Origin of the sequence: Paraburkholderia sabiae, assembly GCF_030412785.1 — a bacterium.
GTDB lineage: Bacteria > Pseudomonadota > Gammaproteobacteria > Burkholderiales > Burkholderiaceae > Paraburkholderia > Paraburkholderia sabiae.
In genome coordinates this window covers 173015-288357 of record NZ_CP125297.1, presented here as the reverse complement: position 1 = coordinate 288357, position 115343 = coordinate 173015, and the positions used below count along the sequence as shown (strand labels likewise).

Here is a 115343-nt window from a genome sequence, read left to right as displayed (position 1 = left end):
ATCTTCTCGGCTATGAAGAGGACGCGCTTTCCCTCCTTGGCTGCCGCCGCAATAATGTTGGTAATCGTTTGCGACTTGCCCGTTCCAGGAGGGCCCTGAACGACAAGGTTACGACCTGACCTCACTTCCTCGATGACACGTGCCTGCGATGCGTCAGCATCGACGACGTGGAACAATTTTTCGGGTGGCAGCACGTCGTCGAGCCTGACCTCGGGACCAAAGAGCGGAACTTCAGACTCGAAGCCTTCGAACAGCAGTCCGCGCGTGAGCGCGTGCTCCGCAATCGCCCCGTCGGGCCACGCATCGATAGCGAGGTCGCGATACATGAGCAGTTTCGAGAACGAAAAGAAACCGAGCTGCATGGCATCGCTCTCGACCTCCCAACGGGCGCGGCCATTCACTACCTCCGCGACCTGCTCAAAATAGGTTGAGGGCTTCCAACCTTCCTCTACCTCGATGTCGGGCAACGCGATGCCGAAATCGTCCTTCAACCGTTGCTGCAGCGGCAGGTTCGTAAGGACGTCTTCGTCCCGAATCCGGACATCAAAGGTTGAAGTGCGCTGGTTGCGAACGAGTTCAACCGGCAAAAGCACCAGCGGTGCTGCGCGCGCTACGGCCGAAGATTTGTCCTCAAACCAGGTGAGGAAGCCGAGCGCCAGATAGAGAATGTTTACGCCCGACTCCTCCTCCGCCGTCTGCGCTTCATGAGCGATCTTGAGAAGTCTTTTCTGCAGGGCATCGGGACCCATGCGGGTCTCGAGCTGCGCATCCGTGTAGCGATCGGCCTCGAACTCTTGCGAGCCGGCGTCGGCTAAATGTATCGCGTCGCTGGAATCGTCGCGATCATGGCCGATAGCCAGAAAGCGCATAACCTTTCGACTCGAAAGGATTGCATGGACGTCGTCCGATCGCTCGTTGACGATGTTCACGACGTTCCCACGTGTGTTCGCACGGTTGACGTGCACCAGACGGTTTCGGGTGCCGGTCTCGACCAATCGCTTGCGAGTGTCGTTGAACAGCCGGATCAAGGCTGTCCGATCTGATACGTCGGTCGCCGTCTCGTCGCTTGCCACGTTAGCCATCTGTGTGCCCCCTGTCCGCCGGTTTCCCGACGCTCTCTTCTTTGATACCTTTTAACTCTGGTCTCTTTGAAAACTCAGCCGGTTCGAATGGTCTTCTTTAGCCGAGAATAGATTTTTGGTCCAGTGGAAGTTTGGCAAATTTACCAGAATTCTGCGCGTGGCAGCGCACACTGCCGGGTTTTGCCGGTTGGAGCTCCGGGATACCGGCTGGCGAGACGATTTTCTTTCGATACAGCGATGAACAGGTCGCCATTTCATTTGGAAGGCGATCAGTAACGAACAGAACCTGATACGGCTTTTCGAGAGTGCCCGTGCGGCGATCGCTATGCAAATCTAGGCTCGGCCGCGAAGGGCCATGTTCGAAAGGTCCGAATTCGGCAATGAAGTTCAGCGACCGACCCATGCAACTTCTTCCGCGCCCGCTAGCATTTCTGATTAACGAAGTCCCGAGCATACTGATCCGCTATTATTGCGGCCCGAAGCACCGGTGCCCGGCGACGCCCACACCACCTGTGAGAAAGATTTGATGGACCAAAGCCCTCGTACCATCCACCCGAGCGAATCGTTGCGGACGATTGACACCTTGTGTGAGCCGGACCCCAGAAATTTGGGGTTCATCCGGTTCGACAGCGTCGTGGGTAATGCTCGACCTACAACGGCTCTCGACCAACTTGAGGATGTTGCGCGCTTTACCCTTCGCACCGAGGTACCCGAGGCTGTAAGAGTACATTTTGAAACCGCGAAAAATCTCTATGCATACGCTTGGTTTGTCTATCGATTTCACGCTGTGGCTGAGCAGCAGGCGCTAGCTTCACTGGAATTCGCGTTGCGAGAACGGCTTGAAGGAGAAGTCACACAATTTCCCTCGAAGGGAAAACGCCGGCCAAACGGGCTAAGCGGTTGGCTTAATGAGGCGTTGGCTCACAGACTGATATCAAATGCCCGCTTCACGAAGCGGATAGAGTGGGCGCTCCAGCGCGCGAGGAGCCGAGCTGAACTCCAGATGGTTGACCAGATGCAACGTTCCGGAACGTTAAGGAGGGTCTGCAAAAGTCCTGGCGTTGACAGGCAGGTGAACTATCCTGGGTAGCAGGGATGTTCTGGAGAGAGTCAATGACGCAACTCGGTCTTGGTCTGGATTTGACGACAAAGCGAACGCGCAAGCGGGAGTTCCTGAATGAGATGGACCGTGTTGTGCCGTGGCCAAGGCTGATTGCGCTGATTGAGCCGCACTATCCCAAGGGTAAAACGGGTCGACCGCCGTTCCCGATCGTGACGATGCTGCGGATTCATTTTATTCAGCAGTGGTTTTCTCTGTCCGACCCTGCAATGGAAGAAGCGCTGTACGACGTGCCGCTGTATCGCCAGTTCGCAAGCCTTGACGACGGCATGGCGCGTTTGCCGGATGAAAGCAGATTCTGCGGTTTCGGCATCTGCTTGAAACGCATGGTCTGGCGGCGAAAATGCTCGCACTGGTCAATGAGATCCTGACGGAGAGAGGCTTGACGCTAAAGGCTGGATCGGCAGTGGACGCCACTTTGATTGCCGCGCCCAGTTCCACAAAGAACGGTTCCGGCACCCGTGATCCAGAAATGCACTCGACACAGAAAGCCGGCAACTGGTACTTTGGAATGAAATCCCATATCGGCGTGGACGCAGACTCCGGGCTCGTTCATACCGTCATTGGAACGGCGGCCAATGTGCACGACATCACCGTTGCCCAGGCGTTGCTGCATGGCGAGGAAACGGATGTCTACGCCGACGCCGGGTATCAGGGGATCGAAAAGCATTGTGAGGCTCACGCAGCGCGTTGGCATGTAGCGATGAGACCGGGCAAGCGACGAATGCTGGATCGAAGTGATCCTCTGGATGCGATATACGATGAGATCGAACGGCTGAAGGCTGGAATTCGAGCCAAGGTCGAGCACCCGTTTCGCGTCATCAAGAGGCAGTTCGGTTATGCGAAGACCCGCTATCGTGGTTTGATGAAAAATACCGCCCAGATCACCACGTTGTTTGCCTTGAGCAACTTATGGATGGCGCGCAGAGCCTTACGGAAATCTTGAAATCAGATCGGTGTGGCCACAGGTTTCGCCGCCGTAGCCTTGGACAGGCGGTAATACCAGGCGCTCTTCACCCCAAAGCACCATCCGCGGTCAGGCTGCGACTGATGCGAAAGAAGATCGCGCCGAAAACGACTTCTGCAGATCTTCCTTAACTGCGGAGATCGATTACTCGTCCGTAAAACCTTCCCCCGAGGACTTGGACTATGACTGGATTAGTGTCTTTATCGACAGCCTGCCGAAAATCCGGAACGCTTACGCTCATGGATCGAGCCTCCTTCATCCAACCGTCCTGCGCACTTTCGAGATAGTCAGCGACCTGATCAACCAACTGTTTATTCCGGCCCCGTAGCCAGGTTATTCGAACGTGTGCCGCTCTCCGGCCGCACAAAGGAACCCGAGAAGATGTGGCGCAAGCGCCAAAGGTTCGACCGCTTCAGGCAACCGAACCGTAGTTCACCATTCCGCGGATACCGCTATACTTCGCGTCTTCACGTCTGACATCCAATGTTATGAGAGGAAAAATCGCCGACGGTGAAGCCAGGGATCGCCTGATTATCTGGATCCGGCGTCGTATGGAAGAATTTGGTATCACGACGGATACATTGGCCGCTTCGATTGCGCATGACGAGGCTCACCCGCCGCTATATCGCGATGCACGAGGACACCAGTGGAACGGACTCGGCGACATGCCGGACTGGCTGCTCGCTGCGAAAAATGCCGGCGTTAGTCCTGAGTTCTTCCGGATCGAAACAACGTCGAACGCACCGACGCCAATTGCCACGCAAACCACCCAAGCCCAGGCAATCGTCGATCCGCGCCAGCTCAACCTTTTCGACACAGTGTGATCGCCACACCTCCGCGCAGTGCATGTGGATGTTCGGCACAACGGGGCCGACACGGTCCCCTACGACTTCCCCGCCTGATCAGTGTCGGGAACTGGCGAACTCGCGGTTCCCGCAAGAAACTGCCGGAGACGTTGTTCCGCGTGAATGACCTTGTGCAGCGGTGCGCTCGCGAGTTGCGAATCGTGTAACGCCAGGAGACGCTCGAAAACAGAAACCGTGTCTTCAGCGAGCACCCATTCATTCGACACGTGCGCCAGTTCCAGCGCAGCCTCCACAGCACATTCCGCTGTCTTGAAGCTCCAGACGGGTTCTTTCCCGTAGCCTTCCTGCTGAAGAAACCACGCCACGTACACGGTCCGCATCAATTCATTAAACAGGTGACGGTTCCCGTGACCATCCCTGCAGGCAACGAGGGCAAGATGGGACGACAGTGACTGTTCGCGCACAGATGCCTCAGCCGTCGGCAATAACATTGCCTTCGTGAGGTGCTTCCGGGGTCCGGAAGCACTTGTCCCGCGTCGCTTTGAACTCATTTCGTTTATCAATGCAAGTGTCACTGCAGTCATTCTAGCGAAATAATTCCATAGCACCGGCGAAATGCAGGTTCGCGTTCCGTCCGTGCGAAAATGCACTGCTCGCGAAGATAGGACCCGGTTATCAAGTATTCCCGATCGACAGCGTGATGCGAGCATATCGGCGTCAACTGTGTCGCTCAGTATTCGAAACCGGCATGTCACGTCGCACCTCTCCAGGAGAACAAGCGGATGACGAAGACAATCAGGTACGGCCTGTTCTTTCTGGCAATGGGATCGCCCGCGTTTGCCGGCGCGCGCTACGTAGAATTGTGGAATCCACCCGAAGCGCACGGCGCGATGCCGGCGGGACGACCTGTTCACCAGACACCGAAGCATCGACGCGCGGGCGTCCGCATTGCGCACAACGGGTTGCATCACCGGGTTGCCGCGGCGGCGCCCGGTCCGAAAGCATCTGTCGCGACCGTCGATCACCGCGCCCATGAACCGCGTTATGAAGACATTCCGCGCCAGATGACACCTGAGGGCAATGTACTTCGCGTCGATGGACATCATGCACAGGCTGAGGTCGAACGCTGATGCGAAGCGAAAAGCACAACGGGTACACGCTCTGAGGAAACGCCATTCTCCAGAAGCAGGAAGGCTCACCGCATGAACGCTACGCGGCCAGCGGCACGATCACGCTGGACAACCAGGTCGTCGCAGCTTCGGGTGTACTCGGCGAGTTCGGCACGGAAGATGAGGCCGAGCTGGCTGGGCTTAGATGGGCCGGTGCATGGGTGGACAGTTTCGACTGATGCGCCGGCCGTTGTCCTGTACCCCTGCCCATATACGTCGCCATCCGTGATGCGATCCCCTTCTTTCCCAGTCCTTCCTTGATTCCCAGTGACGCCAGGCCACCTCAAGCGATGAGTCATCTGATTGCCTCAACGAGAATCCAAAAACGACCCGCTTAGATCCGACCCATATTGACTTCGCGAATGCCCTTCGCGTCGCGCAGCGCGATTGCTGCGCGGTCCAGACTGTCGCGCAAATGCTCCGCACCACGCATTCCCGGCAACCGCGAGTGCGGATTGTTCGAGTCACTGGTCAGCGCGATCACGGTGCCGATCCCGAACGGCCGCTGCCACCACGGGTGCAGCGACGTCACATCCTGGATGCAGAAGAGCTCAAGGCTCTCGACCCGCCGGCTGAAAATGCCCTGGCGACAGGTAATTCGCGCCGTGTCGATGATGATTTCCGTGGTGGCCGTTCGCAGGTACGCGAGCACGACACTCGCCGCGATCAATAGCAACGCGATCAGTGGCGCGTACCACGGGACGGGCCGACGGGTGGCCGCGTACACGTAGGCAACAAACACACTGATAGCGCCGGCGATGCCTTTGAGATACGCAGGCAGGTTCACAACCTGCGACGGGGTGCCGCTGAATATAACGCCCTCAACGACAGTCACGGCACGGTCGCGGTTGTTGGTAGCAAGCCGGGGCATTCGATTCCTCTCGGATGGATGATTCATCGTTCGCGGCTCTTGCCGCTACTGGGATTGCTCCCGGGACCGCTATCGGCAGCGTCGTGGTCGTCGGGCGCTCCAATGTCCCCACTTGGGGGGCGTGAATCGCGACGGACAGGTAGTTGCGTTTCCCGAACGGCGTTGCGAAGTTCGTCACGCTCCCATGCGTCGCGCTCGCGCTGTGCCGTCCGGCGGTCGTGTGCTTCGGCATCGAGCTCGGCAAGCCGGATCTGGCGGATGTGCTCCAGCTCCGGCTGCTCAAACACGATGTGCATGCGCGTATCGGCGGCCACGCGTGCTGCGGCGGCCTGGAAAGCGTCAGGGCCGGACAGCGACAGCGTGGCGCCGAACTTCTGCTGCGCGAAACGCAGCGCGATCTCGATCGCTTCGCGTTCGCTATCCCACAACCGCAACGTGCGCCCTTCGTCGACCAGGAACGCCACGCCATCCTTGCAGTAGTCCACCTCACCCGTGGGCCGCACCTCGTACGTGATCGACGGTCCGTGGTAGATGAGCTCGTTCTGGTCAGGCCCGACCGCTGGCCTTGGGCTGTGCAACGAGCCATTGAAGGTCACGACGTGCTCATCCTCCGCGCGCCTGACCCGCTGGCGGATCTGCTGCATGCGTCGCAGTTCGCGCAATGCCCGCGCGTCGCCGGCCTGCGCACGCTCCTGCAGAAAATCCCGGTACTGCTCGGTAATCGGTTGCCGTCCTGCACCTTTGAGGGCTTCACGCTCCCTTGTGATGCGGTCGCGCAGCGCGGCCTCGGCCTCAAGCCGCGTCACGCGGGCGGCTGACAGTTGCTCTCGCCGCTCGACCGACGAGAGGTCCTTGCGGTCCGCGAGGCTGCTACGCGTTTGATAAAACGCGGCCCTGATCGTGCCGCGCCGGTCTTTCTCAAGCTGCGCCTGCTCATTCCAGGCGCGGTGCAATCCGTCGCGATACGCGGCACGCCACTCCTGGAATTCCCGCCAGAGGTCACGCTCGGGTGTATGACGCGGCGCGTGCCCGGGACTGCGCCCGGTTTGCGCGCGCCAGGTGTCACGTAGCAGTTGCGCGGCCTCCGCCCAGCTGAAATTCATCTCTTTCGTCAGGAAGTCGGACACATTCAGATTGCGTGCACCGGCGCGGATCCGGTCACCACCGTCGGCGCCCTTGCCGATGCTGTACTTGTCGACGATCAGGCCGTGTGAATGCGAAAGTGCGGCGAGCAGCCGGCTCGCGTCAAGCGTCGCCCGAATCTCCGCAAACTCCGATCGCTCGCGAGCACCTCGAACCCTGCGCGACTCCACGAGATCCCGCGCAAACTGGTCGCGAACGGTATCGGCTTCCCGGCCAGTCGGCAGCCTCGCGCGCGAGTTGAAAGTGTCGGTTATGGCATTGATGTCACGCTCCACCGGCTCAAAGGGAAGCGACTCAACAGCATCGAGTGAGGGGACATCGGCGAGATTGTGGATCGGGTCATGCGGTCCGAAATACTTCGGCGCCTGTCCGTCCCCGAAGACGGGGTTCAGGCCAAATGAGGCGCCTGACGGCCCACGATCATCAAGCCGTCCGCACGCACGCATGAACTTGTCGGCGGCCGTCGCCGCCAGCCGCGTCCGACCGGCGTCGTCCGCCGCGTCCCACGCGCCGTACATGCGCGCGGTGATCACGTCGAGCAACGACGTATCACCTGGGGCTAGCTGTTCTCGTCCCGCTCGCTCGCGATCGCCAGACCATCGCAGTTGGTCAATTCGGTCGGCTTGGTGGTTTCCCAGCTCCAGTAGTGCATCAGCCGGCAGAAGCATTTGACGTCGCGAGGGGTCGCCATCCACACCGCGGCCGGGCACACCTCGCACACCGTGTGAGGATCGGGTCGACGGGCGGGATCGATCGAAGCGAGCGTCAAGGTCGTGATCCGCTCCGTTTCTCCACTTTCGCCCGCGGCCCCGCCCCTCGTGTTCCGTGATCGCTGGCGCGTGCCAGCGCCGTTCCCCGTCCTGCTCCCACTTCCGCTGCCAATCTCGCCAGTCTCCTGATCCACCACTGCCTCGTCGTGTTCGCTCATCGACTCCTCCTGCTGCGTCATAGAACCGCTGTTCGCGATGCTCGAGAATGCGTCGCTGCTCGGTCGGCGACGCGGCCTGATACTCCCTGTAGAAGCTGCTACCGCTATTGAGGTACTTGATCTCACGCGCGCGCGTGTCGGCCCACTCGTCCAGGGCGTCCAGATAGTGCCGGGGCGTAGCGCGCGGCAAGCCCGGTTCGATATACTCAGCATGGACGTTCCGGTCGAGCGCATCGCGCTTGCCGTCGGCATCGAGTTCGATGAATGCTCGCGAGAACACGAATTCCTTTAGATTGACGCCTTTCGCAGCGTCCCCGGGTTTGACGTTTTCGTACTCGCCTTCCCGACCCGCGTTGCGGGTGCGCGTTGCGCCGAATTCGGTGAGCATCGCCCGGAAATCGTCATAACGCGTGATGTCACGCGTCATCAGCGCCTCGATAATCGCGGCCTTCAGCTCACGGTTCATCGGCGCAAACACGTCGCCCTTGTACCGGCTGATCATTTCCGAGGCGTCGGTGAAGTGCACGCGCCGGTTATCTTTCGGGCTTGCGAGCCCATACTTTGCGTTGATATGTTCCTGAAACGCTTCGAGAAACCGGTGATGACGGTCGACCTTGCCGAACGGTTCCAGCCGCCGCCCCGTCAGCAGGTTCACTTCCGGGATCACCACATGAAGATGTACCTTGCGTTCGACCAGCTCGCCACTGCGTCGGTCGGCGTAACTCTTGAGCCGCGGCACATGCGCTTCCGCATAGAAGTTGTATTCGTCGGGCCGGTACGCAGCAAAAGCGAAGGCCTCAAACTCGCGCACAATCTCCGCGAGTACCTCGCGCGACACCTCGTCTTCCTTGAACGACAGTGTCACGTTGATATAGCGCTCGGCGGTCGTATCCATTGACTGGATGATGTCGTTGGTCAGCGCCAGATCCCCAGCGAGAATCACACGCTCATCCATCTCGTCGCGTTCGAATTCACGATCCTTCTTCTGCCCCTCTTCCAGATAGGCCTTAATGCCGTCGTGATAGCCGCGCACCCGGATCAGCATCGCTCACTTTCCCTGCTGCGCGGGCCAAAGCATAGGCTGCGAAAGGCGAAATGGCAGCAGCGCATGCAACCTGGATAACGTTCCCATGGCATCGTCATTCCGCTCGACACGCAGTGGCGTCGCTTGGTTGACGACGGTTGCGCGGTGTATGCGATCGGTGTCCATGCCTGCATCCGTATCCATAGTTTCCGTATCCGGTCAGTCCACTTTCTCAAGCGTGCTTTTCAGATAGCGGGAAATCATCTGCAGTTGCGTGAGCAGTTGCTCATAGGTTGCTTCTGACAGGTCACCGCTCTTGTGTTCCCAGTTCGCGCGATGCGCGATCTGGTTCAGGTTGTTACTGGTCTTGTTGAAGATGTACAGCAACCGCCTGCGATCCGCACTGGCCACCGGTCGTGCAATCACCTGTGTCCGGTTCGTCAGCACCGCCTGCCTGAAAAATTCAGACTGCGTCAGCCCGCTCCGGTTCACCTTCTCAAGGTAGACCGCGCGGTCCGCATCCGACAACCTGAACGCAATCGGTTTGCCGAGCCCTGCCCCGTCCTTGCTCCTTTTGCGTGGCATCGTCACATCCCTCTGGGATGCGTCCAGTCTGCCGACTGACCCGGCAGATCGAATCGCGTCATGTCGCCGTCGATCGGATGCGCGCGGAACTCATACGCCGGCCAGTGCGCTTCGCATTCGCTCAACGCACACATCGCCTGATCACCTGTCATGGGATACGTATAACCCGCCCACGGCAGATAGCGCAGCCGCCTGTTGTGCTCGGAACGCACCCGGCGCCATCACAAGCTGGATCACCCACTCGCTGGTCGGAATCATAGGACGCACCTCCTATTCGTATTGCATACCAGGCAGTGCTCAGTATTGCCGTCAGACTTGTCGGCGCGAATGGACGCGGGGCAGTGCCCGCGTCGGGGTTGCAAAGGGGCCTCGCCCCTTTGGCACGAGATATTTTACGAAGCGCGTAGCGATGCGTAAACATATCCGACGTGCCTCAATTCGCCACACCATAGCAAACACTGTAGCAGCGATATTGCATGTTTCAAGCATCAATTCGCATAACTAAAGCTTGAATAAAGCTTTACTCATCACGCATTTTTGACTATTTAGCACTTTCATAGCACCATCAAGCAGCGTCGACTCTCCCCGCAGACCTCGCCATGCCGCTCACCGATCTCGCCGCCGTCGCCGAAGACCTGCTCGATGCGCCTGCAGCCAGCACGGCGCGCTCCGAAACCGCGCAGCTTGCCGATCTGATCGACCAGATCGATGCCGCCATGGCGCGCGGCGTCTCCAGGCGCGAACTCCACGCGCGTTTGCAAAAGCGCGGCCTCACCATGAGTCTCCCCGTTTTCGACAACGCCCTCCACCGCATCCGCAAACGCCTGGGCCGACGCGCACCAAACCGCACACATGCGCCCCTCAGCCGTCCTGCACCGTCCGCGTCCACCCCTGTGTCCGCCGCCCCTGTCAGGCAGGTAGAACCCGCGCCGCAGGCGTCCACGCCATCCACCTCCTCACCTCGCACAGGCATCAGGACGCTCGATGAACTCGCCGCTGAAAATCCGCACATGTCGCGCATGCAGTTGATCAAGCTCGAAGCGCAGCAATACGATCAGCCGTCCATCTCCAGCGCCGGGCTCGACGAAATTGCGCGCAAGTACGGCGGGCCGCCCAGACGCTGAATAGTATCGCCCGCCGCGCTGCGTCGGGTCAGGACCCTCCGCGCGGGTCCCGCGTGAGGTCCCCCGTGGCACTCGATGAGCGCGCGGCGCGCGCGATACCTCGTCGGTCGCAATGCGTTCTGAGTGGCACTGCAAAGAAGGGCCAGTGGACCGTCTGCACGAATTCCTGTTTCCACAGCCCCCGCACTCCCGCCCTTGAGGTCGAACCGTCTTGTCCACCTTGCCTCGCCGAGCCAGTCCGGACAACCGGCTCGTTTGCCACCCTGGAACAAAAGAAAACCGCCCTGGCTTACGCCCGGGCGGCTACGTAAGGCGGGACCGCTCAGACGGCTTCGGCTTCGTCCTGCGGATCATCGGAAACCGTGGCGGCCGCCTCGCCCGTCTCCGGGTCCGTATCGGCTTCTTCTTCGTCGTTATCGTCCGAGTAACCGTAGGTGACATGCTTCGGCACCTCGCGGTTTCGCAGGACTTCGGGCAACCAGCCCGAGTCCGTGACACGCAGCTCGGCCGCCGCCGCCGCATCGTCCTTCTTCATGCCGCGAAGCTCACCGGCAACCTGCGGCGAAACGGCTTCGCTGACAACTGCCTCGATCCGGGCTTTCGATACATGCTCGAAGTAGGCTGTGCGCGTCGGCGTCCAGTAGCGCGCGAAATCCACGTTGAGGGTATTCGCTAGCTCGTTGACCGGGTGCGGACGGTCGGCGTTACTGATGCCGTCTACAGTTGCGGCCACGCAGAATGAAAACAGACTCGACATGACGCCCGGATCCTGTTGCAGCAGCCATGCAAGCAGTTCGTCCGCCCGCCTTGGCAGGATCTGGGCCCAGTTCTCCCGTTGGCCTTCCAGCGCTTTCCATGCAACGCGCTCGGCCATGTCGTCCGCGTTGGACACGAGCGCATCGCGTGCCGTCTGCACTTCTATCTTGACCGCGTGATCGATATGGGCGCGTTCGTACAGTTCCCTGAACACGACCGGAATCATGCGGTACATCAGCGCGGCGAGCGCGACTGTTGGCTGCTGGGCAAGCTCGGTCTGCACGGCAGCGGTACGGTGTGCCGTCAGCCGTCTGCACAACTTCTCGCCGTGCAGGGGCTTCGCCTTCGGCGTCTGGCCTCTTGACGCAGTAACGGGTGCGTGCGGTTCGTTACCGGTATTTACCGGCGCATCTTCACGCCGTACCAGTCCGCGTTCGATGCAGACAAGCCCGTCTTCGTCGACATACACGAACGCGCCAGCCTTCTTCATGTCGTCTGGGTCGAACGATTCGAAGCGCTCAGCGTACTGGTCGACAGCATACGCCGCCGCCGTCGCTGCTGCTTCCAGTCGCTCGCATCGGTCCTCGTCGGCCTCGCCTTCTTCATCGTAGTAGGCGTCAAGCTCCGCTTGCACCGCATCCCGTCTCTTGGTCAAGTCGGCAAGCTCCGTCTTCTCGGCCTTAGTCGGCTCGCGCGTAGTGGACTGAATGCGGCCATGACGCATGATCTCCATCGCGTCGTACCGCGTGCGGCACTCCGTCCAACTCCACCCTTCGGCGGACAAGGTCTGCGATAGTTCGATGAGTCGATCGGTGGCGAGCCGGTGCAGCAGTTCCGCATTTTCGATATACCCGGCGTTCTGATCGTCGCTGAAAAGATCACGACGCACCCGACCGCCCGCCGCCTCGTAAGCGTCCAGTCCGACGAACTTTGCCAGGGCGCTGTCGCGCGCGTCGATCTCCGCCTTTGTCAGTGCGGCGCGCAACTCGGACGGGCGACGTTGCCAGTCGTTGGACGCTTCGCTCCACACTCGTTCCTGCGTCGCATGATCGTCTGCCAGAGCCAGCACTTTCGCTTGCTCGTAGTCGAGTCGGTCATCGCGTAGCAGGTCGAGCAATGATGGCGCGAGATTCGCGATTTTCAGTGCACGGCGCACGGCCACATCCGGAAGCTTGAACAGTGCGGCGATGTGCGCAACGCTCTTCCCTTCCTCCGTCAGCAGCCGAAAGGCTACGCACTCGTCCGCGATACACATGGGCTCGCGTTCGCGGTTTTCGATCAACGAGGCGGCCACCGCTTCGCCCTCGCTAACGATCAGCACGGGCACAGGGTAATCCTTCGTGATGCGACCTTGTGCAAATAGCAGGTCAAGCGCGGCTTCACGACGCTGGCCCGCACAGACGCCGAGCTTCGGCAGCTTCGCTCGACTCTTGATCTCGTGCACAACCAGGTTCTGCATCAAGCCCTGTTCGTAGATAGTCTCAGCGAGCGATTCGATGCCGGTTGGCTGCTTTTTGCGCACATTGAGCGGCGACAGACACAGCCGCGAGTACGGCACATACTCAATGCGCCCTTTGGTCTCGATGCTCCTTTCAGTGCGTGGTGCTGCCTGATTGCTTTGAACGTCTTCACTCACGGTATTTCTCCGGTTATTGCCATCGCGACATGCGAGGCATACGGATCATTATAAGGACATAAAGACCTATCCAACGTGCGCTTTAGATAATCTCGTTTTTGATTTTTAATGAGCGTTTATGTTTGATTTAAAATAACAAACGATAATCTTCTTTATAAGGTCTTGAAGCCACTATAATTGATTCTGTGCCTCGCGTGTCGCGGTGGCAATAACCGGAGAAATACCGTGAGTACTACTGAACGCAAGATTGTTTCTGCTGTTGTTCCCGATGAACTTCGTCTGAACGTGCTGCCCCGCTACCTCGGCCGCCACTACTTCGCAGGTGAGTCGCTGGTGTATGACTGGGCTGGGCGTCTGGATCACAGCTACGAGGGCGGTCACTGGGACTTCTTCACGCTGTCAAACGATGGTTTTTACATGGCGCCGTCTAACCAGGGACGTTCGCACGTCCGCTGGCATATGAACGGTTACAGCGACATGATGGGTGCGGACGCATTCGGCGTCACCGTTACCCTCTTCGCCCTCTGCCACCTCGCGGAAAAGACCCGGGACGACACCATCGTCGAGCGCTATCACCAGTTGCGTGAGTATGCCGCGCAGCATGTGGAAGCCGCGAACATCCTCCGCGCTATTGACTGATCAACCGGCCCCGGCCTGCGGGCCGGGGTGACTCCTTAATACGAGGAACAGCATGAACACGCTTGCCAGCCGCTTCAGCCGTAACGCCGTCGCCCTGCGCTCTGACCGTCCTCTGACGAATGATGAAATCGCGCGCGTTGCGCCTTCCATTCTTGCTAACGCCCCACACGAAAGCCGATCGTCGCGTTACAGCTATATTCCGACCGTCGAGGTGCTTGACGCCCTGCGCAAGGAAGGTTTCCAGCCCTTCATGGTATGTCAGACACGTGTGCGTGACGATGGAAGGCGCGCTTTCACGAAACACCTGCTTCGCCTCAGACATGCTGAGCAGATCTGTGGACCTGAGGCGAACGAGATCATTCTTTCAAATAGCCACGATGGCAGTTCGAGCTATCAGATGCTCGGGGGTATGTTCCGCTTCGTCTGTCAGAACGGGATTGTCTGTGGGGACAACGTTAGCGATATTCGTGTGCCGCATAAGGGCGATGTTATTGGCGAAGTGATTGACGGTGCCTTCAAGGTGCTGGACAGCTTTGACGTCCAGACACAACAGCGTGAAGCCATGGCGGCAACCGTGCTCGATGAAGGCGAACAAACCGCCTTCGCTCGCGCGGCGCTCGCATTGCGTTATGACGACGATCGGCCCGCTCCAGTCACGGAACAGCAGCTTCTGTCGCCCCGCCGTTTCGAAGACCGTGGATCCGATCTCTGGAGGACCTTCAACCGCGTTCAGGAAAGCATAACCCGTGGCGGACTGCACGGTCGCAATGCAAGCGGCAGGGCAACCACCACCCGCGCCGTGACGGGTATCGACCAGAATATCCGCCTCAACCGTGCCCTATGGGTCCTCGCTGACGAACTACGCCGCCTGCGCGGCTAACCGGCTCGCCCTGATCTTCGGGTCAGGGCACATCGTGATACTTGGGGAACTCACATGGACACACTCAAGACGCGCCCCACATGGCTGGCGACGTTGCTCCCGCTTCTGGCCATCTGGCAGTACGGCGATAGAAGCCAGGTTCGCGGCGAACTGTATCGCATGGCCCTGTCGGCAGACGCGGCGGCGCGCTCAGCCGAAGCGCTGAAGCGCATCGCCGACATGCTGGACCGCGACGGCAACGCAATCGATATGCATCGCGAGGAGTTGCGCGCTATCGCCCGCCGCGCCCTGGCTGACTTCGATCGCGTGCCGTCTTCCGCACCCGTTGCAATAGATATCGAGCATCGAGGTCATTTGCAGTAACGTTGTCTGATCGACCGATATACAGGCCCGCGCGTGGGTTGCGCGGGCCTCTGGGAACTTCCATGAGCAAAACCGCTTTCAACCATCGTCAAAATCGAACAGGCGATCAATTATTGTTGCGCCCGGTGGGCACGCAGCGAGGATGGCGCGCTCTGCGCAAAGGCCCGCCCACTGGCTGACGTATAGGAGCTCATGCTCTTCAGGCGCGCCAATTCCATCGAAGCGTCGAAGCTTAACGATGAACTGTTGGACGCGATTCGGGGGCGTTGCACCGGCGGGACCTACCGCCGTAAGGCCACGCAGCCCTCGCGGGCCGCCTCGGCATCTTGAGATGTTGGCAATCGCGTCGCGCTCTGACCGACCCTTCTGCAAGCCGGAAGTCGGATAATCGCGGGTGCGTCGCGCGCGGCGCGCGGCCGGATCGAGGCGTGACGATCCGGCTCGGGCACAGGCAAACCAACGGTCGGGGTCGTCAAGCGTCCGGAGGGCGCGTGTGTCCCCCGCGGCGAAGCCGCCGGGGCTGGATAACAGGCAGCGTCGGCGGACTCACTCGTTCCGTCGTCTGTACATTCATCCGACCATGCGCACATGAACCGGAGTACCGCTCGGCGCCAAGGACAGGAGAGTATCGAAGGCGGAAAGCGGCTTGCAATAGAAAAAATGTTGACCGCGCCGCGGCGTGATTTGCTTGGTGATCTAACCTGGTGTGCCTGCGTGCCGTTGACGCGGCGACGCCACTGCCACGCTTGCAGGTGCTTGCGAGGCGCGCGGTGAGACGCGAAGCCCCGGAAGTCGCCCGGAAACATGGATAGAGCGCTGTCTGTCTGCAGTGTTGAACAAACAGAAGGTGATAACAATGACCGTTGACGTACATGTAGAAATTCGGCCCGAATGTCTGGTACCAGCTGACGAGGGTTGGGAGCGGCCGCGCGGCGCCGAAGTGCAGGAAGTCGTGCGACGTATTGGTTTGTCCGGCCGCGCGGTTGCGCGTGTGCTTGGGCTGAGCGAACACGGTGGGCGGCAGATCCGCCGCTGGATCTCCGACGATGCACCGATCAACTATCCGGCGTGGGCCATTCTCTGCGAAATGGCTGGTTTTGGCAGAATCTGGCGGGGTAAGACTTTGGCGGCGAGCCCGCAAGACGATCAATCCGGATCGGACAGCGATCTTAAAGAATAGACTTCCTGTATTTCGCGGAAATGGCGGGCAATCCCCGATTGGTAGTGGTCTGGAGAGAAAAATAGACAAGATGAGTGACAATTTGGCTCACATGTCCCGCAAGGCGCGCGACGCCGCCGCGGGCAGCGTCAACGCTGTGTTCAGCGGCGTTGAACGGACTGGGCACTGCTGCATCGGCCACCCAGTCGCACGTGACCTCCTGCAGCGTCATTCGATCCGAGGCGGGCTCTTCTTTTTGGGCGCGGCATTGAGCCGACGGCCGCGGCATTTTTACTAGGCAGACCGGTAGAGAGGCCTCGTTATCGCTTGGATCGTAAGCGCCCGGTGAAGGCACGGGAGCGAGCTGGCTAGCTGTGATCGGGCAAGGCGGGAGCCCAGCAGTGAGGAAGCAACTGTTCGATGTCAGAAGCGCGATGTGTTGGCAGGTGCGTGAGCACGTCCTTCAGATAGGTGAGCGGATCGTGCCCGTTCAACTGTGCCGAGCGGATCAGGCTCATGATGGCAGCGGCACGTTCGCCGGCGGGAAGCGAGCCCGCGAACAACCAGTTTTTCCTCCCGGTCGCCCAAGGACGGATCTGGTTCTCAACCCAGTTGTTATCAATGGGCACGTGCCCATCGTCGAGATAGCGCGTTAGCGCCACCCAGCGATTGAGGTTGTAGTCCAGTGCTTTCGCAATTCCTGAGGCCTCTGGAACCAGGCACCGCTGCGCGCTCAGCCACGCATGCAACGCATCCATCACCGGTCTCGAACGGCTCTGGCGCAGCGCACGCCGTGCATCGGGATCAAGCACCGCAGCTTCCCGTTCGATTTCGTATAGCGTGCCGAAGTACTTCAATGCCTGCCCGGCGATCTCGCTCTGATGGTTTGCATGCAGCTCGAAGAACTTGCGTCGCGCATGCGCGGCACAGCCGATCTCCGTGATGCCCCGGGTAAAGCTGTTCTTGTAGCCGCTATAGTCGTCGCACACCAGCTTGCCCTGCCAGTCACCCAGGAAGGCGCGCGCATGCTCTCCAGCGCGGCTGTCGGCGAAGTCATACACGACCGCCTTGAGCGACGCGTATTGCGTCGTGGTATACGCCCACAGATACGCACGATGTGTCTTGCCTTTGCCCGGACTGAGCATCTGCACAGGCGTTTCATCCGCATGCAGTACACCCTGACGCAGGATCTGTTCGCGCAGTGCATCGACCAGCGGCTGCAGTCGCACGCCGCACACGCCCACCCAGTCGCCCAGTGTCGACTGAGGGATCGCCAGCCCTGCGCGGGCGCAGATGCGTTCAAGCCGGTACAGCGGCAGATGATCGGCGAACTTCGATACCAGCACCCAGGCCAACAGCGCGGCCGTCGGGATGCCCTTGTCGATGATGTGCGCGGGCACGGGTTCCTGTGTCAGCGTCTCGCATTGACGGCACACCCACTTGCCGCGGATATGTCGCTCGACTGTGAACACGCCTGGCGTGTAGTCAAGCTTCTCGCTGATGTCTTCGCCAATGCGCTCGAGCTCGCAGCCGCAGTGACATGTCGTGGTATCCGGGTCGTGATGAATGTCGGTGCGCGGCAGATGCGCCGGCAATGGTGCGCGTCGCGCACGTTGCTGTCGTGATTTGCGTTCGGGCGTATCTGGCTGAAGCTGCTCGAGCTCGGCCTCGATCGCGGCCAGATCCGTATCGACCGCTTCGTCGAGCAGGCTCATCTGTTCCGTATTGAGCTGCTCGCTGCGCTTGCCGAACTGTTGCCGTTTGATGACCGAGAGTTCATGCGTGAGCTGGTCGATACGGGTTTGCCGATATTGCAGCTCCCGTTCCTTCTCACCGACTTCGCGCTCCCTGTCTGCAAGCTGGACGGCCAGCTGTGCGGCCAGTGCGCGAAGCTGGTCAGGGCTGAGCGTGGTGAGATCGACGGGCAGGTCCATGACATCGAGTCTGCCAGACACACCACGCATCAGGAAGCGAAACTGTTTACGTGCGCGTCGCCTTCACACCACGGTAATGGCGTGATCGCTGGCCAGCGTGCGCCACGGCAGTCCCGTGACCAGTGCCCGTAACTGTTCCTGGTTCAGCGGCAGTGCAACGGCCTGCTCGCCGTTGCTCCATATAAACCGCCCGCGATTCAGGCGCCGCGTGGCCAGCCAGATCCCCAGGCCGTCGTAGACCAGTACCTTCATTCGCGTCGAATGCCGCTTGGCAAACAGGTAAGCATGGTGCGGGCGCGCCGCGCCGAATACCTTGACCACGCGTGCGAGCAGCGTATCGGCGCCCGCACGCATGTCCACGGGCTCAGTTGCCAGCCAGATCGCGTCGATGCGGATCATCGCAACCACCCCTGTAGCCAGGCCGCGCAATCATCGGCCGCCGACACCGGCCAGTAAAGCGTAATCGTGGCAGCTCCGCGGCGGACCTCGATGCTGATCTCGCCACGGTCAGTTGCAGCCACTGGTGCTTGCAGTTGTAGTGGCACGAATGCCGTCGTCGGTGGCGGCTGCGCTTCGTCCGGCGCCGGATGGGCACCCACATGCTGTCGCGCGCCCACCACCCATCGGCGCAGCAGGTTTGCGTTCAGGCGGTAATGCATTGCCACCGCCGCAATCGACACGTGCGGTTGCATCGCCGCGCGCACCACCATCTCCTTGAATTCCCGGCTGTGTTTGCGACGCTCTATTACCGGCACCACTCCATCATCAATCCGATCGTCGTCCGCCATCGTGTACACGTCTCCATCACGCTTTATGATGGACACGATGCTCCTATGCGCAGGCCGCGAACCTCAACCTGACTTCACCGGACCCTTACCTTGGATCGATTCACCGTCTGCGACATTGAAGCGAATGCCCGCCCGAATAGGCGACTGTTCTGGCAACGGGCCCTCACGTTACGTTCGAAGTCAGGACGAGCCTCGAAGCAGGACTTTTTTCATCTTCGCGTGCACGTGCGAGCCGAATGCGTCTGCGACGACCCGATTCACCGAAAGTATGTTGTCGGGGCCAAGCAAATCCCGTGATACGCCCTGCCTTTCGATAAGTCGCTGCTGCAGTCGTTGGTTGACGAAAGAATGGAATAGGTCTTTCTGGAGGTCGTAGTCAGCAGACTCAAAGAATTCCCGGCCGGCCCTGATTTCAGAATTCAGTTTGGAAGTTGCCTTTTCGGCCTCGGCCTGAATGCTTGCCTGCACCATTGCTTCTGCAGCGGTACGGCTGCGTGTTTCCTTCTGCGCAGCCTCCAGCTGCCTCACCTGAATGCACGCCATTCTCCGGTCAGCATCGCCCAAGCGGAAGTTGCCGTCGAGCGCCCTGAAAAGATAACCCTTCGGGCTTTTCGTCACCTTGCCTTGGTTCAACTTGTGCCGGGTGTATTCGATTGCTTGCTCAAGGCGCGCATCAGTCCAAATGTGGCGATTCTTAGCGAGCATCTCAAAATCGGGCGTGTCAAACGCAAACTCGTTGTGCAGTAGGAGGTACATGTCGTCCTGGATACCAGCCCGTGCTGCGTCTGCGCCTCGCTTCTTCGTGAAACGGAACCGGATCTTGAGTTTCTCCGGCGGAATGCGCTCCGCGTTCGGCTCCCAGTTCACTTCGAAGTCGGAAACTTCATTGAGCTGAAGCATTGCCGGCTCGAGAAACCGCTTCTTGAATTCCTTGACTTCCTTACGTGACTCGCCAACCTTCCCTGGCCATTCTAAGACTTCTTCATATGCAAACCATTCCGTCACACCATGACCTTCACACGGAATGAGCCGGTCGTAGATGGCACGGGCCAGCGATAGGGAGAAGGCGGTAGAGGCACGCAGGCTGAGCCAGTGCGCCTTATACGGGCTGATAAGATACTTAATTACCCTGCCGGACAGCAGGATGCAGACGACGTTGCGTTCGATATAGCAATCACCCAGCAGGCTGATCGTCCCCCACGAGTCTTTCTCAGTCAGTTCCTCGATTGACGGCGCTGTCATGATTTCCACGCGAGCCTTCGCCGCGGCTCTCATCTGCGCGATGAGATGACTGTGATTCCGGCTGTCGTATCGCATCAACCACTTGAAGTAGTTGATGTCGGCCGTGAACGTGTACACCTTGTCGTCGACGAGGTCATCAGGCGACTTCGTGGCGACAATGAAATAGGCCGCGTCCAGCACTCGGCGAGCGGCAATCCCCAGTCCGCCAACGCGCGTGAAAATATTGTTGCGCAGGAAGCCAATGTCCCTGCTCGCCTCGTGAATGGGCATGCCCACAGCGGACATGTCTTCATAGATGTCCAACGCGAGCTGATGCGGGGTAGCGGGAGGGGTTTGATTTTCCATTCGACAGGTTCAGCGCAATCCCACGCACTCTATCAGCAGGGAATCGCCTGTCAACACAAAAACCACCCCGAGCCAGTGCAGCAAAGCGCGCACAAAAACCGCCCCCACTCCGTTGTAGCCGTCACAATTTGCGCCCTAATTTTCACAAAAACCGCACGACATCGCCCAACTTACGGCCGCGTGGGCACAAAAACCACCCCGTGAAGCACAAAAACCACCCCAGAATGGCTATCCAGTCATTGATTTTAAAAGATTTTCTTTCGCCTGTTTGTAAGTTCGTGGGTTTTATGTTTACAAAAACCAGACATACCAAGCTTGAAAACCAGTGGCCGAAACGAAACCAATCTAGTTAAGTCATTGAAATACAAACCAAATTTGGTGTGCATACGGCCAGCACAAAAACCGCCCGCAGGGTGTTTTTTGTGCGCATGTCGTTTCTGAAAAGCGCTGCGTTCGGCGGGCGATTGTTACGCTCGATGGGCCTGCAAGCGTCAGTTGAGCAGGAACGCCCGTGCCGTCAAATAAAAGGCCGTAAAAATCAGGGGCTTACAGGTAACTCCAGCGCGCTGGTAACAAAAAACTGACTCAATATAACCCTGTTAACGCGGATTCGTGTATTCTGCGCTTCGACGTCAATTCAAGGGGAAAGCGCGGAATGGCTAACGTAGGCACCTTACCAATGGAAGACCGAAAGGTAACGCTTCGGGAAGTCGCGGAATTCGCAGACAATCTCGAACCGTTCTCCGATAACTTGCGGGAACAGATTCTCGCACCACGGCCGCGCAAGGTTGCGCCGATCTACACGATCAGTGAACTTGCCGAGATGTGCAGTCTGACGCGTCAGCAGATCCAGTATCTGGTGACTAGGGACGATGCAAGTCTGCCGACAGGCACGCTTAACGGCAACGGTCGCAGTAGGACGTTCACCCTGCCCGAAGTACGCACTTGGGTAAAGATGGCTTCCGACGTATACCAGACGCGGCTTGGAAACGAGGACGGCAATTTCAAGGGCAAGGTACTCACCACGGCACAGTTGAAAGGTGGGTCTGCGAAGACCACAACGACTGTCTGCCTCGCGCAGGCTCTGACGCTGCTAGGACGGAATGTGCTTCTGATCGACCTCGATCCGCAGGCATCTGCATCCGAGCTTTGCGGACTATACGCGGAGAAGGAGATTTCGGGTGAAGACACTGTTTTGCCGTACATCTATGACCACAACATTGAGGGTGGCCTGAGCGCGAAAGTGCAATCGACTTACTGGGATGGCCTCGACATCATCCCGGGTCATACGTTCCTGTATGGCGCAGAGTTCCTTCTGCCGGCCCGCCAGAAGACCGTTCAGGGATACCGGTTCTGGTCAGTACTGCGACAGGGGCTTGAGCCACTCCGGTCGCAGTACGACTACATACTGATCGATACATCGCCGTCATTGTCGTACATGAACCTGAACGCGCTGCTGGCGGCCGATGCGCTTGTGATGCCCATGATCCCGGAGAATCTGGACTTCATTAGCTCCTTGGCTTTTTGGCGTCTGTTTTCGGATGTTGCGGAAGACTTTCTTCCGTACGAGGAAGACAAAGTCTATGAATTCATTTCAATTCTGTTGTCGAAAGTGGACTACGGGAAAACGTCGTCTGCACCGGTGGTCCGACAGTGGGCGCAAAGTGCTTATGGGCGATGGCTTGATCCGTTTGAGATTCCATCGAGCTCGGTGATGAGCGGGGGAGCGCTGTCATTTTCCACGGCTCTCGATGTCGTCAGCACCCATTCGACGGCCAAGTCACTACAGCGTGTTCGGCAGCCTATGATGCAATACGCGCGATGGCTGGACGACATGTTTGTGAAATCCTGGAAGGAGTCGACATGAGCAACAACATCCGCGAACAGCTGATGGCAAAGACGGCCAACCTCCCAACTCCTGCTGATTTTAAGGATGGGGGAAAGAAGGACAAAGGCGGCCGGGGGCCCCAAACAATGCCTGGCATCACGAGCGCGCTTGCTGCGGCCCAACTGCGTATCCAGGAGCTGGAGTCGAAAGGCGTCGATACGGAGATGGCGGTAAGCAACATCGTACCGAACCCTTGGCAGCCGCGCCGACAATTCAACGAGGCGAAGCTTTCGGAACTGGCCCGCTCGATTTCCGAGGCTGGTCTGCTGCAAGCCGTAACTGTTCGCCGGGTTGGGGAAACGTTCCAGCTGGTTGCTGGTGAGCGACGCTGGCGTGCGCACAAGCTTCTCAATCGGGAAAGTATCCGTGGTGTCGTGATCGAGTGTTCCGATCAGGACATGGCAGCATTCGCACTCATGGAAAATGTCACCCGGGACGATCTCTCCGACTACGAGATTGCAATCGCGGTCCGTCGTGCGGAGAGCGAGTTTCCGAACCGTACCCGCCTAGCGGAAGTGATGGGTGTAACCCGCAATGAACTATATAAGTTCCTGGCGTTCGACGATCTGCCTGACTTCGTCAAGCGGGACTTGGACCTGACTCCGTCGGTGCTCGGAGCAAACTCAGCTCAGGATATAGCGAATGTGTTGAAGAAAACGGGCGAGCCCGGATTGAAGGCGTTGAAGGAGTTATGGCCTCTCCTACTAGGCGGCGACTTGGCGCAGACAAAGGTGGGTGCATCGATAACAGCACAGGTTTCGCGAGGGCTCGCGCCAAGTGACGCTGGGGGGCGAAGTATCCTGAAAATCTTTGCCGGCAAGGTCCAGGCCGGCAGCATTACCAAAGATGTCAAAGGGCTAACGTTCAAGTTCAAAGCTGGCGTCATGACAGAAGAGCAGGAAAGCGAGCTTCGCGAGCACATCGGAAAGATGTTTTCTGTCAGGCCTGAGTGAGGCGCATTTGCCGAATGTACCCCTTGGCCGCGTCATTCTTCGGGGCATGCGGAGTTATCAGCGCAATTCCGGTACGCAGGGCCGCGTGCCGGATGAAGTAGAAAGAGCCAGTCGCCCAGACGTTCAACGTAAACAGGTGCCATCCACGGGGCGCGCCGGAAGGACAAGAACTTAACTAACATGTCCCACTATAGACGTTGATTCGGATGGACCGACTTCATACAACGCTACTGAGCGGTTGGGATCCAAACCAGCGGTCTCATGTTTGCGATTCGACCATGCGAGTGCCGTTCGCGCTGGCGGGCGAGAGAGGGCAGATTCAACTCGGACCGCGACAGGCCCTAGGTGGTTTATCAGGCGATGCTGACGTCCTAAAAGATTCGCGCGCTCCTGACGGTGTTCTAATTAGAACAGTGCGGTTGGATTGTTCGGTCGGCGACTATCCACCTCTGCTTCCCAACTCGGCGTTCGTCCTATCGGGGTAAAGCTTGATTTGCAATCGACTCTGGCCGGAGGCCTTTTCGAACGGGATGCATGCTGACACGGCGAGACTGAAACGCCGATGGTCATTTCATACCGACGCGGCCTGCTACCTTGGGCGCGAAGGAGTCCAGCGCGACGTAAGTGTTCTAATTAGAACACTCCGTAACGCGCGAACGACGCGGGTGTGTGGCTCCGCTTTCGCAATTTCCCTCAACAGGTAACCGATGCGATGCTTCCAGCCCGCGACTATGGCCCTGCCACGGCGAGGGGGTCTGCTTCATTCGTATCGAGCGGCCAGCGAACGGTGTTCCAATTAGAACACTCCGAAACGCGCTAGCGAACAGTTCATTGGCTTCCACCGAAGACGACCGCGACGAAAGCTGCCGACAGATCGGTAGGCGCTACCTAGGTACAAGGAAGACGGTCCAGCCTTGCATAAGGCCGCGCCCGAAAGCTCCCTCGTTTGATGCTGTCCCGACCGCGCGTGTCGCTCCGGTCATGTGCAGGCTGGCGCCGAATCGTGCGCTCGGCGGCCACGTCGCTATTTCTACATGATTTCCCGCAGGCCGTCCCCTCGGTGACGGCTAGGAGCGCTGAATCCTTAGAGACCCGCAGCCCGGATAGGCGCTCACAGGCACTGGCCTCTCGAGCAGCGGACTTCGTGAGATCAGCTCACGACGCCCATGCAAGTCGACGATGGCCCGCGGACTCGTCGGAACGCCTTCCTCGCGTTGGCTCGGATGTCCAGTCAAACCTGAACGTCTCGCTAATCAGTTTCGAACGCATGATTTGCAATGCGTACGGCGCCGCCTCCCCCGCTTCGCCGCCTCGCTGCGTGACTGGTGCCCCCTGAAGAGACGCCAGGACCACCGTGCCATGCCATCGGACCAAAGCGACTTTCCAGTTATGATGTGGCACGTCATGGCGTATTGGTTCAAGGCGCCGCTGCAACACCAGCGAGGCGACCGCGGCCCGCGCTCCTACCAGTTGCGGCGGCACGCGCATCCGCCACTCGCCACCTTGTCATTTGCCTTCTACCAACGTCCAGACGTCTGTGTGGATGGGTATCTATCGCTGATCGAGACAGCGTGTCGGTGATCGTAGCAGCACAGTTCCGCAGGGCGAAGTCTCTTCGCGTAACGAAACGCAGAGCAAAATATGCTCGATGATCGGCGCCAGCGATGTCCTGCTCGTCGATACGCCGGCCGACAGGTCCGCCGCGATCGACTTCGCTGGGACGCGTTGTGACTCACGGATGATGCGCTTTTTGTCCGTTTGTCCAAATCCGAGCCTAGCCCCTTCCAGATTGGTCATCGGTGCCGCAAGACTTGGGGGCCGCTGCATGATCGTCACCTTGCGATTCGTCGCATGGCAGGCACAGCGCCTCTGGCGGAGCGATGGCCACGGGAACGTGGCGAACTGGTTACCACTACGTATCCGCTGCCCAGCTGGGCAAGCGGACTGATATCCACCAATGCCGTGAGATTGTGCAATGGGCCGGTATAAAAACAGCCATTCGGCGATTATTTCTGATTGGGGCGCTACCGCGACCTCGACCGTATGCCGGGCGCTGCAAGCCAATCGATCGGACAACGGTCCTTATGCTTTCAGAAGCACGGCCATCCCGAGGCTCTTCAGCCGTCGCTCGGGCGATCCCGCGCCGGTTATTCGACGAGCACTCGCTCGCGCTCCGCGCCTCGCAAACGCGTACTTCCGCCGATCGCGCGAACGATGCACATGCCGGGGGCGTGGAAATGCGCTGCTTAGTGGGACACGCACGTAGCGAGCTGCGAACGGATTGATGGAACGCCGGCGAAAACCGGTTTTGCAACCAATGACCTGTCCTTTTCGAGACCTTGGTGGTTGGCGGAGAGCGCCCAGGATCGGTTTTGCCGCTCATTCGCCTTGCATTTTGCGACGGCTTGGGCAGATCGCACCGTCGTAACCGCACTCCTGGCGCAAATTTCAAAAACGTAGGGCGGGGAACCGCGTGCAAACGGGCTATCGCTGAAGCCGCACCGGTAGCGCCGCCCGCGAGCTAGACCGTGTGAAACAAGGAGGCAAGAAATGCTGTTCAATCTAAAAGCTATGCGAAACAGCCGCTTACGTTGGTTTCGGTCGAAATGTTTCACGAAATCCGTTCTGCCGGATCAAGAAAACCGTCCCCGCTTCGGAGTTGGCGCGCGTAGCAGCGCCTCTGTCACAGATCGTATCGAATGATACGTAAAACGTAGTCTTTTCCGCATGAAAAATGCCCGATCCGCTTTGCACGACGCTCTCTATTGGGGGAGCTCCAGACATGTGTAACGAACCGATATGAGCACGCGGGTATGACGAAACGAAACATTTTGTAACCGTTCCACATGCTGAGCGGTTCTTTCCTCAGAGTATAAGCGCCGTAGGGATTAGGAAAGACGAAATGTCTGTGTCCACATCATCAGATCGCGCATCGGTGTTGGGCCGTCTGTCGGGAATAGTAAAGGCGTACGCCGACCGGTCCTATGCGTTCCCGCTCGTAGCGGTAGTGATCACCGGTGCGATCTGGGGCGTCACGCTTCAGCGTGTTCAGCATGAAGGCGAAGCGGCCCGAGCGACTGCTGCCGCGACCAGTTCGCAACTGGCGGACACCTTCGCGGCCCACATCGCGAGGACGGTTCACGACGCTGACGTTGCCGTGCGGTGGGTCAAGTACGAGTATGAACGCTCCCCGGCGACTTTTACGCTCGCCGATTACAAGCAGCGCGGACTTGTCTCCGCCGACACCGCGTTGCAGGTGACCATCGTCGACGCTGCCGGCAAAGTCGTGCAAACCACAACTTCGGCTGCCCGTTCCGTCAACTTGTCGGATCGCCAGCATTTCAAAGTACACGAAAGAGGCGACATCGGTCTCTACATTAGTGAGCCCGTTGTGGGACGGGTATCGTCCCAGTGGTCGCTCCAGTTCACACGACGACTCAATCACCCGGATGGCTCCTTCGCAGGCATTGTGGTGGTCTCGGAAGACCCCGACTTCCTGACCCACGGCTTCTACAACCTCGAGGGGCTCGGTATTCACGGAATGCTGGCGGCCCTTTCCGACAACGGTTACCTGCTGTCGCGACTTACGGGTGGAGAGCCGACGTCGCCCAGGGGGCTGCCGGCTTCGGCTTTCTCACCAATGAGAGGCGCCAGCGGCGCGATCGTTAAAGATCCGGTGGATGGCGTTCATCGATTTGTCTCGTACCGACATCTTTCAGCGTACCCGGTCTCGGTTGTCGCTGGTGTCTCGGCTGATGACGCACTTGCCCCGTACCGACAGTCAAGGCTGCTTTACGTCATGATCGCGTCAGTCCTGAGCCTGATGTTACTGGGCGCGGCCGCCTGGCAGTTAATCGTCACGCGTCGGTTCCAGAAACTGGCAGAGACCGACTCGCTCACAGGCCTGCCTAACCGGCACCTCATGTTGCAAACGGTACGTCAATGGATTCGCAACGAAGAACCGGGACGGGTAGCGCTGCTGTACATCGACCTCGACAATTTCAAGGCCATCAACGATACCTTGGGCCACAAGGTCGGAGATGAACTACTGCGCAATGTTGCATTTCGCCTCGGGGAGTGCGCAGCGCCGGGCGATGTGCTCGCCAGGATAGGTGGCGACGAGTTCGCGTACCTCCTGTCCGATGAGCGGGCGCTCGACCATGCTGAAAGGACCGCAAACGATATTGTCCAGGCTTTCAGGCGCGTCTTCGTCATGCGGGGAGACGACTACACGATTAACGTCAGCATCGGGGTTTCCTTGCACAAGCAGTCCGACGAGACAGAGTTTGGACTACTTACGAAAGCCGATATGGCAATGTATGCAGCCAAAGAACGCGGTCGTCACGGCGAGGAAAGCCGGTTCCATGTCTACACGCCCGAACTTTTCGCGCGTGCGCATTCGCTTCTGGAGCAACAGCAGGCGCTGCAGTACGCGATCATTAATCGGGAGTTCTTCGTTCTGTATCAGCCGATCGTCTCGCTCGATGGAACGCTACGAGGCGTTGAGGCGCTGGTTCGGTGGAGGCATCCGCACAAGGGCATGTTGAAGCCCGACCAGTTTATCCCGCTCGCTGAATCAACCGGATTGATCGTCCAGCTCGGGGAGTCCCTGCTGCAGCAGGCATGCCGTGAATTTCGGGCGTGGCAGGAAACCGCTGGTAGCCGGATCTTTCTGTCGGTCAACGTGTCGTCGCACCAGTTCTCAAGGGGAGGGTTGTCGCATACCATCAGGCAATGCCTGAACGACAACCTCATGGATCCCGATGCGCTGCAGCTCGAGATAACAGAAACCGCAATGCTTTCAGGGAGCCGCGACCTGCGACTTCGAGTTCAGGACATCCGACGCCTGGGCGTCAAGGTGGTGCTCGATGACTTCGGAACTGGACAGTCATCGCTATCGAATCTTGTGTCGCAGACCGTAGACGGCATCAAGATTGACCGACAGTTCATCGAAACGGCGCCAGGGCAGCAGATGGCCGCTGCCTTGATCGAGAGTCTCGAAAAGCTTACCCGGGATGTCGGGTTATCTCTCGTGATCCAAGGCGTGGAAACACACGAGCAGGCCGCGTGGTTGTCACGCTTCAAGGAGGTGTCCGTTCAGGGAAACTTTTACGCGAGACCTGCGCAGCTCATCGATCTCACGCCCATACTGAAGTCGGGTTCATGATGCTCGGCTCAATGATCGAGAAGTTGCCTCACGCCAGCGCGAACATTGTCGATCTGCATAGTGCAGACGTAGGAGCAGATCGTGTCATTTTGAGGTTGCGCGACCACGGCGGTGGTCGCCTGGTCCTGGAGCGAGTGATTGACCGTCCCGAGGACGTGAGCATTACGCTACTGCTTCCCATGCACAGCGAACGGTTGTTCCTCGCATTTTCGAGTGCCGACCCGTGGGGTGACATTCTCGCGCCGGCGTACGACGCTATTCACGTTAGGTGCCGGCACGTGTTCAACGGCCGCCGCCGTCTGTCACGACAGGTCCGGTCCGCTTGCGTGGACGATGTGGGGGCCCGGATTCTCGAGTGTAGCAACGAGTGTGATCTGGCGGCCGTACTCGAAGCTTTGGCGGGCTCGCTCGGCGCCGAGCAATACTGCGTGAGCTGGATGGAATTCGACAGCGGTGGCAACACTGCGGATCATCGGTATCTCGTCGGGTGCGATCCCGCGTGGATTCAGAAGTACGTTTATCGCGCAGGCTACATGAACGACCCGCTTCTGGAATATGCGAAGCGAAACGCGACGCCGGCGACGTCTTCTGATCTCCAAGGTGATGCATCAGGACACTGGCTGCTTCAGGAGGCACGGTTGCATGGATTGTCCAGCATACTGGCGTGTCCGGTACACGAGAGCGCGCGATCGAGTGTGACGGTGCTGCAGGTGGCAGTCGGCGGTAGTGTCGTCGACGGAAATCACATCCTTTCGCGCAATAAGCACACGTGGCGCGGCGCCGCTGGTGCCCTCTCGGACTGGCGTTTGCGTCAATTGAGCGGGATTGCTACTGAGTGCGGACTCATTGGCGAAGAACTGACGGTGTTGCGCGCCTTGTTGCATTGGAAAGACAGTTCGGCCGACACCATTGCGGAAGAACTCAATTTGCGAGCCCGCCATATCAGACAGATTGTGTATCCCGGAATTACCCGAAAAATGGGCGTTTCTCACATCAAGGACGCGGTAACACTTGCCTTTAAATGCGGTTTGATTAATTGAGCTGATTATCTGGCCGATTGCCGTACCAGATTTTGGCGCCGTTGTGAAGAGAAAAACGGGAGTGGATTTTACGCGGGAATGTGGTCTAGATTGATCACAAGTTTGTGAGTCGGCCTTTCCCTGGCATTCTACTTCCGGCAATGAAAACGGCGAATCTGGTCCGAACGATCTGCTTCACAGTAGCATGCCTGCTGACTGGCAGCCAATCGTGCGCCGACATGGGCGATCGACGCGCGGACTGGTCAATGGTCACCGCATATCCTCAGGACACCGTATCGGGTAACAGCCTTCGCGTTTTCGCCGAGCGTGCAGCGATCGAAACGCGTGGTTACGTTGGGCCTCATCTACAGTATCGGTCGCACAGAGGTACGGGGCAGCTCCTGCTCGACGTCCAGTCGGGAAGGGTCGATGTCGCAGACGTGTTCGGCGGCGACCTTGCCGTGCTTGACCCTCTGTTCGAGCTTTCGACATTGCCGTTCCTTGCGCAAAACGAAGCGGAGGCCTCGACTCTCGAATGCCTGGCCGAAATCGAATATCGCCGCGCGCTGGCGAGCGCGGGCCTGCACCTACTGGTAATGTCGCCATGGCCGCCCACCGGTCTCTGGTCACGCAAGCCGATCAGCAGCATTCGGGACGTTGTTGACCTCAAGATCCGAACGTATGACCAGGCATCGGCCAGCGTATTCGCAAACATGGGTGCCCACGCCGTCAGTTTGCCAATGGGCGACATGAAGCGGCTGGTCAGAACTGGCAACATCAATGCGGTGCTGTCGTCAGGAGACGGCGCGGTGGGTGACACGCTCGCGGGGATGCTACCGAACTTTGCTGATGTCAGATACGCCTTTCCGGTCTCACTTCTCCTGATGAGCGAAGAACGCTTTAGGGCGCTCCCTGCCGAGGTGCAGCAGCAACTCACATCCGCGTCTCGCGCCGCGCAAAAAGCACAATGGCAGGCTCTGCCCGAGCGCATGGAAACGAACTATGCGCGCATGAGGGAGAACGGCGTATCCGTTCAGGATCCGATCACAGTGGATCTGCATGCCGCGCTTGAGCGCGAGGGGCAGGCGCGGGCCTTGGAATGGTCGGGTCGAGTTCGGCCGGCTGTGCGGGCCGTACTCGCAGCCTATCGCAATCGTGCAGCCGCAGTCGGAAATGAGTGTCGACGGAGCCTAGGCGATGACTTCAACGGAGGCTTGGGATGAGCAAACGAACCAACATCGCTTTCGCAACCCTGGCCGCCGCGACGTACGTGTTGGCTGTAGTTGCAGCGAGCACGTTCGGATCCACCAGAGCGGAATCCGATGCGTCGCTTTCCTGGGGCACGAGCGCCGCCGACGTGTACTCCGGGCGTTACGTGACAGGCAATGAGACATGCGCATTCCGGAATGAGGTTATCGCCGATGGCGCGATCTCGATTGATAGGCATTGCACCCATGCAGGAGACGGACGTGAGTGAAAAAACCATCGATTTGAACGTCGATATTGGCGAGGGCTTCGAACACGATGTCGAGCTCATCGAGTACGCGAGTTCGGTGAACATCGCCTGCGGGTGGCACGCTGGCGATCCACTGACCATGCGACGCGTCACGACGGAGGCGATACGAAAGGGAGTCGCAGTAGGTGCGCATCCGAGCTTTCCTGATCGCGAGAATTTCGGCCGTGTGCCGATGCGTTTGCCAACGGACGAGATTTACGCCGGCGTGCAGTACCAGGTGGGCGCGCTTGCGGCTGTCGTGGCGGGACTGAACGGCGAGCTTTCGCATGTGAAGCCGCATGGGGCCTTGTACAACATGGCCGAAATGGACGAAGAACTTGCCTTTGCGATAGTGCGGGCAATACGGGACTATGATCCGCGTCTGGCCATTTACGGTCTCGCTGGCGGGCAGCTTGTCCGCGTGGCGCATGAAGCCGGGTTGCCTGCGATAGACGAAGCCTTCGCGGACCGTGGCTACACGGCTGATGGGAAATTGGTGCCCCGGTCAGACCCCGGAGCATTTCTGGATACCGACGAGGCGTCGAAGGCCCAGGTAGTCGATATTATTGACCGACACTGTGTGCGTTCAGTAGACGGACAAAGCGTGTCGCTGCGGGCACGCTCAATTTGTTTGCACGGCGATGGCGCACACGCGGTCGATTTTGCCCGCATGCTCAGAAAGCACCTCGCGCGCGCCGGGGTAGGGGTCATTGCGCCTGTTCCACAGATCGTCGGGCAGCATGCCTAGCGGATTGCAGGTTGACGGACAAAAGAGCGATGCCTATAATCAAAACACGAATTTCGATTTTTGATATTCATTAACCAGAAAGTGATTCTCGATGCTTGATGAATCCCTCCGCTTGTTGCAAAAAGCCTCTTTCGGTGCAAAGAAAGGGCGATATGGGTATTACGCAAGCGGAGTTGGCAAAAGGACTGGTCATCCGGCCTCGAGTGTCGATCTTCATGGGATCGCTTGGCTCATGGCAGATCGAATTGACTACGGAGGAGAAAGTCCTGGCCGTTGAGACGCAGAGAGGGCATCCAAAGACGTGGCGAGCTCTGGACGACGCGATCGCCTTTGCGTGCGAGCACTGCAAGGACGCGGAAGAGATCCGGATCCGCTTCAAGGATAGGGAGTTTGTAGCAGAGAACATCCGATGATCGACCAGTGACGGTGCTACCAACACCGTCACCGGCCTAACCATTGATTACCGTGCGAGGGAAATAATGGCTGGCTTCATTATAGCCGCATCGACCGTGGCCGCGCGTGCTCGCTGTTTCGAGTGTGCCCATGCTTGATTTCAACCAGCTGGCACAGCAGTGTGCGCCGTCTGTGCATCCCGTCACGATGCAAGCCATCGCTCGCACCGAATCCAGCTTCAATCCCTTTGCAATCGGCGTAGTTGGCGGCCGTCTGGCGCGACAACCCCGCGACTCCGAAGAGGCGGTTGCCACGGCTCGCGCGCTCGAGGCCCGCGGAACTAATTTCAGCGTGGGATTAGGACAGGTCAACCGGTTCAATCTCGCCCGGTACGGTCTGACGTACGAAACCGCTTTCGACCCGTGTGCCAACCTTCGCGCAGGCAGCGCCATCCTTCACGACTGTTATCAGCGGGCAAGTGCCGCATACGGTCAGGGCCAACATGCGTTGCGGGCGGCAATCAGTTGCTACTACAGCGGCAATTTCATTGGCGGCGAACGGGTTCAGTCCAGCGGGTCCAGTTACGTTCAGCGTGTCGTTGCCAACGCACGGAGCACGGCAGCACCCGTTGATATGGTCCCGGCGATACCCGTTGTCATGGACGGGCCAACCGCCCCGACAGCGCAGGTTGGTGCCGGAGCGGGTAAGTCCAGCCCCGCTAGCCGCGCCGTTCGATCGCAGCGCCAAGATTCGCCGCATCCGTCGTGGGATGCTTTTGGCGACTTCGGCTGTGACAGCGATTCATGCAGATGACCTGACCGGCCGCGCCGCGGCGTTCGTTTGAAAAGGAGAGGCTCTATGTTTCGGAAAGTGAAATTCTATGCGAATCAGTTAGTACAACAGAAAGATGATGCGAAGCGCATAGCCGGCGCAGCGAGGTCAACGCTGCTTGGCGCAGTACTGCTTGCGCCCGCACTTGCCATGGCGGGAGGAGGCCTAGATTCGGCGACGGAGGGTGCGAATACGTTCAAGATCTGGCTGTACTCATTTCTCGGTGTCTGTGCCTCGTGCGTGCTGCTGTGGAAAGGGGCGGAGTGCTGGGCAGACCGTTCTCACTGGAGCGAGTTCGTTACGCTCGGCGGCAAGGTCGCGGTGGTCGGCGCAGTGGTCGGCGTGCTTGCTCCGTACCTGTGGAACCTCTTTACCTGAGCACGCGCCATGTCGGACGAGAAAGCCCACTATCCTGGTTTCAATGGTCTTGGACGCACCGCGGCGATCTGGGGGGTGCCCTACATGGCGATGCTGGTGGTGGTCGTCGCCTCGATGTTCACGGGGGTGCTCGTGGCCTTCTTCGTTGGTCCGGGCGGGCTGCTGTTCGTGTTTCTCGGCTTTCCGGTGCTGCTGTGGTTCAAGCACATCTGTGAAACTGATGATCAGGGACTGTGGATCATGTGGCTGCAGTTCCGCTGCCGCTTCTATTTCTGGCAGTTGCGCGCCCGCGCACGGGTGAATGCCGCACGGTCGGCGCCAAACTTCGGCAACACGTCGACGCTCGCGCCGTTGCGGTACGGCCGGCAGCGTCGTGTCTTCCGCGATTTTCTCCAACCACTGGGCAAGGGCGAGCGCCGGCTGCGTGAGCTCGATCAGGAGCCGTGATGGGCAACAGACCAACCGTCTCGAGCGGGATTCTCGGCGCCATCGGCGCCGTCGAAGACTGGATGCCGAAGTTCAGGCATCCAGTCACGAAGCACGTGCAGCACCTCGATGGAAATCGTTTCATGGTGACGCTTGCGCTGCGCGGCGTGCCGTTCGAGGTATTCGAAAACCTCGTGCTTGAGCGCAAGTTCGACCGCGACACCGAGACCCTGAGCAAGCTGGGTCGCGACCTTGGCGGGCGCCTTGCCTACCACGGTGTTTTCATGCGACGGCGCGTGAGCGTCAGTCGCGAGTACCGTTTCGACAGCCCCTTCATGAACTGGTTTTCGACGCAGCATGGCAGGCAGTTCAGGGGCGGCCGGTTCTTTGAAAACCGCTATTACTTTTCGATGATCCTGAAATCCGAGGATTTCGAGGACGGGCTGAAGGAAATTGCGTCCCTCGCCAGGCAGGCGCTGCAACAGCTTGCGGACTACGAGGCTGAACTGCTCGAGGTGTATGAGCGCGCGCATATGAACGGCACGAAAATGCTCGTCTCGCCGCTGTATGGTTTCGTCAGCTATCTCGTGAACGGCGTGACGGGCGATCTGCCGGTGGCTGCGGAGCCGGGTGTTGACATCATTCCGTCCAGCTATCTTCGTTTCGGCTATGACGCGCACGCGATCGACGGGCCGGGTGTGCCGGACCACCGGCGGTTCTTCACCTGCCGTGACCTGCGCAGTTTCCCGGACAAGCCGGGCTTTGGCCAGCTTGACCCGTTGCTCTCGTTGCCAGTCGAATTCACGGTGGTGCATTCATTCAACTGCATGACGGGTTTCGAGTCGAACCGCACAATCGACTCGGCGATCAACAAGCTGGAGTCCGCCGGCGACAAGGCGAAGCATCAGGTCCGGGAACTGCGCGATGCGCAGGGTTACGTCAACACGGGAGAGCTTTCGTTTGGCGAGTACCACGGCGCGGCCGTGGTCTACGGAGCAAGTGCGGACGAGGCGCTGGAAAACGGCACCCTGTTCGCATCGCGCTCGCTCAACGAATGCGGTGTCGAGTGGGCGCTCGCGACCGGTTCGGCACCCTTCACCTATTTCTCACAGGTCCCGGGCGCCAAGGTCAAGCCACGACCGAAGGTCCAGTCGTCGCGCAACTTCGCATCGATGTTCACCTGTCACGACTATTCGGCGGGCAAGGCCGAGGGCAACCCGATCGGCGATGGTTCCGCTGTCATCCCGTTCCGGTCGGCATCGGGAATCTATCACTTCAGCTCGCACGCGACCCGGCAGGGTGACGTCAACGTCGCGGAGAAGCTGGCCGCGCACCTGAAGCTGCAGGGCACGACGGGTGCGGGCAAGTCGACTGTCGCGACCGCCATCACTGGCATGCTGTCCCGGTTCGGACAGCTGCTCTTCGTACTGGACAAGGGCCGAGGCTGGGAAGTTTTCATCCGCGCGATGCGCGGCGCGTACGTCCATCTGGAAAAGGGCAAGCCGACTGGCTGGGCACCGTTCGAGCTGGCCGATACCGCTGAGAATCGCGAGTTCCTGTACGAGTTGGTCGAGCTTTGCGGGCGTAGAAACGGCGTCGATCACCAGGGCAAACCCATCAAGATCGACCTGAGCGCAGCCGAGAAGGTCCAGTGCCGCAACGCCGTCGACGCGGTGATGGGCATCGAGGACGTTCGCCTGCGGCGATTCAGCCTGCTGCTCGACAGCATCCCGGATGAGGGTGACGACAGCCTGCGCCAGCGTCTGTCGCTCTGGTGCAAATCCGAGAACGGCCGTTTCTGGTGGGTGTTCGATAACCCGCCGAACCTGGCGCTGAACATGACGGAGCAGCGCTGGATCGGCTTCGATGTCGAGGCGTTCCTCGTCGAGAACTACGAACCCTCGGAGCCGGCGTTTGCCTGGCTCTTCCATCTCAAGAAGATCATGCGACGTGAGGGCCGGCTCATGCAGACCGTGATGGAAGAGTACTGGTTGCCGATCCGCTTCCGCACGATCCGCGAACAGATCGAGGAGACGCTCGCCAGCGGCCGCAAGGAGGGCGAGTTCATCATGCTGATCACGCAGCAGCCCGAGCAGGGCCAGAAGGCTGCGGATCTGTATCCGGCGCTACGCAGTCTGGTTGCGACCAATCTGTATCTTGCCGATCCGGCGGCGGAAGAGGAGGCGTACGCGCGCGATGGGATGACGCGCAAGGAATTTCGCGAGTTCAGGAAGCTCGCGCCGTCGTCGCGCCGGTTCCTCATCAAGCAGGGCAACCAGTCGGCGTTCGCGAGCTTTGATTTAAGCGGCATGGACGACGCGATCGCGGTGTTCTCAGGCGACCGCGAGAACGTATTGATCTGCGACGCCGTGCGCACGGAGTTTGGGGACGATCCGGACATGTGGCTACCTGCCTACCTGGAACGTATTTTCGAACGCAAGCTGCGCACACGGCTAGCGGCACAGCACGGCGCCGATGAGCGGCTGTGGGCAGACGATCTGCGGCGCGGCCTCGAGCGCAAGCGGGGCGAACTCGCCCGCATCTATCCGTCGGCACGCGCTGTCGACGCGGGTAACGAAGCTGTCACTGTCTGATGGAGGCAATCGTGAACGTCAACGATGTCGAACGTGCCACACGCCTGCTGTGGGCCGGTCGTGTGGCCGTCACCTCGCTCAGCATGTGTGCCGCGGTCTTCGCACACGCGCAGGGTGTGCCGACCATTTCACCGGCTGAGCTTGCCCAGCAAATGGTGCAGGTCCAGCAGCTGATGCAGCAGATAGAGAACCAGGAAGCACAGTACCGGGCACTGACCGGTAACAGCAGCCTCGGAACGATCATGAACGACGCGTCACTGCGCAACTACCTGCCCGACCAGTGGCAGGACATCTATGACCAGGCGAAAAGTGGCAGCCTGTCGGGCATCAGCGCGACGATGCGCTCGATCGAACGGCAGGAGGGCATGACGGACGCCGCGACGCCGGGGCAGCAGCGCTACTACGACGTGCTCTCGGCCAACAAGGCGATGAACGAGCAGGCGTACAGCGCGACGATGGCGCGGCTCAATAACATCCAGTCGCTGATGCAACAGTCGAACCTTACGCAGGATCCGGCTCAAAAGGCTGACCTGCAGAACCGGATGGCTGCTGAAGAGGCGATGGTCTCCAATGAGCAGACGCGACTGCAGCTCACCGCACAGCTGCAGGCGGCTGAACTCAAGCTCGCGGAGGATCAGCAGGAGCGGGAATTCAAAAACCAGTTTCTCGGAGGCGCAAATGGTCAATAAGGCATTGCTTGGCGCGATCGTCAGTCTGCTTGTCGTCATTGCAGGCTATCTGGGCTATCTCGCATGGGACCGACACCAGCACAACGTGCAGGAGGAGATCGCACACAGGCAGGATCTGGAGTTCAGAGCGCATTTGCTTGGCACGACGCCCGAAAAGCTCGAGCAAGAGGAAACGCCCGCACAGCGTGAGCAGGACAAGGAGGCCGAACAGGTGGTGACGAAAGCAATGCAATGAGTGTGGAACGACTTCAGGAGCCGAAGATGTCTTATACGCCTATCACCACGACGATCTTCTCAAGGATGACGTCCGATTTCGACGCTAACGTCGTCGCGACCATCAGTTCAGGTTCGGAACGCATCATCGGTCTGATTTCGCCATTGATGATGGCTTGCTTCAGCATCTATGTGCTGCTGGTCGTATGGTCGTACTGGCAGGGGCAGAACGACGAACCGATCAACGACTTCCTGATTCGCATGGCGGCCTGGGCGTTCATCCTGACCTGCGGCATGAACATTCACTTCTATACCGAATACATCGTGCCGGCCGTTAATGGTCTTGGCGAGCAACTGTCCGGCGCGATTACGGGACAAAGCAATCCTGTCTCGGGGCTAGACAATCTGTTGAGCGCGTACATCAACGCTTGTGGGCAGATCTACGATCACGCACACAACTTCGAAATCATCGGGGCAGTGTGGGTGATTTCCGTCATGCTTATCTTTGCCACTCCGTTCATGGGCCTGGCGGTTGCCTACATCATCCTCGCCAAATTTGCCCTTGGACTGCTGCTTGCACTCGGGCCGCTGTTCATTTCGATGGCGCTGTTTCCGCCGGTGCGGCAGTACTTCTGGAACTGGGCGGGACAGTGCTTTAACTATGCGCTGCTCGTGGCTCTCTTCGCGGGCGCCGGCGCGATTGAAGTCAATTTTGCGAAATCGATTGCACCCAGCGGGTCGGCCTTCCCGTCTATGCGGCAGGTGGTGGAGATTGACGTGATGGGCGGGGTGTTCTTCGTCGTCGCGCTGAATCTTCCGGGCCTTGCCTCGGCGCTGGCGAGTGGTGTGGGCATTTCGACGATGACAGGCAAGCTGGGTGGTCTGGGGCGTGCGCTGGCCGCGGCCTCGAAAACGGGCGGCGCCGGCAAGTACAGGACGGGTGGCTCCATTTCGCAAACGTAGGAGGATGCGTGCCGGATTTCTTTGCGAAGCTGGTCCGCTGGTGGTTGCTCGTCGTATGCTGGGTTACGTTTGCCGGTGTCGTGGGCGCGTTGCTCAACACCATCGGTATGGCCATCTATCACCGCTTGCATCGATGACCGGTGAAAGGGGAGTTCAGGCGTGAAAGCGATCTTCCGCGCGGGGCTGCTCGCGCTTGTCCTGCAGGCGTGCAGCTCTGCGCCTAAACCACCGGAGCCGACGGGCCAGTGGATCCCTGTAAATCAGCCGTTGGCGCAGCAGTCAGGCCGTACGGAACCGAGGTGAGGACCAGGATGGTATCGACAATCAGACAGTGGTTCGGCGCAGGCTCGGGCGATCGCGCGCGCTCGCCGGCCACATCGGCGGCGCACGTGGAGGCAGCAACAAATGCTGTTGACCGGTCAGAGCGCGACGCGGTCAGCTGGTATCTGGACCGGGCGAGGGAGTTCGAGAAGTCGAAGGTCGAGGCGGCTGAAGAGAAGGCGCGCATCGCCGACCGCAGATCGGTGCTCTCGGGTGGCATCGCCCTCGTGGCCGTTTTTGGTCTGACGGCTTTAGGACTCCTGAAAAGACCGAACCCGCCAGCTGTGCTTCGGGTGAACGACACAACCGGCAGGGTGGATGTATTGCCGACGACCGCGAACGGCCATGTGAGCTTCACTGAAAAAACCGATCGCGCTGATCTGCGCCGTTACGTCGAGATGCGGGAAAGCTACGACTGGGAGACGATCTCGGACGTGCATAGCGCGGTGATGTTCATGAGCGACGATCACGAAAAGGACGCTTACGACGCGCTCATCCGTGGTCCGGCCGGCCCGCTCAAGCTGCTCAAGGACCAGGCGCGCGTCATCGCACGGGTCGGCTCCATTACCTTTGTCGGTTCGACCGCACAGGTGTTTTTCTCGCGGCAGCTGATCCCGTTGAATGCGGCGGCGAAGCGTCCAGACCCGACCTACTGGATTGCGACGGTGGCCTTCACGCGCGTCGATGTGCCGGAAAAACAGGATCAGCAGGACGTTGATCCGGACGGGTTCCGATGCACCAGTTACGAAGTGACGCGCGACTATACCCGCGCGCCCGCGGATGCATCGCCCGATGCCGTACCGGCAGTATCGAAGGCGACGGGGAGTGCGTCGTGAGTCGTGCTGGACTTCGCTTGCCGGCTAGTGTGGTCGCGATTACCGCTTGTGCAGTTGCGGCTGGCCGCGTCTGCGCGCTTGAAATCCCGCGTAGCTGCGGCGCTGATCCGCATATCCAGTGCGCGACCTATAGCCCCGACCAGGCCTACCGCGTGGCGACGATGCCTGGGCGTGTGGTGATGATCCAGTTTGAGTCCGGTGAGCACATCCTCAAGGATGGCGGCGGCATTGGCGACGCGCACGCCTGGCACGTCTCGGTTAACGACAGCGGGGCGCTGCTCAAGCCAGGCGCGCTGCAACCCGAAACCAACCTCGTGCTGGTGACCAACCGGCGCACCTATTCGCTGTCGCTTGTCGACGTATCGCGGTTGCAACCCGCGACGTGGATCCTGCGTTTCGACTATCCGGACACGAAGGCGAAGGCCGCGACCGAACAGCTCCGGCGCCGGGAAGCTGTCAGCGCGGCGCTGGCGGACCAGCAGGGCATGCCCGCGGTCCCGGCCGGAATTGCAGCGCCGGGCTCAGCGGCGTCTTCAGGTCCGCCTGGGTCATCCACGCCGGCAGCGAACATGCAGTACATGATGCGGGGCGATCGCGCGCTTGCACCCACCGCGTTGTGGGACGACGGCCGTTTCACCTACTTCAGGTATGCAACCGCGCGCGACCTGCCGACGATCTTCACGAAGCTGCCGGATGGCAGCGAGGCGACAGCGAATTTCCATATGGAGGGCGACACCGTCGTCGTCCATGAGGTCTCAAGGGAATTTGTCATCCGCTACGGCCAGTCGGTGCTGGGCATCCGCAACGACGGCTACTCGCCGGACGGCCACTACAACCGTACCGCCTCGTCGTTGACCGGCACGGCGCGCATCGAACGCGCACATGCCGGCAGCGATCGACCGGGAGACTGACGGGAGAGCACAGTCGCATGAGCGAACGCAATGAAATCGGCAATGCAGCGCCTGCGGACACTGGGCATCAGCCGTCGCTGGACCTGCCCGGGCGCCGCCGCGCGCGTGCGGGCAGGCTGAGGCTCGTGCTGGTCGCGCTGATCGTGATCGCGCTGGGCGCTTCGGGCGTCACGCTCTACCTGCAGCGGATCTTCCAACAGCATCAGGACGCGAAGCAGGCGGCGCTCAACAAGCCAAAGGACAGCGGCGCGAGCGAGACCGGCGCCGACCTCGAGACACAGAAGGAGCGCATCAAGCGGGCCGAAGCCGAGCAGGCGCGTGCCGCATCGGAAGCGGCGGCCGCCGCCGCGGCGAGGCAGCAGCTTGCCACGCCGGCCGGCGCCGCGTCGCATTCTGTCGGTGAAGGGCGCACCGCGATGGCGAACAACCAGCCGCGGCCACTGACACCCGCCGAGCGGCGTCTCTACGGCAGCGTGCTGGTTATGTCCGATGACAGCAGGGCTACCGGCGTGCCTGAGGACTCCGCCCTCCCGTCGAATGACGCAGGTGGTAATGCAGACACCACGGGCAATCGCTCGGGTGGCGACGGTTTGCCCGGCATGGCGAAGTCCATGGGGCTCGCAGCGCTGCGGGGCGGTCCATCTGGAACTGCGGGTTCATCTGGCGCAGGCATGGCTGATAACCATGACACCGGCAACAGCAAGGGATCTTCCTTCGACCAGTCACTGCAGCCCTCGAAGCTGCAGCCGATGCGTGCCTCGTTCAGGCCGAACCGGCACTACATGATTGCGCGGAACACCATGATCCGTTGCGGGCAGGCCACCGCAATCCGCACCGACCGGCCGGGACTGGTTGGCTGTCCGATCGCTGATGACGTCTGGTCGGACGATGGCACGACGCTGCTCATCCGCAAGGGCGCGCTGGCCAAGGGCGAGCAGCGCGACGCAGTGGTACACGGACAGGGTGTCATTGGTGCTATCTGGGATGAGATTGACGACGGCGACGTCCGTATTCCCCTGAACTCGCCGGCGACCGATCCGCTCGGTGCGGCCGGGATTCCCGCCTACATCGACGAGCATTTCTGGCTGCGCTTCAAGGGTGCCCTGATGGTGAGTCTCATTGGCGACTTTGGTCAGGCGCTTGCGAACAAGGCAATCGGAGCGGGCCAGACCATTACCTTCTCGAACAGCTCGAACGCGACGCAGGACGTGGCTGCCGAAACGCTTCGCAACACGATCAATATCCCGCCGACCGCTTATTCGAACCAGGGATCGGTGATCAACATCTTCGTTGCGCGCGACGTAGATCTGGCCAGCGTATACGAAAACGTCGGCAGCGACGGCACCGAGATTGCGCCGTCCGCGCGGCAATGATGAATGTGAGGACATGACGATGCAACTGCAGATCCGGTTTCCCGATACCTTTCCGCTCCATGGTGTCGAGCGTGATGCCTTCGAGGCAAAGCTGCGCGACGCGCTGCATTACGTCTTCGACGGGCGCCGCGTACGGCGGTTGGCCGAACAGGTCGATGCGCGTAGGCCGTTCGAGCCGTCTGATGTCCTGCCGCTGCGCCGGATCGGCGACGAGCATACGTTCGAGCAATGCATGACGCTCGACCGCTGCCGGTTCGACGACATGTCGATGGCGCTGCGCCGCGTGGTTATGCATGCAATCGCCGCGCGGCTTGGCCTTGAACTGTCTGAGCCCGGGATCGCGACGGGCACTGTCGGCCAGGATGAGGGCGCAACTAACTGTCCGCCGTCAAAGGCCCCGCCTTCGCTGCGCCGTGCCCGGACCGTGCACGGCGCTCTTGCAATCGCAGCAGTTACGGCGGCTGGTGTACTGGCCACGGCGACAGTCATGTGGAAGCTTGCCAGTCCTGCGGTTACGGCATCGATGATGGTGACGGTTGTTTCTACGTCGCCCGCGCAGACATTACGCGATCTGGCGGGCAGCGTGCCTGATGACAGGCGATCGTACCGGGTCACAGTTCAGGTCGAGCCGCAGGGCACAGACACGGCATCGCATTGACGGCGCGCTCCGGGCCGCAATTTACCAGTTTGCAACAGACATCTCCAGAAGGAGTGCAGATGAATTCGGTGGTTATCGATGTCATCGAAAAGGGGACCGTCGCTCGCAACTTCCTGAAGCAGATGGGTATTGCGAATTTCTTCGACGGCAGTCTCACCGAAGTCGCGATCAACCGTCCCGGCGAGATCTGGACGCAGGGTGCCAGCGCATGGAAACGGCACGATGCACCTGCCTGCACGCTGGACGCGTGCTTCAAGCTGGCCAACGCGCTGACGGTCATGAAAGGCGGCAAGTTTTCCACGAAGGAGCCCATTCACCCGGTGATGCTACCAGAAGGCCAGCGGGGACACGTGCTGATGCAGCCGGCGTGCGAGCGCGACACGATCTCGATCACGATCCGCATTCCCTCGAACGTGCGGTTCTCGGTTGATGAGTATCAGCGCAACGGGTGGTTCGATGGTTTCCGCGATGTGTCGCCCCATCACACCGTTCCGGACGGTGTCGACCTGCAGCCGTTCGAAGTCGGGATGATGGACGCGAAGTCACGGCGCGACGTCACCTGCATGCTCGAACTTGCCGTGGCCAACCGGCTGAACATCGTTCTCGCCGGCGGTACCGGCTCCGGCAAGACCACGCTGAACAAGGCGCTGTCCGACCTTGTGCCGATCAGTGAGCGGATCGGCACAATCGAGGACACGCCCGAGCTGTCGCTACCGAATCATCCGAACCGAGTGCACATGTTTTTCAGTGACACGCTTCCGGCGAAGGAAATCGTGCGCTCGACGCTTCGCATGAAGTTCGACCGTGTGTTCCTCGCCGAACTCCGGGGCGACGAGACGTGGGATTACATGACGCTGCTGAACACGGGAACGCCCGGTGGCATCACCACGATTCACTGCAACGATGCACGTTCGGCTGCGTCGCGCGCCGCGACGCTTATCAAGCAGAGTGCCGTCGGTCAGACGCTCGACTGGAAGTTCATCCTGGAGCAGGTTCGCATGACGATGGATCTCGTGCTCTTCATGCGGGACAAGCGGCTGGCCGAGATCTGGTACGACCCCGTCGGAAAGTGGCAGTTGCTTGGGGGTGTTGCATGAACGCGGTCGCAGGCACAGAGGTTATCGAGCAGGCCCTGATCGGCCTGTGCGGTGCGCTCGCCGTCTTCCTCTCGCAGGACAGTCGCCTGGGCTGGCGTCGCTGGGCCTGCATCTTCGGGCTCGTTGCGCAGCCATTCTGGCTCGACATGGCGTGGCGCGCACACCAGTACGGCGTGCTCGCGCTGAGCCTGGTCTACACGGCGTCATGGGCGCGAGGCCTCGCGGCGCACTGGCTCATGCGCAGGGAAGACTAATCATGAACTTCGCAATCAGCGATATCGAGGCGGCGATCGAGAACTGGCGCCAGCGTGCCTCGTCCGATGAAGCATTTGCAACGAGTGCTGAGGCCTGCGCCCTCGCACGGCTTTACGGCGCTGTGATCGTTCATGGGTGTGAGGCACTTGCCGATGCGGAACTCGATGAGACGCAGCGCAACGCGCTGCGAATCCTGTCCACGTTGCGCACTGAAAAATCGTCTGCTCCGACACACTGAAATCCACCATGCCGAAATATCTCCGCATCCTGATCCCGTGTCTTGTGCTGCTGGTGCTCGTCGCTGGCGCCGCGACCCTCGGCCAGTATCTTGGTGGCCTGCTGTTCGCCCGCCTGCAGAAACTGCCGCAGGACTCGGTGGGCGTGTTCACGCTTTTCGACTACTGGCAGGCGTATGGGGATGTGCCGGGGGTGAAGCGGGCGCTGTCGGTTTGCACGCTGCTCTCGGCTGTCATTGGCGGCCTGCCCGCCATGGTGATCGCGATGGCGCTTCTGAAATCACGCGGTCGCATTGCGCAGTTCGGCAACGCGCGCTTCGCCACGCGCCGCGACATCGTGAAAGCCGGCCTGCTGGAGAAGTGACGATGACGATTCGTGTCCTAGCCTCCCACCGCATCCCGCCTCAGGAGTGAGCATGTCCCACATGTATCCCCCCTTTATCGTCGGCAAGTACAAGGGCGAATATCTGAAGTACCGCGGCCAGGATTTCCTGATGCTTGCTGCGGGCACGCGCTCGGGCAAGGGCGTCTCGATGGTGATCCCGAATCTTCTCACCTATCCCGATTCCGTCGTCGTCGAGGACATCAAGGAAGAGAACTACCTGTACACATCCGGCTATCGGCGCAAATGCGGCCAGGCAACTTTCCTCTGGTCGCCGTTCTCGGAGAATGGCCGGACTCACGCTTACAACCCCCTCGAATTCATCCAGCACAGGTCGCCCTATACGCGGGTCGGCGACGTGCTGACGGTTGGCGAGCACCTGTATCCGTCGAACGTCGATGCGCGTTTGAAGTACTGGAACGACAATGCGCGCAACCTTTTTATTGGCGTCGTGCTGTATCTGCTCGAGACGCCGACCTTGCCTTGCACGTTCGGCGAAGTGTTGCGGCAGGCCTCAGGCAAGGGCAGGGCGGTGCGCGAGCACATCTCTTCCATTGTCAGCACGCGATCGCATGCGACCGACACGCTGCCACCGCTGAGCTTCGAGTGTCTGGACGCCCTGAACCGGTTCCTGTCGCAGTCAAAGGAAGCGTTCGCCAATATCGTGTCCACAATGACGGCGCCGCTTAATGTGTTCAGCAATCCGATCGTCGACGCGGCGACCAGCCGCTCCGACTTCGACCTGGGTGAGGTGCGCAGGAAGCCCATGTCGATCTACGTGGGCATCAAGCCGGGCGACCTGAAAGCGGGCGCGTTGCTCATCAATCTGTTCTTCTCACAGCTGATCGACCTGAATACTCGCGAGCAGCCCGCAGAGAATCCCGACCTGAAATACCAGTGTGCGCTGATGCTGGACGAATTTGCGGCGCCGGGCAAGATCGACATTATCGACACGGCCAACGCCTTCATCGCGGGCTTTAATCTGCGACTGATGCTGATCTTTCACGGCATGTCACAGCTTGAAGATCCGAAGCTGTATGGCAGGCACGGTGCGGAAACGCTCGCGATCAACTGCAAGATGCGCAGCCTCTTTGCGCCGCGCACGCTCAAGGATTCCGAAGAGTACTCGAAGCTCCTCGGCACGTTCACCCACCTGTCGCGTTCGCGCAGCCGCAGCCGGGGACGCAACGCGTCGACCAGCACGAACGAGACCGAGCACGGTCGCGCGCTGATGATGCCGCAGGAGCTGCGTGCGCTGCCGGGTCGCAAGCAGATCATCACGATGGACGGGTGCGAGCCGATCCTGTGTGACAAGGCGTACTTCTACGAGGATCCGGAACTGGTCGACCGTCTGGTGCAGCAGAGCCCCTATCTGCAAGGCGTGATGGCGAAGCTGGAAAAAGCCAACCGCCGTCGCGCGTGGTTCGGCTTCGGCCCGAAGTTGCCGGACGAAGAACAGATGAAGCACGCCGCGTTCGTTGCGCGTGAGCTATGCGCGCCCGTTCCGCAGATCGATGTCGAGCAGTGGTGGCACGCACAGAATGCTGCGCGCCGCGCTCAGGGTGCGACGGCTATCCATGCGGCGAATGCGGTGAGGGATGTCCGCGAACATGAGATCGGCGTGCTGAGTGCCGCCCACTTCGCCAACCGCTCCAGTATCCGTGCATCGCTATTCCAGCTGATGCCTTATCTGCGTGAAGTGCTACCCGAGGCGTCGCCCGACACACCTGCCGAGGGCGATGCAGCCTCCCCATCTATCCATCAAGGAGCCGCATCATGAACGAGATTGAATTTCCGGCCGATCAGCTCGACTACCGCGAGATGGAGGCAGCCAATGCGGATGATGCATCGTCCATTCGCGCGCGCGCGACGCCGCCGGCCAACGAGGCTCACGCGCGCGGTGCACCCGGCAACCCGGATACCCCGCTAGATGAAGCGACGCACGCGCGGATGAAAAGGATCCGTGACGCCGACCGGAAGAGGTACGAGAATCGGGCCAGCGCGAGTATGCCCGCGGACGAAGGGGTCGCGCCCGCCACCGGTATCGGCAAGCCCATCAACGGTAAAGAGTGGGAAAACGCGATCCGCCCGAAGCCGATCTTTGAGAAGAGCGGCTACGCGGTACCGAAGTCGGTCAGCGACCGGTATGTGGCATTTGAAGGGAAGTATCTCGATCGCAAAAGCGAGGCGGTGCACTTCGAGGACAAGGGACGCTCGCTCGCTACGGCCAGTGAGGATCGTGACGTGATCGAACACATGGTTGCCGTCGCTCAGGCAAAGCACTGGGGCGAGCTGCAACTGAAGGGTAGCGAGGAATTCCGCCGGCAGGCGTGGATTGCGGCGGAACTCGCGGGCATGCCTACACGCGGGTTCAAACCCGAAGCACAGGATCGGGCGACGCTGCAGGCTGCGCGCGAGGCGATGCGCATTGCGGCAGGCGAGCGGTCGACAACCAATGATCTTCCTCGCACGCACACGATGGATTCGACGTCGGCGACTGGGAGAGAACGGAAGCAGGGGAGCCAGAGCCGCAAGGCGGCGACGGCTGATGTATCCGGCAGGGATCCGTCCGATCCCGGAGGGGCATCGCCGGGCGGAGGCCGGCGCGGAGGCAAACCGCGTCCTCCGAAGCCTGGGCCGGCTGCTACCGAACCCTCTGCTCCTTCCGACGCGAGCGCTGCGTCAGAAGATTCGAAACAGACACAGTTGCCTCTGGACGCGGACGGTGCGTCGTCGCGTCGGACAGGTTCCGGCAAACCGGCACGTCAAAAGGCTGGGACGCAGAAACCGCCTGCCGTCACGGCTGGCGTCCTGGTTGAACACGGCGCCGCGCACTTTCATCACGATCCGAAGGAAAACGAAAGTTACTACGCTACGGTACGCACGGAGTCTGGCGACCGCACGGTATGGGGGCTGGACCTCGAACGCGCGATCGGCGAGAGCGGTGTGCAACCTGGTCAGCGTATCGAACTCGAAAGGGGCGGCAGCAAGGTCGTGACCGTCAAACAGCGGCAGTTCGATGAGACCGGACAGGAGCTGGCACCCAACGAGGTCGAGAGTCGTCGCAACGAATGGCGCGTGTCGACGCCCGACCTGTCACGACTGCTGACGCCTGAGCAGCGGGAGAGGGTCGAGTCCGCGCGTCGCGAGGTTGACGAGCGCCGGCGCATCGACGAGGCGCGCGAGCGCTTCCTGAATGGCGAGTGGCAATACACGGACGCGCAGCGGGCCACGCTCGCGGCCGCCCGTGAGCGGATTAAGGAACAGGCTGCGCGCGAGGTGCTGGAAGACGAAATCAGGGGACTATCCGACGAGCAGCAGGAGCAGTTGCGGGGGGAGTTCGAAAGCGCCGTGGCCGAGGCGCGCGCTACTAACCATCCGCTCAATGTTCCGATGCCGCAGGTGAGCGAAGCGACGATCGATGCCATGCGCGAACAGATCGAGCGGGAGCGCGCAAGCCAGAGCATGTGGCAGCAACAGCAGCAGCGCACGGAACAGAAACAACAACAGGACCAGCCGTCGCACGAGGCTGGACATGACACACCGACGCTGGAAATTGACCCGTAACTGAAGCCGTTTGGCGTGACCGCGGTGATGCGGGCACATCCAGTTCAACCGATAAGGAACATTGCATCATGAAGATTGCGGTTATCAATTTCTCGGGCAACGTTGGCAAGAGTACCGTTGCACACCATCTGCTTGTGCCACGTCTGCCGGGCGCTGAAGTAATCCCGATCGAATCAATCAATTCGGATGACCGCGAAAAGGAAGGTGCGTTGCGCGGGTCGCAATTTGATGAGCTGCAGGATCAGTTGATGACACTGGAAAACGCCGTCGTCGATGTGGGCGCATCGAATGTCGAAGATTTTGTAGGTCTGATGCGAAGCTATGACGGCTCGCATGAAGACTTCGATCTCTTCATCGTGCCGGCTGTATCGACCGCCAAGCAGCAGGTGGACACGATCGCAACGCTGCGTGCGCTTTCTGATCTGGGCGTGCGTGCCACAAAGATCCGGTTGGTCATGAATATGGTCGACCGCAAACAGGACCTCAGCCGGGGCTTCGCGAAGCTGTTCGAGTTTCACTCACGCACCGATGTTTTTTCGATGCATCGTGACGCAGTCATCTACGAGAACCCGATCTTCGAAAAGATCAAGGGTTTCGACAGCTCGATCGTCGAAATCCGCGATGACCCGCGCGACTACGTCGCGCTGAATGCAGAGGCAATGGAAAGTGGGGCATCGGAGGCCGAAAAGGCACATATTCGACAGATGGTGGCACTCAAGCGTCTTGCGAGCAGGGTCACTACAGAACTCGATGATGTGTTCAAGGTGTTGGTGCGCTGATGGGCGCGTCAGAAGACTCGATCCGCGAGGAACTGATCGGCGAAGTGCTCGGCCAACTGTCGCAGCTGCGGCGCGATGTGAAAGAACTCACCCAGCTGCTGCAGGTGAGCGGCAAACAGTTCAAGGATGACGGCGAACTCACGCTGCTGCGCTTCACGTCGCGCTATGAGCATTTCCTCAAGGACTTCAACGCATCAACCACTGGCGTGCTCGCCGAGGCAGGGCATTTCGCGGAGGCGCGCGACCAGCTGGTCGGCGAACTTGCGTTGCGCGAGTACGACGCGGCAAGCGGGCGCGTGCGTGGTCAGTTGCGTGACGTGCTGCGCGAAGAGGGGTGCCGCTGCGGTATTGGCCGCCTCGAACTTGCGACATGGGTCGTCTGTGCAGCGCTTGCTTCGGCGGTCCTCTCGGTCGGTGCAGTCCAGGTGCTGCATCTGGTCGGAACATAGGAGTTGTTCCATGCAATTCAGAACATCTTTTGTGGTCACGGTAGCGGCGTGCGCTGTGCTAACAGCCGCCACAAAGGCGCGAGCCGACGACGACAATCAGAGTGCGTGTGGGGCAGTGCTTTGCCTTGCCGGACTGATGCAGGGTGGTAACGGCGGGCGCGAGTGCAGCCAGTATGAGGCGGACTACTTTTCGATCGTGCGCTATCACCATGGTCACTTCGATCTGAGCGGGACGTCCAACGCACGAGACGATTTCCTGAACCAGTGTCGCTCGGTCGGCAGCGATCAGAAAAGCGCAGTCAACTCGAAGTATGGCAGTGTCGAGAGCGGGCCATGAAACGGACTCCACCGCGGCGTCAATGGCTTTCGCATGCCCACGTCACGAATGAGCTTCGATGCCATATGATATGTAGTCCTACGATGATGCCGCGGAACAGTTATTTTGTTGTTTCCAGGGACACGTTCCTGTCATATCCCTGCGCTTATGCTGCGGGTGCGCAGGGAGTGAGGTGGCCGGTCGATCTACTGTCGCAGCAGGTTCAGAATTTCATCGGGGCGCGCCGGCTTCACGAGGTGAAAATCGAAGCCCGCTTCGCGCGTGCGTGCCCTGTCTTCGGGTTGACCGTAGCCAGTTAAGGCAATGAGCAACGGGCGGCCAGATGTGACAAGCTCCCTCAGGCGCAGCGCGACTTCGTACCCGCTCATGTCGGGTAACCCTAAATCGAGCAGTATTGCATCCGGTTGAAAATCCCGCGCGATGTTCAGCGCCGCTTCCCCGGAGGTCGCAGTGCGCACTTCGTGCTGGTCTAGGATCATCGCGAGCGGCAGCGCGGCGTCATGGTTGTCGTCGACGATCGACACCCGGTATGAGCGTGCCGTCGCTGTGCCACCCGTGGCACTGCCCGTCGAGGCATGTGCCGGCGCGTCGCAGAGAGGTAAACGCATGATGAAGCGACTGCCTTTGCCGGGTCCGTCACTGGCCGCCGCGACCGTGCCGCCATGCATGGTCATCAGCGCACGCGCGACCGAGAGGCCGATACCCAGTCCCGTCCTGGTCGTCCTGGGCGTAGCGGGAGCCTGCTCGAAGATGTCGAAAAGTGATGGAATCGTCGCGGCGTCCATGCCGATGCCGTTGTCTTCCACCGTGACCGTCACGTGTACATCGTCACGGGCGACGCCCAGCCGGATATGACCGCCGTCGTCCGTGTACTTGACAGCATTGTCAAGCAGGTTGGCGAGCACTTGTGTCACGCGGGTAGGGTCTCCGTGCACAAAGAGAGCGGCAGATCGCGGGTTTGTGACCTCAAGCCGGTGCACATGCTGGGCAGCCGCCGGCGCATTGATCTCGATGGCGTGATCGATCGCAGTCCAGATACTGAAGACCTCCATGCGCAGCGTGATCTTGCCGGCGGTGATGCGCGAGAGGTCGAGCAGATCGCCGATCAGACGGGAGAGATGGGTCGCGTGCCGCTCAACCAGTCCCTGCAACCGGACAAACCGGTCTGTCGCAGCAGATGCGCTGCGTTGAGGATCGGGGCAAGCGGATTTCTGAGTTCGTGGGCCAGTGTTGCCAGAAACACATCCTTGCGCCGGTCCGCCTCCCGGAGTGCCGCTTCGGCGCTCACCCGGCTTGTCACATCGGCCAACGCGCCGACCATAACGCGACGGCCACCCGACGCGTCCGGCAGGAACCTTCCTGACACCTCGAGCACGCGCGGCGTACACGTCTGCAACGTGCGAATACGAAAGATCGCGTGAAAATCCTGCGAGGAGGCGACGGCAGCGTTCACTTAATCGCGAAGGCGCGCCGTATCGGCAGGATCCACGACCGTCGCGAAAAATTCCTGTGCGGACAGGGGGCCGTGTTCCCGTAGCTGACCGGTGATCTCGTACATGCGGTCGTTTTCCCAGATGGCCACGTCGGCTTCGGGATCCCATTCGAAGATGCCCAGCTCCGCTGCCGCAGCCGCAATGCGTAGCCGTGCTTCGCTTCGGGCCTGCGAAACCAGCGCCCGATCGCGCTCTTCGAGCGCGTCGCTGACGCGGCGGTCCTGCTGTCTCTGTAACTGGTCAATCGCGCCATGGATCACCTGGCTGAAAAAACGCTCGACCATGTCGTGCGTGGCCGCCTGATGCTCGCGTGAAGGCACGAGTGCGTAATAATCCCGCACGCAGGTCTGGACGCATCGCTGCAGCAGGTCGACTTCAAGATACAGTTCATCGAGCGCGAAGCCCTGACGCCATCGCTCGGTCGCATGCAGTCGCGCATCGTGTTGCGCGCGCATCGCAATATCTGCCTGTTCGCCGTCGCGCAGCAACTGTAGGGATACGGAATTCGTTGGACTGGGCGTCATCAAAAATCAAGGACTTCGCAACATATTCGGTCACACGCCAAATGACGCGGAGCCGAATTAACTGGACTCGCCGGGTTTGTGATGCGAATTCGTTGGATTTGCCAGAGTGTGCGAGCGGCCCGTGTTGCGCAGGTTCGAAAGGCTGCGGCCCACGAGCGGCCACTTGCGTCAAATACGAACGAGACCGCTTCTATCTGCGATACCGTCATTCGATACCTGTAGAATCTAGCGCAGCGGCTGACTTCCCTGCGACAGCCACTCCTTGATAACATGAAAGACGCTGATAACGGCTCGGGCGCCCAAAGCAGCGGACTAAGTCCACGTCATCCGGTCGAGTTTGGAGGCAGCGTGTACGGCAATGGAAATCCCGAGCATCCGCAAATGAATCACTTTGACGAGCTGCCGCGTCGCCATCGAAATCACGCGATTGAGGACAAGGCAATCACCGCTTTCCAGGCGCGACTTGAGGAGAGCGGCGCTTTCATTTTGCAGGGGACCGACCGCAAGGACTACGGGACGGACTGCCAGATCGAGGCGAGCGCCAATGGGTGTGCAACCAATGCTCGCGTTCACGTCCAACTGAAGGGAACTGAAAGGGCGTTGAACGCCAACGGTTCGCTCAGTGTCGAGGTCGACCGCACGAACCTCAACTACCTGCTAATGCAGCCTTACAGCGTATACGTGGCCTATCACGTGCCGACGCGCTCATTGCGCATCTGCGCTGCAGAAAGTGTTGCTCGTCATTATGGGCATGGCGGAACGAACTGGACCGACCAGGAAACGCTGACCGTGTCGTTTGTTGAAGAGCTAACGGTCGAGCGCCTTTGCCGGCTTGCGGATCTCGCCCGTGCTTGGTCAAGGTCATCACGCGACCGGCGCGTAGGTGAAGTCGGCGCTGCTGCGCCGGATATTCATGTTCCCGACGATCCGGCCCTGACTCGAACGCTGCTCGTGGAACTCCATGAGCAGAACTCAGACGACGTAATCAGCGCCGGGTTCACCAAGTTCGCTGCCGCTTTGGGCGTTGGCAGCGACGAAATGGGCATTTGCTACATGTCCGAGATTAACCTAGGCATGGATGGCATGTGCCAGCATCCGGAGAGAATCGAAGAGGCTATCCGCTTTTTCCGCGCGAGACTCAGTGACGGTCGCCATCGGGTCAGCGCCCTCCATTACACGATAGGAAACGCCTTTCACGCTCTCCATAACGAGCAGGAAGCGAAGTGTGCGTTCGAAGCCGCCCTCGCCGCCCCGGCGCTTGCTGCGGACCCCGAACTGGCTGCTCAGATCCACAAGAACCTTGGATCCAGCTGCGCGCTGCTTGGCGACCAAGACGCGGCGGTGGGTCACTACCACGACGCTTTGCGGTTGAATCCCGAACTCGCAGAGGCTCACACTGCCCTAGGCATCCATTTTGTCCGCCTAGGCAGGTATGAGGACGCGCTGCATCATCTTGATCAGGTTGTCTTTTCGAATCAAAACCAGGGGCGGACTTCCACAGTCATCGGCTGGCGTGCAAACGTCCTCTTCAACCTTGGTGACGGCCGCGCAGCGTTTCGCGAAATCAATGGCCTGTTGACTCAGGCTGACCGCTTCCGCTGCATCTGGCCGTGGTGTCGCCGTCTGGTCGCTGCCTTCGGGCGCTCAAGTGTGCACAATGCCCGACAGGCTTTGCCCTTCTGGCAACGCTACGTGAGGGCGCACCCCGAGGATCCCATTGGGAGGTACGAGCTTTTGATGTCAAGTTTCTATCTGCGCGGCCGCGGGGTGAGCATCGAGAAGACGTATTCCGAGTTCCGCCAGGATTTTGACCAACACATCCCCCACATTGACGCCGACAACGCGGCGCTCCCATGGGATCGTTTGGGCCACTGGGCGCAGGATGATGAGGACTGGGCGGAAGCGGAGCGCTGCTTTCGCAAGGCCCACGAATTGGCGGGCGGCGAGTATGGCTACTGCCTGGCGATTGCCCTCAAGCAACTGGGGCGGTTCGATGAGAGCGTGCCGCTGCTGCTCGAGCAGGCCCAGACCATTCAGCCGGATGCAATGAGCTGGTTTCAGCTGGCTGCGTCATACGCCAGCCTCCGTTGTTGGCCCGAAGCCGTCGACGCCTACGAGAGGGCGCTTGCGCTCGACCCGGACCATGACCTTGCGTGGTTCGACCTCGGCGGGGCTCATTGGAATAGCGGTGACCTCCCAACTGCGGCGGAGGTTTGGGCTTCAGCGATAACACGTTTCCCCGACCATGAATTTGCCGCCAAGCTCAAGCGCGATCTACCTCTGTTGTTTGGTGATCCGGATACGGGCCAGACCAGCGATAACGCTCGCTGATATGCCCCATTCACAGAGATGCCTTGTTTCGCCTGCTCAGGCTTCTCACGCCTCGCCCAAAATCTAGGCGAATGCGCGTCAAGGAAACGGGACAGCGAGGGTGTGTTCATCGGCAGGCCATGGACCCTTCGGAGCGCTAATCCCGGCAGTCTCATCATTTCCGGGTATCCGGTCTCACGAACTCGGATTCAGTCTTACGAATTGCGGTTCCTTGAGAATCAACGACTTGCTAACTAATTGTGTCGCTTCGGCACGGTTCGCGAACCGAAATCGGTAGACTGGCCGGATTGCCGGTGCGAATTGGCTAGACCGGCGCGGGATATCCCCGACCGTACCATGAACGGTCATCCGGACGCGCCGAAATTTGGACGTTCAGGTGACCGGTGCCCTCGGTGGCGGCCATTGCGCAGCGGTTTTCTTTCTGGATGATTGCGAGGACAAGTAAATTGCTTAACTTCGATAAATCGTGGCGTTTCAAAAGCCCGGGGCGTATCCCGCAAGGCGTTGTCCGTGATTTTTTACGATCTGATCGAAAAAATTGCGGCGCAGGGTGATGTATGGCGCGCAGTTGAGCAATGCAAAAGCCGCTTCGGCGGGGCTGGTCGAAGCAGCAGCCTGGACTGGGCGTGGAGTAGAGAGCGTCAAGCAGCGTGGCCGGTCAGCGACAACTATTTTGGCCGGTCAACGGGGTGGTTGTCATTGGGTATCAGGTCATATTTAGCGTTCCTCCTTCGTAGTTGTCGTTGCGTAATGGCGTAGTTGACGCTCACCGCTACTGCGTAACGTTGCCGTCTTCCGGCAACTGGGTGCTAAACGGGTTGTCATCGTTTAATTGACGCCGCCGTGCATTCTGTTTGTCGCCGGCCTTGCGGCGGCGATAGCTTTCGACGTTGAGCTCGAAGATCGTCGAGTGATGCACAAGCCGGTCGATGGCGGCGACCGTCATGCCGGGGTCAGGGAACACGGCATTCCAGCCCGAGAACGGTTGGTTGGCCGTTATCAGGAGACTTTTGCGCTCGTACCTCTCGGCAATCAGCTCGAACAGGACGCTGGTCTCGGCCTGGTCCTTGCGCGCGTACGACAGGTCGTCCAGGATGATCAAATCGAAGCGGTCCAACCTGGCCAGCGCTGAAGGCAACTGCAGGCTCTGGCGGGCTGCCTGAAGCTTCTGGACGAGCTCGCTGGTGCGTGTGAACAGTACGCGGTATCCGGCGTCGATCAGGGCGTGCCCGATGGCTGAACCCAGATGGCTTTTCCCGACCCCGGGTGGCCCAAACAGAAGGACCGTGGCGCCTTTCTCCAGCCACGACTCGCCGGTGGCCAGTGCCGTGATATGGGCCTTCGAGACCATTGGCACTGCGCTAAAGTCGAAGCTCGCAAGCGTCTTGGTCGGGTCCATCTGCGACTCGGTCCGGTGCCGCTCGATACGTCGCTTGGCGCGCTCGGCCAGCTCGTGCTCAAGCAGTGCACCAAGCAGTCGCGTGGCCGGCCAGCCCTCCTTGTCCGAACGCTCGGCGAACTCGGGCCACAACCTGCCGATCGTTGGCAGGCGCAGCTCGTTGAGCATCAGGGCCAGGCGGCCACCATCATGTGCGGGCGCGTTCATGCTGCCATCTCCTCGAGCAGCGCGTCATAGACTGCAACGGGCGGCATCTGGACCACCACCTCGGGGCACGAGGCTTCACGGGGTGCGTACTGCTCACGCAGCGCCTTGAGATCGGGCAGTTCGCCGGCGTCCAGCAACGCGTCAAGCTGTGCCGCCAGTATGGCCTCGACACCCTGCAGGCCGGCCAGTTCAAGCAGGCCAACCATCGTCTTGCATGCTTCGCGTTGCGACAGGCGGGCATCGAGTTGCTCCCAGGTCCGGCGGTAGGCCTCGCGCGGGAACAGTGCGTCACGAAACGCGAGCCCCTTGAACGCCTGCGGCTTGCGCTTCAGGGAGCCAATGAAGTGGCGGTAATCAAGCGCGTAACGGTTGTCGTTCGCACGGCTGCCCCGGGCGGTGCTGTGCACCAGCACGCCGGACAGGTAACAGTCGAGCCTGTCGCCGTAGACGCGCACCTTCAGCCGGTGACCAATCAGGCGCGACGGCGCACTGTAGAGGATGCCGCGTACCGTGAACGTGCTGCAGCGGGTCACAGGCGCTTCCTCCTCGACGAAGTCGGTGGTACGGTAATCCGGCAGATCCTGAAGCTGTTGGCGCTCGATACGGAACGCGGCGGCGTTGCGGCGGTTTCGACGCATCACCTGCTCGCGGATGAATTCATCGTAGGCGGCACGATCAACGAAGTCTCGATGGCCCCGCAGCATCAGCGCTTGATCGACCGCATCCTTCAGATATCGGTGCGAGGATTCGACACTCCCGTTCTCGTGAGCCAGACCGCGATTATTGCGCGTACCCTGCATCTCGTAGTGATCGAGCAGCGCCTTGTATCGGGCCGTGAAGTCGTCCTTCTCGCTAAGGTTCTTGAAGGCGGCCGACAGGCTGTCGGTGCGGTGCTCACGCGGACAACCTCCTGCCTGCCACAACGCGTTCTGCAAGCCGGTTGCGAGGGCCTCGAAACTCTCGCCGCCGTCGACCATGCATGCATACTCCCAACGAGAGAACGCGAGCACGAAGTGATACAGCAGGTGCTTGAACGGTGCGCCGCCGATCGTCACGCAAAGCTTGCTCATGTCGGTAAAGTCCGACAGCCCGCGCACGCCGGGCTGATGCTCCTGCGGGAAGAAGATCTCCTGGCTAGGACCTTCGAGCGCCCGCCATTGAGAAATGCGTCGTTCCAGCGTACGACGCATGCTGTCGGGATACCGATCCGGGTGATCCTCCTGCAGCTTGCGCAGGACCGTAATGCCCATCAGGTGGGGGACGTTACGCAGCAACGGCACGACTTCGCTGTCCCAGACATCGACGAATGGATCGGGACGCGTACGCCAGGAGCGCCGCGGCTTCTGGGATGGCAATGTCGCGTCACGCTCGATGCGGCGTGCGCTGCGAACGCTTATTCCTGCTTTGGCAGCCGCAAGTTCCTGCGAATGATGTTTGCGCTTATTCATGTAGAGGCGAACCTGTTGGTCGGTGATGCGGGTTCCAGACATGTGCTGACCGCTTCTTCTTTAAGAATCGATCAGCCATCCTATTGCCCCGCCGACGCAGCGCCGCCGGTGGTTCGTCGTCTCCAGCGGCTACGCCGCCTCCGACTCCTCACCACCGGCCAAAACAAACGTCAACGACCGGCCAAGCTAATTTATATGAACGCCCCCGATGCGCCAGGTTTTCTTGCGCTTTGCATCGACAGGATAGGTTGCAGCTTTATATGCGGCCTCATTGCAGCCTCATACGCTGCGGGCCTCGATGAAATCCGCTGACTCGCTCCTCATTTGTCGCACGAGCTACGCGCTCAAATTATCTTTCAGGCTTAGCGAGTTCAGGTCCGACCTGTCTTGTCATCACGCTCGATTGCCAACGCAACCTTTCGACGTCATCCTGCAAGCTTCAATCTTCCATACGGTTCAACTGATCAAGCCGGTTGTGCACTGACGTGCCCCTGGTTGTATGGCGTGCCATGTGCGAGAACCGCCCAGATTGTTCGGGCCATCTTGTTGGCAAGTGCTACAGTCACCACGTTGGATGGTCGCCGTTTCTGCAACTGCTCAGCCCACGACCCGGCGTGCTTGCCATGGAAGAGCACGCTGCGTGCTCCGTGGATCAGTAACGTCCGTACATACGTGTCGGCGCGCCGGCTGATACCCAATAGCTGGATCTTCCCGCCAGTGCCGATCTGCTTTGGTACGAGACCGAGCCACGCGGCAAACTCCCGTCCGGACCTGAACGCCTTGGCGTCACCCATCGTGGCGACAGTGGCCGTCGCCGTCAGCAGGCCAACGCCGGGGATCGCGGCAATCGCCTTGCATGCCTTGTCCTCTTTCATCCATGTGTGCAAACTTCGCTCAATGTCAGCGATCTGTTTGTCGAGTCGATCAAGGTCATTCCAAAGTTCGCGTAACGAGTCGATCAGCATCGCCGGTAGACGCTCGGCCAGCCTCGCCAGCACCCCGGGAATCGCTTTATCCAGCGCGGCGCGACTCTTGGCCATCACCTCACCGTACTCTGTTAGCAAGCCTCGCAGACTGTTCATCTGCATCGTGCGGAACTTGATCTTTTGTTGCCGCAACCGATGCAGCGCCAATACAGCCTGCTGGGCTTCGGTCTTGACAGCGACGGGCTTGCTCGGCATCTGCGTGGCCATCCAGATCGCACGAGCATCTGCAGGATCGTTCTTGTTGCCGATATTGAAAGCCTTGACGAACTTCGCCGGCATCAGCTTGACCTGATGGCCCATCTCCATCAATCGTCGTGCCCAATGCTGGGCACCGCCGCAGGCCTCCATTCCGATGAGGCAAGGCTCGCGATTCGCAAAATGCTCGAGGAATGCGGCGCGCTTCAGTTGCTTGTTCACAATCTCGCCCGTGCCGGCATCCACCCAGTGAAGCTGGAAGACGTTCTTCGCGATGTCCACCCCGACCGTCGTATACTTCATTTCGGACCCTCCGGTTAGCCTGTGAAGACCTCAATGATCTTCCATTTGGGCACTTTGATGCCGTCGGCCCGTGAGGGTCCGCCTCTTCGGCGTCACCCACCTGGTAGGTGGGGGCGTTCATTCCATTTGTCGCCGCCCAGCGTGGAGCGACTTATCTCGGTTCATGGATATCTCGGCTGGAAATGCGCCTGTGTTTATCGAGGCTTTTTGGAATTGCTGCGAAGATCTCGAACAGTCCGGCTTGGGCGTGCCAGACGTCCAAATTATCAACGCCATCCTGGCGGACCATGATGCGGGCTATGAAATTCGACTGCCTGATTTAATCGCAACGCGCGCCTACATGCCGATCACCGTTCCGCGTCAGGCGCCCTCGCTGGATGAACAGGCCCGCGCGCTTATCGACGAATGCCTGGCGGAATCTGAACGGCTGCTCGATGTGGGTCAGGGCCGGCGCGCGGTCCAAGAAATTCTTTTCCTTCTGGAATCGATCACGACAGCCTTTCGGGGCATGGGCGAGGACACAGAGACGATTCAGGGGAAGTATTTCGGGCCGTTCATTAACGAGATGAAAAAGCGGGAGCGGGGCAAGGCGCAGGAAAATATTCTGACCTGGATGACGACCTTGCACGGCTACCTTTCATCGCCGACGGGAGGCGGGGTCCACCACGGAACCGATCTCAAAGAGGGCATCGCGATCCAGCCGCACGAGGCGCGTCTGTACTGCAACCTCGCGCGCAGCTATCTCACCTTTTTGCTGGAAGAGCATGATCAGCAGACCAATGGCGCGTCCTCGATGCCGTGGAGCGCATACTAGCCCTCAATGATGGCTTCCAGGCGTCGCTCAAGCGTTTGAGCTAGGACTTGGCGGCCCTCTGCATTATTCAGGTACGTCACATAGCGAAGGTGTCGGAGATCGAATGGTATGTCGTTGGCGTTCTGCGTGATGAGAATAACTTCGCGGCCCAAGGTATGTGCTACGCCGATCTCATAGAAAACGTTCGGGTTGCGGTTTGTGCAATCGCAGATGACGACGCGCGAACGGTCGATCAGGGAGACGATATCTTGAATGATCGCGGGATTTTCCCAAATATCGTCGGCGCGGCGGCAACGAAGGCCGACGTTTTCGGCGGTCTGTCGAAGGGTTTCATAAACAGGCGTGAAGGGCGCATCGAACGGCATCATGGCCGAAAGCAACCTTGGTTCGATACGTTCATGCTCTGTGATATTGAACACGGTAGGGCGCTGCCGACGCGACTGAGTATTTCGGATAAGGACCCTGTAAAGGTCCACGTCCTTCACGGCCCAATGACTCCGAGAAAACTCGAAATCATGAGGCATATCGAAATCGATCCTGTTCGCGAAAATCGCGCTGTTCAGGAGGGGCGGGATATCCATGTCGAAGGTGTATTCGATGGCAATTTCCCGTCCGGCAAGCCGAGCATGCGTAATCGTTCCAACCCGAGCCAGCTGATCGCCATTGCCTTCCTCCATGAAAACGCACGGCAGGCGGATAAGCCGGTCCAACGCAATCCGATCGCCGTCGCGAAAGGATGCGGCGATGTCCTCGTTGGTGTATTCGAACAATCGACCAACCGGGACTGTGTCGCGGCCTGCGCCCCAAGGGCTGAACTGCACCAGTAGATTAGACAAATCGATCTCCTTGCCGCCTCGTTGTTCTCGCCTGACAATTTTTTCAGATTTTATACGGCGGCCCCATCTGAAAATGAATCCGCCCTAAGGTAAAGATGCCTAAGCGGAACGACCGCGCATATTCAGCGCGTGTGGCGATGACGATGATAGAGCCCGCGCCGGAAGGCCATCGTCAAACAACACCTGTCATCCGCTCCTGTCACCCGCGCAATTTCGAGACGCGTCCAGCCGGTTTTGTTGGCAGCCTGTCCGGTCAGTCCTGGCAATTCCGCGCTATCGAGTCCAGCTAACCGTGCGCTAGTCCAGCTAATACCGTTTCCCTGCACAACGCACAGAGTTCGTCAAAAAGCTGGGGCAGCTGATTGATGAGTCGTGCTGTCGCGTCCCGGGTGACGGCACGGATGCGCATCTGTTGACTTACTGCACGCAACCAGCGTCGGGTTAGCTGCCGGTGGTGTTTGGTTAGATAGCCAGCAACACCTGCAGCGCTGTGGGCCGGGTCTTCCATCCTGTGGTGTATCCATGCTGCCGCGTGGATCCGCGAACATTCACGTCGACCGGAGAGCCCATTTTGCAACGGAATGCGGTTTCTGCCGGAACCGGGCGGCAGATCGCGGGCGAGACGGTCCACCTTGATCACCGCGCAGGGCGGTCAGCGATGCCGGACAGTGCAGGGCGGTTTGGGCAGCGGCTCGGCATCTGCGAACGCGGTGCCGCAACGCACAGCAAATGCGAAGGCCGATTCGCGGTTGGCAAATTGTCCCAGGTCACCAAGGGAAGTCGTCTCGCCATCCTCTTCGAGGATGGAAACCCGGGCCACAAACGTGTTGCCGGCTCTTGATACGGATGGCTGGATGGCGACGCCGTGGTGAACGAAGTACATATACGCCTCCCGTCGGGTGGTGCCTACGTCGCGATTGTAGGCCATTTCTTTTCGCGGGCGTCGACGCGTAAAGGTCGAATATCGATGATGCTCATGGAACGGCGGGTGTATGCGACGACCGACGATCGGGCACGTCGGCTTTGGGGCCGTGACGCCATGCGGAACCGGAATGAAAGCGGGTCCGGTGCAGAGCGTCAGCATGGGCGCCAACATAACGGTATGGCTGGCAACGCGACACAGCTGCCACAGAGGTTTATACGGGTTGCCTATGGGCGGGTTCGTAAAACGATGAAGATATCCAATCCGCCTGGAAGCTCAATCTCTACGGGCAAGCCGGCTATTGCGGCAGACGACGTGAGCATCATCGTCGGCGGTCTATTGATTTTTCAGTCGTGTCTTCCTCCGGTGAGGGGATTGACCCAACGCTCCATAACGGCTCTGTTTCCGCACACCAGATCATTGTCACGGATGCAGATAACTTCGAAGGCCATGCGGCGATAGCGCGCATTGTGGCGGCGAGACATCAGGCTGAATTACACGCCAGTGTGCAGTCGATAAAAGCCCGGGCTCGCTTTTCCCCGTAAGTGAACGCTCCGTCATGAGAAACGAAGTCGACTCGCTCCGGGAAGCTCGCGACCGGCGCAACAGCATCGTCCGCGGAGTAAATCGCCCATGAGACGGTATAGCGACGTTGGACGCCACTGAATGAGATTGCGTGGCTGACGCTTACATGCACCTCAATCGCGTATCCACGATACGGCTCGCAAGACTCACGCATGCCGTCCTCCTGCTCGAACGCGTGTGCAGACGAAACGCGTCATGCATACCGCATGCCCGAGGCCGGCGAGACTTCGATGCGGGAGGCACCAACGGATAGCACCTACGCGGATGCTCACGGTCGCCAACACCATATCGTCAGCTTGTCGGGCGCGTCCCGCACGCTCATATGCTGGTCGGCGATTTTTCGCCGGCCGTGCAACCCGCTCATGGCAGCGAGCCGCCGAAATTCGTCTGACTGTGGTCAATTCCAATCGCGTTCCAAAGGGCATCCAGAGCCGGCCGGGCGATGATCGCAGGCGCGACTTCAAAGTCTTCGATGTGGACCAGCGCCGAAACGATGCCAAACATTCGTGCTGGCAGCGGACACGTGCGTCCCTGCATAATTTCATCTGTGAAAGTGCCCGATTTGCTTGATTTACGGCAAATAAACTATGCGATACAAGCTTAATTATTTGGGGCATATCAATTCGCGGCCAGTTGCAGGCGCATAGAATATTGGCAGATAATCAAGCAAACACCAGAACTTTTTCCCACAAACTATGCATCGAAAATGAGTGCCAGAACCAGCATCCAGCGCCTATTGCAAGAGACCCAACGCGGCCGCCCATTGGATTCCGAAATGCTACGGGACATGGGTGTCAGCGCTGCGCTCGCACACGATCTGGTCAAGTCGGGCTGGCTCCAACACCTCTCGAGAGGCGCGTATCTCATGACCGGTGATGTTCCAACGCGAGACGGCACGATCGCCTTCCTGAGCCGTCGTGTGCCCGGTATGCACGTCGCAGGTAAGACTGCGCTCTCGTGGCAGGGCGTCCGCCATAACATCGCGTTCCGCGAACGCGTCGTTTTGTGGGGAGAGAAGCCCTATGCCTTTCCTGACTGGGTGGGCGAGCATCTACTCTACTCGTACCAGACCACTACGTTGTTTGACGACGATTTTGTCTACAACGAAGGTCTTAAACCATTGCCAGCGGGCGACCCCGCCGTCCTGGTCTCGATCCCGGAGCGAGCACTGCTTGAACTCGCCAGCGATGTTGGGAAAGGTCAAACCTTGGAAGAGGCGAACAACCTGATGGTGGGCCTGCGCAATATCCGCCCACAGGTGCTCGACAAGTTCTTGAGTCACTGCACACGAGTGAAGGTGGTCAGGCTTGTTCGCGATCTCGGCGCTGAGGCGGGATTTTCTTGGGCGCAAGATGTTCAAAAGCACGTCGATCGTCTTGGTCACGGGAAACGGTGGACGCACAAAACCAAAGACGGCAAACGACTGACACTGAAACCGCGATGAACGACATTTACGTAGACACCGTTCGGTTGATGCTGGGCATCGCTCCCATCATCTTCGACACGCCGCTGTTTGCCATGAAAGGTGGGACGGCATTGAATCTTTTCGTGCAGGCCATGCCTCGGCTCTCAGTCGACATTGACGTGGTCATGATCGACCGACAACTCGCCCGCGACGACGCAATCGCGGCGATCAGCAGTGAACTTAACCGTGCCCGTGCGCAGATCGAGGCGGAAGGGCATGCTGTCAAATTCTCCACGACGAGCGCCTCCGGCAAGGCAAAAGGCGACGAGGTGAAACTGACCGTGATCTCCGGGCAAACATCTGTCAAGGTCGAAGTGAACTATGTGTTCAGGGGAACCTTGCTCGAGCCCGTAAGCCGTCCGCTCGTCAAGGCGGCAGAAGATATGTTCAACACCAGCATAACCGTACCAACGCTGCATGAAGCCGAGCTTTACGGCAGCAAGCTGGTTGCGGCGCTCGATCGTCAGCACCCGCGCGACCTGTATGACGTGCTCCATATGTACTCGACGCCATCGCTCGGACTGCGCAGCGATATTCTCGATGCGTTCGTCTGCTACCTTGCAGGGCATAACAGGCCTATTCACGAAGTCCTGTTCGCTCCGAAGCACCCTATAGACGATGCGCACGAGAAGGAATTTGTCGGTTTGACCATTGAAGCGGTCGACGTGAAGACGCTGGAGGCGACGCAAGATCAGCTACATCGTGAGCTACCTGCGGCGCTCACCGCAGAGCATCGCGAATTTCTTTTTTCATTCGTTAGATTGGAGCCAAACTGGGCACTGTTGCCATATGGACATCTGAGCGAGCTCCCCGCGATTCGGTGGAAGATCCAAAACCTCGAAAAACTAAAGAAGAAGAGCGCAGACAGGTTCGCTGAACAGGAGACCTTGCTGCGTCAAAAATTCGACGAGATCGACGGGGCGCAGGCGCCGCAATGAAGGGCCGACCATGACCGATGCCGAAATCCAGTTGCTCTTGATCCAAGAGGCATTCAGGGGCGTCTGCACGTTTGTGAGGTGTCCAACGGAACCGTTCTCGCGGGTGCCGCTGACCGACTGGCGGAGAAATTCGCGATGATCGGTGACAACGGATCTCACCTGTCGTCCAATGCAGGGAAGTTGCCCGTCAGAATCAGCAGTTACGATTCGGACCCTCGCGAACGTTATCAAATCGATGAGTACCTGCGTTCATCCGGGATCTGACGAATAAAGTGCCGTGGTGGATTGCAGCCTTGCTGCGCAAAACGTGGGACGAACTCATTTCGTCAGCACGATTGAGCGAAGTGGTTGCTCATAAGGATTGGCCCGCCTTCGTCGCAGCAGAGGGAACATTGGCTACGGGGCACATGAGCTTGTCGAGTGTTCGTGATGCCGCTGCAAGAATAATTGCGCGTTACAACTGGTTTATCGGTGCGCAACTATCCATTCTATTCACGTCGTTAGTATAACTAATGAAATGTTGCTAATTCGCTTTATGTCAATCCTTGTTAAAGGAAGAATAGTTATCTGATATGACTTCCGTGAAAGCAACCCCTCAAAGATTACTTCTCACATATGTAATTCGGTCAGTTTCCTGGGGGCGACGTGGCAGCAATTTCGACGGTGGATCACTCTGATATGCGCGGGTTGGGTACCGCATTACAAGGGTCCGTCTCATGAGCCTGCCGATCTCTTAAGCCGCAAATTGGTGATGCTTAACAGGTTGCTGAAATACCGACGGCGCCCGTCATCGCGCAGCGCGCCTGAAGCGTTGATAAAAAGACCTTACTTGCCCTCTGGAAATCATGCGCGGCGCCGACACCTTCACGGAGAGTCTGTTCTCGTTTCGCAAGCTTGATGAGTTCGTTCCCGCGTCGGATCCCGTGCGTTCGATTCCCGTCATGGCGAACGAAGCACTTGCGAAGATGGATGGGCTGTTTGCCGGAATGTACGAAGCCGACATCAGGGTGGGCGCCCAAGCATCGCGCCCGAGAAGTTGCTGTGGGCGATGCTAATCTAGGTTTTCTACAGCATCCGCTCGGAGCGGCAATTCATGGAGCAGGTGCAATACAACCTCCTGTTTCGTTGGTTCATCGGCCTGGCAATGGATGACTTGGTGTGGGTGCCCACGGTCTTCACGAAGAACCGCGAGCGGTTGATCAATCACGATGCCGTGATCGAATTCTTCAACGAAGTGGTGGCCATCGCTCAGAAGAAGGATCTGCTCTCGGGCGAGCACTTCAGCGTAGACGGCACGCTGATCCAGGCGTGGGCGGGACACAAGAGCTTATATGGACGCCTCCCGGTTTGCCAGGTGATGTTGAGTGTGACGGTGTAGAGGTCAGGCTGCAGACTTATACATGGCCTCGTCCCGTTTGCCAAACAATCTGTTCTACGGCGAGCAGGTACTGGATTGCATATATACATTCGGCCTTTCTGTGGCACGCGTGTGCCCGGCCCCAATGGATTTCGCCCGGCGACTCCTACTTATATCCACGGCTTTGAGAGCCCTAAGACTGCGCAGGTTTTGTCACCGACGGTCCGACCTGTTAGCCATTGAATCAGATTACTTGTGCAACCAGTGAAGAGGTAAAACCACTGCTACTATCCGACCGACACTCCGCTCATATCGGCGATACGTACTCTACACCGCGTGCGAGCAATACCCAGATCGTCCTGGCAATCTTGTTGGCAAGCGCTACGACCGCGATGTTTGTTCCCCGTCTCGCCTGCACCTCAAGTATCCATCGAGACAGCGTATCCGTATGCTTTATCGCCTGCTGTACCACGGATCTCGCACCGTGTACTAGCAGCATTCGCAGGTAGCCGTTCCCGCGCTTGGTGATACCGAACAGACGATCCTTGCCGCCTGAGGAGTGCTGGCGTGGCGTCAAACCCCGCCACGCCGCGAACTGCCGACCATTTGAGAACTCGGAGGCGCTTCCCGCAGCGGCGATGACGGCGGTTGCGATCATCGGCCCGACCCCACGAATCTTTTCCAGGCGCTGGCTTGCAGGCGATGCCCTGTGCACGTGATGAATCAACTCATCGTACCGGGCGATCTGCTTATCCAGCAGGACGAGTCTCTCGTACATATCTCGCATCATTGACCGAGTCAACCCTGTCAGCTCGTTGCATTCGTCGTCGATAATCGCGGGGAGTTGCGTCCTTATTTTTAGAGGTGTTTGGGCAATGACCACACCGTATTCAGCCAGCAGGCCTCGAATCTGATTGATTTGTGCGATGCGGTCTCGCATCAACAGACTGCGGACGCGATGCATGGACTGGATATCTTGCTGCTCAACGCTGTTGACTGCGACGTAGCGCATGGTCGGGCGGGACGCAGCTTCGACGATCGCCTCCGCATCGTTGCGGTCATTCTTCTGGGATTTTACGAACGGCTTGACGAATCGCGGAGCGATGATCTGCACGTGATGCCCCATCGCCGAGAAGCGGCGAGCCCAGTAGTGCGCCCCACCACAAGCTTCCATCACGATCCGGCAACAGGGCAGAGCAACGACTACTTCGAGGAGCTTGCTGCGGCTGACTCGTCGGCTCAACACTGGGTGGCCTCGCTCGTCGACGCCGTACAACTGGAAGATGTTTTTTGCCAGATCGATGCTCAGCAACGAGACGCTCATGACGGCCTCCGCTCATACGTGGATCAGGGAGTGCTCATACTGCCATACCCTCTGATGGCGATCGTTTGCGTTCACGCATCGGAGGTGGGACGAGGCCATTCCACTATATCCGTACATGGACTCCCGCCTATGAGCAAGATCGGTGTGCATTTTGAAGGTCTCGACTGCGTCCGTACATTCGGCTTTTTGTGTGCCGGCCATCGGCACGAGCCATCATGGAAGTTTGCGCGCTTGTCCCTCATCGGCCTCCTGGCTTCTTGATGCAGCCGCCGGATATATCAGGATCTACAAGCGCCGGTCCGACCGGTTCGCCATGCTTGCCACTTCTTGCGCAATCGTTGATGGAGTGAAGTTACTTCGATGCGTTACAAGCGAGCTACGCCAGCTTGAAGCTGTCATTGTTCGTCAATATTGCCCACGCAATTCGCGCCGTCTTGTTCGCCAGCGCGATCGCAGCGATGCTCACGTGGCGGCGCTGCATCACAGCTTTGATCCAGCGACTATGTCGGTCGTCACGACGTTCTACAAAGCGCATCACAGCGCGCGCGCCCTGGACCAGCAGGGTGCGGAGATAGGTGTCGCCACGCTTTGTGATGCCGCCCAGCTTTGACTTGCCACCGCTTGATCGCTGCCTGGGCGTCAGACCCAACCACGCTGCGAACTGCCGCCCGTTCCTGAACTGCTGTGGATCTCCGACCCCGCTGAACAATGCGGTTGCTACGAGCGGTCCGATCCCGGGTATGGTAGCGAGGCGCTGGCAGCTTTCATTCCGTTTGAATATCTCAGCAATCTCGGAAGCGAGTTCGTCGATCCATCGCTGTAACGCTGCCAACTGTTCGATGTACATTGAGCCAAGCCGTCGAAGCAGGATCGTGATGCGGGCATCAGCATCACTCACGAGTGCCACGACACCCTGTCTTAAATGAACGATACCCACTGGGAAGATGAACCCCTCTTCGGCAAACATGCTTCGTATCTGGTTTGATTTCGCTGTTCGCTCGTGAACGAGCCGCTCGCGCATACGATGAACCGACTGCAGTGACTGCTGTTCAGCGCTTTTGATCGGGACCGGATGAATGCCAGGTCGTGACACCGCCGCGCAGATGGCCGAAGCGTCATTCGTATCGTTCTTGCCACCGACCAGAAAGGGTTTCACATATTGCGTTGGCAGAAGGCGCACCGTGTGCCCCTGTGAGGTCAATTCACGGGCCCAGAAGTGCGAACCGTGACACGCTTCGATGCCGATCACGCTTCGTTCCAGTTTTGAGAAGAACTTCAACACGTCCGCTCGACGGAGCTTCCGTTGTATGACAGGTCTGCCACCGTGATCGACGCCATAAACCTGGAATACGTTCTTCGCAATATCGAGACCAATGGTGAGCGCAGGCATTGATGTTCTCCCGGAAATTGGTGAGATCAGTGTCGCCCCGAAGGGGGCGGGAGTCCATACCATCAGCCTATGAGGCGGACGCCATGTCCGCTGGCCCTGATGGAATTCGCCGGAGAAGGCCTCATCTTTGTGGCGCCCTCGAAGGGCATGCTCTTGTTCAGGTTTGCTTCTCCGCGGTCCGACCTGTTTTGCCATCACGCGTACATCATCTACCTGCGCAACCTATTAGCGACCGATCTCCGTGAACTGAGTGATGAACTACGCGGCATGCGCCGTGTGATCGGGTTGGTATACGCGATCGTGGGCAAGCAGTGCCCAGATCGTGCGGGCGTTTTTATTGGCGAGCGCCACTACCGCGACGTTGAACGGCCGTCGCGCGAGCAGGCGTTGCAACGTTTCGTTTAAATGTTTGCTGCATGCGAGCACGGCGCGCGCGCCGTGAATCAGCAAGGTGCGCAAATAAACGTCACCTCGCTTGCTGATGCCAAGCAGCTTAACGCGGCCGCCAGTCCCGCTCTGTCGCGGCACCAGCCCTAGGAATGCGGCAAATTCGCGCGCGCACCGAAATGTGCGCCCGTCACCGATCGTGGCCACGGCTGCGCTCGCGCTGAGCAGCCCGACACCGGGGATCGCCATGAGGCGCCTGGTCGCTTCATTGCCTCGTTGCCAAGCGGCAAGCCTACGCTCGATCTCGACGATGTCCTGCGTGAGAACGTCAATACGCCGCAATTGCTCGCGCAGCGTATCAATCACGACCGCCGGTACCGTATCGGCAAGTCGCGTGAGCGCTTGCGCCGCCTCGCTCAGGCTGTGCCGATTCGCCGACACAGCCGCGCCAAATTCGTAGAGTAGCCCATATATCTGATTGATCTGCATCGTGCGCACCTTGACCAGTTGCTCGCGCACGCGGTGTAGCGTCAGCACGCTCTGCTGGGCCTTGCTCTTTACCGCAGCGAACCGCATCTCGGGTCGTTGGGCCGCTTCCCAGATCGCTTGCGCATCGGCAGCGTCGGTCTTATTGCGCTTCACGAAAGGTCTGACAAATTGCGGCGCGATGAGCCTGACGTCATGCCCGAGGCTGATCAATTGCCGGGCCCAGTAATGCGCGCTGCCGCACGCTTCCGTAACGATGACCGCCGGTGCACGATTGGCAAAGAACCCATTTAGTTGGGCTCGCTTGAGTTGCCGGCGACCGATCTCACCGGTCTCCGTGTCAACCCAATGAATTTGGAAGACGCGCTTTGCTAAGTCGATGCCGAATGCCGTAGTGTTCATTCTGAGTCCTCCTAAACCCTCAGTGGTCGGTTTAAACCCCACCAGTTTGGCACTCCGCTGCCCGGTCATCTGGCTCCGCCGTTTCTGCTGCCTCTCCTCACCGACGCAGGAGGGAGGCGTCCATACCATCTTCGTGCGCAAGGACGGTGACGATCAGGACGGCGACGGCGGCAGTGCTGGCGACTTCAAGGGCAGCAAGCGCAGCAACGAAACGCACCAGTCCACGACCGATCCTGAGGCGCGGCTCCATCGCAAAGGCAAGACGGCCAGCGAATTGCGGTACATGGGTCATACGCTCACCGATAATCGGCACGGCCTGGTGGTCAACGCGCGCGTGACCAGCGCTGACGGGCATGCTGAGCGCGAGGCGGCCAAGATCATGATCAACGATGCAAGGCAAGCTGCAACATATCCTGCCGCAGAAATCACGCTGGGTGCAGACAAGGGATACGATGCGCAGGAATTCATTGAAGCCTGCCGCGAGATGAAGGTCACACCGCACGTTGCGCAAAACACCTCGGGGCGGCGTTCGGCGGTGGCCGATACGATTGCCTCAAGCGTGGGCTACGCCATTTCGCAGCAAAAGCGCAAGCACCATCACCTGGCGCATGCGCCCCACGGTCTTCGCCCACCCGAAACCTTGTTCGATCAGCTGTGGACGGTGCGACGGCACTTCCGCTGGAGTGTATTTCCGCAGCCTGCTAAACCTCAGTGCAATCTACACAGGACGACCCGAACTGCTCCAACAGATATGCCCGAAAATCGGCAGCGACCTCTGGGTGGCTCAACGCAAACTCAACCGTCGCCTTCAGATAGCCGAGCTTGCTGCCGCAATCGAAGCGCGTGCCGCGATATTTGTGCGCGAGCACCTGCTCGTCTGCGAGCAGGGCTTGGATCGCGTCCGTCAACTGCAGTTCGCCGCTTTCGCCTGGCTTAAGGGTTCGGAGATGCTCGAAGATGCGCGGCTTGAGCACATATCGACCGACCACACCGAGATTTGACGGAGCGACATCCGGATGCGGCTTTTCGACGATGTCGGACATCTTGATGATCGAGTCTTCCCACAACTTGCCATCAATGACGCCATACGACCTGCTGTCCTCGGGGGCGATTTCCTCAACGCCAATCACAGAGCTGTGATAGTGATCAAAGACATCGACCATCTGCTTCATGACGGGCGGGGCACCATGCAGCAGGTCATCCGCGAGAATCACCGCGAAAGGATTGTCACCGACGAGCTTCTCCGCGCACAATATGGCATGGCCCGAGCCCAGCGCTTCGGGCTGGCGCACGTAGAAGCAGTCCACATGGCTCGGCTTGATACTGCGTACGAGCTCGAGCAGCTTCGCCTTGCCCCGCGCCTCGAGCTCCGCTTCAATTTCATAGGACTTATCGAAATGGTCTTCAATCGCGCGCTTGCTGCGACCCGTGACGAAGATCATATCGGCGATTCCCGCAGCTATCGCTTCCTCTACGGCATACTGAATAAGCGGCTTGTCGACGACGGGCAGCATCTCTTTCGGACTGGCCTTGGTGGCAGGCAGGAAGCGGGTGCCAAGACCTGCGACTGGGAAGACCGCCTTAGTGACTTTGAGCATGATGGGTTTAAAATTAATCGTGAGCGGAGCCCTCGCGGGTCGAACCAGTAAATCAGTGTGGGGAGAGCCAAGACCCGTCGATACACGAAAAAAAGCGGTCCTTCGCGACAGCACGAAGGACCGAAGCAAGCCGGCCACGGACGGGGGTTGTGGCAGCAAGAGCCGTGAAGGGCGTTTAGACCGAGAGAATCCGACCTTCGATACCGGATGCCACTCTACGGGGTTAAAGGGCGCATTGTCTACCTTGCGTCTGACAGGTCACTCATTCTGTCGGAATCCGGCAATGGCAAGGATCCCGTTCCTCGCCCGTCGCTCAAAGCGAGCGCGTCAATAAACTTCGATAGCGGGAAAGCCGACGCCGTTTGCGGATGCCGCTGTAACGAGAGGTTCGGATTTCATGCCCCAAGCGATATTAATTTCGGGATCGTTCCAGCATACAGTGCGCTCAAACGTTGCGTTACGCTTCGATGTCGCTCTGACGAGCACCTCCGCAACGTCTGAGCGAACGTGGAATCCATAGGCGAACCCCGGGGGAATCCACATCTGCCAGTTGTTCGCCGAAGAGATGCGCTCGCCAACCCAACGTCCAAACGTCACCGACCACCGTCTGAGATCAAGTGCTACGGCGAATACATCGCCGCTAACCACTCGCAGCAGCAGACCTCGAGGGTGCTGGATTTGATAGTGGAGTCCTGTCAATACATTGTGGGCGAAAACCATGTGTTGGTCCTGAACGAAGGTGTACCCCCGCGCCACATTCTCTTCAAACCACTCCTGGTCGAAGCTATCAAAAAACAGCCCTCGCGCATCGTGAGCGATGTGCGGTTCGACGATCTTCACATCGCGGAGGTTAGTGTGGCGAATACGACAAAGTATGGATTGGGCGGAAGAAGGGGGGGGCGTGCTCATTCTAGGTCTCAAGACTCGATGCGTGAAACGATAGCTTGGTTCGAAATGTCTTTGCTACTCAAGCTACGTCGCAGACAAAACATTATCTGAATCCGCCATCTTGCGATGCTGGGACAGTTCGGCCATGCGCCATGCCTTATGCATACTACGCTTGAAGGGTTATCCGTCCTGGTGCCCCTTCGAATATACCGGTGAGCATCGCTACTGCCATCTTCAGAGCTTCAAAAATGCCTGCGCGGTTAGTGCAACGCCAGTCACCTTCTCAGCAGTCTCTGCCACAGTTGCCCCTCAGCCAGCTCCTCGAATATAGACATCCGCCCGCGTTCTAACGATTTGCGCTTCGCCGCCATTCTGTTGTTTGTTTATGCCATGCATCTTTCGTTGAGCCGCGAGCAAGTTATGATGCGCCGCAACGGAAGCAAACTTAATACGGAACATCAAGACAAGCGACGGATCGCGCGGCGGGGAAAAGATGAAGCGTAGCGTTCGGGGATGCAAGGACGAAGTGCAAGAGAAGAAGGGGCGATCCGTCGCTCGTCATATCGCTATTCTCTTGTTTGACGGATTCGCTCTACTAAGCACCAGCGCAATCGCCGAGATATTCCAGCTTGCGAATGAGATTTATAGAAGCCGCAATCATGATCACACGCCGTACAAAGTTACATTTTACTCAGCGAAAGGTGCAAAGATACGGTGTTCTTCAGCAATTGATGTATGGACATGCGCATGCGATTCCAGCGACGTTAGCGAGTTCGACGCTGTATTCATAGCAGACGGACCGGGCGTCGGGAATGCGCTCCTGGACAGCCGGATCGTCAATTGGCTATCGGACTTGGTCGGGCGCGGCGCCGAGATTGCACCGATCGGTGAAGGGTGGCGACTACTGGATGCTGCTGTGCGAAACCGGCACGCACGCACGTTCAGTGGAGGAATGGTTGCAGCCGTGAACGGCAAAGGCGTGGGCACCTCGCTTTACGATATGGCAGACGGTGTTGAGCCTGCGGAAAATGCGTTGAACATGGTTGGGAAAGACATTGGTGAAGAGACCGCGCGCGAAATTTCGGTTCGTATTCGCCCGGTCGGTGGAGACGGTCTCTCGTTGATTTTTCCGGCAACGCGTGAGGACAGCGCAACTGAAAAGATCAGGGCTGCGGCGCAGTGGATAAGGCAAAACTGCGACCATGTCACCTCCGTGCGCGAGGCAGTGGGCGTCGCGGCCATGAGTGAGCGAAACTTCCTGCGCCGCTTTAAGCAGGAAATCGGAGTTACACCGTCCGAGTATCTGACTCAAGCACGACTGGACTTAACCTCAAGATTGCTCGTTGAAACCAGACTGCCGATCGACAGTATCGCAAAGCAGTGTGGCTGGACAAGCGGAGCACGTTTGTCCCGCGTATTTAAACGGCGTTTCGCAGCGACTCCAACTGAGTTTCGCGCACGCTTGGCCTGTCGGCGACTGCCCGCATAGGCAGATGGCAGTTCTCCGCAGTGAAACTGAAGAAGCTGACATACGCTTCGGATGACTAATTGTGGCTGGATCCGGTCCTGCTCACCGGTGTGTAACGGAAGGTTCGACTCTTACTGAGGGGGTGTTAAATGCATAGCATGCAAGGACTCGGGGCCAGATCATTGGATAGCATTTGCGTGGTCGCGGGCGCGCTGCTGGCATCAAGCATCCGCTTCGGCGAGTATCTTCAGGGGCGACCGGATGGCCCTCATGTCACGCTCGCACTGGCTATTGCGCTCGTTCTCTTCCCCGCTTTCGGTCTGTATGAATCGTGGAGAGGTCGTCCGGTGTGGAGCTTACTCCGACAGGTCTTTGTGGCTTGGCTTGCAGTGCAGGCGTGTGGGCTGGTCGTCATGTTCTCGTTGCATCGCGCAGATTTAATATCTCGGCTCTGGTTCGCCTACTGGACGGTGATGTCTTGCGGTGCGCTTATCCTCGTGCGGGTCATCGTGTACAGTATCCTGGGTAAGATGCGCCTTGCAGGACTCAACCTGCGGAACGTTGCGATAGTCGGCGACGGTCAGCATTGCCGCGAAGTTGTGGAGAAGGTCGACGAAACTCCAGATACGGGTTTCCGGGTCGCTGCAGTCTTCAATGTCCGCGCCTCCGAAGAAGCTCTTGAGCTACCGTCCAAGACATACAACAGCTTTTCAGAGTTTGTCTCTCACGTCCGACGTGATGGAGTCCAAGAAATCTGGCTTGCACTCCCGCTTTCGGAAGAGGCAACGATCCAGCGCGTCGTAGACGAGTTTCGCTATGACCTGGTTAACGTGCGCTTCATCCCGGATGTCCAGAGTGTCGCGCTCTTTTCCGGTGGCGTTATCGACCTGATTGGTTCACCCGCCATCAATCTTATTGCGTCACCGGTGTCGGCCCGCTCGCTCGCGTCAAAGGAAGTGTTTGACCGGCTCTTCGCCTTCGCGGCGCTGGTCGCACTGCTGCCGGTATTCATCGTCATTGCGGTGGCTGTAAAGCTTTCTTCGAAGGGACCCGTGTTCTTCCGGCAGTATCGGAAAGGGGCAGATGGTCGGGTCTTCCGTATCTACAAGTTCCGGACGATGCGCCAACACGCGGAGCAGACCGGCGTCGTCACTCAGGCGACTCGGCGTGACCCGCGCATTACAAAAATTGGATCGTTCCTTAGGCGAACGAGTCTCGACGAACTTCCTCAGTTTATCAATGTACTAGGTGGTGAAATGTCAGTCGTTGGTCCTCGCCCACACGCGATTGAGCATGACGAAATCTACCGAAAAGTGGTGAACGGTTACATCCATCGATACCGTATTAAGCCAGGAATTACGGGGTGGGCACAGGTCAATGGCTTTCGCGGCGAAACCGATCGCGTCGAGAAGATGGAAAGGCGTGTGGAGCACGATCTGTACTACATCCGGAACTGGTCGTTCATGTTGGACGTCCGAATTGTCGTCCTGACGATCTTCAAAGGCTTTATTGGACGACAAGCCTACTGAGTAGGCACTAACTTTTTAGGTGGAACCGGTGGCGAGAGGATTAAGTGATCACTCATAATCTATTTCGTAGTGCAAAGGGATGTGGCATACGGTATGCAAAGATGTTTCCGTCCGTTGCCGCGGTTTTAACGGCGACGGGATGTACGACCGTGCCTGGATTGCAGATGCCGAGTGCCGCGACTCAGCCTACTTATAAGAATGCGGCGCCGCCACCTGTCGCCATACAGGAAATTGACGCAGGACTCGTAGAAGCACAGCAAACCGTGCGAACGGACGCAGAAAGAGTCGTCGTTCAGCAACTTCTAGGCGGGGGACCCTCCGGGTACCGAATCGGCCGCGGCGATGTGCTCCAAATCGTTGTCTGGGACCATCCCGAGTTCGCATTGGGTCAGGGGACACAGCCTGCGACGCAGCCGCGTCAGGCTGACGCACCCGCCGGCACCATTGTCGACGACGCGGGCAATATCCAGTTCCCGTTCGTGGGGCAACTTCGCGTTGAGGGATTGTCGACTGACGCCGTCAAGGGACTGTTATCGAAGCGACTCGCTGAGTATTTCAACTCACCTCAGGTGACGGTCCGCATCGCGTCGTTTCGGTCAAAGCAGGTCTTCGTCGACGGCGAAGTGCATGCTCCTGGTGTTCAGCAGATTAATGACATCCCGATGACCATAATGGATGCGATCAGCCGTTCAGGCGGGTTCACGGCTGATGCGGACCAAGGTCGCGTACTGCTCACGAGAGGTGGGCAGCGTTACATCGTTAGCATCTCCGGACTGGTCGCAGCCGGGTATGACCCGTCCGCCTTGTTTCTGCGTAACCGCGATCTGTTGCGAGTTCCGACCCGAAGTGAAAGCGGGGTGTACGTAATGGGTGAGGTTGCTAAACCGATGACGGCTCTTCCGAAACCGGACGGAAGCCTGACACTTGCTGACGCGCTTTCGCAATCGGGAAGTTTCAACTTGGCAACCTCGGACCCGCGGCAGCTATATGTGGTTAGGCGCAACACGGAAACGAAGCCGGCGGTCTTTCATCTCGATGCTCGGTCGCCGGTGGCAATGGTCATGGCTGGCCAATTCGGGCTGAAACCAGGTGATGTCGTTTACGTCGGGCCGACCGACCTGACTATCGCCTATAGGGTTCTGAGCCAGTTGCTACCAGCAATCGGTGCAGGACTGACCGGTGCGGTGGTGGCCAAATGATCAAGCGGCTGCTGGTGGTATGTACGGGAAACATCTGTCGTAGTCCGGTTGTCGCGAGCATTCTCCGTGGCGGGCTACCGCAGGTCGAGGTGTCGTCGGCGGGGGTCGCGGCGCAGGACAACGCGCCAGTCGATCCGCTTGCGGCTGACGTCCTAAAGGCGCGTACAGGTTTTGACATCGATGCGCATCGCTCTCGCAAGCTCATTTTACCGTTATGCGAAGAGGCGGACGTCATCTTGGTAATGGAGCGTGCGCATCGTCAGGCAGTGCAGAACCGCTTTCGTGCATCTTGGGGCAAAACGTGGACGCTTGATGCCGACGAGGATGTCTTCGACCCGAGGGGATATCCACGCCATGTCTACGACGCCTGGCTTGGCGAGATTGTAGAGAAAGCAGGCGTGTGGGCAGACCGGATCGCAAAGGTCAACAGCGAGCGGGTACGCTGCTGATCGCCATTTAGTTATGCGTGGAATGCGCATATCGATGAAATGAACCTCATGGAAAAGAATGACACAGAGTACCGTTAATCAGGCTGGCGACGAGGTCGACATCCGTTCGACGCTGGATATGTTAGTTGAGCAGAAACGGGCGATCATTTGGACCACAGTGACGTTCTTGCTCCTGGGCGTGCTTTACCTGCTCGCCGCACCACCGGTTTTCCAAGCCAACATCACCGTGCAGGTTGAAGACTCATCGAATGACATGGCGTCGTCTATGGGTAGCGTAATCGGAGGACTCTCGAGCCTGTTCAGTGTAAAGTCAACCGACGACGGAGAAATGGAGATACTGCACTCCCGTCTTGTCACGACGAGTGCCGTCGAAGCCGAGCGAATGTTTATCGAGGCTCAGCCAAAACGTTTCCCATTAGTCGGAAATGCGCTTGCACGACACGCGAAAGGACTGTCGACACCCGGGATCTTGGGCGTTGGAGGATATGCCTGGGGAAAAGAACGCATTGATATCGCACAATTTGACGTTCCGAAAGCCAAGGTGGACGATAAGTATGTGGTGACGGCTGTTGGCGACGACCGATACCAGCTTTCCGGTGACGACTTGGCTCAACCTGTCGATGGACGGGTTGGCGTCCTCCTTATCGCAAATACCGAAGAAGGGCCAGTTTCGTTGAAGGTCGCAAGCCTTGCTGCAATGGCTGGTGCGAAGTTCGAAATACGTCGGCGCTCGCAGAACGATGTGGTCGAGGAGTTGCAGAAAAAACTCGTTGTGACCGAACTCGGAAAGGATCAGTCCGGCGTGATCGGCGTCAAGCTGAAAGATGCCGATCCCGTCCGGGCAGCGGCGATATTGAATGTGATTGCCGACCGTTACGTGGCGCAAAACCGCGAGCGGAAGGCAGAAACGGCCGACCAGTCGCTGCGCTTCCTGCAAGGGCAGTTGCCTAGCGTACATCGTCAGCTTCAGGACGAGGAGGATCGGCTCACTGCATATCAGCAACGGCGCAAGGTGGTAAGTCTGTCGGACCAGTCAAAGGCATTGCTGGGACACTACGTCGATGCCTCCACGGCGCTGCTGCAACTTCAGCAGAAACGTCGGGAACTGTTGGCAGCCCTTTCGGAGCGCCATCCACAAGTGCTCGCTCTTGATCGACAAATCGAGGCCGCCAAGTCGGACGTGTCGGATGTCGAAGGCACTCTCGGCCAGTTGCCCGCCGATCAACAGGGCATGGTCCGTCTGACCCGGGATGTGCAGGTTCAAACGCAACTGTACATTGGGCTTCTAAACAGCATCCAGCAATTGCAATTGGCCCGGGCGGGCGGGGTCGGTAACGTCCGTGTTATCGATCACGCAGTCGTCCCGGACAAACCGCTTTGGCCAAAGCCGATGGTCATCCTCGCGGCCTCCTTCGGCGGTGGTCTATTTCTGGGCGTCCTTGGATGCTTCACGCGCGCTGCGCTGACGGGCGTTGTCATCGATCCACACGACGTTGAGCGGCAGACGCTGACGGACGTGACCGCGGTGATTCCTGCGAGCGCCGGACAGCGACGTATCGCTCGACATCGCCGCAAGGGCGGCCTGGGGCCATTTGTGTTGGCTACCCGTGTTCCCCGCGATCCTGCCGTTGAAGCCATCAGACTACTGCGTACGTCGCTCCAGTTTTCCAAAGGAGCGAATTCCGGCTCTCACATCGCACTCGTCACCGGTGCGACTGAGGGCGTTGGAAAGTCTTTCACGGCGACGAATCTAGCAGTTCTTTTAGGCCGAGCCGGCAAGCGCGTTCTACTGGTTGACGCCGATCTACGGCGGGGGCGACTGCATCGTGACTTCGGACGGCAGGCCGGGCCGGGGCTCGCGGAGCTGTTGCTGGGTAGCGGCACGGCCGAGCACCTAATTCTTCGGGAAGTAACGGCGCACGTAGACCTGCTAAGGGCGGGCAGTGCACAGGAACCGGACGAGCTCTTCGAACAATCCGACGTTCGCGATGCACTTCGTACATTGGCTGACAGCTATGACTTCGTGATCGTGGATTCGCCACCTGTACTCGGCATCGCGGATACAGAACTCTTGCGCCCCGCCGCGGACATCGTGCTCTTGGTCGTCCGATCTGGGAGGACAACAACTGCCGAGATCGTCGAAACAGCCAAACGTCTGCAGCGTGCCGGTTCCGGGCCTGTTGATGTCGTGTTTAACGGTTTCACCCCTGGCCTTCGTTCGAGACAGTACGGCTACTACGGTTATGCGGCGGACCAGGGACGGGAGGGGGCGGATAACGCACCTGATGCGAACACGCGGAAAAAGGACCAATGATGGAAGACAGATCTGTGTTGGTGGTATTTGGTACGCGCCCAGAGGCGATCAAGATGGCGCCGCTTGTGCATTCCTTGCGGGCTCGACGCAATATCGACTGCCGGGTGTGTGTTACGGGACAGCACCGCACCATGCTCGACCAGGTGCTCGACCTCTTTGGCATCGTGCCAGAGTTTGACCTCGATATCATGAGGCCCAGCCAAACACTCGGTGACGTCACATCGGCAATTCTGTCGGCGATGCCGTACGTCTTCGACGCGTTTAAACCAGACGCAGTGCTCGTTCACGGCGACACGGCTACGACATTGGCCACTTCTCTGGCCTCCTATTATGCAAAGGTCCGCGTCGGACACGTTGAGGCTGGTTTGCGCACGGGAAATCTGTATTCCCCTTGGCCTGAAGAAGCGAATCGCAAGCTAACCGGAGCACTAGTCCAGTGGCATTTTGCCCCGACACAGTCATCGAGGGAAAACCTCCTTCGAGAAGGGGTGAAAAACAGCGACATATACGTGACGGGAAATACCGTTGTGGACGCGCTACTGGAGACAGTGATGCGTATCAACAGCGAGGCGAACCGACGCGGTGCTCTTGAAGCTCGGTTTCCATGGCTGCAGGAGGCGGGCCGAATCATTCTCGTCACCGGACACCGCCGCGAAAACTTCGGAAAAGGCTTCGAGAGCATCTGCCAGGCGCTGAAGGAGATTGCTGAGACCTCGCCGGACACGCTGATCGTCTACCCTGTCCATCTCAATCCGAACGTTCGCGAGCCGGTTCAACGATGGCTGCGTCACTTGCCTAACGTGATTCTGGAGGAGCCGTTGGAGTACCAGGAATTCGTGTTTCTTATGCAGGCGTCTTGGCTTGTTCTCACGGATTCTGGAGGTGTCCAGGAAGAGGCACCTTCCCTTGGCAAGCCCGTTTTGGTCATGCGCGATACCACTGAGCGTCCGGAGGCTGTTGCAGCGGGAACTGTAAAGCTTGTGGGCACGGATACGGAACGGATTGTGAGGACCGTCAATCGGCTAGCCACCAGCAAGTCCGAGTATGACGCTATGAGCCGTGCCCACAATCCATACGGTGACGGTCACGCAAGTGCTCGGATTACGGACGCGCTGTGTGCTGCTATTAATGAACGAGTACTTCAAGATTCAGCGGTCTGACAAAGTTGTCTCGTCACGGGGAAAAATGCCATGAAATTCGAAACTATCTCTATCTTTGGCCTGGGCTATATCGGGCTTCCAACAGCTGCCGCATTCGCCGGTCGCAAGACGAAGGTGATAGGCGTTGACGTATCGCAGCAAGTTGTCGACACCATTAACCGCGGTGAAATCCACATCGTAGAACCGGAGCTCGATCTGCTAGTGAACGCCGCTGTTACGCAGGGGTTCCTGCGTGCCACACGCGACGCCGAGCCTGCGGATGCATTCCTGATTGCGGTTCCTACACCGTTTACCGACGGCAATCGACCCGACTTGAGCTATGTTGAGGCTGCGAGCAGAGCGATCGCTCCTGTCCTTAAGAAGGGCGATCTTGTAGTTCTCGAGTCGACGTCGCCAGTGGGTGCGACGGAGAAAGTGGCGCAGTGGTTGGCGGAAGACCGACCGGATCTGAGTTTTCCGCAACAGGTCGGGGAGAGTTCGGACATCCGGGTGGCGCATTGCCCCGAGCGGGTGTTACCGGGAAAAGTCGTGCACGAGCTCGTCCAGAACGACCGGGTTATCGGTGGTTTGACCCGTCGCTGCGCTGAAGTCGCACGTGATCTTTACCAGACTTTTGTACAGGGCGAATGCATTCTCACGGACGCACGGACGGCAGAGATGTGCAAACTCACGGAGAACTCCTTTCGAGACGTAAATATCGCGTTCGCGAATGAGTTGTCCATGATTGCGGAAAAGCTGGATATCAACGTGTGGGATTTGATCCGTCTGGCCAACCGTCATCCGCGGGTGAGCATCCTCCAGCCTGGACCGGGCGTCGGTGGTCATTGCATTGCCGTCGACCCATGGTTCATTGTCGATTCAGCGCCTGAGGAGGCACGGCTCATCCGTACCGCACGCGTCGTCAACGACGATAAGCCAAGGTACGTCGTCGGTCGCATTCAACGGGTCGCAAGTCGCTTTAAGGAACCGGTGATTGCCTGTCTCGGACTTGCATTCAAAGCAGACATCGACGACTTGCGCGAAAGCCCGGCAATTGAGATTGTCGAAGAGCTTGCCTCGCAGTCCCTAGGGCACATTCTCGTCGTAGAGCCGAACATCGGCGAGTTGCCGCAGTCACTCGCGCAACACGTGGAACTATGCGATACCGCCGACGCACTCAATCGAGCCGATATCGTTGCTTTGCTGGTCGATCATCGTGAATTCCGTAGCATTGATCTACGCAAACTGCACGAGAAGGCGGTGGTTGATACGCGCGGCGCATTCCATGCAGCCAGGTAGCCACATTCTGCGGCTGCCCCTAAACAGCTTCCTTGATCAAACGGATATGCTTCGTCAAGCTGGCCTACTTGTATCCGGAAATCTCATTTCGCGAATGATATTCGCGTTGGTGACAATCGCGCTTGCCAGGCGAATGAGCCCCGGAGGGTACGGTGCATTCTCTTACGCTCTAGCTGTTGTTTCGTTCGCTTCGTACTTTTGCGAGCTCGGTCTGCAGAATACTTACCTAAGAGATGCTGCTGGGCGCCTCGCCGGATGGCGGGAATGCTCGATGACGGCATTGTACATCAGGGTTGGACTGGCGTTGGTCGTCTGCGGGGTCGTGGGTGTGACGCTGCCATGGCTTGTCACAAATCCGCTATCACGTCAATGCGTCGCGTGGATGCTTATTCCCGGCGTGATGGGAACGATGCTGACGAACTGGACAACGGGCGTCATGCTGTCGCGGTCCGATTCCACCGCAATTTTCAGGGCGCGTCTCAGAGCGGCCGCGGCCCAGTTTGCTTGCGTGGCGATCGGTTTGCTCCTACCCGTCGTCGATGACGTTGCGAAAGCCCGGACCGTGGCGTTGGCTTACGGACTTGGCCTCTTTTTGGGAGGTCTGTGCGGCACGCGTTCTTTAAAGATCCAGTCGATACACCTGCGCCTCAACCGTGCTCGTCACTTTGCGATGCGGCTGATTAAGGGGCTTCACGCATATATGGCTTCCGGGTTTCTCTATATGTTGGCTCCAAACCTTGGTGTACTGATCTTGGGAAAAAGCACCGATCTGGCGATCGTCGGCACGTTCGCACTCGCATCAAGAGTTCCCCAGTTTCTGTACACAATACCAGGGGCAGTGGGACAAGCCTTTTACCCGAGGCTCTTTCAAGCGACGAGAGAGAACCGACAGAAAGTTTGGACCGACCTTCTATTTAAAGAGGTGATCTTCTTACTTGTTACTGGCGTCCTGCTTGCCGGGTCGGTGCTTGTCTCAGCACCCTTGATCCTTGCAATACTTGGACAACGACATGATCCCGCCTATGGCGCCGCGTTGAAGACCGCCGTGCTAATCGGTGCTGCGATGATTTTCATCCAAAGTCTTTCCGCGCCACTCGGCCACGCCTTAGAAACCAGTGAACGAGCGCATCTTCGTACGTATGCGCAGGCATTCGCTTTGATCGTCGGCGGCATCCTTTTTCACGAGCTCGGCAATCGTTATGGAGTTGTCGGCGCGATGGCCGCTGCAGTATCGATGGAAAGTATTTTTTATCTCGGCTGCCTTATGTTCCTCGCGCCTGGCATGAACCGAACCGATGCAAAACGGATTTTCCTGCCGTCCATCAGCGTCGCTGGCTGTGTGTTAGCGGGCTGTGCAGCCATATTGATGTGAGAAATGTGCCGATGAAAGTAATGATCGTGTGCGTGCACTTCGCCCCCGAGACGGGCGCCCAAGCGCTCCAAGCCACTAAGGTGGCCGACGCGCTCCATGACGCGGGCTGCCACGTTCGAGTCTTATGCGGCGCTTCACCTCTGACTCCGAGTGAAGTTCGCTATCCCGTGGATCGAGTCTTAGAAGAATCGAAAACCGCGGGACGCGGCCCACTTAGCCGTGTCTACCGGCGACTGCAGTATGAATTCGCCTCGATTAGCGCAAATTCTGACTGGGTACGTAGGATGGCGGTTGAAGCCGCGCGGATAGGGAAGGAATTCGAGCCGGACATTGTGTTGACACAGTCGACGCCTTTTCGAGTCCATCTGGTAGGGCTTCACCTGCCACCGTCGATGAAACAGAAATGGGTGGCTTACTTTAGTGACTTGTGGCCACTCTCATTAACGCCTGTTCCGTATCGCACAAAGCTCGCGGTTCTATTCAGGCCGCTCCACATGCGCGCATTGAAGCACGTGGCGGAGCACGCGAAGATCTTCATTTTCAGTAATGCGGTGGCTGCTCGCCTTGCGAACGACGCATTGACACCGGATATTGCGCCGCCCTGGGCAGTTGCAACCCATATCGGGATGCCGTCTTCAGCCGCCGCACCAAGCTTTCAGTTAACACAGAGATATAGGACGAGATTTGTGCACGTCGGTAAGCTGACTCGCGAACGCGCATCAGGTGCGCTCATCGATGCTTTGAGGTCGATTGGTACACGATGGAATTCGCGCGGATTCACTGGAATTACTTTTGTGGGTGATGTCGCACCGTCATTCCGTAGGGCATGCGCCTACCTTGAACAGACTGGACTGGTCGACTTCACGGGAGAACTCCCACCCGAATCGGCGCAGGCAATAGGTCGCGCTGCAAAAGCACTTGTTGTAATCGAGGCAGATATGGATGAGAGTCCATTCCTAGCCAGCAAATTTGCAGACTACGCGATGCTCAAAAAACCGATTCTCGCCATCTGCCCGCCCGGTCCAATGCGGGACCTCCTCGAGTCGCACGGGGGTGGCATCGCCGTACCCCACGAGAGCGCAGAGATTGTGGGCGCAATCGACGCGCTTCTTGGGAGCAGCTTCAAGGAGGGCAGTGAAACCCTTGCAAGCGAGTTTGCGGCGAAAAGTGTCGTATCTCAATACCTAGCTGCGTTCAGGAGGCTCCTTTGAAGATTCTGACGGTCACTAATATGTTCCAGGGGACCAACGCGGCGAATCCGACGCAAGGTGTCTTCGTGGCAGAGCAGGTCGAATCGATTCGCAACATTCGCGGTACGCAGGTCGATGTGGTCGTGGTGGACGGGTTCTCACGAAAGAGCGCATATCTGCAATCTCTTTTTGTCATTCTAGCGGAGGCGCGTCGGGGTCGATATGACGTTATCCACTATCACTTCGGCCTCACAGCATGGTCTGCTCCTTTTGTGCGGTGGATCACCGGCATCCCAGTTGTAGTCACGTTGCACGGATCGGATGTAGCTGGCTCAAGATGGATGCGCACTGTCTCGCGGTTCGCTGTGCGGTTTGTAGATGTGTGTATCGGAGTGAGCGATGCGATTAAACACGAGATCGAGAAGATCGTGCGGTATTCCGTTGTCATTCCGTGCGCTGTCAACGACAAGCTCTTCTCGCCGCCATCGCGCTGTCCGGATCCCCGTGACGATCTAGTAATTGTATTTCCGTCTTCACCTTTAAGACCCGAGAAAGACTATGCACTTTTTTCTGCGACGCTCATGCACCTCCGCGCCATGGTCTCAAAAAATATCGTTGAGCGGCATATCGATGGACTTGACCGTCAAGGCGTATGCGATCTACTGCAGGGTGCCGACGCAATGCTGATGACGTCCCAACGAGAAGGGTCTCCCCAAGCCATAAAGGAAGCGCTGGCTTGCGCGCTACCGGTTGTTTCGGTGGATGTCGGCGACGTGGCAGGACTGCTGGGGGGCGTCCGTCGTTGCGGTGTCGTTCGCGAGCGTGACGCACGTCAGTTGGCGTTGGCGTTGGTCGAAGTGCTCGACGGAGGTCGCTGTACCGACGGGCCGGCCCGGTTAGCGGAACATGGCTATCTCTCGACGCAGGTCGCTCAACGTATCCACGACGTCTACCAAATGAGTGTTCAACAGGCCGCGGGCGAGGCAGGCGGTGGGAGTAGACGGGAATGAACGGCGGCATTGAAGGCAGAGTGGTAGTCAAGGCAGTGTGCATATGTGCTCTGGCATGGGCGAACTCTATGCAACCAGTTAAGGCCGACTGCGTGAAGAGCAACGAGCCGGGATACCGGGTGGTCATGCGCATTGACTGGCGCGACGGTATCCCAAGGTCAGCCGGCGTTCAAACGGCCACGGGGCAGGCGACAACGATCGTCAAAACGAACCCCAGCGCCGAGCCGAGACTGCGAATCCAGATAAACAGGAGCGATCCCTTCGGTCGTGTGGCGAATGGCGTGCCGCGTGCCGAGCTTTCCCTCGGTGCGACAAAGATAGTCAACGGAAGTGAATACTTGCTCGATTGGTCGACGACATTGTCCGACGACTTTTCATTTGATTACTCGCAACCCGAAATCGTGACGCAGATACTCCAGGGCGGTCGCACACTTGGGGCCCCGCCGGTCGCATTGGTCATCAATGGAGACCATTACGAGTTACGCGTCCATTCAGACGTGCCACATTCGATGCGCGCCTACAAGTTTGGCTCTATTCAGAATGATCGCGGCCGCACTGTGTGCTGGCGACTACACTACATTCCGGGAACAGTCGGTGAGAAGAGCACCACTGAGCTGTACAAGGATGGCCAACAGGTGGTCTCGGAGTACGATCAGGGAAATGCTTACTCGGGCGATAACGATGCGTCGATAAAGGTGGGGATCTATAAATGGCTATGGCTCGCACAAAGGAGCGATGTGCGAAGTTTAACCATAGAGTATGGCAACGTCACGCTTAGCCGTAAAGACCCCGTACCGGCCGGCGCGGCCGGTTCGTCGATCGGGGGACGGCTATGAGCAGGCCGGCTGCGTGGTCTGTCGTCGTCTGGCCAATTGGCCTGAAGCTCGTGCTGGATTTCTTTGTGCCTGCGCGTGACCTGGATTTTGCCCTGTTTAACGGAGCGTTATTCGTTGCTGTAGTCGGATTGCGGGTTCCGCTCAAGATGAACTGGCGCGTTTTCGCCGCGATAAGCGGCGTGACCCTCTTTTTTCTCGCAGAGTTGCTGCGAAATCCTTCCGAGACGATCGGCTATAAGCTGCTGACAATGCCATTGTTGGCCATATTGTTCTACAACGCTGGCCGTTCAATGAGCCGCGAAGCGCTATGCCGCGCATTCAATGTGCTCCTTGCACTGTTTGTCCTGTGCTTCTGCGGGAATTATCTCTTGTCCGCTTTCCTTGGCAATCTCGCCTCGCGGGAGTTCTGGAATTTCGAGCACGCGAATCTGCTAGGAAGTTATGTACTTATCATGCTGATTCCCATTAATTACATCGCCACAGAAGGTGGGCGTCGCCATGGAATGACGCTAGTGAAGGTGATTTTTGTCGGAATCGCTTTTTTAACGACCTCAACCGGCGCATTAGTACTTATGCTTCCAGCACTGATCCGGGAATGGAAGGCATCGGTGACCAGATTAGTGCTTATGGTGACTTCTGCGTGCGTAGTCGGAGTCTGCGCTGTTGTGGTGCTGTATCTATTCGATAAACCGACGTACGACAAGTTAGCGGCCCCATTTCTTCTAATATCGGGCGGCGGGTGGAACCAACTGGTTCAGTCTGCTCGCGGAGCATCTGGGATTACACACTTTGCGTCCGACCAGCAGGGATCGTTTACATGGCGCATCTACGCCGATCTTGTATACGGTTTCTTCTTGGCCAACGAGGGGGTGGTGAGGCTTCTTACGGGTAACGGAATTGGTGGCTTCGCTCAGGTCTGGAACGGCGCAATGCCGCACAACGATTTCATACTGCTCTTGATAGATTTCGGCGCGCCGTTTCTTATCCTGACTGTTGCGTACCTTTTGCGTCTTTTCCGCCATGTCGCGCGGCACGAGCCTCAATGGCGGATCGTGGTCCTTATTCTGGTAGTTCGCCTCGCGTTCGAAAACAATATCTATTCGTATTATGTGCTCAGTAGCGGGGTGATCTTTTCCGCGCTGGTTATCGGTGCCCTGTCGCGGCGTGAAGCTGTGCCGCAGGCGGCACGCAGTCAGGCCGCAGGTTGGAGCGGCGAACTTGGATGGAGGCGATCGTGAAGCGGATTGAATTATTCGGCTGCCCGCTCGACTTGGCGTCGATGGACGAGACTGTCAGGGTGATTGGTGAGCGAATAGCGCAGGGGGTTTTTACACAACACGTCGTCGTGAATGTTGCGAAACTTGTCCACATGAGGGAGGACCGTCGTCTCGCTGCAGCGGTACGTGGATGCGACATTGTCAACGTGGACGGGATGGGGGTCGTCTGGGGCGCGCGGGCACTTGGCTATCATGCTCCCGAGCGGGTAGCGGGGATTGACCTCTTCGATCGCCTTCTCGGGTTGGCGTCTGTTCAGCAAATTCCGGTCTTCCTCCTCGGGGCAAAGTCCGACATCGTGGAGTTGACCGCGAACGCCGTCCGCCAACGCTATCCCGAAATCCAGCTTGCCGGCTTCCATCATGGGTATTTCTGGGACAACGAGGAAGCCGTGGTCAACATGGTACGGCAGTCGGGTGCCAAGATGCTGTTTGTCGCGATAACGTCACCAAAAAAGGAAGTGTTCATCGAACGTTGGAAAGAGAAGCTAGGTGTCGTTTTCGTCATGGGCGTGGGCGGAACGTTCGACGTCGTCGCGGGCAGAGTATCGCGGGCTCCACGATGGATGCAACGGAACGGATTGGAGTGGGCTTTCAGAGTGATCCAGGAGCCACGGCGTATGTGGCGGCGATATCTCACCACTAACAGCATGTTTGCATGGATGCTGATGAAAGAATTGACATTGGGACGCCTCGGTCGGCACCCCCAACGGATTGGCCGTGGTCGGGACTAACGGGAGAAGACTGATGCTTTACATCTGGCGTCTTGCGAGATTCTTCTACGTCGCAAGGATTCCTTTCCTGCCATGGATACTAAAGGTGTTGAACCGTATCCTTTTTTCGACGTCGGTGCCACCGTCGGTACGGGTGGGACGTAATGTTTCTTTCGGATACCAAGGTCTTGGGATTGTAGTCCACCGGCATGCCGTACTAGGCGACAACATTGTGATCGCGCCGAATGTGGTTATTGGCGGCCGAGGAATGCCCGGAGCACCGGTGATACAGAATGATGTGCTGATTGGCGCCGGCGCGTGCGTCCTAGGGCCGGTGACAATTGGGCGTGGTGCGAGGATCGGCGCTAACGCGGTGGTGCTTACAGACGTACCGGAGAATGCGACAGCTGTTGGCAACCCTGCGCGGATTTTGCGCCGCGATGGTGACTGTCGAGCCTAGTCACAGGCTTAGTACTACAGCCGTAGATATGCCGGGGACACGCCGCCGCGTCGTCGGTAATGGCATTGTTGGGCTCGGTACAGATGTCGGCGCCGCCACATTGACCACGACATTACATGCTCAATGGGTTGGAGCGTTCGCCATATTAGTCGGCACAGTAACCGGCGGATCTCCTGAACGCTGAATGGCAATGAACCTTCAGCTGTTTTTTTTGGCCTGTGCCCTCAAGGCGGCAAGCACCGCGTGCGCCAGCAACGCCAGTGTAATGTGACGGTACCAGCCCTGCCAGCGACGTACTTCATATTGATCGAGACCGCATTCGCCTTGGGCGGCCTCAAATCCCACCTCGATTTCCCATCGCCTGCCGGCGACGTTGACCACCATCTGACGGGCAATCTTGCTGCGGGGCGCGTAGACGACGTAATACGCCTGTTCACGGGTCTCGTCGAGACTTCGCCGCACCAGCAGGTAATGGCCAAAGCGACGTTCCTTGGCGCTCAGTTGCAGGCGCCATAAAGGCGTCAATGCCCAGTCATACAGTCGCTCACCTTTTGCGCCGATTCCGGCCGAAAGGCGGCGCCAGGCCTGTGGCGGCAACGCTTGCGCAATCTTGTCGGGACGCACATACTGACCAGTGCATCAAATAGTGCGTAGTTCGTCAGGCAGCGTAACGGACATGTTTTTCCTGGAACAGATTGCGAATCACATGAGGTTCCTTTTGCCTACGATGCAGGTGTCGACGAACGTTGCCAATCAGTTCCGCCTTGCTGGTCGGTCGACTCTTGCCGAGCGCATTGGTCTTCACGTCCTGATTGAGCAGTTCGTCCGGGTTCAGTTCGGGGCAATATCCCGGCAGCCGAATCAGACGCAGGTGTTCGGCATTGTCAGCCACGAAGCGCCTGACGGCCACGGACCGATGTACCGGATGCCCGTCGACGATCAGGTATATCTTGCGGGTAGCCTGTTTGAGCAGGCGTTTCATGAATTCGATGAACGTCGCGTTTTTGAACGTTCCCTCGAACACCATGAAACTCAACGTCCCACGATTGGATATCGCCGAGATCATGTTGCAGCCGAAGCGCTTTCCCGTCGAGCGTACCAGCGGCGTTTGCCCTTTGAGGGCGAAACTCGTTCCGCTGACGTGATCGCTGCGCAGCCCCGTTTCGTCACCCCAGAGGATGGTTGCCTCTTCCTGCTTCGCCTCTTTTGCAATCTTTGGATAATCCTCGTCCAGCCATCGCGCAATCGCCGTGTCGTTCCTCTCATAGGTACGACTCACCGGCTTCTGGGCACTCATACCCCACGCCTTGAGATATCGGCCGGCCGTCGTTGCCGACACCGTGATGCCGTATTCCCGCTCGATCAGTTGCACGACCGATTCGCGTGTCCACAGGTGGAACGGCAATGCCAGTTGATCCGGCATCCGTTCGATGATCAATTTGCGGATTCTCACGGCCTGCGTGTGATTCAGCCGGCCACTTCCCGGCTGGCGACCTCGCTTGCCAGGCTTCAGCGCTCTCCATCCGCCTTCCCGCGACAGCTTCATCCATTTGCTCACCGCTCGCAGGCTGACACTGTAGATGTTTGCCGCCGCAGTCTGCGTCATCCCGCCGCGCACCGCTTGCACGACCATCTTCCTCACGTGCACCTGCGTGGCTCCATCCAACTTTCGGGCATCGTTTTTTCTCTTCATGCTCGTATAACGCATCACGCACTATTTGGTGCACACGTCAGTAAGTCGGGCCTTGCCACCACAGTGGTTCGCTCTTCTTAACCGCAAGCACGAATGGTTGTGCGCGCGACTCAAGCCACAGCCGCAAGGGACGGTCACCGCCATACACCTCATCGCCGGTGACCCAGCCGCAGGGTACTCCCGAATCCAGCGCCCGTTCCAGCATCCGGCGCGCGCGCTGCGGCTTGGTTGCGAAACCCACGTTGTCGGGGACGTCCGCTGCCCGACAGCGAGGACGATCATCGATCCACGACTGTGGCATGTACAGTTCCCGGTCAATAAATGCGCTACCCCGTTGCCTGCATAGCATAAGAACACACCGATCTGACTATTCTCGATGACGTAGTCCCGAAGGATGTTGCGATCTGCGGCAGGATCCCACTGTGCCCGCTCGAGAAGGTGCTGCACCCCATCGGGCGTGGCTTCGCCAATCCATTCTGCGAGCTGCCAGCCGTTTTTGCGCTCGACTGTGCCCAGCAAATCTTTTAGATAGGCGTAGCGAACGCCGTCGCGGTTCGGACCGCCTGAACAGGCCAGCCTCGGAGAAAGCAGCGAGCTATCGGCTGCGCGTGCTTAAAAAGACGGGAGAAGCGGCCATGTGTTCGCTCTTGGTGAGCGGAATCGGTGGCAGCAGGCCATGGGCTGGGGGATTCGGATCACACGAAGCGTTGGCGTTGGATGCGTTTCATTCGGGCATGCGGAAGTGGCTGCCGGCGGGCGCGCCCGCCATTCTTTAGAACAGTTCTAGTCGGCGTCAACCGTTCTTGCGAGACTTTTCCGCTTGCGCGGGGACGAGAGCGGAACGCTCGGTAGGATGTTCCCACCTGCCAGGGTGCATCCCGGCGCGCGCGAGCGGGCCGTTCAGCCTCCCCGTCGCTGCTGTGCTTAACTATTCACTCGACCGTCACCGATTTAGCCAAATTTCGAGGCTTGTCGACATCCGTGCCTCGCGCGCACGCCGTATGATATGCGAGCAGTTGCAGCGGCACGACGTGCAGGATCGGTGAGAGCAGACCGTAGTGTTCAGGCATGCGGATGACGTGGATGCCATCCTCGCTCGTGATGTGTGTGTCATCATCCGCAAAAACATAGATGTGCCCACCTCGGGCGCGCACTTCCTGCATATTCGACTTGAGCTTGTCAAGAAGCGCGTCGTTCGGCGCAACGGTTACCACAGGCATGGCGTCCGTCACCAGCGCAAGCGGCCCGTGCTTCAGTTCCCCAGCGGAGTAGGCCTCGGCGTGGATATACGAGATTTCCTTAAGCTTCAGCGCGCCCTCTAGCGCAATCGGATAATGCAATCCGCGTCCGAGGAAGAGGGCGTTTTCCTTGTGCGCGAACTGGTCGGACCATGCAATGATCTGCGGCTCCAGCGCGAGCACCGCATTGAGCGCTGCGGGCAGGTGTCGAAGCTGATGGAGGTACTCGGTTTCTTGCGCGTCGCTGACGTGGCCGCGCATCTTGCCGAGCGTCACTGCAAGAATGAAGAGCGCGACGAGTTGAGTCGTGAACGCCTTCGTCGAGGCGACTCCGATCTCGGTGCCCGCATGAGTGAGGAACTTGAAGTCGGTGAGGCGTACCATGGCGCTCGTTGCTACGTTACACACGGCGAGCGTGTGCTCCATTCCTCGGGACTGTGCGTGCTTGAGGGCGGCAAGCGTGTCGGCGGTTTCGCCCGACTGCGAGACGGCTACTACAAGCATGCGTGGATTCGGCACTGACTCGCGATAGCGATACTCGCTAGCAATTTCAACGTCGGTACGAATCTTGGCGACCGATTCGAGCCAGTACTTGGCGGTAAGACCAGCGTAGTAACTGGTGCCGCACGCGAGAATTAACACGCTGTCAATGTCGCGGAACACCCCACCAGCGGTCTTACCGAACAACCCCGGTGAAAACGTTTCTGCGTCGGGGATCGTGTCTGCGATGGCACTGGGTTGTTCAAAAATCTCTTTCTGCATGTAGTGACGATACGGGCCGAGCTCCACCCCGGTGCTATACGCCGGCATCCTTCGGGGATTGCGCACGACCTTCTCACCGCGAAAGTCGACGATACGTACGCCCGCGAGCGTAATCTCACAGACATCGCCCTCCTCGAGATAGCTAACGTGCTCGGCGCTACCGGCCAAGGCGAGTGCATCAGAAGCAATGAAGTTTTCGCCGTCGCCATAGCCCACAACGAGCGGAGAGCCGGCGCGCGCGCCCACCAGGGTGTGGGGCTGATCCTTATGCACGACGCCTACCGCATAGGCGCCTGTGAGTTGTCGCACGGCTTTACGCACGGCCGCGAAAAGGTCGCCTTCGTAGAGGCTATGAATCAGGTGTGCGATGACCTCGGTATCCGTTTGTGAGACGAACTCATAGTGTTGGCGACGCAGCGCTTCGCGGAGGATCTCATAGTTCTCGATGATCCCGTTATGTACGATAGCCAGAGAACCGCTCGAGACAATCGGATGTGCATTGTTTATGGTCGCTGCACCATGCGTCGCCCAGCGCGTATGCGCGATGCCAGTGACGCCCTCGAAGCGGGCATTGCTCACCTGTTCGTCAAGTTCGGCCACGCGTGCAACACTGCGAACCCGATGAGGACCGTCGGCTGTAAGCACGGCCATGCCGCACGAGTCATATCCACGATATTCGAGGCGTCGCAATCCTTCGATGAGGACGGGAACAATATTTCGGTGCGCAACGGCGCCTACAATGCCACACATGAGGTTGTGTCCTAAGGTACGAGAGGGAGTGTCTACGAGACAGACGGGCTATTGGCAGACAGCAAGTGGCCTTCGCTTTCGACGATTGTGCACCGAAGTCAGAGCGAGCGTCGGGCCGGGGTAAAGTGCCATCGCCATGACGCCCGCATCGATGTTGATGCTTTTTGCTTTGCTGCAGCTGCCAGGGACAGCACACGACGCTTCCTTGCGTTTCCGATAATCGGTAGGTGTCGTCGACAGATGCTTCCGGAACAACTTGGCAAGATGTCCTCCGCTACCAATCCCGCAGTGGCGCGCAATCTTATCCACGGGCAGACGCGTTTCTACAAGCATCCGGCAGCTCAGATTCAGCCGCGCATATAGCAGATAGTCGGACGGGGTCATCCCCATCTCGTTCTTGAAACGTCTCAGAAAGTTTCGTTCGCTCATTGCCGCGACCTTTGCTGCATGGTCCATCGAGACTGATCGACCGACGTTCTCTTCAATCCATCGCGCGGACGCGTTGATCTTGTCGCTGACGTTCGTGTTCAACTTCGCTTGGAAGAATTCGTCGACAGATGTATCGCCTTGTGGCGCCATGGATTGGGCAATGCTTTGGGCCAACTCCGCGCCCAAGTCCTTGGTGACGATGTCCAAAGCTGCGCGCACCGGTCTCATGCTTTCGTCGTACAGTCTAGGTGCGACCTCGCGGCTACCGACGCCAGCCCGGTCGGTTCGTTCGTCGCAGCTTTCGTTTGAGTCGGTAGCCTCATACAATAAGCGTCCCTCGGCAATCGGGTGAACGGTACGGGAAGCCTGACATGCCCGACGCAACCATGGGATTAGACGCTCGTCGTGCAATGCGCGATGGGCGCCAATTCCACCTGCGATGAATAGCCTATGGATGTCGCGTTCATCCCGACGTGAGTCGACGCTTTCCGTCCAGACATACACTGCAGAGGAGCTCGCAATACGCCCGCCCGAAGTCGACAACAGGGAGACTTCGTATCGTGGCAGTGAGTCATGGCGCTGCACGAGCAATGCGTTAGCCTTATGGAAAATTTCTATGACGGCAGCCGTATCAGGTAGCGCAAATCCATCGAATAGCGCTATGTCTATTCGCTTGATATTTTGCATTTTCGACGGTGCGTCTGACTGAAGCACGTTCGGCGGCGACATGGTGCGAGCAAACTCCATCGTACTTTCCCCGGGAATATGTATTCGGCGTCGCTGTAAAGGACTTTCCTCATGATTATCGGGTTTACCGCACGTAATTCGCCAAGTGGCGCAGACGAATGGCTGAATGCGCCAACATCTTGACCGTAGAAGTCAATCGAAACTGGTATTTCAGCCTATTGCTCTCACTGGCTCGCGGCGGAGCCGCGGTGATGCGCGCTTTGACACTTTGATGCGGGGCCAGGCGTGAAGAGCACCGTACTAGGGGCGTCTGTACAGTGACCTTTTATTATCTCGTCACGCTCCAGTGCTCGTGATGATCGCACTCGCTAACCAAGCAAATCTCTTACACCATTATTCGAAGTCGGATTTATTGGAACAGTGCAAAGCAAAGTCCATTTCGCGATATTGCAAAAATAGTTTTGCTTTAGCCGCGAATCATGTCGAATGCATTTGCCTTGAGGAGCTTGATTGTGGTAGCAGGCGCACACGAACCGCTAAGAAAATTGATGGGTTCATGTCAAACGCATAATGGAACGAGCCTCTGAGCGCGCGAGTCGCGAGGCCATCTGCCATTTCCACTCGCTCTCCGGCAAGCTCTAACGAAAAAGAAGCCGCTGCTCGTCGGAGCCGCGGCTGTAAAGTCGAAGGACAAGGCTGGCCTACCTGCACGTCCTTCGCATTCCAGGCCGAAGTCTATCGCGAAGAGAGAGGGGTATGCCTCGCTATGCGCAGGGACGGCGGCATGCGACACGGTTTTGGCAAAACGCGGGAGCTATGTTCCGCCGGAGGAGGACTTGCCCACTGGAGGTGCCTTCAGCGCCTCACGGTATGCTGTCGGCGTGGTTGATAAAGACTTTCGGAAGAGCTTCGCCAATTGTGCGCCACCGCTAAAGCCACAGCGACGCGCGATCTTGTCAACGGGCAAACGCGTCTCCACGAGCAACCTGCAGCAGAGGTTGAGCCGCGCGCGCAGCAAATAGTCGGACGGCGTCATGCCTGTCTCTTTCCTGAACCGGCGCAGAAAGTTGCGCTGGCTCATTGCCGCGGCGTCCGCTACGGCGTCGATGGAGATCGGGGACGCGATGTTTGCGTCCATCCAACGAACCGCGATTTGAATGTTGCTGCTTGGCAGTCGTTCCGCAACCGTCTCAGGCATCTCACTGGAGGGCGCGGCCTGATGCGTGGAAAGCGACACTGAAATCAGCTTGGCGATACTTGTGCCAAGGTCTTGTTCGACGATTCGTAATGCGGCAAGGGCTGCGTCAGAGAAGTGTTTGTTTCGCGGACCGATGTGTCGCCACAGGAGGATGGCTCCGTAGTCGAGAGGCCGGCCGCCTCCAACACACATCGTCCCTCCGCAATCGGCTGAATCAGTTCACTGGACGAATGCTGCCGAGATAGCCATTCGACCATGCGCTGCTCCTTACATGCGTCGCGTGCTCCGGATCCGCCCGCGATGAAGACCAATCGCTTATCGTCCTTGCGGCGGCGGCAGTCTAAGTGTTCTGTCCACACCAAGACTGATGACGAACTCGCAACGCGTCCGCCCGCAGCTGAAAGCAACGTGACTTCGTAGGGTGGAGGGCTTTCCGGGAGGCTCGCGATTAGAGCGTTCGCTTTATGGAATATTTCAATAACCAATGCAACTTCCGGCAGCGCAAAGCCCTCGAATACCAGGATGTCGGTACGCGTTAGCGCCCAATTGGACTTGCTCCACTGCAGCGACCAACGTTTGTCTGATTCCATTACATATTTGCTTCCGAGAAGACGATGTATCGAACTCGTGAGTTCGCAACGATGGGCTCTTCGGACCATTTTCACAGTGAAGCCGCGTGCTAGGCTAGCCAGCCGTGGGCGAATTCAGTAGGCGATGCGATCGCCCACGTGGAGATCGACTATTTTAGCGGAAAATTGTGCCGCAATTGACAGTGCGTCTCATTTTAACGGGGAATTTCTTGCCAAGTCGCGGCAGTCAAGGGTGATTGTGGCGTCGTCGGAATCTCTCGACCTTATGCGGTCTGTAGCAATATTTTTTGGAACCAGTTCCCTCGTATTCTCGGACAGAATGTTTGCGCGATCCGCCGACTGTCTGCATCGCACGAGCGTGCCTGTACAATTCGCTCTCGACATCTTGTCACTGATTGTACAAGACCAAAGTCGGCAGTCCGGTAGACGAACGTTTGCTGACCGGGCTACAGAATGAAGACGCGCGACCGATAAAGTATTTATGCGTAAAGAAGACATTCGAACCATCGTCGAAGCTGCATGCGAGACCGCAGACTCAATTGTGGGCGCGAGAGCGTGGAAGACGGAAGAAGACGCCAGTGCTATGCACGATGTGATTTTTTGGGAAGTGCTTGCCAAGCAACTGCCGGACTACTCAGTAGCCGAAGTGTTGGCACTTTTCGATGAGCAAGGCCAATCGAAGGGGAATCGGACAGCTTGACCGCCCGCTTACTTCGCGGGCTGTCCAAGAGGCGAACAGGTGCTAAATGCGACGCCTGGCTGATGTCAGGCAGCGAGCTGTGAGCCAGCGATTCAGTTTATACACGTGACCATAAGCGAAGAGGCCTCGGGCTTGTCCTGGCGTTCGCCGATCTGCCATCCAGCAGTCATGCCAGTTGGCCGTATACCATCACATCATCGATACCCGTCCTTCAGGAGGCCTGGCCGGGATTCGTTAATATCTGAAGCTTCGGGTATTCACGAATCCCGGCCATACCTCTTCAGGTAGTCGACTGACTACTCATCTTTCATGCAGCAAGGGCCTTTCGAGTTCACGCGAGCGGAGAGCGTCCGCGACCGCTGCGCCTTGGCTTGTGAGCGCTTGCAGACAACATCGGAGACGATTCCGCCGCAATGTTCGATCGTCGTCCCGGCGGACGTACAATCGCTCCCGGTCACTCGCGGGAAGGCCCTCGGAAAAATCCCGTCGAGCTCTTGTCCCCGCCGATGCTCCCACGACGTCGGCGGGTTTTTTTCGTCTCGCTGTAAGGAATCCGTTCTGACTCGTGTCAACCAGTGCGCAGCGCGAAGCCAGCTGTCAGCGCCCTGTAACATTGATTACACCGACGACGTCGCCGTGATTCTCATATCCGCACGACATACACGCCAGCCGGGCTTGAATCTTCAGGTTCTCTTTTGCCACGTGTGCGCAGCGCGGGCACGTGCGGCTCGTGTTGTGCGCCGGTACCGCGAGCAGCATATCGCCGGACCAAGCCGCGTCTTGTACTCAAGTTGGCGCCAGGGATTCGCGCCCGCGTTGGTCGAGAATTGACCTATTGAGCCTGGCCTTTGCCCGGACATTCTTGCCTGGCGCCTCAATGGTACCGCTTGCCGACTTGCTCATGTTGAGCGTCTGCAGGCCTTCGATACATACGAGCGCGTGGTTTTTGCCAATCGTTGCAGAAGCTGTGTGCAGGAAGCCTTTGCGGGCGTCCGCGATGTCAGTGTGAATGTTCTGGACGCGGGCATTGGCCTTCTTCCAGTTCCGGCTGAACTTCTTCTTCGCCATGCGCCGCTGGTATGTGGGGAGGCGCTTCTCGTGCTTCCTGAACTGTTGAGCGAGGCGATGTGCGAGCCATCGCTCAGCATGGCGAAGCGTTCGATTCCGACATCTACGCCGATCGCGCTTGTGGCCGTCGGCAAGGGTACGTTGACTTCGCGCTGCGTCTGGATGCTGGCAAAGCACTTCTCGCCGGACCGGCTGACCGTGACGTTGCGCACCTCGCCGAGCACGGGCCGACTGTTGCGGTAGCGTATGTAGCCGAGCTTCGGCCTAAACAGGCGGCGGTTACCGCGCTCGAGCTTGACCTGTTCCGGGTCCGGGAACCGGAAGCTGTCCCTGCTGCCCTTGCGCTTGAAACGCGGAAAATCTGCCGCTTTTCCCCGAAGGTCGAATAGGCGCGCTCGAGGCTAGATAGCGTCAAGCAGCATGGCCGGTTTACCGACAATCATCTTGGCCGGTCGACCGGGATGGTTGTCGGTAGTTATCCGGTCATGGTTGTCGCTCCTTGTTGTTGATTGTCGCCGGATGATTGTCGGCGCCGGCTGTTCTGTTTGTCGCTGGCCGTGCGACGACGGTAGCTTTCGACATTCATCTCGAAGATCGTCGAATGATGGACGAGCCGGTCGATTGCAGCGACGGTCATGCCGGGATCCGGAAACACGTCATTCCAGCCCGAGAACGGCTGGTTGGCGGTGATCAGAAGGCTGCGACGCTCGTATCTTTCGGCAATCAGTTCGAACAGCACACTGGTTTCGGCTTGGTCCTTCCTGGCATACGACAGGTCGTCCAGGATGATCAGGTCGAAGCGGTCGAGCTTGGCAAGGGCTGAAGGCAACTGCAGGCTCTGACGTGCAGCCTGCAGCTTCTGCACAAGTTCGCTGGTCCGTGTGAACAGCACCCGGTAGCCGGCGTCGATCAGCGCATGTCCAATGGCACATCCCAAGTGACTTTTTCCTGCTCCGGGCGGGCCAAACAGAAGCGCTGTGGCGCCTTTCTCAAGCCATGAATCGCCGGTCGCGAGCGCCATGACGTGCGCCTTCGAAACCATCGGCACCATGCTGAAGTCGAAGGTCGCGATCGTCTTGGTCGGGTCCAGATGCGACTCGGCACGGTGTCGTTCGATGCGCCGTTTGGCCCGCTCGGCCAGTTCGTGTTCGAGCAGTGCGCCGATCAGCCGCGTCGCCTGCCAGCCCTCCTTGTCGGAGCGCTCTGCAAACTCGGGCCACAGGCGGGCGATGGTCGGCAGACGCAGTTCATTGAGCATCAAGGCAAGACGGCCGGCATCGTAGGCGGGCGTGCTCATGCGACCTCCTTGCCCAGCAGGTCGTCATAGCTGCTTGCGGGTGGCATCTCGACATTGACGACTGGGCACTCGGCGTGACGCGGTGCAAACTCCTCACGAAGAGTCTTCAGATCAGGCAGCTTGCCGTCAACCAGCAACGCGTTCAGGCGCGCGGCCAGCACGGCCTCGACGCCATCGAGCGCGGCGAGCTCAAGCAATCCAACGATGACTTTGCACGCCTCGCGTTGCGTCAGCCTCGCCTCCAGCTGTTCCCACGTCCGGCGATACGCCTCACGCGGAAACAGCTCATCTCGAAACGCAAGCCCCTTGAAGGCCTGTGGCTTGCGTTTGAGGCTCTCAATGAAGTGTCGGTAATCCAGTGCGCGGCGGTTGTCGCTGGCGCGCGAGCCTCGCGAGGTGCTATGCACCAGCGCGCCCGACAGATAGCAGTCGAGCCGGTCACCGTACACGCGCACTTTCAGGCGGTGACCGATCAGGCGCGACGGCGCGCTGTAAAGAATGCCGCGAACAGTGAAGGTGCTGCAGCGTGTAACGCGTGCTTCTTCCTCGACGAAGTCGGTCGTGCGCCTTAACGGCAGATCCATGAGCTGTTCGCGCTCAAGACGGAACGCCGCTGCGTTACGCCGGTTGCGACGCATGACGACCTCGCGCAGAAACTCATCATAGGCCGCACGATCGGCGAAGTCCCGGTGACCGCGCAACATCAACGCCTGGTCGACGGCTTCCTTCAGATAGCGATGCGATGACTCAACGCTACCGTTCTCGTGACCCAGGCCGCGATTGTTGCGCGTCCCGTTCATGCCATAGTGCTCGAGCAGCGCCGCATAGCGCACCGTGAAGTCGTCTTCGTCCGCGAGGTTTCTGAACGCCGCTGACAGACTGTCAGTGCGATGCTCGCGCGGACATCCTCCGGCCTGCCAAAGTGCGTTCTGCAATCCCATGGACAGTGCTTCGAAGCTCTCACCGCCTTCAACGACATTGGCGTATTCCCAGCGCGAGAACGCGAGCACGAAGTGGTACAGCCGGTGTTCGAATGGCACACCAGCGATCGTCACTCGCAGTTCGGCCATGTCGGTAAAGTCGGACAGGCCGCGTGCGCCGGGCTCGTGCAGCTGCGGGAAGAAGACTTCCTTCGGTGGGCCCGACATCGCCCTCCAGTGCCGCACGCGTCGCTCGAGTGTGCGGCGTGTGCTGTCGGGATATTCCCCGGGATGATCATCCTGAAGCTTGCGCAGGATCGTGACCGCCTGAAGTTCCGGCGCGTTCGCGAGCATCGGAACGACTTCAGTATCCCAGACGTCAGCGAAGGGGTCGGGACGGGAACGCCAGTAACGACGAGGTTTCTGGGATGGCAGTAAGGCGTCTCGTTCTATGCGGCGCGCGCTGCGCACGCTGATGCCGGCCTTCGCGGCGGCGATCTCCTGAGAGTGATGTTTGCGTTTGGACATGTAGAGGCGAACCTGTTGGTCGGTAATACGGGTTCCGGACATGCGGCTGATCGCTTCTTCTTGATTTGATCAGCCATCGTAGAACCCAGCCGACTCGGCGCCGCCGTTGGGGAGAGCTCTCCGGCGGCTACGCCGCCTCCGACCTCTCCCCAACGGCCAAAACCTCTGTCGCTATACCGGCCAAGATGATTGTCGCCGCGCACGAGGCCCTTTAGCGCCTGCTGCGATGGGTTCAGGGGCGCGTCGGCAAGCCACGGCGTTGCCCGCTGTTCCGCTACCCGGTGAGCAGCTTGCAGGGGGCAGGTTAGCCGAACTTTTTCTCGCCAGCCGCATAGCGCTCATTCTGCAACCCAACGCCTTGTTACAGCCGAAGCGGCGCGCGCCACCGAATGGCACATCTTGCGCTTGCTCATTGGTGGGCATCAGTTCGAATTTGAAGGCTTGGAGGCGTCTGATGAGTCCGTTTAGCGCGGTCCATGAGACTGAAGCGACTTATGCGGAAGACCGCACTAGCACCTGAGAAGGACGCCTTCGGCGTCCGTGCGATTCTCACTCGCCCTTGAAGGACAAGGCTTGCCGCGCCCACCGGTCAATTCGAGAAGCTGATTTCGCGCGAGTACGACCGCTCAATGATCTTGTCCAGACGGTCGCTCGCTTGAAGCAGGAAATGCAAAGGCGTTTCTCGCAGTTGCCTGTCGTGCTCGTTGAGAACCTGCGTCAAAAGGGCTATGGTTTCTGGCGGATAGTCCCAGACGCCGGTCTCATCACCGTGCTCATATATGGTCGTGAGTTGCTTGTACGCGTCCTTAAGCGCGCACAGATCTAGCAGTCCATGTCCGGAATCTGTCAGAAAGCGAGTGAGTAGCACGGCGGTGTAAAGCCGTCTTGTTAGCGGTGCGTCTGTATACCCTCGCTTCACCGCCTCCAGTGCCGCGCGGTACATCAGCACCAGCTCGTCGACTTCGGGGCGGGGCATCGGCAAACGCAACAACGCTTCCTCGCGTCGTGCAGATTGCGTTGTTTTCGAAACTCGGTTCTTTCTAGACATATCAGCTTTCCAGATCTGCGATTCCCTGCACGTCACCTTCGCGCTCGATCAGGCGTAACCACCTCGTCAAGTTGTCGCTGCTGCCATCCAGCAGCCGATCAACCAAGCCAAGATCGTTCGCCTTGGCCAGCATGTTATGCAGCCCAAGGTGCGCCACCAACAGATAGTACATGCACCATGTCATATGTCGCTGAAAAGCTCAAATGTGCCATTGAGGATTTGCATCGGCACGGCCGGCGTTGCTACGACGTGCGCAATGAATTACACGGTGATGCTGTCATGGCACAGAAGCATCGTGCTGTGCTTGGCACAGAACCGTCGCATTTGACCAAATCCAAGATTGTTCCAGATTGTTCGCTGCGACGTACGGCGGAATTGATTTGATTGAGTGTGTTTTTTTGCGTTCATTTCGTCGTTTCGCCGGATTTCTGCAAGACGTAGAGGTGTCGCATGTCCGCATCGAATCATGCCTGGCCGCTGGCTCTAGCCGGCTTAACCCTCAACCCGCTACGATCTTCAAAGTGCGGCGAACAGTTTCGACTGAGGCGTTGATTCGAGGGTTGCGCAGTGCCATCTTCACCGCCGGCGCAATTCCTCGTGAGAGGGGGATGTCGCTATCGATGTCGGATTGTTCTTCTCATTGCTGCGCATCGATTTCGTGGCCGCATTCGTGGCCCCCCTCGGCTCGATCCCAGTCAATGAAGGTTCTTCGGCGCCTGGGCATTCGCGCAAAGATGCGCTTCATAGGTTTTGCCTCCAGCAGGTACCCCGGCCTAGGACGGCCGAAGGAAGCGCCAGTTTCCTGGAGATGCACAATTTGGCACGTGAGGAAGTTCTTCCAGCAAAATGTCATTGCTGAAGCGTCAAAAAGATGCCGCACCATGGTTCCGGTGCGGCGTCGCCGAATGGGGAACCCCCGTTTGAGCTCCAGCAGCTAAACCTCCAAGACGACGAAAAGTCCACAACGGGATCGGCCGATGCGGATGCCAAGGACCGGTGCGTTCCATGTTTCGGAACTTAGTCGATTATAAGACGCGCGGCGCGTCAGTGGTTTGCGCAGTTCGGCCAAAGCTGTGGCCGAAAGAGACAACAGCGAGAACGCGCATTATTTGCTTCCGTCGCGGAAGCGAGCGTGGCCTGTGCTGGGGCGGGATGCGTGGGGTCTGCGGAGCTTTAATGCGATTGTCCACCGGTCTTCGCAGGAATTCCGCTCCGAGGTTGATTGTTCGCCGATTGTCATCGATGAAGTCGCTTTAAAATTTCCCCGCTCCACGCGTGGGACGCTTGTTGTCATCGTTACGTTTGGGAACACGCACCGGTCCTTACGGTGCGGTCTTTTTTGCAGTGATCGCATGAGCAACGCGTAAAGTCTTTCTTGGCAGCGCTACGCAGGAACGTGCGGCGCTGCCTCTTTTCGTCTCGCTATCGGTGGCGCATTCCCATTCATGGGTTGGCCAATCCAAAAGGGCTCTGCGAGGCGTAACGATGAAATGCTGCGTTGATGGCGACGATAGGGCTACGCGCGAAGCGACGCCCTGTAGGCTGCCGCCAGCGCTAAATTGTTCGACGATGGAAGCCTCGCTGGCAACGACATCGTTCAAGCTGTGCTCGCCAGGGGACGGTAATATCGCGCTCGTGAGTCGTGAACTGTGTAGGACCCTCCACGCGGGTGGAAAGCCCACACGCGGCCGGTGTTTGGAGGTGCTTAGGGCTTGCCGAGCTTGTGCTTGTGCGCTTCGCTTCTTAGGCATAGATCTCGGAGCAGCCATCGAGCGACGACCTCGGGAGGATCTATCCCCTTGGGGGAAAATTTAATGTCAGCATCGAAGTAGACGATGACTGAACCCGACGTGACGCGGTAGGTTCCCGTGTAAGTCACGCCAGCGATTTCAACACTCAATGATTGCATCGATTGGTATTCGGCTGTGGGGGCGGTTTGAAAGCGTGACCCTAAACCCAGAGCGGGTAAGCGGTCAACGAATTGGAATGAAAATCTGCTAACGAATTGTTTTTTGGAAATTGTAAGGAAGGCTTGGAATCAGCGGCGGCATTGTGACACTGCAATGTCGACATTTGTTGAGCTCTGAACTTCGTTCGCTAGGTTTGAACTCTCCGCAATCGACGACCGGATCATGAAAGCGAGGCAGTATGCCCGTCGACGGTATGCGGCTGGAGCGAGCGTCATGAATGTCGTGGGGGAAGGGGCGGCCAACTCAGTTCGGCCACTAGCATTCATTGGACTACCTTCGTGAGGTCGTTGAAGGTCACCAAGCCTTGACACGACTCCGGATTCGCCGCGGCAGCCCCTTGCCCGTCGTCCGCCCGGAGCTGGAGAAGGCCTTGAATCCAGGATCGACGGGACCGGCGCCCGCACCGACGGCGAGCACGGGAATCCTAAAATTGTCGGTACCGAACGTGACGCTAAGACGGGCTTCATCGGCTATCGCTGCGGCGCCGCTCACGCTTTCGTTGCAGGCTGCTGAGTTACAGGCACCTGAATTCCGTTTGTTTTGTTCGGTTGTTCTCGTTCAGGTATTCGCAAGTCGAATCGGACTGAACGCGCGGCGATGACCTTCCTGCAAGTGATGTCGAAGAGCTCTTCGTGAGTTTGACAAGTTTAAGGAGAACACTCGGCCGGGGCGGTGGCGCAGAGGAGTGGGTGACCTCATTGGCCGGCAATGGTGCGTGAAGCTAGAGTACTACGATCGGCGCATCATGAAGCTCGCTCAGTATCTTCAGAAGCGCGGCCTCAAACCCAACCGGCACGCACAGTATCGCAGGTACGTCGCCGCGATGCGTGGGTGGCTCGAAAGCGAGGTCGGCCGTTGCCTGAACGGGCTGGTAGCAGTGCGCACACCGGCCGAGCTCGTGTTCGAGCGGCTCGATCTCCGCGCGCCGGGCCTGAGTCGCTGGCTCAACAGGCTGATCTCGGACATCGGCATCACATGCAGGAAAGTTATCGCCGCGTATTCGTCACAGGCCGATTCGGCTCGCGGATACGTAGATAAGAATAACCGCACCGACCAGGCGAAACTCAAGTGCCTGTGGTGCGGGCACGTCAGCACGCGGATGTCAAGGCGGCGCGTAACGTGATTCAGAGACGTTCTCTGGGTGATACAGATACGAGCCGGGCGTCTCGCGATGCACTCCTCGGCGCGCTGGTAAGCCAGCACGTCGCGGATTCAACAGGCCTCGGGGTAGGTCTGCCGACCCGAGACGGTCCAATCCGTATTTCCGGTCCTGGATAGCCTCGGTGAGGTCAATCGAATCTTACGTGTGAATCAGTTTCCACACGAACTTCCGGATACCCCGGAAATATTGTGCTTTAGGTCGTCGGCTTGAGAAGGCCTTTCCCTGATTGCACCTCGCCTAGACCCAGGTCGGGAGGTTTCTAAGAATCGATGGCTGACGGAGTTCAATCGAGGCCCAAAGCAACTACAAACGAGCGACCGATCGTCGCTAACCGTGGGAACCTCGGAGCAAGATATACGATCAACGCGACCCCGCCGTGAACGGCGGAGCATGCGGAGGTAACGTAGGCTCGGGTTGACCAACCTCTACGCGCGGTCATACTGCACGGTCAGCGACTTTGTCACCTTGCGCGTCTCGCGCCACGTCATCACCAGCTCAAGGCTCTCATCAGCGCGCAGCGGCCGGTGTGTGTCAAAATCGCTCTTCGGGGGCTTGGCGAAGCGGGCGTTATAAGCGGCCATGAAGAGCGGAGCGTACGCATTGGTGGCTTCGGCCACCGTGTTGATGCCGCGCAGCCTCAGTTCCTTGACGAGCCGGTCCTGCAGCGTCAGGTGCGCACGTTCGACGCGGCCCTTGGCCGGACTGCTGTTTGCACAGAACGTGTCGATGTTCAGTTCGTACATGGCCCGCCCGAAGTGCGTCACGCTATTGCCATCCTTGTTCGCGCCTGACTTGCGGAACACACTGTACTTGTCGCTGTAGAGTGCGCCGGGTTTGCCATGGCGCTCGATGTATGCGCGCGTCGCTTCGAAATAACTAAAAGTTGATTCGGTCGTCGTGAAATGCAACGCCATCAACCGGCTCGTCGCATCGCCGACATACACCAGCAGCGTGCAGGCCGGCGCCCGTTCCTCGAACCACCGGTGATCGCTGCCGTCGATCTGCACCAGTTCGCCCAGGCAGGCGCGCCGCGCGCGCGGCTGGTAGACCTTCGGCGGGCGCTGCCGGCGCGGTATCCACAGCTCGGCTTGCGTCATCAGGTTACGTACGGTTTCCTTCGCGAGCCGGATGCCGTGACATTCGCGCAGCTTCTCACACGCCAGGGTCGGGCCGAAATCGGCGTATCGCTCCCGGACGATGGCTAGAGCACGTTGGGCCAGTTCGCCGTCCAGTCTCCGATTCCCGGGCATACCGCGCTTGCGAGAGATCAGTCCAGGAGCGCCAGACTCGCGGTATCGGGCCACCAACCGCCGTACTTGCCTCGTCGTCAGACCCAGACGTTCGGCAGCACGCCATGGCTTGAGCCGTCCCTCCGTCACATCCTGAATGACTTTGAATCTGTCCAGTTCCCGCATCGCCATTGTTATCCGTTCTGTCACAGCCATCGATGTCTAGAGCGCCCGAAAACGGCGGGTGGCTAGCATACGACGGCATCAAAAGCGGACATTTCTATGCGGCTAAGCGGACATTACCATCTAGCCGCTACATACATAAAAGTTGATAATGAGGTAGCCAGTGCTTTCGCAATTCCTGAGGCCTCTGGAACCAGGCACCGCTGCGCGCTCAGCCACGCATGCAACGCATCCATCACCGGTCTCGAACGGCTCTGGCGCAGCGCACGCCGTGCATCGGGATCAAGCACCGCGGCTTCGCGTTCGATTTCGTATAGCGTGCCGAAGTATTTCAATGCCTGCCCGGCGATCTCGCTCTGATGGTTTGCATGCAGCTCGAAGAACTTGCGTCGCGCATGTGCAGCACAGCCGATCTCCGTGATGCCCCGGGTAAAGCTGTTCTTGTAGCCGCTGTAGTCGTCGCACACCAGCTTGCCCTGCCAGTCACCCAGGAAGGCGCGCGCATGCTCCCCAGCGCGGCTGTCGGCGAAGTCATACACGACCGCCTTGAGCGACGCGTATTGCGTCGTGGTATACGCCCACAGATACGCACGATGTGTCTTGCCTTTGCCCGGACTGAGCATCTGCACAGGCGTTTCATCCGCATGCAGTACAGCCTGACGCAGGATCTGTTCGCGCAGTGCATCGACCAGCGGCTGTAGTCGCACGCCGCACACGCCCGCCCAGTCGCCCAGTGTCGACTGAGGGATCGCCAGCCCTGCGCGGGCGCAGATGCGTTCAAGCCGGTACAGCGGCAGATGATCGGCGAACATCGATACCGGCACCCAGGCCAACAGCGCGGCCGTCGGGATGCCCTTGTCGATGATGTGCGCGGGCACGGGTTCCTGTGTCAGCGTCTCGCATTGACGGCACACCCACTTGCCGCGGATATGTCGCTCGACTGTGAACACGCCTGGCGTGTAGTCAAGCTTCTCGCTGATGTCTTCGCCAATGCGCTCGAGCTCGCAGCCGCAGTGACATGCCGTGGTATCCGCGTCGTGATGAATGTCGGTGCGCGGCAGATGCGCCGGCAATGGTGCGCGTCGCGCACGTTGCTGTCGTGATTTGCGTTCGGGCGTATCACGCATGAACTCTCGGTCATCAAACGGCAACAGTTTGGCAAGCGCAGCGAGCTGGTCGATACGGGTTTGCCGATATTGCAGCTCCCGTTCCTTCTCACCGACTTCGCGCTCCCTGTCTGCAAGCTGGACGGCCAGCTGTGCGGCCAGTGCGCGAAGCTGGTCAGGGCTGAGCGTGGTGAGATCGACGGGCAGGTCCATGACATCGAGTCTGCCAGACACACCACGCATCAGGAAGCGAAACTGTTTACGTGCGCGTCGCCTTCACACCACGGTAATGGCGTGATCGCTGGCCAGCGTGCGCCACGGCAGTCCCGTGACCAGTGCCCGTAACTGTTCCTGGTTCAGCGGCAGTGCAACGGCCTGCTCGCCGTTGCTCCATATAAACCGCCCGCGATTCAGGCGCCGCGTGGCCAGCCAGATCCCCAGGCCGTCGTAGACCAGTACCTTCATTCGCGTCGAATGCCGCTTGGCAAACAGGTAAGCATGGTGCGGGCGCGCCGCGCCGAATACCTTGACCACGCGTGCGAGCAGCGTATCGGCGCCCGCACGCATGTCCACGGGCTCAGTTGCCAGCCAGATCGCGTCGATGCGGATCATCGCAACCACCCCTGTAGCCAGGCCGCGCAATCATCGGCCGCCGACACCGGCCAGGCGGGCCGGTCAGCGAAGTCGCGATGGCCTCGAAGCATCAAGGCCTGGTCGACGGCTTCCTTCAGATACCGATGCGAATATCGCCGTAGTCGCAGTTGCCCGTGAACTCAGCGGATTCATCTGGGACATCTGCCGGCTCTCCTTGTCGCTGGCCATACCGCGCCAGACACAGATGCCATGATCTACAGCAATGCTACGCGACCGCATCCAACGTAACGACATGCGAAGAGTTTCCTGAAGGCGACGTAGCCCGGCACACGAGTAACCCGCGACCAGGGTAGGCAACGGATATTCATCCGACTTGCGGTGGTAGGTAGCGGAAGGCTCGTTGGGCGGACATCTGTAATGCGGTAGCCAACAACCCGCGGATATCAGCTTGATCCGTAAGTCAGTATGACTTTCCGTGGGTAGAGGGGCTGGCCTGGCGTGGGGCATCAACGCGGGTTAGCATCGCTGCCAGAGCCGCATGGGTGGGCAAAGGCCGCACCCCGGCAACTTCCCCACGGAGGCCAGCATGGACAACGATAGCACGGTGTACGTCGGGCTTGATGTGCATAAGGAATCGATCACAGTTGCCTATGCGATTGATGCGGGTGAAGTCGAGCTACTGGGTAAGATCGGGACAACGCCGACGGAAATTGATCGCTTGTGCAAGCGACTGCGATCCAAAGGGCGGCATATCCGAGTCGTCTACGAGGCTGGGCCCTGCGGTTACGGGCTGTACCGGCGTCTGGTCAAGCAAGGCTTCGACTGCATAGTATGTGCGCCATCGTTGATTCCACGGAAGCCTGGAGAACGGGTCAAGACTGACCGACGCGACGCGACGCGATAAAGCTGGCGCGTTCGCTGCGTGCCGGCGACCTCTCAGCGGTATATGTACCAAGCGTCGAGGACGAGGCATTCAGGGATTTGGCGCGAGCCTGGGCATCGGCGAGGGACGATTTACGGCACGCGCGACAACGACTGAAGTCCTTCCTGCTAAGCCACGGTGTGCACTATGTCGGACGCGCGGACTGGGGCGCCGCACATCGACGCTGGCTAAGCAAATATTCCTTCGAGACAGCATGGAGGCAACTTGCATTTGAAGAACATCGACGCACAATCGAGGATCGGCTAGCACAGTGTGAGCGACTGGAAGTGGCGCTGCGCGAAGCCGTCGTCGAGTGGGGTTTCTATCCGGCAGTGCTGGCGTTACAGGCGATGCGCGGCATCCAGTTCATTACGGCAGTCGGCATGATCTCCGAGCTCGGCGATCTCTCACGCTTCGAGCATCCACGCCAGTTGATGGCGTGGCTGGGCATCACACCTTCAGAACATTCGTCCGGAGGAACGCGACGCCAAGGGGGCGTCACCAAGGCGGGTAACAGCTATGCAAGAAAGCTGCTGGTCGAAGCAGCGTGGAGCTACCGACATCCGGCCCGCGTAGGTAAAACACTGCAGCCTCGACACGAAGGCATTCCAAAGGCGATCGCCTCCGTAATGCGGTACCCAACCCGCGGATATCAGCGTGATTCACCGTCGGCCTTACTGCTACGTCGCCCTCAGGAAATTCCTTTGCCTATGGCTGCTCGGCAAGATCGGTACGACGCAGGCCGACGTGGAACGGTTGTGCAAGCGCCTGCAATCCAAAGCGCGATATATCAACGTCGTTTATGAGGCCGGTCCGTGCGGATATGGGCTTTACCGGCAGCTTGTCCAGAAAGAATTCCAGTGCATGGTCTGTGCGCCCTCGCTGTTCCCCGGAAGCCAGGTGATCACATCAAGACTGACAGACGTGATGCCGTCAAGCTCGTCCGATCGCTGCGTGCCGGCGACCTGTCGGCCGTATACGTCCCCAGCGTCGACGATGAAGCATTCCGGGATCTGGCCCGCGCATGGGTGATTGCCAAGGACGACCTCAAGCGTGCACGGCAACGGGTAAAAGCCTTTCTGCTGTCGCACGGCGTGCGCTATACCCGCTCTGCCGACTGGGGGCCGGCGCACCGACGCTGGCTGAGCGCATACAGTTTCGACAGTGCGTGGCAGCAGTTTGCGTTTGAAGAGCTACGTCGCGCGATCGAAGACCGGCTCGCCCAATGTGACCGGCTGGAGTCTGCGCTGCGTGAGGCAGTCGTCAACTGGCGCTTCTATCCCGCTGTCCTTGGCCTGCAGGCAATGCGCGGTGTCCAGTTCACCACGGCAGTGGGCATGCTCGCCGAGCTGGGCGATCTCTCACGCTTCGTGCACCCACGCCAGTTGATGGCGTGGCTCGGGGTGACGCCCTCCGAGCACTCATCGGGCGGCAAGCGTCGTCAGGGCAGCATCACTAAAAGCGGCAACAGTTATGCAAGAAAGCTGCTAGTTGAGGCTGCATGGAGCTATCGCCACCCTGCGCGTGTGAGCCCCGATATTCAGCGTCGTCACGAAGGTCTGCCTAAACCGATTGTCGATCGAGCCTGGGACGCACAGGTGCGCTTGTGCCGACGCTATCGCAAACTCGTCGCGCGCGGCAAGCAGAAGAATATCGCCGTAGTCGCAGTTGCCCGTGAACTCAGCGGATTCATCTGGGACATCTGCCGGCTCTCCTTGTCGCTGGCCATACCACGCGAGACACAGGTAGCATGAGGTGGCGGCAATCCCGTACGACTGCATCTAACGTAACCATACGAGCAAGGAGTGTCCTGAAGGCGGCGTAGCCCGGCACACCAGTAACCCGCGACCAGGGTAGACAACGGATCTCATCCGACTTGCGGTGGTAGGTAGCGGAAGGCTCATTGGGCGGACATCTGTAATGCGGTACCCAATCCGCGGATATCAGCTTGATCCACCGTCGAGATTTACTGCTACGTCGCCCTCAGGATATTCAAACATCGAAAACACAGAACCAATCATATTGACACGAGAAGTCATATCAACCTGGCGTACGTCATGACCAGCGCGCACGAGAGAGATGGCGGGGAAACGGCAAGCAAACGAACCGGCGTGGTTGGAGAGAGAGGTCCAGGCCAGCGAATTTCAGGATGCACGATTACGCAAGCGCTTTGGTAAGGTGCTGGAACGGTTGTGGTCAGGCATGGGACAGACGATTCCTTTCGCATGCCAGGATTGGGCCGCGACCAAAGCAGCTTACCGGTTCCTGTCTAACGATCGAGTTAGCGAACAGGACATCCTGAGCGGTCACTTTCGGGCAAATGCAGATCGTTTCAAGGCGACGCAGGGCCCCATTTCGCGCTTGCCACCCTTACCGAGTACGTGCAGCCAGTGATCGCCGTGCTCATCCCGCCGAATATCGGCGAGCGTCGCGCCGACCAGCGCGCAGGACCGCCGCATAGCCGAAGTCCAGCAGAAACCGCAGGCGATGGGCGGCCGGCACGCTCCAGCCGTAGGACCATTCGATGCCGTCGGCAACGGTGCGGATCAGCAGCCACTCGCCCTCGGAGAAGCTACGCGACACGTCCAGTCCCCCGCGCGGCGTGTGGCTCTTGACCTTGACGCCGGCGAAGGGATTGGCAGGACATAGCGTTGCTCGACCAGCCAGCGAAACAGCGCCGACCGGACATTGAGTGCGTACGTTGCTGATCTGGGCGACAGCGCGCCGACGAACGGTCGCCATTCGACACTGTGCCGCCGCCGCGACGGCCGGACCCAACGCTCGCGCGGCATGGGCCGGCGCAGGAATGCCCGGTACGCGATCGGGCCGTCAGTGTGAGCGACGACAGCGCACGGCCCCGCTCGACGATCGCCCACAGGATCAGCTGTTCCGCCTCCTTGCGTCCGCGCCCGTTCGGTCAGCGCCGGATTGGGGCGGCAAAAAACGCCTCCACGCGACGTGTACTGGCGACGCCGAGTCCTGCAATCGCCGTCCACCAGCGGCGCCGGCGCGGAGTCCGCACGGTCAACCCGGCCAGCGTCCGGATGCCATGAGCCCGCCGCGCGGCGGCAATCACTGGTCGATCTCATCGGCAATCTGCGGTGCCGGGGCTGGCAGGCCACGCAACGTCTCGAACGCGCGCGCCACGGTGTCGGCCGACACCGCGGACCGCTCGCCGAATGTTGCTGCCAGGTCAGCCCGGTGACGGCTCGCCGCAAACGTGATCAGGACTTGCCGGATGCGGCCGAGCACGCCGCGCGCGGATTCGCCTGGCGCCTCGCGGTCGCCCAGATAGCTGGCGACGGCCGCCCGGGCGTCGAGCCTGGCGTACCAGGCACGCAGCGCGGCCAGCTCGGCGTCGTCCGAAAGGTGATCGGTTTGGTCTCACGCGTTTTCATGATCGCCAGTTTAGAGAAGAATCAGTGACGGACTGGTAACGAAGTCTATCTGTCAATCATCAAATTTACCGATCATCTCCGGGAACATCGCGAAATCCTCGCGCGTTATTCGCTGACGATTGCGACTATACCGAGTACAATGAAGAGCGCGCCCGCTATCAATTGGCCAATCTGGAAAGCTCGTCCGCCCGGCCTCACGCCACTCCGTAACGGGTGCGCAAGAAGCACGCAGATAACGTCGGACAATGAAAACAGCAGATTCGCACACGCACCGAGCAGAAGAAGCTGCCAGCCGAGTTCAAGGGACGCGTTCGCATCTGTAAACTGCAGCAGGAACGAGAAATAGAACAATGCCGATTTCGGATTCGACGCTTCGATAAACGCACTCGACGACACAATATTTCGGGGCAAGTGGATTGTCTGGTTCGATTCAGCACGCGCGCGGATGCGCTGAATGCCCAGCCAAATCAGATATCCGCCCCCGACAACTTTGAGGGCATGATAGATCACCGGGGATGTCTTCAGGATTACGACTGCACCAAGCGCAACGACGCCAATCTGAAATAGTGCGCCGAGATGGATGCCGAACGCAGACAACAGCCCGGCGCGCCGGCCATGTTGCAATGTCAGAGAAACCGTTTGCAGCAAGGCTGGGCCTGGAATGAATCCAAAGCCGATGCACGTCAGGCCGAATATCAGGATTTGCTCAAATCTCATCAGAAGTCATCCCCGACGACGATCCCCAATTGTCTGCATTCGCCGCGCACGCGATCGCGCGCACCAGAAAGTCGCTCCTTCGACAATTCAGGCATGAACGCCCGAATGTAATCGTCGATAGCTGCTTCACGATAGAAGATATCGACATGCCGGTAATGCGCGGCGATGTGTTGTCGCAACAGAGAATCGCCTATATCAAGTCCGAGCCGCTCAGACATCGCGTCAGCCTCGTCGGGATGAGTCAGGTAGTGAAAATCCTTCGATCCCGGCTCGGGCGATAGCAATTCGATGTCAGCGCTGATGATCACATCGCGCCCAGCCTTCAGAAACTCGGCGTAAGTGGCGACATTTTCCTCCAGTAGCATTTCGTTCATACCCAGATGACCCAGTACGAATCCGGCCTTGATCGCCACACCGTACTTGCGTGCGTTGCTCAGAGCACGCAGATTCGCATCGTACATCCTCTGCGCGGCAGCCGCCGGATCCTTATTGCGAAGCGGTTTGTTGAGTGCCTGCAATGACCGGGCCGCGCCTGCATCGACCCCGACGAATAGAATTCGGAAGCCAATATCGCGCATCGCCTTCAGGACTTGGTCCTTTTCCATGCCGTCAGCCCGCGCGTAACCGACGAGTACTGGACGTTCATCCGGCGGCAATGCTTGCCACCATGGTGGGGGCGATTGCGCCATGTCCAGCATTAACCGAGCGAATGTTAATGGCAGCTCGTCGGCGGTAACATACAAATAGTCGTAGCCAGCTTCCCATGCGCTGTGAATTGCAGTCCACGCATGACCGGCAGGCAATTCGTTCTTCCACATGCCACCATATTGAATCGAGCAGAACGAGCACGCGTCGTCGCCACTGAATTTGATGCAGCCGCGCCCGATTTCGACAGGAACTCCCTTGCGCACGCGTCGACCGGTCAGTTCGAAAATCCGCTGTCCGAGTCGGCGTTTGAAGTTCTCCGTATAAACGGTACTATGCGGTAACGTTCGGTCGATCAGATCATAGTTAATAATTCGATTGACGTCTTCCCGGACCGTCGGATCGGAGACAATTCGTCCCGATTCCCAATGGACCGATCCCGGATAGATGCCCGTCGCTTGGGATTGTTTCCTGTCCAACAGGTATTCAGAAAGGCTGGAATACACTTCATTGCCAATAAATCCGCAATCGATCAACTCTCGATGCCGCATCAGGATCTCATTACTTAATGCTGTAAAGTGATCGTTTCCCACCACAATCGCAATGTTTGAATCGATTTCCTTTACAGATCTCGCAATGCGAATCGCTGAGGCGTAGTTAGCTGTGATCGCACTGAGGCACACTGCCAGGGTTCTGTTGGCTTGATGATGAATGGCGGCGAGGATGTCATCGATTGGATGAATCACGCCGTCGATGTATCGACCGTCGAGACCCGGTAACGAATCTATGTAAGATGTCAGTGATAGGATCCCGAGGTGCGGGAAATTGGCCCAGTCTGTATGCTGAACTCCTTTGGAGACAGCGACCTCATTTGCGTCGTATGTATCCAAGTCGTTGCTATTGGGCGGATTGACAAAAAATACGATGTTTCGCGCTTTATTCACGAAGTCGCCCTCTCAGATTGTATTGGTTTTTACCTGAGGTATTGGTCAGCCTGGGCGGATGTGTAAACTTGATGACATCCAGTTGTTTCCTGATTGCCTCGGCTCTCAATTTTTACTGCATTGCTATTGTACCTTCTCTGCAGAACCGATACATATGTACGCAAGTCAGTTCTGGACCGTCGGCCTGTTCAATCCTCGCGGCACTCGTCGTTCGGGTGCAGCGCTTCGAGCGGCTCGAGGATCGCCCTCACACGCGTGAGCTCCATGACAAATTCGTCAATCCGGTCGAGCGCGTCCTGTTCTTGCTGTTCAGCGCGGTGTCGTCATCAGTTGCGAGACCATCCGCCGCTGGTGCGACAAATCCGGCGCGGGCTTCGCACGTCGCGTCAAAGCTGCTCGCCGCAAACCTGCCGCCAGCTCTTCAATATCACGCAGGCCAGCTATATGGAGCCTAAAACAAATCGAACATTTCGAACATTCGCGGCCTGCATTGAACATGCATCGGGATGCCAATCTGGCTCACAGCGTTGCGCTATTTCAACTGCTCGTGTTCGCGCGCCGCTTCATTGCCATCCGCCCGCATTGATTTGTATCAAAGACACGTCTTTGCAGTCCATCGTGCACCCGTGACCACGCGCGTTAGTTTGATCTGCACCGTAACGACGCGCTAGCCGCAACTTAAGCCGGCGCAGCGGACCTATGTTGAGAATAGCTGTCAGGGAAGGTCTGCAGAAGTCATTTTCGTAGCGGTGATCTTCCACACTCGTCGCAGTCTCAATGGTGACGGTGCGGAGATCGCCCCGGTGCGGGTACCTGTCAGGGGCTGTACCACACGACGTTGAGCCGTCGCGCGCAGAGCCTCAAGGTGTACTGCCAACGCAGCGTCCGAATGAACCCATGCACCTCGTGCTCCGCAGCACCGGACTGAAGGTCCACGGCGAGGGCGAGTGGAGGGTACGCAAGCATGGCAGGTCCAAACGTCGCACGTGGCGCAAGGGACATCCGGCGATAGACGCGAACACCGGCCGGATCTGCGCCGCGCTGATGATCCATCAGGACGAAGGCGATGGTGAAGTTCTGCCTGAGTTGCTCGACCAGATTCCACCGCTGACGCGGCAATCGATACCATCGGTGGCGATGGCGCCTACGACACCAAGGCGTGCCATGCTCAGATTGCGGCGCACGGAGCTGTTCCGTCGATCCCGCCGCGCGAGGGCGAGACGCCGTGGCCAGGCAGCACGCCCGGCGCGGCTTGGCGCAATGCTGCCATCGACGCAATCACAAAAAGCAGCAGGCGAGAACGGAAGCAGGCGAGTGGCTACCACCGGTGCTCGCTGGCCGAGACTCTGAAGTACCGGCTCAAGATTCTTACGGGACTCCTGCCTATGGGCTCCCAAGATCGGATCCCAGGCAACCGAAGTATCGATTCGTGCAGGCGTGCTCAACCGCATGGCGGCTCTTGCACGCCCGCAGTCCGTCCGCATCGCCTGAGATCGAAAACACAGGGTCACTTTGT

General features: G+C 58.9%; 100 protein-coding genes and 11 pseudogenes (1 of these 111 cut by a window edge). 65 read left to right on the top strand and 46 right to left on the bottom strand.

The window, feature by feature from the left end; translation table 11 throughout:
- Together QEN71_RS41110 and QEN71_RS41105 are read right to left on the bottom strand one after the other, a co-directional pair.
- On the bottom strand, positions 1-1082 hold the 5' portion of the coding sequence (locus QEN71_RS41110; protein ID WP_201658791.1) for a DUF3320 domain-containing protein. The gene continues 3628 nt to the left of window position 1, outside the view; 1082 of the gene's 4710 nt are visible here — the first part of the coding sequence; its start codon is at positions 1080-1082; its stop codon lies off the left edge, out of view.
- 97 nt (positions 1083-1179) lie between these two features.
- Entirely contained in the window at positions 1180-1485 is a 306-nt protein-coding gene (locus QEN71_RS41105) for a hypothetical protein (protein ID WP_201658789.1), read from the bottom strand.
- Positions 1486-2195: 710 nt separating this feature from the next.
- Here QEN71_RS41105 and QEN71_RS41100 point away from each other — a divergent pair.
- Positions 2196-3148, top strand: a protein-coding gene (locus QEN71_RS41100) for an IS5 family transposase (RefSeq protein WP_201658786.1) whose coding sequence is annotated in 2 segments (ribosomal slippage) — positions 2196-2496 and positions 2496-3148 — 954 coding nt in all. Because the reading frame shifts where the segments join, the coding sequence is not laid out codon by codon here.
- Between the two features lie 509 nt (positions 3149-3657).
- Complete coding sequence (locus QEN71_RS41095; RefSeq protein WP_201658783.1) at positions 3658-3993, top strand: H-NS family nucleoid-associated regulatory protein; 336 nt, start codon at positions 3658-3660, stop codon at positions 3991-3993.
- A gap of 59 nt (positions 3994-4052) precedes the next feature.
- Here QEN71_RS41095 and QEN71_RS41090 read toward each other — a convergent pair whose 3' ends face one another.
- On the bottom strand, positions 4053-4466 hold the full coding sequence (locus QEN71_RS41090) for a hypothetical protein (protein ID WP_201658781.1): 414 nt from the start codon (positions 4464-4466) through the stop codon (positions 4053-4055).
- Positions 4467-4757: 291 nt separating this feature from the next.
- Between QEN71_RS41090 and QEN71_RS41085 the strand changes: the two genes are divergently transcribed.
- Positions 4758-5105, top strand: a complete 348-nt coding sequence (locus QEN71_RS41085) for a hypothetical protein (RefSeq protein ID WP_233472081.1) — start codon at positions 4758-4760, stop codon at positions 5103-5105.
- Positions 5106-5478: 373 nt separating this feature from the next.
- Here the strand turns inward: QEN71_RS41085 and QEN71_RS41080 are convergent, their stop codons facing one another.
- Genes QEN71_RS41080 through QEN71_RS41060 form a run of 5 tightly spaced genes read right to left on the bottom strand, consistent with a single transcriptional unit; the run spans position 5479 to position 9907 of the window.
- Positions 5479-6042 (bottom strand): PH domain-containing protein, encoded by a 564-nt coding sequence (locus QEN71_RS41080; protein WP_233472080.1) that lies wholly within the window; start codon positions 6040-6042, stop codon positions 5479-5481.
- Complete coding sequence (locus tag QEN71_RS41075) at positions 6039-9131, bottom strand: LPD7 domain-containing protein (protein WP_201658779.1); 3093 nt, start codon at positions 9129-9131, stop codon at positions 6039-6041. Before QEN71_RS41075 ends, QEN71_RS41080 begins: the two co-directional genes overlap by 4 nt.
- 3 nt (positions 9132-9134) lie before the next feature.
- Positions 9135-9296 (bottom strand): hypothetical protein, encoded by a 162-nt coding sequence (locus QEN71_RS41070; protein WP_201658776.1) that lies wholly within the window; start codon positions 9294-9296, stop codon positions 9135-9137.
- 33 nt (positions 9297-9329) lie between these two features.
- On the bottom strand, positions 9330-9695 hold the full coding sequence (locus QEN71_RS41065; protein WP_201658773.1) for a plasmid mobilization protein: 366 nt from the start codon (positions 9693-9695) through the stop codon (positions 9330-9332).
- 2 nt (positions 9696-9697) lie between these two features.
- Positions 9698-9907, bottom strand: coding sequence for a hypothetical protein (locus QEN71_RS41060; RefSeq protein WP_233472079.1), 210 nt, complete (start codon positions 9905-9907; stop codon positions 9698-9700).
- Between the two features lie 387 nt (positions 9908-10294).
- On the opposite strand from QEN71_RS41060, the gene QEN71_RS41055 reads away from it, so the two are divergent.
- The gene (locus QEN71_RS41055) at positions 10295-10819 is read left to right on the top strand and encodes a beta/alpha barrel domain-containing protein (RefSeq protein WP_233472078.1); all 525 of its coding nucleotides are present in this window, start codon (positions 10295-10297) and stop codon (positions 10817-10819) included.
- Between the two features lie 322 nt (positions 10820-11141).
- On the opposite strand, the gene QEN71_RS41050 is transcribed toward QEN71_RS41055, so the two are convergent.
- Positions 11142-12902, bottom strand: coding sequence for a ParB/RepB/Spo0J family partition protein (locus QEN71_RS41050; RefSeq protein ID WP_456093900.1), 1761 nt, complete (start codon positions 12900-12902; stop codon positions 11142-11144).
- Positions 12903-13436: 534 nt separating this feature from the next.
- On the opposite strand from QEN71_RS41050, the gene QEN71_RS41045 reads away from it, so the two are divergent.
- The 5 genes from QEN71_RS41045 to QEN71_RS41030 all read left to right on the top strand — a co-directional run bounded on the left by QEN71_RS41045 (position 13437) and on the right by QEN71_RS41030 (position 16273).
- Positions 13437-13850, top strand: a complete 414-nt coding sequence (locus QEN71_RS41045) for an antirestriction protein (protein WP_201658767.1) — start codon at positions 13437-13439, stop codon at positions 13848-13850.
- 52 nt (positions 13851-13902) lie between these two features.
- Positions 13903-14730, top strand: coding sequence for a DUF932 domain-containing protein (locus QEN71_RS41040; RefSeq protein WP_201658765.1), 828 nt, complete (start codon positions 13903-13905; stop codon positions 14728-14730).
- Between the two features lie 54 nt (positions 14731-14784).
- Positions 14785-15093, top strand: coding sequence for a hypothetical protein (locus QEN71_RS41035; RefSeq protein WP_201658762.1), 309 nt, complete (start codon positions 14785-14787; stop codon positions 15091-15093).
- Between the two features lie 84 nt (positions 15094-15177).
- Positions 15178-15279: a DUF3717 domain-containing protein gene (locus tag QEN71_RS44905; RefSeq protein WP_201658982.1), complete on the top strand. Its 102-nt coding sequence runs from the start codon at positions 15178-15180 to the stop codon at positions 15277-15279.
- Positions 15280-15949: 670 nt separating this feature from the next.
- A complete protein-coding gene (locus QEN71_RS41030) occupies positions 15950-16273 on the top strand; it encodes an XRE family transcriptional regulator (protein ID WP_201658759.1) in 324 nt (107 codons plus the stop codon).
- Positions 16274-16620: 347 nt separating this feature from the next.
- Here QEN71_RS41030 and tnpC (QEN71_RS41025) read toward each other — a convergent pair whose 3' ends face one another.
- From tnpC (QEN71_RS41025) to QEN71_RS41010, 4 genes are all read right to left on the bottom strand, one after another.
- The gene (tnpC, locus tag QEN71_RS41025) at positions 16621-18186 is read right to left on the bottom strand and encodes an IS66 family transposase (RefSeq protein ID WP_290468314.1); all 1566 of its coding nucleotides are present in this window, start codon (positions 18184-18186) and stop codon (positions 16621-16623) included.
- Between the two features lie 63 nt (positions 18187-18249).
- Positions 18250-18585 (bottom strand): IS66 family insertion sequence element accessory protein TnpB, encoded by a 336-nt coding sequence (tnpB, locus tag QEN71_RS41020; protein WP_290468291.1) that lies wholly within the window; start codon positions 18583-18585, stop codon positions 18250-18252.
- Entirely contained in the window at positions 18582-18974 is a 393-nt protein-coding gene (tnpA, locus tag QEN71_RS41015) for an IS66-like element accessory protein TnpA (protein WP_201661543.1), read from the bottom strand. Before tnpA ends, tnpB (QEN71_RS41020) begins: the two co-directional genes overlap by 4 nt.
- Before the next feature lie 180 nt (positions 18975-19154).
- On the bottom strand, positions 19155-20561 hold the full coding sequence (locus QEN71_RS41010) for a replication initiation protein (protein ID WP_201661546.1): 1407 nt from the start codon (positions 20559-20561) through the stop codon (positions 19155-19157).
- Between the two features lie 655 nt (positions 20562-21216).
- Here QEN71_RS41010 and QEN71_RS41005 point away from each other — a divergent pair.
- The 28 genes from QEN71_RS41005 to QEN71_RS40870 all read left to right on the top strand — a co-directional run bounded on the left by QEN71_RS41005 (position 21217) and on the right by QEN71_RS40870 (position 49519).
- On the top strand, positions 21217-22428 hold the full coding sequence (locus tag QEN71_RS41005; RefSeq protein ID WP_201661549.1) for a ParA family protein: 1212 nt from the start codon (positions 21217-21219) through the stop codon (positions 22426-22428).
- A complete protein-coding gene (locus QEN71_RS41000; protein WP_201661552.1) occupies positions 22425-23402 on the top strand; it encodes a ParB/RepB/Spo0J family partition protein in 978 nt (325 codons plus the stop codon). Before QEN71_RS41005 ends, QEN71_RS41000 begins: the two co-directional genes overlap by 4 nt.
- A gap of 2902 nt (positions 23403-26304) precedes the next feature.
- Entirely contained in the window at positions 26305-28569 is a 2265-nt protein-coding gene (locus tag QEN71_RS40995) for a bifunctional diguanylate cyclase/phosphodiesterase (RefSeq protein ID WP_201661555.1), read from the top strand.
- Entirely contained in the window at positions 28566-29609 is a 1044-nt protein-coding gene (locus tag QEN71_RS40990; RefSeq protein ID WP_201661558.1) for an autoinducer binding domain-containing protein, read from the top strand. The genes QEN71_RS40995 and QEN71_RS40990 overlap by 4 nt, the downstream gene beginning before the upstream one ends.
- Positions 29610-29854: 245 nt before the next feature.
- Positions 29855-30811 carry a TRAP transporter substrate-binding protein DctP gene (gene dctP, locus QEN71_RS40985; protein WP_201661560.1) on the top strand — a complete coding sequence of 319 codons (957 nt, stop codon included), beginning with the start codon at positions 29855-29857 and terminating at the stop codon, positions 30809-30811.
- Complete coding sequence (locus QEN71_RS40980; protein WP_201661563.1) at positions 30808-31065, top strand: hypothetical protein; 258 nt, start codon at positions 30808-30810, stop codon at positions 31063-31065. Before dctP ends, QEN71_RS40980 begins: the two co-directional genes overlap by 4 nt.
- Positions 31043-31831: a 5-oxoprolinase subunit PxpA gene (gene pxpA, locus QEN71_RS40975; protein ID WP_201661566.1), complete on the top strand. Its 789-nt coding sequence runs from the start codon at positions 31043-31045 to the stop codon at positions 31829-31831. Before QEN71_RS40980 ends, pxpA begins: the two co-directional genes overlap by 23 nt.
- Before the next feature lie 98 nt (positions 31832-31929).
- Positions 31930-32244: a hypothetical protein gene (locus tag QEN71_RS40970; protein ID WP_201661569.1), complete on the top strand. Its 315-nt coding sequence runs from the start codon at positions 31930-31932 to the stop codon at positions 32242-32244.
- 130 nt (positions 32245-32374) lie between these two features.
- The gene (locus QEN71_RS40965) at positions 32375-33037 is read left to right on the top strand and encodes a lytic transglycosylase domain-containing protein (RefSeq protein ID WP_201661571.1); all 663 of its coding nucleotides are present in this window, start codon (positions 32375-32377) and stop codon (positions 33035-33037) included.
- Positions 33038-33082: 45 nt separating this feature from the next.
- The gene (locus tag QEN71_RS40960; RefSeq protein WP_201661573.1) at positions 33083-33433 is read left to right on the top strand and encodes a hypothetical protein; all 351 of its coding nucleotides are present in this window, start codon (positions 33083-33085) and stop codon (positions 33431-33433) included.
- A gap of 9 nt (positions 33434-33442) precedes the next feature.
- Entirely contained in the window at positions 33443-33880 is a 438-nt protein-coding gene (locus QEN71_RS40955; RefSeq protein WP_028369404.1) for a VirB3 family type IV secretion system protein, read from the top strand.
- Between the two features lie 122 nt (positions 33881-34002).
- Positions 34003-36453, top strand: coding sequence for a VirB4 family type IV secretion system protein (locus QEN71_RS40950; RefSeq protein ID WP_233472158.1), 2451 nt, complete (start codon positions 34003-34005; stop codon positions 36451-36453).
- A gap of 11 nt (positions 36454-36464) precedes the next feature.
- Complete coding sequence (locus tag QEN71_RS40945) at positions 36465-37142, top strand: type IV secretion system protein (protein WP_201661577.1); 678 nt, start codon at positions 36465-36467, stop codon at positions 37140-37142.
- On the top strand, positions 37132-37377 hold the full coding sequence (locus tag QEN71_RS40940) for a hypothetical protein (RefSeq protein ID WP_201661579.1): 246 nt from the start codon (positions 37132-37134) through the stop codon (positions 37375-37377). The genes QEN71_RS40945 and QEN71_RS40940 overlap by 11 nt, the downstream gene beginning before the upstream one ends.
- Before the next feature lie 26 nt (positions 37378-37403).
- Positions 37404-38318, top strand: coding sequence for a type IV secretion system protein (locus QEN71_RS40935; protein ID WP_201661582.1), 915 nt, complete (start codon positions 37404-37406; stop codon positions 38316-38318).
- Positions 38319-38629: 311 nt separating this feature from the next.
- Entirely contained in the window at positions 38630-39475 is an 846-nt protein-coding gene (locus QEN71_RS40930; protein WP_201661585.1) for a type IV secretion system protein, read from the top strand.
- Between the two features lie 29 nt (positions 39476-39504).
- Positions 39505-40386, top strand: coding sequence for a TrbG/VirB9 family P-type conjugative transfer protein (locus tag QEN71_RS40925; RefSeq protein WP_233472159.1), 882 nt, complete (start codon positions 39505-39507; stop codon positions 40384-40386).
- 17 nt (positions 40387-40403) lie between these two features.
- Positions 40404-41759, top strand: a complete 1356-nt coding sequence (locus QEN71_RS40920; RefSeq protein ID WP_201661591.1) for a TrbI/VirB10 family protein — start codon at positions 40404-40406, stop codon at positions 41757-41759.
- A gap of 19 nt (positions 41760-41778) precedes the next feature.
- Positions 41779-42417, top strand: coding sequence for a hypothetical protein (locus QEN71_RS40915; protein ID WP_201661594.1), 639 nt, complete (start codon positions 41779-41781; stop codon positions 42415-42417).
- Positions 42418-42476: 59 nt separating this feature from the next.
- On the top strand, positions 42477-43514 hold the full coding sequence (gene virB11 / locus QEN71_RS40910) for a P-type DNA transfer ATPase VirB11 (protein WP_201661629.1): 1038 nt from the start codon (positions 42477-42479) through the stop codon (positions 43512-43514).
- The gene (locus tag QEN71_RS40905) at positions 43511-43768 is read left to right on the top strand and encodes a hypothetical protein (RefSeq protein ID WP_201661596.1); all 258 of its coding nucleotides are present in this window, start codon (positions 43511-43513) and stop codon (positions 43766-43768) included. The genes virB11 and QEN71_RS40905 overlap by 4 nt, the downstream gene beginning before the upstream one ends.
- Positions 43769-43770: 2 nt before the next feature.
- Positions 43771-44007 (top strand): DUF3717 domain-containing protein, encoded by a 237-nt coding sequence (locus QEN71_RS40900; RefSeq protein WP_201661599.1) that lies wholly within the window; start codon positions 43771-43773, stop codon positions 44005-44007.
- A gap of 8 nt (positions 44008-44015) precedes the next feature.
- Positions 44016-44369, top strand: a complete 354-nt coding sequence (locus tag QEN71_RS40895) for a hypothetical protein (protein ID WP_201661602.1) — start codon at positions 44016-44018, stop codon at positions 44367-44369.
- Between the two features lie 52 nt (positions 44370-44421).
- Positions 44422-46167: a type IV secretory system conjugative DNA transfer family protein gene (locus QEN71_RS40890; protein ID WP_201661605.1), complete on the top strand. Its 1746-nt coding sequence runs from the start codon at positions 44422-44424 to the stop codon at positions 46165-46167.
- Entirely contained in the window at positions 46164-47954 is a 1791-nt protein-coding gene (locus QEN71_RS40885) for an LPD7 domain-containing protein (protein ID WP_201661608.1), read from the top strand. The genes QEN71_RS40890 and QEN71_RS40885 overlap by 4 nt, the downstream gene beginning before the upstream one ends.
- A 68-nt stretch (positions 47955-48022) precedes the next feature.
- Positions 48023-48733, top strand: coding sequence for a StbB family protein (gene stbB, locus QEN71_RS40880; protein WP_201661611.1), 711 nt, complete (start codon positions 48023-48025; stop codon positions 48731-48733).
- Positions 48733-49182 carry a hypothetical protein gene (locus tag QEN71_RS40875; RefSeq protein WP_201661614.1) on the top strand — a complete coding sequence of 150 codons (450 nt, stop codon included), beginning with the start codon at positions 48733-48735 and terminating at the stop codon, positions 49180-49182. Before stbB ends, QEN71_RS40875 begins: the two co-directional genes overlap by 1 nt.
- Before the next feature lie 10 nt (positions 49183-49192).
- On the top strand, positions 49193-49519 hold the full coding sequence (locus tag QEN71_RS40870) for a TrbM/KikA/MpfK family conjugal transfer protein (protein WP_201661616.1): 327 nt from the start codon (positions 49193-49195) through the stop codon (positions 49517-49519).
- Between the two features lie 185 nt (positions 49520-49704).
- On the opposite strand, the gene QEN71_RS40865 is transcribed toward QEN71_RS40870, so the two are convergent.
- Genes QEN71_RS40865 through QEN71_RS40855 form a run of 3 tightly spaced genes read right to left on the bottom strand, consistent with a single transcriptional unit; the run spans position 49705 to position 51536 of the window.
- The gene (locus QEN71_RS40865) at positions 49705-50670 is read right to left on the bottom strand and encodes a hybrid sensor histidine kinase/response regulator (protein WP_201661618.1); all 966 of its coding nucleotides are present in this window, start codon (positions 50668-50670) and stop codon (positions 49705-49707) included.
- Complete coding sequence (locus QEN71_RS40860) at positions 50625-50972, bottom strand: histidine kinase dimerization/phospho-acceptor domain-containing protein (protein ID WP_201661620.1); 348 nt, start codon at positions 50970-50972, stop codon at positions 50625-50627. Before QEN71_RS40860 ends, QEN71_RS40865 begins: the two co-directional genes overlap by 46 nt.
- Entirely contained in the window at positions 50973-51536 is a 564-nt protein-coding gene (locus QEN71_RS40855) for a hypothetical protein (protein ID WP_201661622.1), read from the bottom strand.
- Positions 51537-51917: 381 nt separating this feature from the next.
- On the opposite strand from QEN71_RS40855, the gene QEN71_RS40850 reads away from it, so the two are divergent.
- The gene (locus tag QEN71_RS40850) at positions 51918-53867 is read left to right on the top strand and encodes a tetratricopeptide repeat protein (RefSeq protein WP_201661632.1); all 1950 of its coding nucleotides are present in this window, start codon (positions 51918-51920) and stop codon (positions 53865-53867) included.
- 772 nt (positions 53868-54639) lie between these two features.
- On the opposite strand, the gene istB (QEN71_RS40845) is transcribed toward QEN71_RS40850, so the two are convergent.
- The 3 genes from istB (QEN71_RS40845) to QEN71_RS40835 form a co-directional block, all read right to left on the bottom strand.
- Positions 54640-55473 carry an IS21-like element helper ATPase IstB gene (gene istB / locus QEN71_RS40845; RefSeq protein ID WP_201661624.1) on the bottom strand — a complete coding sequence of 278 codons (834 nt, stop codon included), beginning with the start codon at positions 55471-55473 and terminating at the stop codon, positions 54640-54642.
- Entirely contained in the window at positions 55470-56963 is a 1494-nt protein-coding gene (gene istA / locus QEN71_RS40840; protein ID WP_201661626.1) for an IS21 family transposase, read from the bottom strand. Before istA (QEN71_RS40840) ends, istB (QEN71_RS40845) begins: the two co-directional genes overlap by 4 nt.
- 422 nt (positions 56964-57385) lie before the next feature.
- Positions 57386-58405, bottom strand: coding sequence for an IS110 family RNA-guided transposase (locus QEN71_RS40835; RefSeq protein ID WP_290468307.1), 1020 nt, complete (start codon positions 58403-58405; stop codon positions 57386-57388).
- Positions 58406-58568: 163 nt separating this feature from the next.
- On the opposite strand from QEN71_RS40835, the gene QEN71_RS40830 reads away from it, so the two are divergent.
- Positions 58569-59219, top strand: coding sequence for a hypothetical protein (locus tag QEN71_RS40830; protein WP_201662642.1), 651 nt, complete (start codon positions 58569-58571; stop codon positions 59217-59219).
- Here the strand turns inward: QEN71_RS40830 and QEN71_RS40825 are convergent.
- From QEN71_RS40825 to QEN71_RS40815, 3 genes are all read right to left on the bottom strand, one after another.
- Positions 59216-60055 carry a hypothetical protein gene (locus QEN71_RS40825; RefSeq protein WP_201662645.1) on the bottom strand — a complete coding sequence of 280 codons (840 nt, stop codon included), beginning with the start codon at positions 60053-60055 and terminating at the stop codon, positions 59216-59218. The two genes, QEN71_RS40830 and QEN71_RS40825, sit on opposite strands and share 4 nt — an antisense overlap.
- 652 nt (positions 60056-60707) lie before the next feature.
- Positions 60708-60938 (bottom strand): hypothetical protein, encoded by a 231-nt coding sequence (locus tag QEN71_RS40820; RefSeq protein WP_201662648.1) that lies wholly within the window; start codon positions 60936-60938, stop codon positions 60708-60710.
- Between the two features lie 984 nt (positions 60939-61922).
- On the bottom strand, positions 61923-62066 hold the full coding sequence (locus QEN71_RS40815; protein WP_201662651.1) for a hypothetical protein: 144 nt from the start codon (positions 62064-62066) through the stop codon (positions 61923-61925).
- Between the two features lie 202 nt (positions 62067-62268).
- Between QEN71_RS40815 and QEN71_RS40810 the strand changes: the two genes are divergently transcribed.
- The 3 genes and pseudogenes from QEN71_RS40810 to QEN71_RS40800 all read left to right on the top strand — a co-directional run.
- Complete coding sequence (locus QEN71_RS40810; RefSeq protein WP_201662654.1) at positions 62269-63006, top strand: type IV toxin-antitoxin system AbiEi family antitoxin domain-containing protein; 738 nt, start codon at positions 62269-62271, stop codon at positions 63004-63006.
- A complete protein-coding gene (locus QEN71_RS40805; protein WP_201662657.1) occupies positions 63003-63965 on the top strand; it encodes a nucleotidyl transferase AbiEii/AbiGii toxin family protein in 963 nt (320 codons plus the stop codon). Before QEN71_RS40810 ends, QEN71_RS40805 begins: the two co-directional genes overlap by 4 nt.
- Before the next feature lie 845 nt (positions 63966-64810).
- A pseudogene (locus QEN71_RS40800) lies at positions 64811-65292 on the top strand (transposase); the annotation flags it as partial.
- Between the two features lie 337 nt (positions 65293-65629).
- Here QEN71_RS40800 and QEN71_RS40795 read toward each other — a convergent pair.
- From QEN71_RS40795 to QEN71_RS40785, 3 genes are all read right to left on the bottom strand, one after another.
- Positions 65630-66646, bottom strand: coding sequence for an IS110 family RNA-guided transposase (locus QEN71_RS40795; RefSeq protein WP_201662660.1), 1017 nt, complete (start codon positions 66644-66646; stop codon positions 65630-65632).
- Between the two features lie 376 nt (positions 66647-67022).
- Positions 67023-68036: an IS110 family RNA-guided transposase gene (locus tag QEN71_RS40790; RefSeq protein ID WP_290468306.1), complete on the bottom strand. Its 1014-nt coding sequence runs from the start codon at positions 68034-68036 to the stop codon at positions 67023-67025.
- A 258-nt stretch (positions 68037-68294) separates the two neighbouring features.
- Positions 68295-69311: an IS110 family RNA-guided transposase gene (locus QEN71_RS40785; RefSeq protein ID WP_201662117.1), complete on the bottom strand. Its 1017-nt coding sequence runs from the start codon at positions 69309-69311 to the stop codon at positions 68295-68297.
- 121 nt (positions 69312-69432) lie between these two features.
- Between QEN71_RS40785 and QEN71_RS40780 the strand changes: the two are divergent.
- Positions 69433-69903 (top strand): annotated as a pseudogene (locus tag QEN71_RS40780) (transposase); the annotation flags it as partial.
- A gap of 109 nt (positions 69904-70012) precedes the next feature.
- Here QEN71_RS40780 and galU read toward each other — a convergent pair.
- The gene (gene galU / locus QEN71_RS40775; protein WP_201662120.1) at positions 70013-70909 is read right to left on the bottom strand and encodes a UTP--glucose-1-phosphate uridylyltransferase GalU; all 897 of its coding nucleotides are present in this window, start codon (positions 70907-70909) and stop codon (positions 70013-70015) included.
- Between the two features lie 327 nt (positions 70910-71236).
- On the bottom strand, positions 71237-71818 hold the full coding sequence (gene rfbC, locus QEN71_RS40770; RefSeq protein ID WP_233472189.1) for a dTDP-4-dehydrorhamnose 3,5-epimerase: 582 nt from the start codon (positions 71816-71818) through the stop codon (positions 71237-71239).
- A 505-nt stretch (positions 71819-72323) separates the two neighbouring features.
- Here rfbC and QEN71_RS40765 point away from each other — a divergent pair.
- From QEN71_RS40765 to QEN71_RS44715, 14 genes are all read left to right on the top strand, one after another.
- The gene (locus QEN71_RS40765; protein ID WP_201662123.1) at positions 72324-73286 is read left to right on the top strand and encodes a GlxA family transcriptional regulator; all 963 of its coding nucleotides are present in this window, start codon (positions 72324-72326) and stop codon (positions 73284-73286) included.
- A 128-nt stretch (positions 73287-73414) separates the two neighbouring features.
- Positions 73415-74794 carry an undecaprenyl-phosphate glucose phosphotransferase gene (locus tag QEN71_RS40760; protein ID WP_201662129.1) on the top strand — a complete coding sequence of 460 codons (1380 nt, stop codon included), beginning with the start codon at positions 73415-73417 and terminating at the stop codon, positions 74792-74794.
- A 101-nt stretch (positions 74795-74895) separates the two neighbouring features.
- Entirely contained in the window at positions 74896-75993 is a 1098-nt protein-coding gene (locus QEN71_RS40755; protein ID WP_201662130.1) for a polysaccharide biosynthesis/export family protein, read from the top strand.
- A complete protein-coding gene (locus QEN71_RS40750) occupies positions 75990-76442 on the top strand; it encodes an arsenate reductase/protein-tyrosine-phosphatase family protein (protein ID WP_201662131.1) in 453 nt (150 codons plus the stop codon). The genes QEN71_RS40755 and QEN71_RS40750 overlap by 4 nt, the downstream gene beginning before the upstream one ends.
- A gap of 58 nt (positions 76443-76500) precedes the next feature.
- The gene (locus QEN71_RS40745; protein ID WP_201662132.1) at positions 76501-78756 is read left to right on the top strand and encodes a polysaccharide biosynthesis tyrosine autokinase; all 2256 of its coding nucleotides are present in this window, start codon (positions 76501-76503) and stop codon (positions 78754-78756) included.
- Positions 78756-79916, top strand: coding sequence for a non-hydrolyzing UDP-N-acetylglucosamine 2-epimerase (gene wecB, locus QEN71_RS40740; RefSeq protein ID WP_290468313.1), 1161 nt, complete (start codon positions 78756-78758; stop codon positions 79914-79916). Before QEN71_RS40745 ends, wecB begins: the two co-directional genes overlap by 1 nt.
- A 30-nt stretch (positions 79917-79946) precedes the next feature.
- Positions 79947-81194: a UDP-N-acetyl-D-mannosamine dehydrogenase gene (gene wecC / locus QEN71_RS40735; protein WP_201662135.1), complete on the top strand. Its 1248-nt coding sequence runs from the start codon at positions 79947-79949 to the stop codon at positions 81192-81194.
- Positions 81181-82566 carry a lipopolysaccharide biosynthesis protein gene (locus tag QEN71_RS40730; RefSeq protein ID WP_201662138.1) on the top strand — a complete coding sequence of 462 codons (1386 nt, stop codon included), beginning with the start codon at positions 81181-81183 and terminating at the stop codon, positions 82564-82566. The genes wecC and QEN71_RS40730 overlap by 14 nt, the downstream gene beginning before the upstream one ends.
- Positions 82567-83060: 494 nt before the next feature.
- On the top strand, positions 83061-83777 hold the full coding sequence (locus tag QEN71_RS40725) for a glycosyltransferase family protein (RefSeq protein ID WP_201662141.1): 717 nt from the start codon (positions 83061-83063) through the stop codon (positions 83775-83777).
- Positions 83774-84766 carry a glycosyltransferase gene (locus tag QEN71_RS40720; RefSeq protein ID WP_201662144.1) on the top strand — a complete coding sequence of 331 codons (993 nt, stop codon included), beginning with the start codon at positions 83774-83776 and terminating at the stop codon, positions 84764-84766. Before QEN71_RS40725 ends, QEN71_RS40720 begins: the two co-directional genes overlap by 4 nt.
- Entirely contained in the window at positions 84763-85602 is an 840-nt protein-coding gene (locus QEN71_RS40715; protein ID WP_290468305.1) for a heparin lyase I family protein, read from the top strand. Before QEN71_RS40720 ends, QEN71_RS40715 begins: the two co-directional genes overlap by 4 nt.
- Positions 85599-86840 (top strand): hypothetical protein, encoded by a 1242-nt coding sequence (locus QEN71_RS40710; RefSeq protein ID WP_201662150.1) that lies wholly within the window; start codon positions 85599-85601, stop codon positions 86838-86840. The genes QEN71_RS40715 and QEN71_RS40710 overlap by 4 nt, the downstream gene beginning before the upstream one ends.
- The gene (locus QEN71_RS40705; RefSeq protein ID WP_290468304.1) at positions 86837-87610 is read left to right on the top strand and encodes a WecB/TagA/CpsF family glycosyltransferase; all 774 of its coding nucleotides are present in this window, start codon (positions 86837-86839) and stop codon (positions 87608-87610) included. Before QEN71_RS40710 ends, QEN71_RS40705 begins: the two co-directional genes overlap by 4 nt.
- A gap of 13 nt (positions 87611-87623) precedes the next feature.
- The gene (locus tag QEN71_RS44715) at positions 87624-88049 is read left to right on the top strand and encodes a serine O-acetyltransferase (RefSeq protein ID WP_201662182.1); all 426 of its coding nucleotides are present in this window, start codon (positions 87624-87626) and stop codon (positions 88047-88049) included.
- A 198-nt stretch (positions 88050-88247) separates the two neighbouring features.
- On the opposite strand, the pseudogene QEN71_RS40695 reads toward QEN71_RS44715, so the two are convergent.
- The 7 genes and pseudogenes from QEN71_RS40695 to QEN71_RS40665 all read right to left on the bottom strand — a co-directional run.
- A pseudogene (locus tag QEN71_RS40695) lies at positions 88248-88673 on the bottom strand (IS701 family transposase); the annotation flags it as partial.
- 34 nt (positions 88674-88707) lie between these two features.
- Positions 88708-89742 carry an IS630 family transposase gene (locus QEN71_RS40690; RefSeq protein WP_201663012.1) on the bottom strand — a complete coding sequence of 345 codons (1035 nt, stop codon included), beginning with the start codon at positions 89740-89742 and terminating at the stop codon, positions 88708-88710.
- 67 nt (positions 89743-89809) lie between these two features.
- Positions 89810-90313: pseudogene (locus QEN71_RS40685) on the bottom strand (transposase); the annotation flags it as partial.
- 361 nt (positions 90314-90674) lie between these two features.
- On the bottom strand, positions 90675-92492 hold the full coding sequence (gene glmS, locus QEN71_RS40680; RefSeq protein ID WP_201662682.1) for a glutamine--fructose-6-phosphate transaminase (isomerizing): 1818 nt from the start codon (positions 92490-92492) through the stop codon (positions 90675-90677).
- A 48-nt stretch (positions 92493-92540) separates the two neighbouring features.
- Complete coding sequence (locus tag QEN71_RS40675; RefSeq protein WP_201662686.1) at positions 92541-93668, bottom strand: GlxA family transcriptional regulator; 1128 nt, start codon at positions 93666-93668, stop codon at positions 92541-92543.
- A gap of 754 nt (positions 93669-94422) precedes the next feature.
- A complete protein-coding gene (locus tag QEN71_RS40670) occupies positions 94423-94746 on the bottom strand; it encodes a helix-turn-helix domain-containing protein (RefSeq protein WP_290468303.1) in 324 nt (107 codons plus the stop codon).
- 104 nt (positions 94747-94850) lie between these two features.
- Entirely contained in the window at positions 94851-95396 is a 546-nt protein-coding gene (locus tag QEN71_RS40665) for a type 1 glutamine amidotransferase family protein (RefSeq protein WP_233472228.1), read from the bottom strand.
- Between the two features lie 481 nt (positions 95397-95877).
- On the opposite strand from QEN71_RS40665, the gene QEN71_RS40660 reads away from it, so the two are divergent.
- Positions 95878-96096 carry a hypothetical protein gene (locus QEN71_RS40660; protein WP_201662689.1) on the top strand — a complete coding sequence of 73 codons (219 nt, stop codon included), beginning with the start codon at positions 95878-95880 and terminating at the stop codon, positions 96094-96096.
- Between the two features lie 597 nt (positions 96097-96693).
- Here QEN71_RS40660 and QEN71_RS40655 read toward each other — a convergent pair.
- Together QEN71_RS40655 and QEN71_RS40650 are read right to left on the bottom strand one after the other, a co-directional pair.
- On the bottom strand, positions 96694-96855 hold the full coding sequence (locus QEN71_RS40655) for a transposase (protein WP_233472229.1): 162 nt from the start codon (positions 96853-96855) through the stop codon (positions 96694-96696).
- Positions 96856-96882: 27 nt separating this feature from the next.
- Positions 96883-97164 (bottom strand): transposase, encoded by a 282-nt coding sequence (locus QEN71_RS40650; RefSeq protein ID WP_201662693.1) that lies wholly within the window; start codon positions 97162-97164, stop codon positions 96883-96885.
- Positions 97165-97194: 30 nt separating this feature from the next.
- On the opposite strand from QEN71_RS40650, the gene QEN71_RS40645 reads away from it, so the two are divergent.
- Positions 97195-97407, top strand: a complete 213-nt coding sequence (locus tag QEN71_RS40645) for a hypothetical protein (RefSeq protein WP_201662696.1) — start codon at positions 97195-97197, stop codon at positions 97405-97407.
- 232 nt (positions 97408-97639) lie between these two features.
- Here QEN71_RS40645 and istB (QEN71_RS40640) read toward each other — a convergent pair whose 3' ends face one another.
- The 4 genes from istB (QEN71_RS40640) to QEN71_RS40625 form a co-directional block, all read right to left on the bottom strand.
- Positions 97640-98461 (bottom strand): IS21-like element helper ATPase IstB, encoded by an 822-nt coding sequence (istB, locus tag QEN71_RS40640; protein WP_201662960.1) that lies wholly within the window; start codon positions 98459-98461, stop codon positions 97640-97642.
- Positions 98458-99951 (bottom strand): IS21 family transposase, encoded by a 1494-nt coding sequence (gene istA / locus QEN71_RS40635; RefSeq protein WP_201662963.1) that lies wholly within the window; start codon positions 99949-99951, stop codon positions 98458-98460. The genes istB (QEN71_RS40640) and istA (QEN71_RS40635) overlap by 4 nt, the downstream gene beginning before the upstream one ends.
- Before the next feature lie 547 nt (positions 99952-100498).
- Positions 100499-100957, bottom strand: a complete 459-nt coding sequence (locus QEN71_RS40630) for a hypothetical protein (RefSeq protein ID WP_201662774.1) — start codon at positions 100955-100957, stop codon at positions 100499-100501.
- Position 100958: 1 nt separating this feature from the next.
- Positions 100959-101129, bottom strand: coding sequence for a hypothetical protein (locus QEN71_RS40625; RefSeq protein WP_233472234.1), 171 nt, complete (start codon positions 101127-101129; stop codon positions 100959-100961).
- 2543 nt (positions 101130-103672) lie between these two features.
- Here QEN71_RS40625 and QEN71_RS40620 point away from each other — a divergent pair.
- A complete protein-coding gene (locus QEN71_RS40620) occupies positions 103673-104050 on the top strand; it encodes a hypothetical protein (RefSeq protein WP_201662777.1) in 378 nt (125 codons plus the stop codon).
- 470 nt (positions 104051-104520) lie between these two features.
- Here the strand turns inward: QEN71_RS40620 and QEN71_RS40615 are convergent.
- The 3 genes and pseudogenes from QEN71_RS40615 to tnpB (QEN71_RS40605) all read right to left on the bottom strand — a co-directional run.
- A pseudogene (locus tag QEN71_RS40615) lies at positions 104521-105534 on the bottom strand (ISNCY family transposase); the annotation flags it as partial.
- Between the two features lie 116 nt (positions 105535-105650).
- Positions 105651-106820, bottom strand: a pseudogene (gene tnpC, locus QEN71_RS40610) (IS66 family transposase); the annotation flags it as partial.
- Positions 106821-106883: 63 nt separating this feature from the next.
- Positions 106884-107219 (bottom strand): IS66 family insertion sequence element accessory protein TnpB, encoded by a 336-nt coding sequence (tnpB, locus tag QEN71_RS40605; RefSeq protein WP_290468291.1) that lies wholly within the window; start codon positions 107217-107219, stop codon positions 106884-106886.
- Between the two features lie 568 nt (positions 107220-107787).
- Between tnpB (QEN71_RS40605) and QEN71_RS40600 the strand changes: the two are divergent.
- From QEN71_RS40600 to QEN71_RS40590, 3 genes and pseudogenes are all read left to right on the top strand, one after another.
- Positions 107788-108743, top strand: a pseudogene (locus QEN71_RS40600) (IS110 family RNA-guided transposase); the annotation flags it as partial.
- Positions 108744-108837: 94 nt separating this feature from the next.
- Positions 108838-109877: pseudogene (locus tag QEN71_RS40595) on the top strand (IS110 family RNA-guided transposase); the annotation flags it as partial.
- 325 nt (positions 109878-110202) lie between these two features.
- Positions 110203-110517, top strand: a complete 315-nt coding sequence (locus QEN71_RS40590) for an IS4/Tn5 family transposase DNA-binding protein (RefSeq protein ID WP_233472220.1) — start codon at positions 110203-110205, stop codon at positions 110515-110517.
- On the opposite strand, the pseudogene QEN71_RS40585 reads toward QEN71_RS40590, so the two are convergent.
- From QEN71_RS40585 to QEN71_RS40575, 3 genes and pseudogenes are all read right to left on the bottom strand, one after another.
- Positions 110484-111486: pseudogene (locus QEN71_RS40585) on the bottom strand (phage integrase family protein); the annotation flags it as partial. The gene QEN71_RS40590 and the pseudogene QEN71_RS40585 overlap by 34 nt on opposite strands.
- 140 nt (positions 111487-111626) lie before the next feature.
- Positions 111627-112238 (bottom strand): LysE family translocator, encoded by a 612-nt coding sequence (locus tag QEN71_RS40580; RefSeq protein ID WP_201662554.1) that lies wholly within the window; start codon positions 112236-112238, stop codon positions 111627-111629.
- A complete protein-coding gene (locus QEN71_RS40575) occupies positions 112238-113827 on the bottom strand; it encodes a B12-binding domain-containing radical SAM protein (RefSeq protein ID WP_201662557.1) in 1590 nt (529 codons plus the stop codon). The genes QEN71_RS40580 and QEN71_RS40575 overlap by 1 nt, the downstream gene beginning before the upstream one ends.
- A 301-nt stretch (positions 113828-114128) precedes the next feature.
- Here QEN71_RS40575 and QEN71_RS40570 point away from each other — a divergent pair.
- Both QEN71_RS40570 and QEN71_RS40565 read left to right on the top strand, forming a co-directional pair.
- A pseudogene (locus QEN71_RS40570) lies at positions 114129-114236 on the top strand (IS6 family transposase); the annotation flags it as partial.
- 420 nt (positions 114237-114656) lie between these two features.
- A pseudogene (locus QEN71_RS40565) lies at positions 114657-115318 on the top strand (IS5 family transposase); the annotation flags it as partial.
- Between the last annotated feature and the right edge of the window lie 25 nt (positions 115319-115343).

Coding starts and splice junctions, on each gene's coding strand:
- QEN71_RS41105 (WP_201658789.1), bottom strand. CDS start 1,485: ATGGGTCGGTCGCTGAACTTCATTGCCGAATTCGGACCTTTCGAACAT.
- QEN71_RS41095 (WP_201658783.1), top strand. CDS start 3,658: ATGAGAGGAAAAATCGCCGACGGTGAAGCCAGGGATCGCCTGATTATC.
- QEN71_RS41090 (WP_201658781.1), bottom strand. CDS start 4,466: ATGTTATTGCCGACGGCTGAGGCATCTGTGCGCGAACAGTCACTGTCG.
- QEN71_RS41085 (WP_233472081.1), top strand. CDS start 4,758: ATGACGAAGACAATCAGGTACGGCCTGTTCTTTCTGGCAATGGGATCG.
- QEN71_RS41080 (WP_233472080.1), bottom strand. CDS start 6,042: ATGAATCATCCATCCGAGAGGAATCGAATGCCCCGGCTTGCTACCAAC.
- QEN71_RS41075 (WP_201658779.1), bottom strand. CDS start 9,131: ATGCTGATCCGGGTGCGCGGCTATCACGACGGCATTAAGGCCTATCTG.
- QEN71_RS41070 (WP_201658776.1), bottom strand. CDS start 9,296: ATGGACACCGATCGCATACACCGCGCAACCGTCGTCAACCAAGCGACG.
- QEN71_RS41065 (WP_201658773.1), bottom strand. CDS start 9,695: ATGCCACGCAAAAGGAGCAAGGACGGGGCAGGGCTCGGCAAACCGATT.
- QEN71_RS41055 (WP_233472078.1), top strand. CDS start 10,295: ATGCCGCTCACCGATCTCGCCGCCGTCGCCGAAGACCTGCTCGATGCG.
- QEN71_RS41040 (WP_201658765.1), top strand. CDS start 13,903: ATGAACACGCTTGCCAGCCGCTTCAGCCGTAACGCCGTCGCCCTGCGC.
- QEN71_RS41035 (WP_201658762.1), top strand. CDS start 14,785: ATGGACACACTCAAGACGCGCCCCACATGGCTGGCGACGTTGCTCCCG.
- QEN71_RS41030 (WP_201658759.1), top strand. CDS start 15,950: ATGACCGTTGACGTACATGTAGAAATTCGGCCCGAATGTCTGGTACCA.
- tnpC (WP_290468314.1), bottom strand. CDS start 18,186: ATGGACCTGCCCGTCGATCTCACCACGCTCAGCCCTGACCAGCTTCGC.
- tnpB (WP_290468291.1), bottom strand. CDS start 18,585: ATGATCCGCATCGACGCGATCTGGCTGGCAACTGAGCCCGTGGACATG.
- tnpA (WP_201661543.1), bottom strand. CDS start 18,974: ATGGCGGACGACGATCGGATTGATGATGGAGTGGTGCCGGTAATAGAG.
- QEN71_RS41010 (WP_201661546.1), bottom strand. CDS start 20,561: ATGGAAAATCAAACCCCTCCCGCTACCCCGCATCAGCTCGCGTTGGAC.
- QEN71_RS41005 (WP_201661549.1), top strand. CDS start 21,217: ATGGCTAACGTAGGCACCTTACCAATGGAAGACCGAAAGGTAACGCTT.
- QEN71_RS41000 (WP_201661552.1), top strand. CDS start 22,425: ATGAGCAACAACATCCGCGAACAGCTGATGGCAAAGACGGCCAACCTC.
- QEN71_RS40995 (WP_201661555.1), top strand. CDS start 26,305: ATGTCTGTGTCCACATCATCAGATCGCGCATCGGTGTTGGGCCGTCTG.
- QEN71_RS40990 (WP_201661558.1), top strand. CDS start 28,566: ATGATGCTCGGCTCAATGATCGAGAAGTTGCCTCACGCCAGCGCGAAC.
- dctP (WP_201661560.1), top strand. CDS start 29,855: ATGGTCACCGCATATCCTCAGGACACCGTATCGGGTAACAGCCTTCGC.
- QEN71_RS40980 (WP_201661563.1), top strand. CDS start 30,808: ATGAGCAAACGAACCAACATCGCTTTCGCAACCCTGGCCGCCGCGACG.
- pxpA (WP_201661566.1), top strand. CDS start 31,043: ATGCAGGAGACGGACGTGAGTGAAAAAACCATCGATTTGAACGTCGAT.
- QEN71_RS40970 (WP_201661569.1), top strand. CDS start 31,930: ATGAATCCCTCCGCTTGTTGCAAAAAGCCTCTTTCGGTGCAAAGAAAG.
- QEN71_RS40965 (WP_201661571.1), top strand. CDS start 32,375: ATGCTTGATTTCAACCAGCTGGCACAGCAGTGTGCGCCGTCTGTGCAT.
- QEN71_RS40960 (WP_201661573.1), top strand. CDS start 33,083: ATGTTTCGGAAAGTGAAATTCTATGCGAATCAGTTAGTACAACAGAAA.
- QEN71_RS40955 (WP_028369404.1), top strand. CDS start 33,443: ATGTCGGACGAGAAAGCCCACTATCCTGGTTTCAATGGTCTTGGACGC.
- QEN71_RS40950 (WP_233472158.1), top strand. CDS start 34,003: ATGGTGACGCTTGCGCTGCGCGGCGTGCCGTTCGAGGTATTCGAAAAC.
- QEN71_RS40940 (WP_201661579.1), top strand. CDS start 37,132: ATGGTCAATAAGGCATTGCTTGGCGCGATCGTCAGTCTGCTTGTCGTC.
- QEN71_RS40935 (WP_201661582.1), top strand. CDS start 37,404: ATGTCTTATACGCCTATCACCACGACGATCTTCTCAAGGATGACGTCC.
- QEN71_RS40930 (WP_201661585.1), top strand. CDS start 38,630: ATGGTATCGACAATCAGACAGTGGTTCGGCGCAGGCTCGGGCGATCGC.
- QEN71_RS40920 (WP_201661591.1), top strand. CDS start 40,404: ATGAGCGAACGCAATGAAATCGGCAATGCAGCGCCTGCGGACACTGGG.
- QEN71_RS40915 (WP_201661594.1), top strand. CDS start 41,779: ATGCAACTGCAGATCCGGTTTCCCGATACCTTTCCGCTCCATGGTGTC.
- virB11 (WP_201661629.1), top strand. CDS start 42,477: ATGAATTCGGTGGTTATCGATGTCATCGAAAAGGGGACCGTCGCTCGC.
- QEN71_RS40905 (WP_201661596.1), top strand. CDS start 43,511: ATGAACGCGGTCGCAGGCACAGAGGTTATCGAGCAGGCCCTGATCGGC.
- QEN71_RS40900 (WP_201661599.1), top strand. CDS start 43,771: ATGAACTTCGCAATCAGCGATATCGAGGCGGCGATCGAGAACTGGCGC.
- QEN71_RS40895 (WP_201661602.1), top strand. CDS start 44,016: ATGCCGAAATATCTCCGCATCCTGATCCCGTGTCTTGTGCTGCTGGTG.
- QEN71_RS40890 (WP_201661605.1), top strand. CDS start 44,422: ATGTCCCACATGTATCCCCCCTTTATCGTCGGCAAGTACAAGGGCGAA.
- QEN71_RS40885 (WP_201661608.1), top strand. CDS start 46,164: ATGAACGAGATTGAATTTCCGGCCGATCAGCTCGACTACCGCGAGATG.
- stbB (WP_201661611.1), top strand. CDS start 48,023: ATGAAGATTGCGGTTATCAATTTCTCGGGCAACGTTGGCAAGAGTACC.
- QEN71_RS40875 (WP_201661614.1), top strand. CDS start 48,733: ATGGGCGCGTCAGAAGACTCGATCCGCGAGGAACTGATCGGCGAAGTG.
- QEN71_RS40870 (WP_201661616.1), top strand. CDS start 49,193: ATGCAATTCAGAACATCTTTTGTGGTCACGGTAGCGGCGTGCGCTGTG.
- QEN71_RS40855 (WP_201661622.1), bottom strand. CDS start 51,536: ATGACGCCCAGTCCAACGAATTCCGTATCCCTACAGTTGCTGCGCGAC.
- QEN71_RS40850 (WP_201661632.1), top strand. CDS start 51,918: ATGAATCACTTTGACGAGCTGCCGCGTCGCCATCGAAATCACGCGATT.
- istB (WP_201661624.1), bottom strand. CDS start 55,473: ATGAACGCGCCCGCACATGATGGTGGCCGCCTGGCCCTGATGCTCAAC.
- istA (WP_201661626.1), bottom strand. CDS start 56,963: ATGTCTGGAACCCGCATCACCGACCAACAGGTTCGCCTCTACATGAAT.
- QEN71_RS40835 (WP_290468307.1), bottom strand. CDS start 58,405: ATGAAGTATACGACGGTCGGGGTGGACATCGCGAAGAACGTCTTCCAG.
- QEN71_RS40830 (WP_201662642.1), top strand. CDS start 58,569: ATGGATATCTCGGCTGGAAATGCGCCTGTGTTTATCGAGGCTTTTTGG.
- QEN71_RS40820 (WP_201662648.1), bottom strand. CDS start 60,938: ATGTACTTCGTTCACCACGGCGTCGCCATCCAGCCATCCGTATCAAGA.
- QEN71_RS40815 (WP_201662651.1), bottom strand. CDS start 62,066: ATGTTTGGCATCGTTTCGGCGCTGGTCCACATCGAAGACTTTGAAGTC.
- QEN71_RS40810 (WP_201662654.1), top strand. CDS start 62,269: ATGAGTGCCAGAACCAGCATCCAGCGCCTATTGCAAGAGACCCAACGC.
- QEN71_RS40805 (WP_201662657.1), top strand. CDS start 63,003: ATGAACGACATTTACGTAGACACCGTTCGGTTGATGCTGGGCATCGCT.
- QEN71_RS40795 (WP_201662660.1), bottom strand. CDS start 66,646: ATGAGCGTCTCGTTGCTGAGCATCGATCTGGCAAAAAACATCTTCCAG.
- QEN71_RS40790 (WP_290468306.1), bottom strand. CDS start 68,036: ATGCCTGCGCTCACCATTGGTCTCGATATTGCGAAGAACGTATTCCAG.
- QEN71_RS40785 (WP_201662117.1), bottom strand. CDS start 69,311: ATGAACACTACGGCATTCGGCATCGACTTAGCAAAGCGCGTCTTCCAA.
- galU (WP_201662120.1), bottom strand. CDS start 70,909: ATGCTCAAAGTCACTAAGGCGGTCTTCCCAGTCGCAGGTCTTGGCACC.
- rfbC (WP_233472189.1), bottom strand. CDS start 71,818: ATGAGCACGCCCCCCCCTTCTTCCGCCCAATCCATACTTTGTCGTATT.
- QEN71_RS40760 (WP_201662129.1), top strand. CDS start 73,415: ATGCATAGCATGCAAGGACTCGGGGCCAGATCATTGGATAGCATTTGC.
- QEN71_RS40755 (WP_201662130.1), top strand. CDS start 74,896: ATGTTTCCGTCCGTTGCCGCGGTTTTAACGGCGACGGGATGTACGACC.
- QEN71_RS40750 (WP_201662131.1), top strand. CDS start 75,990: ATGATCAAGCGGCTGCTGGTGGTATGTACGGGAAACATCTGTCGTAGT.
- QEN71_RS40745 (WP_201662132.1), top strand. CDS start 76,501: ATGACACAGAGTACCGTTAATCAGGCTGGCGACGAGGTCGACATCCGT.
- wecB (WP_290468313.1), top strand. CDS start 78,756: ATGGAAGACAGATCTGTGTTGGTGGTATTTGGTACGCGCCCAGAGGCG.
- wecC (WP_201662135.1), top strand. CDS start 79,947: ATGAAATTCGAAACTATCTCTATCTTTGGCCTGGGCTATATCGGGCTT.
- QEN71_RS40730 (WP_201662138.1), top strand. CDS start 81,181: ATGCAGCCAGGTAGCCACATTCTGCGGCTGCCCCTAAACAGCTTCCTT.
- QEN71_RS40725 (WP_201662141.1), top strand. CDS start 83,061: ATGCGCGCATTGAAGCACGTGGCGGAGCACGCGAAGATCTTCATTTTC.
- QEN71_RS40715 (WP_290468305.1), top strand. CDS start 84,763: ATGAACGGCGGCATTGAAGGCAGAGTGGTAGTCAAGGCAGTGTGCATA.
- QEN71_RS40710 (WP_201662150.1), top strand. CDS start 85,599: ATGAGCAGGCCGGCTGCGTGGTCTGTCGTCGTCTGGCCAATTGGCCTG.
- QEN71_RS44715 (WP_201662182.1), top strand. CDS start 87,624: ATGCTTTACATCTGGCGTCTTGCGAGATTCTTCTACGTCGCAAGGATT.
- QEN71_RS40690 (WP_201663012.1), bottom strand. CDS start 89,742: ATGAAGAGAAAAAACGATGCCCGAAAGTTGGATGGAGCCACGCAGGTG.
- glmS (WP_201662682.1), bottom strand. CDS start 92,492: ATGTGTGGCATTGTAGGCGCCGTTGCGCACCGAAATATTGTTCCCGTC.
- QEN71_RS40675 (WP_201662686.1), bottom strand. CDS start 93,668: ATGGAGTTTGCTCGCACCATGTCGCCGCCGAACGTGCTTCAGTCAGAC.
- QEN71_RS40670 (WP_290468303.1), bottom strand. CDS start 94,746: ATGGACGCAAACATCGCGTCCCCGATCTCCATCGACGCCGTAGCGGAC.
- QEN71_RS40665 (WP_233472228.1), bottom strand. CDS start 95,396: ATGGAATCAGACAAACGTTGGTCGCTGCAGTGGAGCAAGTCCAATTGG.
- QEN71_RS40660 (WP_201662689.1), top strand. CDS start 95,878: ATGCGTAAAGAAGACATTCGAACCATCGTCGAAGCTGCATGCGAGACC.
- QEN71_RS40655 (WP_233472229.1), bottom strand. CDS start 96,855: ATGCTGCTCGCGGTACCGGCGCACAACACGAGCCGCACGTGCCCGCGC.
- QEN71_RS40650 (WP_201662693.1), bottom strand. CDS start 97,164: ATGGCGAAGAAGAAGTTCAGCCGGAACTGGAAGAAGGCCAATGCCCGC.
- istB (WP_201662960.1), bottom strand. CDS start 98,461: ATGAGCACGCCCGCCTACGATGCCGGCCGTCTTGCCTTGATGCTCAAT.
- istA (WP_201662963.1), bottom strand. CDS start 99,951: ATGTCCGGAACCCGTATTACCGACCAACAGGTTCGCCTCTACATGTCC.
- QEN71_RS40630 (WP_201662774.1), bottom strand. CDS start 100,957: ATGTCTAGAAAGAACCGAGTTTCGAAAACAACGCAATCTGCACGACGC.
- QEN71_RS40625 (WP_233472234.1), bottom strand. CDS start 101,129: ATGTACTATCTGTTGGTGGCGCACCTTGGGCTGCATAACATGCTGGCC.
- QEN71_RS40620 (WP_201662777.1), top strand. CDS start 103,673: ATGAAGCTCGCTCAGTATCTTCAGAAGCGCGGCCTCAAACCCAACCGG.
- tnpB (WP_290468291.1), bottom strand. CDS start 107,219: ATGATCCGCATCGACGCGATCTGGCTGGCAACTGAGCCCGTGGACATG.
- QEN71_RS40590 (WP_233472220.1), top strand. CDS start 110,203: ATGGCGGGGAAACGGCAAGCAAACGAACCGGCGTGGTTGGAGAGAGAG.
- QEN71_RS40580 (WP_201662554.1), bottom strand. CDS start 112,238: ATGAGATTTGAGCAAATCCTGATATTCGGCCTGACGTGCATCGGCTTT.